We start from the raw sequence: 111066 nt of genomic DNA, 5'->3' as shown, positions 1-111066 counted from the left end.
CGGAAGCGGCCGCCTGACGCGTCTCGCGGAACCGTGAACGGCGGGAGCGGATTGCTCCTCCCGCTTGAAGTGTCTCACGACGCGTCCGCCGATGGTCCTCCTTCCAGGGTGAAGACGACGGGGCGGGCGCTTCGCGAGACACTCGTTCCCGCGTCCGTCGAGGAGGAGACATGGCCCAGGATACCGTCGGCGTCGAAGCCGACTTCACGAGCCTTGAGGCAGCCCGCGCCGCAAAGGCCCGCCTCGTGCGGGCGGGATTTGCCCGCAACAGCATCGACATCGACCGCGAGGGCGACACCTTCATCGTCCATCTGCCGACCCAGGAGGCGAACCGGCAGCGGGCCGCGCGCATCCTCAAGGGCCACGCCATGATCGAGAGCGCCAAGAGCACCGGCTGGGCCGCCGCCGACACCCTCGGCAGCAACCGGCTGCTGACGCTCGGCCTCGCGGCGGTCGTCGGCTTCGCCCTCTACGGGCTGACCAACCGGCGCTGACGCGCCGCCGCTCCCCGGCGAACCGCGCCGGTTCGCCGGGGAGCCCCGTCACGTCTCGAAGAAGCGGTTGCCGGGCCGCGCCAGCCCGAGATGGTCGCGCAGGGTCGTGCCCTCGTACTCCGTGCGGAACAGGCCCCGCCGCTGCAATTCCGGCACCACGCCGGTGCAGAAATCGTCGAGCCCTTCCGGCACGAAGGGGAACATCACGTTGAAGCCGTCGCAGGCTTGCTCCGTCAGCCATTCCCCCATCCGGTCCGCGATCTGCTCCGGGGTGCCGACGAAGGTGAGTCCGCCATAGCCGCCGACGCGGCGCGCCAATTCGCGCACCGTCGCGCCCGTGCGGCGGGCATAATCCACGATCTGCGCCTGACCGCTCTTGCTGGCATTCGATTCCGGGATCTCGGGCAGCGGCGCGTCGAGATCGAAGCCGGTGGCATCGGTGCCGAGGCGGACCGAGAGGTTGGCGAGTCCACTCTCGACCGGCACCAGAGCGTCGAGCCGCGCCTTCTTCGCCTTCGCCTCCTCCTCCGTGCCGCCGACCACGACGAACGCGCCGGGGAGGATCTTCAGAGCATCGCGTGAGCGGCCCGCCGCCGCCATCCGGCCCTTCACGTCGGCGTAGAAGGCTCGGCCCGCCTCCAGCGACGAGGCCGAGCCGAACACCATCTCGGCAGTCTCCGCCGCGATCTGGCGCCCGGCCTCGGAAGCGCCGGCCTGGACGATCACCGGCCAGCCCTGGACCGGGCGGGCGACGTTGAGCGGCCCCTTCACCTTCAGGAACGCGCCCTGGTGGTTCAGGGTGTGCAACTTGTCGGGGTTGAAGAACAACCCCTGCTCGACGTCGCGCAGGAACGCATCGTCGGCCCACGAGTCCCATAGGCCGGTGACGACCTCGAAAAACTCGCGCGCCCGGGCGTATCGGGTCGGGTGGTCGAGATGCGCGTCGCGGCCGAAGTTCAGCGCCTCGTCCGGGTTGCCGGAGGTGACGAGGTTCCAGCCGGCGCGGCCCTTGGAGATGTGGTCGAGCGAGGCGAACTTGCGGGCCACATGATAGGGCTCGTTGTAGGTGGTCGAGGCGGTGGCGATCAGCCCGATCCGCTCCGTCACCATGGCGAGCGCCGGCAGCAGCGTCAGCGGGTCGAACGAGGTGACGGTGGCCGAGCGCTTCAGCGCCTCCATCGGCATGTTCATCACCGCCAGATGGTCGGCCATGAAGAAGGCGTCGAACTTCGCCGCCTCCAGGGTTCGGGCGAAGCGCACGAGGTGTTCGAGGTTGAAGTTCGCGTCCGGAAAGCCGCCGGGATAGCGCCACCACGCGGTGTGGATGCCGATGGGGCGCATGAAGGCACCGAGGTGGAGTCGTTTCCGAGATTCGCTCAACGGGTTCCTCCGCGCGCATCGCCCCTTCGATAGGGCCGATATGGTGCACGTCGTCGGCCCGGCGTCACCGGTCAAGCGATCCGATCATGAGGATATCGGCACCGCCCCTAGGATTGCCTGGGCCCCACCCTTAAGGTTCGGGCCGAACGCGACGACGAGGGGAGTAGGCATGGCCGGAGCGAGCGTGACGCAGGACGTGCCCTATCGCGCCCTCAACGGCTGGCTGGCTCTCTTCATCGCCATTCCCTGCCTCGCGCTGGCGGCCCTGGCCTTCCTCGGCGGCGGCGTGCTGGTGCTCGGCCGCGGCAGCGCCGGCCCGGCCTTCCTCATCGTCGCCGCGGTGGCCCTGATCGCCGGGATCATTCTGCTCGCCGGACTGATCACCCTGAAACCCCGGCAGGCAGCGGTGCTCACCCTGTTCGGGCGCTACCACGGCACCATCGCCCGCGACGGCTTCTGGTGGCGCAACCCGCTGACCGCGGTGGCGAAGGTTTCGCTCGCCACCGAGGCGCAGGAGACCAAGATCATCACCGTCAACGACCTGATGGGCAACCCGATCACCATCGCGGCCGCCGCGATCTGGCGGGTCCAGGACGCTGCGCGCGCCACCTTCGACGTCGGCAGCTACCACGAATTCGTCTCGCTCCAGGCGGAAGCGGCGCTGCGAAACATCGCCTCGACCCGGCCCTACGACCACGACGAGGCGGACAATGTCGGCGAGGAGGCGAACGACGCCAAGCGCCGGCTCGCCGAGAAGGCCACCCGCGTGGCTTCGCTGCGGGCCGACCGCGACGCGATCCACGCCGACCTGATCGCGGAACTCGGCCAGCGCGTGGCGCTCGCGGGCGTCATCGTGGAGGATGTGCGGATCACGCACCTCGCCTACGCACCGGAGATCGCGGGCGCGATGCTCAAGCGCCAGCAGGCCGGCGCCATCATCGCGGCCCGGCGGCAGATCGTGGAGGGCGCCGTCGCCATCGTGCGCGACACGATCCGCCGCCTGGAACTGGCGGAGGACGGACATGCCGGCATCGTCTTCGACGACCAGGGGCGTGCGAGCATGGCGCAGAACATGCTCATCATGATCGTGGGAGATCGGGAGGCGACGCCGGTGGTCAGCGTGGGCGCGAAGCCGTAGACGGCGACCAGTCCGTGCAGGGGACCGATCGACTCAGCGTATCGCAGCGACGGTTCGAATATCCTCGAAGCGAGGATCCGTAAAACCCGTTCCCGCGAAGGGCGCCCGCGCCGGATCGGCAATTCACCCTCAGCGGACCCGTCGATAGTGCGGAGGGCCCGGTCGCAGCAGCGGGCGGCGATCTTGCTCGAAGGAATCGGCTGGCATGGGGCGGGACGGCATCATCCTTCGTCATTTCAGGCAGGACGCGATCCGATTGCTGCGGCCGGTCTGGCCGCTGGTGGCTGTCGCGACGGCGCTCGGCGCGATCGGCGGGCTCGCCACCGCCGCGGCGCTGGCAAAGATCAACGAGGCCTTCTACTGGGAGAGCGCTCTCGCCCAGGGCGTGCTGCTGGCGTTTGCCGGTTTCGCGGCACTGAGCGTTGTCGGCACGTTCGCCGCCAGCCTCGGCAACGCCTATGCGGGCGGGCGCATCCAGGCGGCTCTCAGCCGCGACCTCACCGATCAGATCCTGACCGCACCGATCGAGCGGATCGAGCGCTTGGGCAAGCACAAGCTGCTCGCCTCTCTCCAGGGCGACGTGAACACCATCTTCACGGCGATCGCCTTCCTCTCGCCGATCGTGGTGGCGTGCGGGACGCTGGTCGGCTGCGCTGCCTACATGATCATCCTGTCGCCGGCCCTGTCGGCGGTGACGGCTGTGGTCCTCATCGTCGAGAGTCTCAGCGCGAATGCGTTGCGCCGGAACATGCTCCGGTACTTCGAGGATGTCCGCAAGAACCGCGAGGCGACCCAGAAGCACTATCTCACTCTGACGGAGGCGGCGAAGGAACTGCGGATCGGTCGCGAGCGCCGGCTTCATCTGCGCAACGTCGCACTCAACGACTGCATCGAGCAGGCGCGCCGTCTGATGGCGCGGATTGCCGTCATCCAGCAATCGCTGTCGATGCTGAGCCAGTCGACCAACTTTCTGCTGTTTGCCGGCCTCATCGCCTACAAGACCCTCGCCGGAATCAGCGGCGCCGAGCTCTCCGGCTTCGTGCTGGTCCTGCTCTATATCCAGGCGCCGATCGCGCAGCTCATCCACTTCGTGCCGATGATCGGGCAGGCTCAGGTCGCCTACCGGCGCATCGCCGAGTTCTCGGACGAAGGTACGGAGGCGGAAGCCGGCCTTCTCTCGCCTTCACCGGCGAGACCGGCCCGAGGCTTCCGCGAAATCACCCTGCGCGGCGTGAGCCACGGCTTTCCGGCCGCAGGCGACAAGGCGCCCTTCACCCTCGGCCCGATCGAGCTGACGATCCGGGCCGGCGAGATCCTGTTCATCGTCGGCGAGAACGGCTCGGGCAAGACGACGCTGATCAAGCTGTTGCTCGGTCTCTACCCGCCGCAGACGGGCGACATCCTGCTCGACGGCGTCTCGGTCACGGCCCAGACCCGCGACGCGTATCGCCAGAATTTCTCGGCGATCTTCTTCGATTACAACCTGTTCGAGGATCTCATCGTGCCCGAGCGCACCCCCCTCGACTCCGCCCGTCCTCTGCTGGAGCGGCTCGATCTCGCCCATAAGGTCGATGTCAGCGACGGGCGCTTCTCCACGACCGACCTCTCGACCGGTCAGCGCAAGCGCCTCGCGCTGGTCCAGGCCTATCTCGAAGGGCGACCCATCCTCGTGCTGGACGAGTGGGCCGCCGAGCAGGACCCGACCTTCAGACGGCGATTTTACGAGGAACTGCTGCCCGAAATGCGCCGCCGGGGCCGAACGCTGATCGTCATCAGCCACGACGACCGCTATTTCGGCGCCGCCGACCGGGTGCTGCACCTGCACGACGGGCAGATCGTGGAGATCACGCAGACGGCGGAGACCGCCGTGGAACCGACCTGACCGGACGAAAGCCGTCCCGCCCTGCGAACCCCGGCGCACGACGGTCGCGGGAAGCGGCCACATCGGCCGTCTCCGGAGCGCCTCCACAGGACGCGATGAAGCACAAAACGCGATGACGGCGGGGCGGATCAGATGTCCAGCTCGCTCCCGTCCGCGAACGCCGCCCGCTCGGTGATGAAGGCGAAGCGCGCCTCGGGCTTGTTGCCCATCAGGCGCTCCACCGTGTCGCCCGTCGATTCCCGCGCCTCGTCGAGGACCGCGACGCGCAGCAGCGTGCGCTTCCTCGGATCCATCGTCGTCTCCTTCAACTGCGCCGGCATCATCTCGCCGAGGCCCTTGAACCGGCCGATCTCGACCTTGCCGTTCTTGAACACGGTCTTGATGATCCGCTCCTTGTCCGCGTCGTCGCGGGCATAGGCCGACTTCGCGCCCTGGCTGATCCGGTAGAGCGGCGGGATCGCCAGATAGAGGTGCCCCTTGTCGATCAGACGGGGCATTTGCCGATAGAAGAAGGTGATGAGGAGCGAGGCGATGTGGGCGCCGTCGACGTCCGCGTCGGTCATGATGATGACCTTGTCGTAGCGAAGGTCCCCCTCGCGGAAGTTGGCGCCGGTGCCGCAGCCGAGCGCCAGCGTCAGGTCCGAGATCAACTGGTTGGCGCCGAGCTTGTCGCGGCTGGCGGACGCCACGTTCAGGATTTTTCCGCGCAGCGGCAGAACCGCCTGCGTGGCGCGGTCGCGGGCCTGCTTGGCCGAGCCGCCGGCCGAGTCGCCCTCGACGATGAAGATCTCGGAACCCGCGGTGCCGGCGGCGGAGCAATCGGCGAGCTTGCCGGGCAGGCGCAGCTTGCGCGTGGCCGACTTGCGCGCGACCTCCTTCTCCTGGCGGCGGCGCAGGCGCTCCTCGGCGCGGTCGATCACCCAGTCGAGCAGCTTGTTGGCCTGGGCCGGCGAGGCGGCGAGCCAATGGTCGAAGGCGTCGCGCACCGCCGTCTCGACGATGCGCGAGGCCTCGACCGTGGCGAGCTTGTCCTTGGTCTGGCCCTGAAATTCCGGTTCGCGGATGAAGACCGAGAGCATCGAGGCGCAGGTCGCCATCACGTCGTCGGTGGTCACCGACGTCATGCGCTTGGCCTGGTTCACCCGCTCGGCATGCTCGCGCAGGCCGCGCAGCAGCGCGACGCGCAGGCCCGATTCGTGGGTGCCGCCCTCGGGCGTCGGGATCGTGTTGCAGTAGGAGTGCGAGACGCCGTCATCCGCGACCGTCCACGCCACCGCCCATTCGAGCGAGCCGTGGGAGCCGGGCTTCGTCACCTTGCCCGAGAAGAGGGAGTCGAGGACGAGCTCCTTCCCCTCGATATCACGGGCGAGATAGTCCGAGAGGCCGCCGGGGAACCGATGCACGGCCTCCGCCGGCACGTCCTCCAGTCCCTCGAGCAGGGCGGGCGCGCAGCGCCAGCGGATCTCGACGCCGCCGAACAGGTAGGCCTTGGAGCGGGCCATCTTGAACAGGCGGCGCGGGTCGAACTTGAGCGAGCCGAAGATCTGCGCGTCGGGGTGGAAGCGCACCCGCGTGCCGCGCCGGTTCTGCACCCGGCCCACCGTCTCCAGACCGCCCTGCGCATGTCCGCGGGAAAAGGTCTGGCGGTAGAGGGTCTGATTGCGCGCGACCTCGACCTCCAGCACGTCCGAGAGGGCGTTGACGACGGAGATGCCGACGCCGTGCAGGCCTCCGCTCGTCTCGTAGACCTTCGAGTCGAACTTACCGCCCGCGTGCAGCGTGGTCATGATGACCTCGAGCGCGGACTTGCCCGGAAATTTCGGGTGCGGATCGATGGGAATGCCGCGGCCGTTATCGGTGACGACGAGGCTGCCGGATTCCTCAAGCTCGACTTCGATGAAGCTCGCGTGGCCCGCGACCGCCTCGTCCATGGAGTTGTCGATCACCTCGGCGAAGAGGTGATGCAGCGCCCGCTCGTCGGTGCCGCCGATATACATGCCGGGACGGCGCCGCACCGGCTCCAGCCCCTCCAGCACCTCGATCGCCGAGGCGTCGTAGCCGGCCTCGGCCAACTCCGGGGCCGGCTGCGCTGCCGACGGGGCCGCGACCGAGGTGAGGCGACGACGGCGCTCGGCCTCGGCGGCGGGCGGCTTGCTTCCTGGCCCGAACAGGTCGCGTGCCGGATCGCTCACGCGACGGCTCCTCGAATCGGGTCGGAGACGGGCTGCATGGCTCTTCATATCCTCGTTGTAGCGGAACAAACAGGAAACAAAAAGCCTCCTGTCGGCTTCCGCCGGTCGCAGTATCACGGCAACCGGTCGTGTTCGAAGCCCGACCGGCACAGGACGGCGGGCGCAGTCACGCTCCAGTGATGCGGGCGGATGGTTAAGACGGTCTCACGAAGCCTGCACCGCGCGGCGATCCTGCGGCCGAAACGAGGCAGCGAACCGTTAAGGCGCGGCGGTCCAGAGTGGCAGCGGGAACAGAGGATGGTTTCCGGACGTTAACTCAGCAAGGTCAGCTTGACCGTAAGGGAGCCACGCCGATGACCCCCGCCGCAGCCCAAGCGCGTCACCTCTCCCTCGTGCGCCTGGAACGGGCCGCCGGACAGGCCTTCGGTTACGCCGACGAGCCGGAGCCCACTCTCTCCCGGTCGTCGGTGCTGTTCTCGTCGTCGGGCTTTGCCATCGCCACGGTGGCGACGGCGCTCGCTGCCACCATCACCTACCTCGTCTGAGCCATCCCCGCTCGGCTGGCGGCTCAAGCCGCTGCCGGCATCGCGCAGAGGCGGATGTCCCGTGCCAAGGCGTCGACCCGCGCCGGGTCGGAATCCCAGGCGAACATGAAGCGGGATGCTCCGCCGATGAAGCCGTAGAACTGCCAGCCGCGGGCGCGCAGCCCCTCCTGGACCGCCGGCGGCAGGTTCAGGAACACGCCGTTGGCCTCGACCGGCGCCGCAAGTGACACGTCGGGAACATCCGCAATGCCCTGCGCCAGGCGTCGGGCGCAGTCGTTGGCGTGGCGGGCGTTGCCGAGCCAGGCCCCGCTCTCCAGCATGCCGACCCAGGGGGCCGAGAGGTAGCGCATCTTCGAGGCGAGCTGACCGGCCTGCTTGCAGCGATAGTCGAAATCCTCCGCTAGCCGCCGGTCGAAGAAGATCACCGCCTCGCCCACCGCCATGCCGTTCTTGGTCCCGCCGAAGCAGAGCACGTCGACCCCGGCCTTCCAGGTCAGCACGGCCGGGCTCGCATCGAGGGAGGCACAGGCATTGGCGAAGCGGGCGCCATCCATGTGCAGGCGCAGGCCTGCGCCACGGCAGACGGCGGAGACCGCCGCGATCTCGTCCGGCGTGTAGACACGGCCCGTCTCTGTGGCTTGGGTCAGCGTCACCGCCCGCGGCTTCGGAAAATGGATGTCGGTCCGCTTGCCCGCGATCGCCCGGACGATGTCGGGGGTGAGCTTGCCGTCCTCGGTCGCGGCGGTGAGCAGCTTCGAGCCGTTGGAGAAGAACTCCGGCGCGCCGCACTCGTCGGTCTCGATATGGGCCGAGTCGGCGCAGATCACGCTGTGGTAGGATTGGCAGAGCGAGGCCAGGGCGAGCGAGTTCGCCGCCGTGCCGTTGAAGACGAAGAAGACCTCGCAATCGGTCTCGAACAACCGGCGGAAACCATCGGCGGCGGCCTGCGTCCAGGAATCGGCGCCGTAGGCGGGGGCGTGGCCGGCATTGGCCGCCTGCATCGCGTCAAAGGCCTCCGGGCAGATCCCGGCATAGTTGTCGCTGGCGAATTGCTGCTCGGCCACGGCGGGCTCCGGCTCCGTTTCGTGAAAAGCGAAAGGCCGAGCGGTGAACGCACCGCCCGGCCTCACGATAGGATTGTCTTTCCGCCAGGCGGTTTTCGCACCCCGGCCCGCCGATCCGGCCGACGGACGGCCCCGTCTGTCAGGCCGCGGCCAGCGACATCGACATCGATTCCTTCTTCATGAGCTCGCGGTAGAAGCCGTCGAGATGGGTGAGCTTCTCCGGCGAGCCGTCCTGGACGATCTTGCCGCCCTCGAGCACGACGATCCGGTCGAAGTCCTTCAGCGTCGAGAGCCGGTGGGCGATGGCGATGACGGTGCGCCCCTTCATCAGGTTGGCCAGCGCGGCGCGGATCGCCTCCTCGGACTCGGCGTCCAGCGCCGAGGTCGCCTCGTCGAGGAGCAGGATCGGTGAATCCTTGAGGATCGCACGGGCGATGGCGATGCGCTGACGCTGGCCGCCCGAGAGCTTCACGCCGCGGTCGCCGACGATGGTATCGAAGCCTTCCGGCAGGGCCTGGATGAAGTCGGTGCAGTGCGCCGCCTCGGCGGCCTTCCAGACCTCCTCGTCGGTAGCGTCGGGCCGGCCGTAGCGGATGTTCTCGCGCAAGCTGCGGTGGAACATCGAGACGTCCTGCGGAACCACCGTGATGGCCTCGCGCAAGCTCTCCTGCGTGACCCGGTTGATATCCTGGCCGTTGATCAGGATGCGCCCGCCCTGCACCTCGTAGAAGCGCTGGATCAGCGAGAACAGGGTCGACTTGCCGCCGCCCGATTTGCCGACGAGGCCGACCGTCTGGCCCGCGGGGATCAGCAGGTCGAAATCGGAGAACACGGTGCGGCCGTCGGGATAGCTGAAGGCCACGTGGTCGAAATGCATCTCGGCACCGGTCTGGCCGACGAGTTTTTCCGCCTCCGGGTGATCCACGAGTTCGTGCGGCTGCAGCAGGGTGTGCAGGGCCTCAGACAGGCGAGCGGTGTGCTGGGTCGCGTCCACCAGCGCCACGGCGAGGTCGCGGGTCGCGGCGAGGATGCGGATGCCGAGGGTGCAAACCAGCACGACCTGACCCGTGGTCGCCTGACCGGCCTCCCACATCTTGATCGACCAGTAGAGCAGGCCGAGGATCGACAGCACGGTGAGGATGGCGTGGGTGATGCGCAGCTTCTCGAGGTAGAGAAGCGAGGAGCGGCGGGCCCGCATCTCGGTGCCGATGGTGCCGTCGAAGCGCACGAACTCGCGGTTGAAGGCGGAGAAGGCGCGCACCAGCGGCATGTTACCGACGAGATCGACCATCTCGCCGTCGACGCTGGCCGCCTTGGCGGCGAAGTCGTGGTGCAGCGGCTTGCCGGCGGACGCCATCTTGAACATCAAGAGCACGACCGCGGCGAAGATGCCGGCGAGCACGAGCGCCATCGTGATGTTCACGGTGCCGATGTAGATGATCGACAGCGTGGCCGCCACGCAGGGCGGCATCACGTTGAACGTGAACATGTTCTCGACGGTGAAGATCGCGTTCGAAGTCGCGGTGATGCGCGAGGCCAGCGTGCCCGGCTGCCGGTCGGCGAAGAACGATGGCGCGTGGCCGGTCATGTGGCGGAAGAGATCGCGGCGGATGTCACCGGTGACGCCGACGAAGGTGAAGGCGCCGACCAGCGCCGCCACGCGCCAGAGCATGTTGTCGGCGGCGATGAACGCGATCAGCACCGCGAGCGCGGTCCAGACCTGACCCGCGCCCGGGCCCTTGCCGAGGGCGTCGACCACGCCCTTCAGCGCGTAGTCGGTCGAAACCGAGAAGGTCACGGCGCCGAGCACGGAGAACAGGATCACCAGGTGCGGGATGATCCGGCGCTTGAGGTAGCGCCCGACAAAGGCCCCCGGTCTGTTGGCGTATTGGCAGAGATCTTCCATCGCGATCGTCAGTCCCGATTCGATCAGACCCGCTGGGCGCCGATTGTGGCTGGAGGGCGCGCGAAACGCCCTTTAACCGCAACGCGAAGCGTCGCCTTATGTTTCAAGCGCGCGCAGCTTTCCGCCGGATAGCGGAACGAAGCTGAACCGAACTTGAGCGGATGTGCGGCGCAAAACGATTCCAACCGCGTCGGCCGGCGCAGGTCAAGCCGGCTCGCGCGCGTCGTCCTCGTCCCGCTGGCGGGTCTCCGGCATGATCAGCAGGACGAGCGCGAGGCCGACGGCACCGACGACTGCGAGTCCCATGAACGCCGTCTGGCTTCCGAGTTCGTCCGCCATGAAGCCGGCCAGGGCCGTCGACAGCGCGGCACCGATGCCCATGCCGGTGCCCACGGCGCCGAGGGCGGTGTTGAACCGTCCTGTGCCCCGGGTGACGTCGGAGACGATCAACGGAACCATCACGCCGAGGACCGAAGCCGAGATGCCGTCGAAGACCTGGATCGCGACCATCCAGTAAGGGTCGCTCACGAAGGCGAAGAGCAGCCCGCGCACGGGGAGCGCCGCGAAGCCGAGCACGAGCAGCGGCTTGCGGCCCCAGCTCTGGGCGAGACGCCCGACGAAGGGGGCGGTGAGGGCGAGCACCGCCTGAGGCACCATGATGCAGGCGGCCACCAGCGCCGTCGCGGTCTCGCTGGCGCGCAGCGTCATGACGCTACCGACGAGGGGCAGCATCGCCGCGTTGGCCAGGAAGAACAGCACCATACAGGCGGCGAAGCACAAGAGCGCCCGGTTCTTCAGGAGCACCGCGACGCCGCCGGCCTCCCGCAGCTCCGGCTCTCGGGCGGCGGCACGGGGCCTAGCCGCCTCCGCGGCGCGGGCCGACGGAATGAACGACAGCGACACCAACGCCGGGATCACCAGCAGGCCGGCGAGATAGAACACCGCGTTGTTCGAGAGATAGTAGCCGATCGCGCCCATCCCGGCGGCGCCGAGCGCGTTGCCGATGGCCGAGAAGCTGGCATTGCGGCCCAGCCGCTCACCCGCCCGGGCGTGGCCGACGAGACCGATGGAGATCGCGGCGATCGCCGGCGTCAGCACGCAGCTCGCCGCCGAGTGGATCGCCATGGCGAGCATGACGACGAGATAGGTGGGAAGCGCGGCGAGCATGACCGCGCTCGCCCCGACCCAGAAGGCCGAGAAGCCGGCGGCGAAGCGCTTCGAGCGGGAGGCATCGACGAAGGCACCGCCGGGCATCTGCCCGAGCAGGCTCACGAGGCTGCCGACGGTCAGCGCGAGGCCGATATCCGACTGGGTCCACTTCTGCTGGGTGAAATAGACCGCGAGAAACGGCCCGAAACCGGTCTGCAGGTTGGCGATGAAGAAGGTGAACGCGTCGAGGCCGTAGGTCGCGCGGCGCGACGGCTCGGCCGGGCCGAACGCGGACTCGCTCGGGCGGGCCGCGCGGCGGAGCGGACGAGCACCGCCCCGCTCGCGGTTGTCGCTACGATGCGTGTCGCGCTCGCGCGCCGGATACGCGCGCCGTTCCGTCACCGGGGATGCCGTCATTTGTCCGGCGTCTTCTCCTGCGGCCGGTCAGGGGCCTTGTCGGACGGGGCGGCCGCCTTCTCGGCCGCGGCAGAGGCGTCGCCCTCCGGCGCCTGGACGGCGGCACCGGGGCTCGTGGCACCGAGCACGACGATGGGCTCGCCGGCCTTGTACTCGGGCGAGACCCGAACCTGATTGCGGTTGAGCTGCAGCGTGAGCCGGCCGACCTTCCCCTCGGTGGTGAATTTGAGAACGCGCCAATCCACGGCGATCTTGCGCGAGCCGACGCCGAGGAAGCCGCCGAAGTCGATCACCGCGGCGCGGGGACGTCCATCGCGGTCGATGATCACGTCGATGATGCGGCCGAGATCGTCGCCGTTCATCGCGCGCACGCTCTTTCCGAGCAGGCTCTCGTAATCCTGGGTATCGAGCACGACCGCCGGGGTACCGCCGCCCTGGGATGGCGGCGCGCCACCGATGGCGGGGGCCGCAGGCGCAGCCGGCGCCGTGGTCGGGGGGGCCGCGGCGGGCGGCGAGGCCGGTGCGGCAGGCGGCGAAGCCTCGCCGGCGGCGCCGGTGGAGCCATCGGCCGCCAGGGCCGCCGTAGCGAAGAGGACGATCGCCGGTGCCACGATCGGCCGGATCAGTCTATGCACCCCTATACCTCTCGACAGTCTGCAGGATCCGCATGCCGGCTGCGACGAACCGGCCGCTCACCGGACGGTATGGGGCGGGCGGACGGGTCGTCCATGCCCGACAACCACGGCGAAGTTGTGGATGGCCGGATCCATCGACCCGGTCGATCCCCTCCCATCACGATTGAACGCCCGCGACCGGGGCTCGTGACGGTCGCCTGCCATGAGGGCCCGGCATGTCACGACGCCGAGCAACCTCGATGCCAGTCCACCGCAACCGATCGAACAGGCGCAGCCACCGTCTGGTTTTCGCCCAAACCCTGCCTTAGACGGATGCAGGAGATCTTAACGTTGCCGACCCCTGGCCGCGCTCTCGCCCAAGCTCCTGGCCGGGCTTTGTCCGCGCCTGAGCCTGCCGAGTCTGCGGCCCGGGTCGGCCGGTACGAGGACGAGACACCCATGCTACATCCGTCGAGACTGTGCGCCGCGGCGCTTCTTGCGGCGAGCCTCGGCGGCTGCCAGGCACTCGGCGGCGGCGGCGGCGTCATGCCGGAGACCGATATCGGCCCCCCGCCCTCCGCCCGCGGCACCCTGCCGGGCCGCCCGCTGCGCAGCGCCCAGACCGATGACGACGGTCGCCCGGTCGCGGCCATGCCGACTCGTTCCCTTGAACTGCCGAAGAACATCCGAGGCCAGACCCGCACGGCCGACGAAGGCCCGCGCCGGATCCGCCGGGAGGAGATCGACGGCGAGCCCACGACGCGGACCAGCTCCGGCGGTCTCGCGCCCCAGATGGGATCGGGCGGAAGCGTCGGCCTCGGCGGCAAGTTCTAGAGAACCCGTCCGCCGATCAGGCGGCTCGCACCGGACGAAGCATCGGCGGCTCAGGCCGTCGGCGCCTTCCGCCCGCCCCAATGGTCGTCGAGGCGCCCGCCGAAGCCCGGATCGGAGAACGGATCCTCGCCCGGCCGGTGCGTCGGCGCACCTTCGAGATCGGCGGGATCGATGTCGACCACGTATCCGCCGAGCTCGACCGAATAGGTCAGCGCGTTCCAAGGGAGCGGATGGTAGGCCTCGCCGAACCCGAGAAACCCGCCGAAGGACAGCACCGCGTAGGCGACCTGTCCCGACACCTTGTCGACCATGAAGTTGTGGACGGTGCCCAGGTGGCGACCGGTTCCGTCATAGACCGGGGTGCCCTCGACCTTGTCCGAGGCGATCAGCCGGGGGGTCTCGTCGGTCGCCACGCCCTCACCGGACGTCGGGTCCAGTTCGAGCGTTCCCGGCTTTCGATAGGCCCGCTCCGCGGGCAGATCCGTCGGCATCCACGTCTCCGAAATCTCAGGACCGTCCCCGCCCGGTTCCGAAAAGGCCCGTGAACCAGGGTGTTGCTTGAATGCGGCGCGGCGGGCACGGTTCCAATCAGAGGCTCAAGGCAGGGCAGCGCGGTGGTGCGAGATCGGCCCATGGGACGCGCCCGATCCGTGCAAAAAATCCCTCGGGTGACGGATTGGGCTGCGGAAAGGTCCGCTGATCTGTGGATGGACGGTGCAGCGGTGCCGTTCTCCACTTGGAACGGGCGCGGCACCGCTTAGTTGTTGCTCCCTAGTGCCCCCATGCCCTCGGGGATCTCCCGAGGGCTCGGGTCACGAATCTGCCGGTCCGCAGGACGGAGGGAAACCATGGCTACCAAGACGACGGAGAAGAAGGCGGCTGCGCCCAAGAGTGCCCCGAAGAAGGAGACCGCCACCAAGGCTGCCTCCGGCACCAAGCCCAACGCGCTTCAGCAGCCCCTGAAGCCGTCTCCCGAACTCGCCGCCATCGTCGGCGACAAGCCCCTGCCGCGCGGCGAGGTGGTCAGCAAGGTGTGGGAGCACATCAAGAAGCACAACCTCCAGAACCCGGAGAACAAGCGCGAGATCGTCGCCGACGACAAGCTCAAGAAGATCTTCGGCAAGGACAAGTGCTCGATGTTCGAGATGAACAAGCATCTCGCCGCGCATCTGAAGTCCTGATCGCGGAGAACCGTTCGCGGGCCGTCCTTCGGAGTACGGATCCGGTCAGACCGGTCCGTACATCCGGTGGGCTCGGGAGCGGTGGGTCTCAGGCGATGCCGCGCAGGACACCGCCATCGACCCGCAGGGCCGCCCCCGTGGTGGCGCTCGCGGCGGGCGTGCAGAGATAGGCTACCATGTTGGCCACTTCCTCCGGCTGCGCGAGGCGCTTGAGGAGGGAGGTCGGCCGGTTCTCGGCGATGAAGGCACGGCCCTTGGCCTCGAGGTCGCCGTCCCCTGCGCCCATCGATTCCAGAAAGTCCGCCACGCCCTCGGTCATGGTCGGACCGGGTAGGACGCTGTTGACGGTGACGCCGCTGCCCCCCACCGTCTCCGCCAGGCCGCGGGCGACGGCGAGCTGGGCCGTCTTCGTCATGCCGTAATGGACCATCTCCGGCGGGATGTTGATCCCAGACTCGCTGGCAATGAAGACGATCCTCCCCCAGCCGCGCTCGACCATGCCGGGGCCGTAGGCGCGCGCGAGGCGGATGCCGCTCATTACGTTGACCTCGAAGAAGTGGCGCCACTCGGCATCCGCGATCTCGAAGAACGGCTTCGGCTCGAAGATGCCGGCATTGTTGACGAGGATGTCGACCCGCGGCAGGGCGGCGACGAGTTCGGCCGCGCCCTCCTCTGTGCCGACATCGCCGATGCCGGCGATGAATTCGCCCCCCGGCACCTCGCCGCGCAGGCGTGCGATCGCCGCGTTCACCCGCTCGCCGGTGCGGCCGTTGACGGCGACGTAGGCGCCGAGCCGGCCGAGTTCGCGGGCGACGGCGTAGCCGATGCCGCCGGTCGAGCCGGTGACGAGGGCGCTGCGGCCCTTCAGGTCGATGTCCATCCTCCACCTCCGCTCACCACGATCCTCCAAGCCGAAGGACAACGCATGACCCGGTGGGTCGATGCCCGGGTGTCGGATGTCACGGCGCCGCCCGCCGCAGGCCGCTCGCCAGCGCCCCGGCCAGCGCCAGGGCGACGGCGCACCAGAGGGTCGCGGCGAAGGCACCCACCGGCCCGCCCGAGATCAGGCCGAACAGCACGGCGACCAGCGCCGCCCCGACCGACTGGCCGACGAGACGGGCGCTCGCCTGCATGCCGCTGGCGCCGCCGCTGCGCTCCCGCGGGGCGCTGGTGATGATGACCTTGTTGTTCGGCGACTGGAACAATCCGAAGCCGATCCCCGACAGCGTCAGGCGCCAGACCAGGTCGAGGGTCGAGGGCGCCTCCGGCAGAAGGGCGAGGGAGGCCATGCCGGCGGCCAGGAGGACGAGGCCGACGCTGCCGAGACGTCCCGGTGGAACGCGGTCGGCGAGCCGGCCGGCGAAGGGCGACATCGCCGCGATGGCGAGCGGCCAAGGCGTCATCAGCAAGCCGGTGCGGGTCTCGGAAAAGCCCAGCCCGTCATGGAAGTAGAAGGGCAGGGCGACGTAGGCGATCATCTGCGCCGCGAACGAGCAGACCGAGGCCACCATCGACAGGGCGAAGGCCGGGATTCGCAGGAGATCGAGCGGCAGGAGCGGCACCGCGAGCCGGATCTGGCTGCGCACGAAGACGATGCCGACCGCGACCGACACCGCGAGCGCCGCCGCGGCGAGCCCGCGCGTGCCGGGATCGGCGAGGCCGTCGAGGCCGACGATGAGCAGACCGATGGTGAGGGCGTTGAGGCCGGCACTGCGCAGGTCGAACCGGCGCGCGGAGCGGGGTGTGTGCGGCAGGGTGCGGGCTCCGACCATCAGCGCCCCGAGCCCGACCGGCAGGTTGACGAGGAACAGCCACGGCCAGGACGCGACCGCGAGAATCGCGGCGGCGACAGTCGGCCCGGCGGCGGCGGCCACCGCGACGATGAGCGCCACATTGCCGACCCCGCGCCCGATCAGCCGGTGCGGGTAGATGAAGCGCACGAGCGCGATGTTGACGCTCATGATCCCGGCTGCGCCAAGCCCCTGGGCGACCCGAGCGGCGGTGAGGCTCGCGAGGTTCGGCGAGATGGCGCAGGCCAGCGAGGCTGCGGTGAAGAGGGCAAGACCGCTCAGATAGACCCGACGATAGCCCCAGATCTCGCCGAGCGTCGCCAGGGGCAGCAGGGCGGCGGTGACCGCGATCTGGTAGGCGCTGACGATGAAGATCGCGTCCGAGGCCGGCACGTCGAGGTCGCGGGCGATCACCGGCAGGGCGACGTTGACGATCGCACCGTCGAGCACAGCCATCGCGATGGCGAGCGCCATGGCCGAGAGCGCCAGCATCCGCTCCCGCAGCGGCAGCCCGTCGCCGCCGGCCTCTCCCGTTTTTCGTGCCGTCACCGTCCACCATCCGGAGCTTGCAGGCTGCCGATCCGCCCTATCTGTCCCTCACCGGACGGGGCGCTGAGCCTCGGCACCGGCACGCCGTTGGGGTAGAGCCCGAAATGACCGATCAGCGACGCCGAGTCGTCCGAGCCCGCGGCGCCGCGCTCAAGTTTCGTGTGTCTGTATCGTCTTTTCCTGAATGCCGGCCACCGGAGACGAAGTGTCTATGCGTGCCCACCCCTTCCTCGCGCTCCTTCTCACGCCGCTCTTGACGCTGACGCCGGTCGCCGCGCGTGCTCAGGAACAGACGCCGCTCGGCATCGGCCTCGAAGGCTTCGCCTATCCCTTTCCGGTGCGATTCCTGCCGCTGACGCGCGACGGCGAAGCGCAGCGCCTCGCCTACATGGATGTTCCGGCCGCCGAGAACGCCAACGGCCGCACGGTGCTGCTGCTGCACGGGCGCAACTTTCCTTCGAGCTACTGGGAGCCGGTGATCCGCGCCCTCTCGAACGCGGGCTACCGCGTGGTGGTCCCGGACCAGCTCGGCTTCGGCAAGTCCTCCAAGCCGGTGGGCGCCTTCACCTTCGACCGGATGGCCGCCGACACGATCGCGCTCGCCGACAGCCTCAAGATCTCCCGCTTCGACGTGGTGGCCCATTCGATGGGCGGCATGCTCGCGGTCCGGCTCGCGCGAAGCTATCCGCAGCGGGTCAACAGCCTCGTGTTGGAGGCGCCGATCGGGCTCGAGGATTACCGCTTCACCGTGCCTCCGGTCCCCGACGAGACGCTGCTCGCCCGCGAGGGCGATCTCAGCGCCGACGCCTATCGCAAGCAGCTGATGACGAGCTACGCGCTCTCGATCCCCGCCTCGGCGATCGAGCCGTTCGTGTCGATCCGCGAGCGGGTGAAGGGCTCGGGCGAGTATCCGCGCTGGCTCAAGTCCTTCGTGAACTCCTACCAGATGATCTGGGGCCAGCCGGTGGTCCATGAGATCCCTCTGGTGAAGGCGCCGACCCTGTTCATCATGGGCGCCAACGACCACAACGCCCCCGGCAAGGGCTTCGCACCGGCCGAGATGCGCTCCGGCATGGGTGACAATACGGGGCACGCCCGTGCCCTCGCCGGCCGGATGCCGAACGGCAAGGCCGAAGTGATCAACAATGTCGGCCACCTCGTCCACATGGAGGCGACCGAGATGTTCAACGCGCTGACGCTCGAATTCATCAACACGCATTGAGCGGGCCGCGCTGGATCGAGATCGGGAGAGAGCGATGGATGTCGGTTTCATCGGGCTCGGCCGCATGGGCCGGGCCATGGCGGCGCGGCTCGTCGCGGCGGGGCACCGGGTACGGGTCTGGAACCGCTCGCCGGAAGCGGCGCGGGCAGTCGAGGGCGCCGAGCCCGTGGCGAGCGCCGCCGAGGCCTTTTCCGGGGATGCCGCGATCACCATGCTCGCCGACGACGCGGCCCTGCGCGCCGTGACCATCGAGGGCGGGCTGCTCGATTCCGGCCAGCGGCCGGGTGTGCATGTCGGCATGTCGACGATCTCGGTGGCGCTCGCCAAGGAACTGGCGGCGGTCCACGGACGCGCGGGCGTGCCCTACGTCTCCGCCCCGGTCTTCGGCCGGCCGGACGCGGCTTCGAACGGCGCGCTCAACATCATCGCCGCGGGTGACGATGCGGCGATCGCGCGGGTGCAGCCGCTGTTCGACGCCATGGGCAGCAAGACCTGGCGCTTCGGCGCGGAGCCTGAGCGGGCCAACGCCGTGAAGCTCGCGGGCAACTTCATGCTGGTCTCGGCCATCGAGGCGATGGGGGAGGCAGCCGCCTTCGCCGAGGGGCACGGCATCGCGGGCGCCGACGTGCTGGAGATGCTCACCAGCACCCTGTTCGCCTCGCCGGTCTACAAGAACTACGGCGCGATGATCATGGCGGGCCGCTACGAGCCGCCGGGCTTCACCATCCGGCTCGGGCTCAAGGATGTCCGCCTCGCGCTGGCTGCGGGCGAGGCGGTCAACGTGCCGATGCCCTTCGCCAGCGTGCTGCGCGACAACCTCCTCGACGCCATCGCCCACGGCGACGGCGACAAGGATTTTGCCAGTCTTGCCACGGTGGCCGCCCGGCGCAGCGGGCGGTAGGTCTCAGCGATTGGTGTTCGACGCGGTCTGGCCGAACATCACCCGCTTGGCGTCCTCGCTCATCGGCTGGCCGTGGTTCGGGTTGACCTCGGCCGCGCGCGCGTAGGCCGCCTTGGTGGCGGGGCGATCCGCGATCGCCTCGAACCAGCGCTTCAGGTTCGGATGATCGTCGAGCCGCTGACCCTGCTTCTCCCACGGCACGATCCAGGGATAGGCGGCCATGTCGGCGATGGTGTAGCCGGCGCCGGCGACGAATTCGCGGTCGGCGAGCCGCCGGTCGAGCACGCCGTAGAGCCGGTTCGTCTCCTTCACGTAGCGGTCGATGGCGTAGGGAATTTTCTCGGGCGCGTATTGCGAGAAATGATGATTCTGGCCGAGCATCGGCCCGAGGCCGCCCATCTGCCAGAACAGCCATTGCAGGGTCTCGGCCCGGCCGCGGAGGTCGGCGGGGAGGAAGCGCCCGGTCTTCTCGGCGAGATAGAGCAGGATCGCGCCCGACTCGAACAGCGAGACCGGCCCGCCCCCATCCGCAGGAGCCTGATCGACGATGGCCGGCATGCGGTTGTTCGGTGCGATTTTCAGGAAGGACGGCTCGAACTGGGCGCCCTTGCCGATATCCACAGGGTGGATGGTGTAGGGGAGGCCGGCCTCCTCCAGGAACATCGTCACCTTGTGGCCGTTCGGGGTCGGCCAGTAGTACAGATCGATCATTGTTACGCCTCGTCTCCGCGCCCGCACCGGCGGGCCCTCCGACTTGCGGCGAAGTGGGTTCGTCGAGCGATCCGATCAAGCCGCGGTCGGGACGGGGCTATGCGTCCGCTCGCGGAGGATGTCCTTTACCTTTCCCGTGCTTTGCTGCCGAGACGCACGAAGGACGGTTCATGGTCTCGGCAGTCTCCACGAGTTCGGCGGCCCTGAGCGCGGCGCTGCAGCGCTTCGACGGAGCGGCCGCCCGCGCCGTTTCGCCTCGATCCGCCGCCGAGCCGGTCACGGCCGTCACTGATCTGGCCTCGGCCTCGTTCGGCGTTTCCGTGAACACGGCGGTGCTGAAATCCTCGATTGAGTCCGAGAAGCGCGTCCTCGACATCCTCGTCTGACGGCCCTTACGCCCGGTGGCGCCTTGCCGGCCGGGAGCCGAGGCGGTATCTCCGTCGCAGCGTCGGGGTGTAGCGCAGTCTGGTAGCGCATCTGCTTTGGGAGCAGAGGGTCGTAGGTTCGAATCCTATCGCCCCGACCATACCTTCCCCGGAGACGTCAGCCGTCCGATGCCGAGCGCCCGCATCTACCGTCCCGCCAAGGATCCCACGCAGTCCGGGCTCGCCCGCACCAAGCAATGGGTGCTGGAGTTCGACCAGACCGAACCCCGCGAGACCGATCCGCTGATGGGCTGGACCGGCTCCTCCGACATGCTGCAGCAGGTGCGGCTCGAATTCGACACCTCCGAGGAGGCAGTGGCCTACGCCAAGTCGGCGGGCATCGCCTACCGGGTCGAGGAGACGCCGCCGCCGATCGCGCGCAAGGGCCTGTCCTACTCGGACAACTTCAAGTTCAACCGTACCGCGCCCTGGACCCACTGAGTCCAGACCTCACGGCCCCTTCCGCTCTGCCCAGGCGCGGTAGGGGCTCGGCTGATCGGGAAGCGGTTGGTGGCGCACCTGCATCGGCTGCTCTTCGAGCGGCCGGCACAGCTCGGCGTAGATCCCGGCGCTGAGCAACCCTTCCGCTTCGGCTTCCTCGGCGGTGAAGGCGAAGTAGCCCTGTTTCACCCCGGCGAGCCGCATCGCCGCGTGACACATCGGACAGGGCCGCCCGCTGGCGTAGACGATGCAATCGTCGAGCTTGGGCCGGCCGAGCCGCTGACTCGCCGCGCGGATCGCCACCATCTCGGCGTGGTCGCTCGGATCGTTGGTGGCGTGGATGCGGTTGGCCGCCCGCGCCACGACCTCGCCCTCCCGCACGATGACCGCACCGTAGGGGCGGCCGCCCTCGGCGACGTTGGCGAGGGCCAGTTCGGTCGCCTCGCGCAGATACTTCTCGTGATCCGGCATTCGTCTCCTCCTCAGAACGCGTAACGGACCCGGCAATAGGGCATCCGCTCGGCGAGCAGCGCCCTGAACCGGGCGAGCCATTTTCCCTTCCAGCCGGTGCGGTAGCGCAGGTTCTCGCCGCCGCCCTCGGACCGCTTCGACTCCTGGATGTCCGGCCGCCAGAGCAGATCCTCGGCTTTGGGGTGCCAGCCGAGATTGACCGCGTGCAGGCCGGCATTGTGGGTCAGCATGATGATCTCGCAGGCGAGCTGGGCTTTGGCCGCCTCCGAGATCGTGCCGTCGATCGCGTCGAACAGGGCCGCCCAATCCGCCTCCCAACCCTCGTAGAGGATGACGGGCGAGAAATTGACGTGCACCTCGTAGCCGGCCCTCAGGAAGTCGTCGATCGCGGCGATCCGCTCGGGAATCGGCGCGGTGCGGACATCGACGATGCGGGCGATCCGGGCCGGCATCAGAGAGAAGCGGATACGGGTGCGCCCCTGCGGATCGTAGGCGAGGAGATCCCGGTTCACGGCCTTGGTCGCGAACGAGCCCTTGGCGTTGGGCAGCCCGCGAAACAGCGCGACGAGATCGCGGACGTTGTCGCAGATCATCGCATCGACGGAGAGGTCGCCGTTCTCGCCGAGATCGTAGACCCAGGCCTCGGGGTCGATCTGGTCGGGCTCGGGCAGCGCACCCTGCTTGCCCGCGTGGCGGGCGATCGCCGCACAGACCGCCTCGACGTTCACGAACAGCGAGATCGGGTTCGAGAAGCCCTTGCGGCGTGGCACGTAGCAATAGGAACAGGACATGGCGCAGCCGTTCGAGGTGGAGGGCGCGATGAAGTGGGCGGAGCGGCCGTTGGGCCGCATCGCGAGTCCCTTCTTCACGCCGAGCACCAGCGTCGAGCGCTTGATCCGCACCCAATCCTCGACCGAGCCTTCGTTCCCGTGCAGCTCCGGGATATTCCAGTGCGAGGGGACCTCGATCCGCTCCGCGTTCGGGTAGCGGGCCAGGATCTCCCGCCCGCGTGGGAAATCGGCGACCGCGGGTTCGTGGAAGATGCGGTCGATGTCGATGAGGTCGCGCGGGGCCATGTCCCGGATCTAGGGCGGCCGCCGCGCGCCGCCGGGGCCTGCGGCGACAGGCCCGCGCCGGAGGATCGGCGGCCACCGGGGCGGATCCCGCCATCGCGAGCGAATGCGGGGCGATCCAGCGGCGCGCTCCCTCAGTATCGGCCGAGCCCGGGACGGTCGCGCCTTGCCATGACGCAGAGGGCTTCAGAGCCGCGCCAGCAGCTCCGCCTTCTTGCTCGAAAATTCCGCGTCGGTCAGCACGCCCTTCTTGTGCAGTTCGGCCAGCCGTTCGAGGATGGAGAGCACGTCGGTGGAGCCTGAGCCCGATGCGACCGCCCCCTGCCGATGGATGGCGGGCTCGGGTGCGCCCGGACGGCCCGCAAAGGCGGACGAAGATACGGCCGACGACGCCGACGAGCCCGCGCCCGTCGGTGCCGACGGCTTCGATGCCGCCTCCGGCTCGACCGGCGTCAGATCCTCCAGCGAAAAACTCCCCTGCGGGCCGCTGAAGCGCAGCGATGAGGTCCCGCCCTGCTGCTGGCTCGCGCCGGTGACGATGCGCTCGGCGGTGTCGTAGAGGGCGAGCCGCCCATTCGTCTCGACGGCGAGCCGCCGTTTCTCGGGGAAGAAAGCGTAGCGCATCCCGTTCTGCGCCCCCGCGCTCGACGGGAGGCCGAGGCTGTCCGGCCACCAGTTCCCCGAGGCCTCCTCGCGTAAGCCGGAGAGCGGAAGGGCCGCGGCGAGTTCGGTGCAGAGGGCGTCGACCCGCGCCTTCAGGGCGTGGTCGTTCATGGAGCCGACCATCACCATGCCGCCGCGCGACCACTGGCCGAAGCCGCCGAGATCGGGATGGTCGAACTGGGCCATATTGCCCTGACCCGATTGGAGGGCCCTCAGGAGGTGGCGCACCGCCTCAAGACTCACGCCGTGCCGTTCGGCCAGGGATTGAAGGCCGGTGGGCCGGCGTTCGGGGTCTTCGGTCATCGGCGATTGTCCCTCACGGACCTGTCCATTCCGATCGATGGAGCGCGTTGCAACGCCAGCCTCCAACGCGAGTTTCGTCCAAGGCTACCATATCGGCCGACCACAGCCGCTGCAGCGCGCAGCGGATCGGGAAAAATTTGCTGCGCCGCGTCAGCCGGCACGGAGCTTCGCGGTTCCGTGAACGTTCAGAGTCCGGCCGGACCCGCGGGGGCCGCCACCAGCGAGAATGGGACGACGATGGCCGATACCGAGAGCAACGGGATGCCGAAGCCGCGCACGTCGCGCACGCGAATTCGCGAAGGCTCGCCGCATCCCCGCGGTGCGACCTGGGACGGCCGCGGCGTCAACTTCGCCCTGTTCTCGGCCCATGCCACCAAGGTCGAGCTGTGCCTGTTCGACGACGAGGGCAAGAACGAGATCGAGCGCATCGAGTTGCCGGAATATACCGACGAGGTCTGGCACGGCTATCTGCCGGATGCGCGCCCCGGCACGATCTACGGCTACCGCGTTCACGGCCCCTACGAGCCGGAGGCCGGCCACCGCTTCAACCCCAACAAGCTGCTGATCGACCCCTACGCCAAGGGCCTCGTCGGCACCATCGAGTGGAATCCGGCGCTGTTCGGCTATCAGATGGAGACCGGGGACGACCTCACCTTCGACGAGCGCGACTCCGCCCCCTATACCCGCCGCTCCCGCGTGATCGACCCGGCCTTCACCTGGGGCCGCGATGCCAAGCCCCGCGTGCCGTGGGAGCGCACCATCGTCTACGAGACCCACGTCAAGGGCTTCACCAAGCTACACCCGGCGGTGCCGGAGAAGCTGCGCGGCACCTATGCCGGCATGGGGCACCCGGCGGTGCTCGACTACATCAAGAGCCTCGGCATCACCTCGGTCGAGTTGCTGCCGGTCCATTCCTTCGTTCAGGACGACTACCTGCAGCAGAAGGGCCTGATCAACTACTGGGGCTACAACACCATCTCGTTCTTCACGCCCGCCCGGCGCTACGCCGCCGTGCCGGATTTCGCCTTCTCCGAGTTCAAGGAGATGGTGGCGCGGATGCATGGCGCCGGCCTCGAGGTGATTCTCGACGTGGTCTACAACCACACGGCGGAGGGCAACGAGAAGGGGCCGACGCTCTCGTTCAAGGGCGTCGACAACGCCTCCTACTACCGGCTGCTGCCGAACCAGCCGCGCTACTACATCAACGACACCGGCACGGGGAACACCTTCAACCTCTCGCATCCCCGCGTGCTGCAGCTCGTCACCGACAGCCTGCGCTACTGGGCGACCGAGATGCGGGTCGACGGCTTCCGCTTCGATCTCGCCACCATCCTCGGCCGCGAGCCCTACGGCTTCGACGAGGGCGGCGGCTTCCTCGACACCTGCCGCCAGGACCCGGTGCTCAACGACGTCAAGCTCATCGCCGAGCCGTGGGATTGCGGCCCCGGCGGTTATCAGGTCGGCGGCTTCCCGCCGGGCTGGGCCGAGTGGAACGACCGGTTCCGCGACGACGTGCGCGGCTACTGGAAGGGCGATGCCGGACTGCTGCCGGGGCTCGCCTCGCGCATCACGGCCTCGGCCGACAAGTTCAACAAGCGCGGGCGCCGGCCCTGGGCCTCGGTGAACTTCATCACCGCGCATGACGGCTTCACGCTCAACGACACGGTCTCCTACAACGAGAAGCACAACGAGGCGAACGGCGAGGGCAACCGCGATGGGCACGGCCACAACCTGTCCTACAATTACGGCGTCGAGGGCCCGACCGACGATCCCGAAATCCGCTCGGTGCGCCTGCGCCAGATGCGCAATATGCTGGCCACCCTCTTCCTGTCGAAGGGGACGCCGATGCTGCTGGCCGGCGACGAGTTCGCCCGCACGCAGCTGGGCAACAACAACGCCTACTGCCAGGACAACGAGGTCTCCTGGGTCGATTGGGGCGCCATCGGCGAGGAGGAGCGCGATCTCGCCGAGTTCACGCAGCGCCTGATCCTGCTGCGCAATGCCCTGCCGATGCTCTCGCGCGGCCGCTTCGTGACGGGCGCCTACGACGAGGAGTTCGGCGTCAAGGACGTGACCTGGCTCACGCCCGCCGGCACCGAGATGAGCCCGGAGAACTGGAACGACGGCAATTCGCGCACGCTGGCCGTGCTGCTCGACGGGCGCGCCCAGGCGAGCGGAATCCACAAGCGCGGCGGCGATGCGACGCTGCTCCTGTTCTACAACGCCTATCACGACGTGGTCGACTTCACCTTCCCCGAGGCGCCCGGCGGCACCGCCTGGACGCGGCTGCTCGACACCAACCTGCCGGACAGCCAGGAGATCGAGAGCTTCGCCGTGGGCGAGAGCTACTCGGTCACGGGCCGCTCGATGCTGATGTTCGTGCTCAAGCCGATCGAGAGCGAGAGCGAGGAGCACAGCGACATGGAGCGCTCCTACCAGTACGTGATGCAGGCCTTCGAGCGGGCGAACGTCGAGAGCGTGAGCTTCGGCATCGACGAGGAGGTCTGACGCCGGGGGAGGGGCCACCCTGTGCGGGCGGTCTCTCCCACCCTAGACTTTGCATCGTCTTTCTGCCGAGGCTGAGGCTCATCGTTCGGCTCGACGCTCTACTCTGCAGCAGTGAGGAGGCGGCGGCGACGCCGGTGGCCTCGACCATCACGCCACGCCGCGGGTCCGCATGATCGACATCCCCGAGAAAAGACCCCACGGCGACCATCCGAGCGTCGAGGCCGGTGCGGCCGGGCACGAGTTCGACCCCGGCAGCGGCATCTTCTTCGCGGCCGTCTCCATGACCCGTATGCCGATGGTGGTGGTCGACCCCAACAAGGACGACCACCCGATCGTTTTCGTGAACCAAGCCTTCCTGGAGATGACGGGCTACGCAAGGGAGGAGGTGATCGGCCGCAATTGCCGCTTCCTCCAGGGCCCCGAGACCGATCCGGCGACCCGGGCGCAGGTGCGCGAGGCCGTCGCAGCCCGCCGCGACATCGCCACCGAGATCCTGAACTACCGCAAGGACGGCTCGCCCTTCTGGAACGCGCTGTTCGTGAGCCCGGTCTACAACGCGGCCGGCGACCTTGTGTACTTCTTCGGCTCGCAGCTCGACATCACCCGCCGCCGGATCGCCGAGGACTCGCTGCGTCAGGCGCAGAAGATGGAGGCGATCGGGCAACTGACCGGGGGCATCGCCCACGACTTCAACAACCTGCTCCAGGTCATCCTGGGCTACGCCGACTCGCTCGCGACCAATCTCGAGCGGCCGGATGCCGACCCGGGTCGCATGGGGCGCGCCGTCGGCAACATCCGCGAGGCGGCGGAGCGGGCTTCGACGCTGACGCAGCAATTGCTCGCCTTTGCCCGCAAGCAGCGTCTCGTCGGGCGAACCCTCAACCTCAACGACCTCGTCTCCGAGATGAAGGAGCTTGCGGCGCGCACGCTGGGCGACGCGGTGACGATCGAGACCGATCTCGCCCCCGATCTCCGCACCTGCCGGATCGATCGGACCCAGGCCGAAGTCGCCCTGCTCAACGTGCTCATCAATGCCCGCGATGCGATGCCGGACGGCGGACGCGTGACGATCACGACCCGCAACGAGGACACCGGCCGCCCCGACGGTATGGGCCGCCTCGTCAGCGTCGCAGTGACCGATACCGGCTCCGGCATCCCCTCGGATATGCTCGCGCGGGTGATGGATCCGTTCTTCACCACGAAGGAGGAGGGCAAGGGCACGGGGCTCGGGCTGTCGATGGTCTACGGCTTCGCCAAGCAATCGGGCGGCTTCGCGCAGATCGAGTCGGTGATGGGGGAGGGGACGACCGTGCGTCTGTCCTTTCCGGCGACCGAGGAAGGGGACGAGCCGAGCCAGGAGCCGCCCTCGGCCGAGGAGCGGCCGGGCACGGAGACGATCCTGATCGTGGACGATCGCCCCGACGTCGCCGAACTCGCCCGGGGGATCCTGCGCGATTACGGCTACGGCACCCTGATGGCCCGCCACGGCCGCGAGGCCCTGGAGATCCTGGGGGACCACCCGGAAATCGACCTGCTCTTCTCCGACCTGATCATGCCGGGCGGCATGGACGGCCTGTCGCTCGCCCGCGAGGCGCACCACCGCCACCCCGCTCTCAGGATCTTGCTCACCACGGGCTACGCCGAGGCCAGCCTGGAGCGAACCGGCATCGAGCGTCCGGAGTTCGATATTCTGAACAAGCCGTACCGCCGCGCCGAGTTGATCCGGCGCGTGCGGGCGGCCCTCGACGCGCCGATCCGAACCTGACCGGCGCGGCATATCGGGAGAGCAGCATGGCTCAGGGCGACAAGTCGAAATACACCGACAAGCAGATCCGCAAGGCGGAGCACATCGCAGAATCCTACGAGGCGCGCGGCGTGCCCGAGAAGGAAGCCGAATCCCGCGCCTGGGCGACGGTGAACAAGGACGATGGCGGCGGCAAGAAGCCCGGCGGCTCGGGCCGCGGTCGCTCCACCGGCCACCCCGCCGCCCACAAGGGCGGTCGCGCCGGAGGCACGGCATCGGCCTCGCGCACCAAGGAGCAACGCTCGGCTTCCGCGAAAAAGGCGGCGGAGACCCGCAAGCGGAACGCGGCGAAGAAGGCGGGGTGAGAGAGGACGCGGAGCCTTCCCCCTCTACCGGGGGAGGGTGCCTCGCGGAGGCGAGGCGGGAGAGGGGGGACGCCTCCCGAAGCGGCGCTTCCCCCTCACCCGACCCGTTTCACGGGCCGAACCTCTCCCGCAGAGGGGAGAGGGGTTTTCCCAACCTCACGCCATCGCCGCCTTCAGGTTCTCATCGACCTTGTCGAGGAAGCCGTTGGTGGTGAGCCACTTCTGGTCCGGGCCGACGAGCAGGGCGAGGTCCTTCGTCATGTGGCCGGCCTCGACGGTGTCGACGCAGACCTTCTCCAGCGTCGAGGCGAACTTCGCGAGGTCGGCATTGCCGTCGAGCTTGGCCCGGTGGGCGAGGCCTCGGGTCCAGGCGAAGATCGAAGCGATCGAGTTGGTCGAGGTCGCCTTGCCCTTCTGGTGCTCGCGGTAGTGGCGCGTTACGGTGCCGTGGGCGGCCTCGGCCTCGACCGTCTGGCCGTCCGGCGTCATCAGCACCGAGGTCATCAGGCCGAGCGAGCCGAAGCCCTGCGCGGCGGTGTCCGACTGCACGTCGCCGTCGTAGTTCTTGCAGGCCCAGACATAGCCGCCGGACCACTTGAGGCACGAAGCCACCATGTCGTCGATCAGGCGGTGCTCGTAGGTCAGGCCCAGCGACTGGAACTTCGACTTGAACTCCTCGTCGAACACCTTCTGGAACAGGTCCTTGAACCGGCCGTCATAGGTCTTGAGGATGGTGTTCTTGGTCGACAGATAGACCGGATATTTGCGCGCGAGACCGTAGTTGAACGACGCTCGGGCGAAATCGATGATCGACTGGTCGAGGTTGTACATCGACATCGCGACGCCGGCGTCGGGGAACTTGAACACTTCCTTCTCGATGACCGTGCCGTCGTCACCTTCGAACTTGATGGTGAGGCGGCCCTTGCCGGGCACCTTGAAGTCGGTGGCGCGGTACTGGTCGCCGTAGGCGTGGCGGCCGATGACGAAGGGCTGGGTCCAGCCGGGCACGAGGCGCGGCACGTTCGAGCAGATGATCGGCTCGCGGAAGATCACGCCGCCGAGGATGTTGCGGATCGTGCCGTTGGGCGAGCGCCACATCTCCTTGAGCTTGAACTCTTCGACGCGGGCCTCGTCCGGCGTGATGGTGGCGCATTTCACGCCGACGCCGTGGCGCTTGATCGCCTCGGCCGCATCGATCGTCACCTGATCGTTGGTGGCGTCGCGGTGCTCGACGCCGAGGTCGTAATAGTCGAGGTCGAGATCGAGGTAGGGGTGGATGAGCTTGTTCTTGATCTCCGCCCAGATGATCCGGGTCATCTCGTCGCCGTCGAGCTCGACGACCGGATTGGCCACCTTGATCTTCGCCATGTCGGTCCCTCGATTGCCCGGTGCCGCGCGCCCGGCCGATTGCCCGTCGCCCGTCTTCCCCGGATCCCTGTCGCCGCCCCTATAACGCAGCGCACCAAGGCGACAAAGCCGGGCTCGAAGTGGCGGTTTCGGATGTGCGAAACTGTTACTCGCCCTGCGAAACGGTAGCAGCCCTCGCGGGCGATATTCGAGCCAGATCGAGACCGGTCATCCGCCGGCTCGCCGCCAAGGCGATGTCGCTCCAGCACAAGAGCGCACGCCACGGCCGCGCTAAGCGGCCTGGACAAACCCGGCCGCCGCTGCGACGACCCGCGCGTCACCGACACGGCCGATCACGAGGAAGGACACACCATGAGCGATCGCATCATTCTGCGCGCCGGCGAGGCCCTCGTCGCGGGCGGCCCCCCCAACACGGCGAGCGAGCCCGAGGTCATCATCGGTGAGCTCGACGGGCCCGTCGGCACCGCGCTCGCCACGCTCACCGGCGATCAGGTCGTCGGCCACAGCCGCGTCTTCGCGCTCCTGAACACCGACATCATGGTCCGCCCGGTGACCTTGTGCGTCTCCAAGGTGAGCGTGACCGAGAACAAGTACACCTCGATCCTGATGGGCACGGTGCAGTACGCCATCGCCAACGGCGTCCTCGATGCGGTGCGGGCCGGCTACATCCCCAAGGAGAAGGCCAACGATCTCGGCATCATCTGCTCGGTCTGGCTCAGCCCCGGCGTGATCCAGGCCGAGAGCGTCGATCACAAGGCGCTGTTCGAGATCCAGCGCAAGGGCATGACCGAGGCGATCCGCAAGGCCATGACGAACGAGCCCTCGATCGACTGGCTGCTCGAGAACCAGGACAAGATCGTCCACAAGTACTACCAGATGGGCCTCGACGGTAAGATCTGAGGTTTTGGAGGGTTCGCGCCGCCGGTTTCGCCGGTGGCGCGGGCCCGATCGATCATCGGCGACGCTGGGCCGATTGAGACGGCGACCGAAGCGTGCGAGAGGGCGGCCATGAGCGCCCCCGTCGTCATCCTGGTCGAGCCGCAACTGGCCGAGAATATCGGCATGACCGCCCGCGCCATGGCGAATTTCGGCCTGTCCGAGCTGCGCCTCGTCGCGCCGAAGAACGGCTGGCCGAAGAAGGGCGTGCGGGAGGCGGCCTCCGGCGCCACGCACGTGCTGGACGGTGCCAAGGTCTACGCCACGCTGGCCGAGGCGATCGCCGACCTGCACCACGTGCTCGCCACCACCGCCCGGGAACGCGGGCAGATGAAGCGGGTCTTCGCTCCCGAGGAGGCGATGACGGCGGTCGCCGAGCGGATCGGGCGCGGCGAGCGGGTCGGGCTGATGTTCGGGCGCGAGCGGGTGGGCCTCACCAACGACGAGGTGTCGCTGGCCGATGCCATCGTCACCTTCCCGGTCACGGACGCGTTTCCCTCGCTCAATCTCGCCCAGGCCGTGCTGCTGATGGGCTACGAGTGGCGCCGCGCCGCCGGTCTCGCCACGCGACGCTTCTCCGGCGAGATGCTCTCGCCGCCGGCCACCCGCGAGGCGCTGCTCTCGTTGTTCGCGAGCCTGGAGGAGACCCTCGCGGGCGCCGGCTTCTACCCGCCGGAGAAGCAGGAGATCATTGCCCGCAACATGCGCGACATGCTCCACCGTATGGCGATGACGGAGCAAGATGTGCGCACCTTCCGCGGCGCGCTGCGGGCGCTGAACCGCCGCGGCCCGAAGGCGGACGAGCCGTAGGAGCTACCGCTTCACGAGGCCGAAGCGCGTCAGGCAGACGTGCTTGGCCAGCGAGGCCGGCCCGATCGGCATGGCCGGCGTCGTCCCGTAGGGCTCGCCGGTCGCCGTGTCCTCGGGCGCCCGGAAGGCGCCTCGAACGTAGCGCGTCTCGCAATCGTCGAACTTGTTGCAGACCGCGAGCTTGGTGCAGATCGTCCGGCCCGCCCGTTCGTAGATGTAATAGGTCGCCCCGGAATAGGGAGGCCGGGGAAAGGACTCGGTTCGCACCGTCGTGACGTCCTGCGCGCTCGCCGCCGCCGACAACAGCACCGGGAGCAGCCCCCATCCCACCGCCGCGCGCATCATCCGCTCCTCGGGCGCCGAACCGTCAGCCGATTCGGATGACGATCTTGCCGACATGCGAGGCCTCGGCCAAGGCCGCCAGGGCGGTGGGTGCCTCCTCGAAGCCGAAGACGCGATCGATCACCGGCTTGATGCCGTGCAGGGCAATCGAGCGGTTCATGTCCTCGAACATCTCCCGCGGACCGACGGCAACGCCGCGCACGATGCAGCTCGCGCCGAGGATCGCCAGCGGATCGATCGCCTCGCCCTGAGCGAGCAGGCCGATCAGGCCGACATGTCCGCCGGGCCGGGTCGAGGCGATGGAGCGCGGCAGGGTCCCGGTGCCGCCGACCTCGACCACGTGATCGACGCCCGTGCCGCCGGTCAGCCGGTGCACCTCCTGTTCCCAATCCGGATGGGCGCGATAGTTGATCGTCTCGTTCGCACCGAACGCGCGGGCCTTGGCGAGCTTGGCATCGCTCGACGAGGTTGCGATCACGCGCGCGCCCGCCGCGTGTGCGAGCTGAATCGCGAAGACCGAGACGCCTCCGGTTCCGAGCGTCAGCACCGTCTCGCCGGCCCTCAGGGGCTTGAGCCCGTAGAGGGCGTTCCAGGCGGTGACCGCGGCGCAGGGCAGCGTCGCACCCTCCTCGAAACTCAGATGGTCGGGCAGCACGACGAGCCCGTCCTCGTCGAACACCTGATATTCGGTGAGGACGCCGTCGATGGCGCCGCCGAGCGCCGTCTGCCAGGTGTCGGCCACCTGAGCGCCGCCGAGCCAGCTCTGCGAGAAGATGCCGGCGACCCGTTCACCCCCCTGGAAGCGGCGCACGCCCTCGCCGAGGGCCACGATCTCGCCCGCCCCGTCCGAGACCGGGATCAGCCGATCGAGGTTGATCGCGAAGGGATAGCGGCCCTGACAAATCAGCAGGTCGCGGTAGTTGAGGGAGGCCGCGCGCATCCGCACCAGAACCTGTCCGCGGCCCGGCTCGGGCGTCGGACGCTCGACGCTCTTCCAGCTGTCGAGGCCTGCGGCGGCGGACATTTCGTAGGCGCGCATGACGGTCTCCCGTGAGTCCCGGTTCTCGGATCGACGCAAGCCCATATGGGAAGAGGCCGCCCGAAGGCGACCTCTTCCTATTATCCCGAACACGACGTCGGGCTCACCCGCGTGGGGCTACTCCTTGTCGCCGCGATGGACGCCCTGGTCACGATTTTCCTTCAAGCGACCATCATCCGAGTGTTGAACCGAGCCCTTATGCGGACTTCCCGAGTTTTTCGATCCAACTTGATCAGCATTGCGGGAGTTGTTTCCCTTCGTATGCTGGTTCGGCTGAGTCATGAGGTTGTCCTTTGACTTGTCCGACGATCGATCATGACCGCTGATCCGACAACCATGGACCTAGCGATGCGCTCCCGGACTTTGCGATCACCTCATTTTTGATCGGAATGCGACACCACGTCGTCTTGAGAGGGCGTGGCAACCCGAGTTGTGCGGACCTCTCCAGCATCGGCTCGTCAGGCGGCGCGCACCGTCGCGAGGAAGCGGCTCACTTCCGCCGACAGGCACTCGGACTGGCGCGACAGCTCGGACGCCGCACCGAGCACTTGGTTGGCCGCTGCGCCCGTTTCCTCGGACGCACGGGCGACGCCGGCGATGTTGGTGGTCACCTCGCCCGTGCCGGTCGCGGCCTGAGCGACGTTGCGCACGATCTCCTGCGTCGCCGCGCCCTGCTGCTCGACCGCGGCCGCGATGCCGGACGCCACGTTGTTGATCTCGCGGATGCGGCCGGAGATGCCGTCGATGGCCGAGACGGCATGATCCGTGGCCCCCTGGATCGTGCCGATCTGCTGCGCGATCTCGCTGGTGGCGCGGGCGGTCTGGTTGGCGAGCTCCTTGACCTCGGCCGCGACCACGGCGAAGCCGCGCCCGGCCTCGCCGGCGCGGGCCGCCTCGATCGTGGCGTTGAGCGCCAGCAGATTGGTCTGGCCGGCAATCGTCGAGATCATCGACACCACGTCGCCGATCTTCGCCGCCGCACTCGACAGGTTCTGAACCAGCCCGGCGGTCTGGTTGGCCTCGCCGACCGCCATCTGGGCGAGTTCGGACGAGCTGGCCACCTGCCGGCCGATCTCGTGGACGGAGGTGCCGAGCTCCTCGGCGGCGGCCGCGACGGTCTCGACATTCGCCGCCGCCTCCTCGGCCGCGGACGCGACGGTGACGGATTGCGAGGCCGTCTCGGTGGCGGTTCCCGACATGCTCTGGGCCGTGGCCTGCAGTTGCGTCGCCGCCGAGGTCACGGTGCCGATGATCCCGCCGATGGCCGCCTCGAAGCTGTCGGCCATGGCCCGCATGGCGGCCTTCCGCTGTTCCTCGGCCGATGCGCGGGCGAGCGCCGTCTCGGCCTCCAGGGCGCGGGTGCGGATCAGGTTGTCCTTGAACACCTGGACCGCGCCCGCCATCGCGCCGATCTCGTCCCGACGCTGCCGGTAGGGCACCGGGGTCTCGACGTCGCCGGCCGCGAGCGCTCCCATCATGCCGGTCATGCCGGTGATCGGCCGGGAGATCCGCAGGAAGCTGAATACCATGGCGCCGAATGCGAGGACGACCGTCAGTGCGACCGACACGACGGCCGTGACCGAAGCATCGTCGGCCGCGCCGACGGCGGCATCGGCATCCCTGCGGGCTCCCCGCTGGTTCAGTGCGACCGCCTGCACGAGCAAGGCGCTGGAATCTGAAAAGAGCTTGAAGACACCGGGACCGGCGAGTTCTGCGAGAGCCTCCTGATGCCGCCCCTCATTGATGGACCTGATCAGGCTTTCGCTCGCCTGCTCGTAGCGGCTCCAGATCGCCGTGAACTGATCGTAGAGGGCACGCTCCTCGGACGATGAGATGAGGGATTCGTACCGGCGCCGTGCATCCCTCATCTCAGCGACGCCCCTGTCGTAGAGTTCGCGGTTGCCGGCCACCGCCTCCGGGTCGCTGGAGGCCGTGATCAACCGATACTGCCGCAGACGGATCCGGTTTGCGGCGGCATTCATCTCGTTGACCGTGACGACTGAGGGAAGCCAGTTCACCGCAACTTCGTTGACGCGCTTCCGGATCGAAGACAGTTCGCGTAGCGAAATCGCGCCTTGGATCGCCGTGATGAGGGCAACGCCGCCGAATAGGGCGACCAGAGTGGCCTTGAGCGTGAGTCGCATCGAGCGGAGAGGCGCGTAAAGTGCCGGGGCATCCGCCGCGCACGGATCGACCGGGTCTGGTGACAAAAGTGTGTTAGCGCACCCGTATTAACAAATGCATTAAATCGGGCTCGACGGCTTGATGATGCCGCCGGTGCATCGAACGGATTCAAGATCCCTTCGAGACGGTACAAGCCCGAACCGGAAACGGCATCGCGACGCCGCTCAATCGCGCGTAGGAGCGAGTGGGAAGTCTGTCAGCCGAAGCGCGGCGGCTGACGCGACCACGCTATAGGGATGAATCTCACCTCGCAGGGGATTCCTGCGCAGGGAGACGGTCGTCCGATCGCTTCATCGGTTGGCTGGCTCGGGGTGGTTGGCTCGCACCGCACGCGACCAACAGGGTCGTCCCGTGCCGCTACGGCTTGATCTCGATCGGCGTGCCGACATCGACGCGGGCGTAGATCGCACGCATCTCGGCATTGGTGACCCCGACGCAGCCCTGGGTCCAGTCCATCCATCGATGCAGGCCGCCGAGCCAGGAGAAGCCGTTCATCAGACCGTGGATCATGATGTCGCCGCCGGGCGCGTAGCCGCCGGCCCGCGCCGCCGCCTCGTCGGCGGGCGAGGGGTAGGAGACCTTGAGGGAAAGGTGGGCGACGCTGCGCGGGTTGCGGAAGGCGATGGTGTAGACGCCCTCGGGGGTGCGCCCGTCGCCTTCGCGGGCCTTGTGCCCTTCCGGCGCGAAGCCGAGGGACACGGGGTAGGTCGCGAGCACCCGGCCTTGGCGCAGCAGGGTCAGCCGGCGCGCGGCCTTCTCCACCAGCACGCGGTCGGCGCGCTCCGGCTCGGCCGCAAGCGGCGGTTCGGTGCGGCCGAGCTGGAGGTAGTCCGCGAGGACGAGGGCACCCGCGCCGAGGACGGCGAGGCCGCCGATCACCGCTGCGATGCGCCCCCGCCTTGCCATGGCGGCCTCAGCCGATCTTGGCCAGGGCCTGCTCGATATCCGCGATCAGATCCTCCGGATCCTCCAGGCCGATCGACAGGCGCACGGTCTCGGGGCCGACGCAGGCCGCGGCACGCTCCTCGGGGCGAAGCTGGCGATGGGTGGTGGTCGCCGGGTGGATCGCCAGCGACTTGATCTCGCCGATGTTCACGAGGTGCGAGATCAGCTCCAGACCGGCGATGAACTGGAGCGCGGCCGGCTCGCCGCCCTTGAGCGCGAAGGTGAAGATCGAGCCCGGTCCCTGCGGCACGTAGCGGTTGGCGAGCGCCTCGCCCTTCTGCCCCGGCAGGGCCGGGTAGCTCACCCACGCCACCGCCGGATGGTCCTTGAGGTAGGCGGCGACCGCCTTGGCGTTGGCGCAGTGGCGCTCCATCCGCAGCGGCAGGGTCTCGATGCCGGTGAGCGTGAGGAAGGCGTTCATCGGCGAGAGGCCGGGGCCGAGGTCGCGCAGGCCGAACAGGCGGCAGGCGACGGCGAAGCTGATCTCGGGGAAGCGCTCGCTGACGATCAGGCCGTCATAGTCCGGCCAGGGATCGTTGATGAGGTTGTAGCGCGAGCCCTGCGCCTTCCAGTCGAAGGTGCCGGCATCGCAGATCATGCCGCCGATCACCTGACCCGAGCCGCCGAGAAACTTCGAGGTCGAGTGGACGACGATGTCGGCGCCGTGCTCGATCGGGCGGATCAGGGCCGGCGAGGCGAGGGTGTTGTCGATCACGAGCGGCAGCCCGTGCCGCTTGGCGACCGCACTGATGCCCTCGAGGTCCATCACGGTGGCGCAAGGGTTGACGATCGACTCGCAGATGATCGCCTTGGTCTGCGGCGTGATCGCCGCCTCGAACGCCTCCGGCGTCAGGTCGGCGGCGAATTGCGGCGTGAGATCGTAGCGCCCCTCGAGCCGGCGCATCAGGCCGAGCGAGCCGCCGAACAGGCGCGGCGAGGCGACGTAGGCATCGCCGGTCTGCATCAGCGTCATCATCACGAGCAGCACCGCCGACTGCCCGGAGGAGACCGCGACCGCCGCCTTGGCGCCTTCCAGCGCGGCGATCCGGCGCTCCAGCGCGGCGACCGTCGGATTCGAGCCGCGCGAGTACGAGAAGCCGGTCCGGCGCATCGCGAAGATGTCGGCCGCCTGCTCGGTGGAGTCGAAGACGAAGCCGTTGGTGAAGTAGATCGGCTGCGCCCGCGCGCCGGTGGCGGGATCGGGCGCGGCGCCCGCATGGACCGCCTGGGTGGCGAGGCGGAGGGTCTTTGGCTCGGCGGTCATGGCGGGACCTGAACTGATCGGTCTGTCGGCGCACAGGAGCGGCGCACATCTCTGACGTGCCTTCTGCCGCGAAACGGTCCGCGGCGAAACCCGCGATCGGTCCCGGCGCGGATCGGCCATGCACGAAACGTCTGGGCGCGGCCCTCAGGCGGCGCGCTTGAGGCAGGCCTTGAGGGTCCGCACCAGCATGGTCGGCGCGTAGGGCTTCGGGATGAAGCGGGCCCCCTCCGGCATGTCGCCGGGACCGGGCGTCCCCATGCCGGAGACGATCAGCACCGGGATGTCCGGCCAGCGATGGGCGACGACGCGGGCCAGGGCGAAGCCGTCCATCGAGCCCATCGGCATATCGACGTCGGTCATCAGGACCTCGACGTCGGGACGGTCCTGAAGCACGTCGAGGGCCTTGTCGGCATGGTGCGCTTCGAGGACGTTGAACCCGGCCTCCGCCAGCGTGTCGGAGGCCTCCATCAGGAGCAGGCCGTCATCTTCGACGAGGAGGACGACGGGCAACTCTGGCGGGTTCTCTGTCATAAGGCTGCAAACGATCTCAGGCCGACACTGGTTGCGGGCCTAATTCGCACCTGCAGCGAGGTCAAGGAAGAGACGACCCGCAATTGTGCAGAGCGGGAAAATCAATCTTGACCTTACGCGTACGCTCGAGCGACCGCCGGGCGGGCCGGCAGATGCGCCAGCGCCTCCGGGCGCGGGCCGCCGGTCGCCCAGTCGAGCAGTTCGACGGTGTGCAGGATCGGGATGTCGGTGCCTTTCCCGATCTGGGTGGCGCAACCGATATTGCCGGTGGCGATCAGGTCCGGCTTCACGCGCTCGATATTGGCGACCTTGCGGTCGCGCAGGCGCGCGGCGATCTCCGGCTGGAGGATGTTGTAGGTGCCGGCCGAGCCGCAGCAGATATGCCCTTCCGGCACGTCCTTCACGGTGAAGCCCGCCTTCTTGAGGAGGTTCTTCGGCTCGGTCCGGATCGCCTGCCCGTGCTGCATCGAGCAGGCGGAATGGTAGGCGACGACGAGGTCGGTATCCTCGACCGGCGGCAGCAGGCCGATCTCGGCCATGTACTCGGTGACGTCCTTGGCGATCGCCGAGACCCGCGCCGCCTTCTCGGCATAGGCCGGGTCGTCGCGGAACATGAAGCCGTAATCCTTGATCGTCGTGCCGCAGCCCGAGGCGGTGACGACGATGGCGTCGAGGCCGGGCCCGTCCATCTCGGCGATCCAGGCGTCGATCGTGCGCTTGGCATGGCCGTGGGCGGAGTCTTCGCGGCCCATATGGTGTGTCAGCGCGCCGCAGCAGCCCTCGCCCTTGGGCAGGACCACCTCGACGCCGTGGCGGTTGAGCAGGCGGATCGCCGCCTCGTTGAAGTCCGGCCGCAGCACGCTCTGGGCGCAGCCGCGCAGCAGCGCGACCCGGCCGCGACGGGGCGCCGGCGCCTTGTCCTCGCCGGTCTGGAAAAGCGTGCTGATCTCCTGCGCCGAGGTATCGGCAGGGAAGGTGCCGGGCCGGTCGGTGCGGTTGCGGTTCGGCAGCTGCGCGGGAGCCAGGTCGAGCATCGCCGCGAGCCGGTTGCCGACCCGCGGCAGCCGGGCGACGAGGGGGCGGAACGGCGCTCCGACCTTGGCCGCGAGCAGCGCCAGCCGGAAGCGGTTCGGGTAGGGCAGGACCAGGGCCAGCAGAGCCCGCAGGGCACGGTCGGAGAACGGGCGCTTGTAGGTCTTCTCGATATGGGTGCGGGCGTGATCGACGAGGTGCATGTAATGCACCCCCGATGGGCAGGTCGTCATGCAGGAGAGGCAGGAGAGACAGCGGTCGACGTGCTTGACCACCTCGCGGCTCGCCGGCTTGCCGCCCTCCAGCATGTCCTTGATCAGATAGATGCGCCCGCGCGGTGAATCGAGCTCATCGCCGAGCAGAAGATAGGTCGGGCAAGTCGCGGTGCAGAACCCGCAATGGACACAGGTCCGCAGGATCTTCTCCGAGGCCGCCATGGCGGGGTCGGCGAGCTGCTCGGGGGCGAAATTGGTCTGCACGACGCGCCTCGATGCGGTTTCTTGCTTCTCTTCACGTCTCTTAGAACCGTTCGCGAGGGCGAGGCAATCGGAACGGTTCCAAGCTGTTGCTGTGTCGCATGTCCCGGGACGGCGCCCCCGACGACGTGACGCCAGCGACGCTTCAGCGCTCGCGCGACACCGTCAGAAGGCGGGCGATGAGCCAGATCGGCACCACCACCGCCGCACCGGCGAGGATCCAGCGGCCGAAATCGTGGAAGGTGTCGAGGCCGAGATCGATCAGCGAACGGGTGAGATCGTAGAACTGCCAGAACAGCAGGCCCGGCGTCAGGCCGAACATCGCCATCACGGCGCCGACGAGGACGGACAGGAACAGCAGTTTCACGAACACCGCCACGGGCGAGCCGCCGAGGAAGCGGTTGAGCCCGGAGCGGCGACGCGGCTCGCCGTAGCGCGGGTTGGCCGGGTAGGCGCCGGGCTCGAACGGGCCGCGCCGCGTGTCGTGATCGCCGGTCATTCGGTCAGGATCCTCGCCATCTGCTCAAGACCTCGTGGCAACCCCGCAACGGCGTTGCCTCACCGCCACACTCATGCCAAACCGCGGGTCGATCGTTCCATTCGACGCATTCGAGGTGGCAGCCAGATGGCATCCTCGAACGTTCCGCTCAAGATGGCAGACTGAATCCGGTTCTGCCGGCCCTGCCGCTTCCACCCCACGCGACCTGACCAAGGCCATGATCGACCACGCTCTGTTCGACCCGGCGAACATCGATGCCGAGACGAAGGCGCTCAACGCCGAGATCGTGGCCGCTCACGCCGCGCAGGCCGATCCGTGGTCGCTGCCGATCGAGGAGGTGCGGGCGCGGCGCCGTGCGGGAACGCAGGCCTCCCCCGCCATGCCGCGCAGCCCGCGCGCCGAGATCCTGACCATCGAGGGGCCGGGCGGCCCGCTGGCGCTGCGCGTCATCCGCCCACAGGGCAAGGCGCGCGGCGCCTACCTCCACATCCATCGCGGCGGCTGGGTCTGGGGCGCCGCCGACGAGCAGGACCCCTGGCTCGAACGCATCGCCGACACCTGCGGCTTCGTCTGCCTCTCGGTGGAGTACCGGCTGGCGCCGGAGCACCCCTATCCGGCGGCTCTCGAGGATTGCGAGGCCGCGGCCCTCTGGCTCGCCGGCCCCGGCAAGGCGGAGCTCGGCATCCACGCGCTGACCATCGGCGGCGAATCCGTCGGCGCGCATCTCGCGGTGATGACGCTCCTGCGTCTGCGCGATCGGCACGGCCTGCCCCGCGCTTTCCGGGGCGCCAACCTCAATGCCGGCTTCTACGATCTCGGCCTGACCCCGAGCGTGCGGCTGTGGGGCGACGAGCGCCTCGTCATCAACACCACCGACCTCAAGCGCTTCGCCGACGGCTACGTGCGCGAGGGCATCGACCGGCGCCGCCCCGACGTTTCGCCGCTCTACGCCGACCTGAAGGGCCTGCCGCCGGCCCTGTTCACGGTCGGCACCGCCGACCCGCTCTTGGACGATACGCTCTACATGTCGGCCCGCTGGGCGGCGGCCAACAACGGCGGCCACACCGCGGTCTATGCCGGCGGCTGCCACATCTTCGTGCGCTATCCCGGGTCGCTGACCGAGCGGGCCCTGGAGCTGATCGACCGGTTCCTGATGGCGCTGGCCTGACGCCGCCCCTCCCGCCGGCCGGTTCCGGCGGGAGAACCGGCGCGCCGCGACGCGCATCTCTGATCTTGAGGCGTGTCGCGCCTCACCAGTCATGCCGCCCTTCGAACTCCATACCCGGCCGCCCCATCGCACCTTGAAGTCAATGCGAAGGGCGATTGACCTTCTGAATTCTGTTAGGATACAACTTTACCGACCATCGGGGTGAAAGCGATGTTCGGATCTGAAGTGCTCGAAGTCGGCATCGGCATGGCGCTTCTGTTTCTCTTCATGAGCCTCATCGCGACGGCGCTGCGAGAGCTGATCGAAAATTTCGCCAAGAGCCGGTCCCACGATCTCGAGCGCGGCATATCCGAGCTTTTGCAGGAAAGAAAATTCACAGGCTCGCTGGAAAGCTTCTATAACCATCCCCTGATCGCATCGCTCTACGATGGAGATTACAGGACAGGGTCGCGGAAGCTGCCGTCCTATATTCCACGGCAGAGCTTCTCCCTTGCCGTTCTCGACCTCGCGGCGAAGGCGACCAAGACTCAATCGCCTCTCTCGCTCGAGACGCTGAAGAAAAGTCTTTCCGAGGATTCCGCACCGAATCCGGTGCAGCAGGTCGTCCTGACCGCACTGTCCCACGGGGCGAACGACCTCGATAAGATCAGGAAGACGATCGAGGAATGGTATGACGGGACGATGGATCGGGTGTCCGGCTGGTACACCCGGCGCACGGCCCGCATCCTCGGCGTCCTGGGCCTCGCCACCGCCGTTTTTTTCAACGTCGATGCGATCACCGTCGCCCAGAGCCTGATCCGCGACAAATCCCTGCGCGAGGCCGTCGTGGCCCAGGCGGAGAAGACCGGACAGTTCGGACAGAACAACAGCGACAGCCGGCAGGACACATCTGCGACCTTCACCGACCTCAAGTCCCGTCTTTCCGAGATCGGCTTTCCCATCGGCTGGGTTCTGCAAGAAGGTGGTCTGTATCCAGGCCCGCAGAGTTGCGTCGCGGCCGGAATCGATGCGTCCGGTCAGCAGGCCAAGCCCCGATGCGCGATCGGCTGGTCTTTGATCACCACGATCTGCGGCTGGCTCATCACGGCCCTCGCCATCATGCTCGGGGCGCCGTTCTGGTTCGACGTCATGAACCGGTTCATGGTCGTCCGCTCGACCGTGAAGCCCAAGGAGAAAAGCCCGGACGAAGCGTCGGTCGATCGTCAGTACGGCGAGCGGAATTCCGGCGCTGCCGGCCGAGCGTGAACGGAATGGCCAGGCGCGGTCGTGAAGCGATCGCCTGAGCGGTCGGCCACACGATCGAAGGCAAGAACCAGGGAAGCGCATCATCAAGTCGGGGAAGGCGCGGCATGTCGATCAATCGAAAGTTCTTCTTCGAAGAAGTGAAGCTGCGCCTCTTCGACGGCTCGATGAGACCGTCACAAGTCTCATCACTCAACGGAATTCTCGATGCCTGGGAATCCCGCACCGCCGGATCGGACGACCGCTGGCTGGCCTATATGCTTGGAACGACGCATCACGAGACGGGGCGCACGATGCAACCCGTGCGGGAAACCTTTGCCTCGACGGATGATCGGGCTATCACGATCCTGACCAAGGCCTGGAAGGCCGGCAAACTGCCGTGGGTCAAGAAGGATTACTGGTCGCGCGATGCGGACGGAAAATCCTGGCTCGGCCGCGGCTTCGTTCAACTGACCCACAAGGCCAACTACCAGAAGATGGCGGCGCTGACGGGCGAGGATCTGGTCGGTCATCCCGAACGCGCGATGGATGTCGGCGTCGCGACCAAGGTGCTCATCGAGGGCATGATCGCCGGCTCCTTCACCGGGAAGAAGCTGGGCGACTATTTCAGCCCGACCAAGGAAGACTGGATCAACGCCCGCAGGATCATCAACCACGTCGAGCGAGCCGAGCTGGTCGCCAGCTATGCTCGCAAGTACTACGCGGCGATCAGCTACACGCTGTAATCGTCGGATCGGGGTACGTTCGAGAAGGATCGATCGGCGACGGCCGTGCGGGGGCGACGGAACGACCGCTTCCGTCCGCTGCCGAAATCGGGCCATAAGCGGCAGCGATGAACGACCGCGGCACTCTGCCGACGTGCCCCGCCGGAACGCCGTGACCGCCTCGCCCCTTCCTTCGCGCTTCTCCGCGTGGTTCGCCGCCCGCGGCTGGTCGCCCCGCCCGCATCAGCTCGAACTGCTCGCGACCGTCAGGGCCGGGCGCTCGGCGCTGCTCGTCGCACCGACCGGCGCGGGCAAGACGCTGGCCGGCTTCCTGCCGAGCCTGGTCGAGCTGAGCGAGCGCACCGATGGCGGGCGGGGCAAGGCGCGGGGCCTTCACACCCTCTACATCTCGCCGCTCAAGGCGCTCGCCGTCGACATCGCCCGCAACCTCGACGCGCCGATCGCCGGCATGAATCTCGCCGTCACGGTCGAGACCCGGACCGGCGACACCCCGGCGCACAAGCGCGCCCGACAGATTCAACGCCCACCCGACATCCTGCTCACGACCCCCGAGCAGCTCTCGCTGTTGCTCGCCCACCGCGAGGCGGAAGGCTTCTTTGCCGGGCTGCGCACCGTCGTCCTCGACGAATTGCACGCCCTCGTCACCTCGAAGCGCGGCGATCTTCTCTCCCTCGCGCTCGCCCGGGTGCGGCGGCTGGCACCGGAGGCCCGCACCATCGGCCTCTCGGCCACGGTGCGCCAGCCGGACGAGCTGAGGAAGTATCTGGTCTCGCAAAACCCGTCCGCCTCCGCCAAGAGCGGAGGAATTTCGGCACCGCCCATGGCCGACCTCGTCGTGGTGAAGGGCGGCGCCAAGCCCGACCTGCACATGCTGGATATCGGCCGCACGCTGCCGCTCTCCGGCCACACCGCCCGGCACGCCATGCCGGCGATCTACGACCTGATCCGCGGGCACCGCATGGTGCTCGTCTTCGTCAATACGCGCCTTCAGGCGGAATACACCTTCCAGGAGCTCTGGCGGCTCAACGACGACACTCTGCCGATCGCCCTGCATCACGGCTCGCTCGACGCCTCGCAGCGCCGTCGGGTCGAGGCGGCGATGGCGGCGGGACAGCTCCGCGCCATCGTCTGCACCGCCACGCTCGATCTCGGCATCGATTGGGGCGACGTCGATCTCGTGATCAATGTCGGCGCGCCGAAGGGCGCGAGCCGGATCATGCAGCGGATCGGCCGGGCCAACCACCGCATGGACGAGCCCTCGAAAGCCTATCTCGTGCCCGGAAATTGCTTCGAGATGCTGGAATGCCGCGCCGCCCTCGACGCGGTGGAGGAGGCAGCCCAGGACACCCCCGACGCCCGCCTCGGCGCCCCCGACGTGCTCGCCCAGCACGTGCTCGGCATGGCCTGCGCCGACGCGTTCGACCCCCTCGGACTCTACGAGGAGATCATCTCGGCCGCGCCCTATGCGAGCCTGTCCTGGGAGGATTTTGAGGCGGTGGTCGATTACGTCGCCACCGGCGGCTACGCCCTGCGCGCCTACGAGCGCTTCGCCAAGATTCTTCGCGGGGCCGACGGGCGATGGAGGGTGCGCGACGCGCGGGTGGCGCAGCAATACCGCATGAACATCGGCACCATCATCGAGGCGACCCACATCAAGGTGCGGCTGACCCGGATGCTGCGCTCGAAACCGGGGACGGCGATCCCGCGCGGCGGGCGGGTGCTCGGCGAGGTCGAGGAAGACTTCGCCGAGACGCTCACCGTCGGCGACACCTTCCTCTTCGCGGGCGAAGTGCTGCGCTTCGAGGGCCTGTCGGAGGACGAATGCCTCGTCACCCGCGCCGGTCCCGGCACCGACCCGGCGATCCCCTCCTATGCCGGCGCGAAGTTCCCGCTCTCGACCTTCCTCGCCGCCCGGGTGCGGGCGATCATCGCCGACCCGTTCGAGTGGGACCGGCTGCCGCGCCAGCTCTCGGATTACCTCGCCCAGCAGCGCCGGCACTCGGCCCTGCCGGGGGAGCGCGACCTCCTGGTCGAGACCTTCGCACGCGCGGGGCGCCATTATCTCACGGCGTTCCCGTTCGAGGGGCGGCTCGCCCACCAGACGCTCGGGATGCTGCTGACCCGCCGCCTGGAGCGCGCCCGGCTGCGCCCGCTCGGATTTGCCGCCAACGATTACGGTATCGCCATCTGGTGCACGAAGGACGTGAGCGAGCGCGCCGCGCTCTCGCCCGGCTTCATGGAGGCCCTGTTCGACGAGGACATGCTCGGCGACGACCTCGAGGCGTGGCTCGACGAATCCGCGATGATGAAGCGCACCTTCCGGCAATGCGCGGTGATCGCCGGGCTGATCGAGCGCCGCTTTCCGGGCCAGAAGAAGACCGGGCGGCAGGTGACGATCTCGACCGACCTGATCTACGACGTGCTGCGCCGCCACCAGCCCGACCACCTGCTCCTGCGCGCCGCGCGGCAGGATGCGGCAACCGGACTCCTCGACGTGACCCGCCTCGGCATGATGCTGAGGCGCATCCGGGGGCGAATCACCCACAGGGCGCTGGATCGCGTCTCGCCGCTCTCCGTGTCCGTCATGCTCGAGATCGGGCGGGAGCGGGTCTACGGGGAGGGGGCCGACGAGATCCTGGCCGAGGCCGAAGCCGAGCTGCTGCAGGAGGCGCTCGGCTGACGCGGCGTGCCGCCTCCTCCGCATCGTTGAGGATGAAACCTTGGCACTCGGCCAGAGACTCGAGAAGACCGTGAAGGGCACCGACCTTGAGCTTGCCGGAGAGGCCCTCAGCCTCGACCGCACCGGCGTCCTGTGGCTGCCCGAACACCGCACCCTGGTGGTATCGGACCTGCACCTGGAAAAGGGCTCCTCCTTCGCCGCCCGATCGGGCCAGTTCCTGCCGCCCTACGACACCCGCGAGACCCTGGCTTGCCTGCACGAGGTGATGCAGCGGCTCGACCCGGCCTGCGTGGTCGCCCTCGGCGATTCCTTCCACGATGCCCGCGGGCCCGAGCGGATGGAGCCGGGCGATCGGGCGATGATCGCCGCGCTTCAGGAGGGCCGCGACTGGGTCTGGATCGCCGGCAACCACGACGCGGCGGTGAGCGACGGTGTCGGCGGGCGCTACTGCGAGACGGTGTCACTCGGCGGCCTGACCCTGCGCCACGAGCCGCTGGCGGGGGTAGGGGAGGGCGAAATCGCCGGCCACCTCCACCCCTGCGGCAAGGTGACGATGCGCGGCCGCTCCGTGCGCCGCCGCTGCTTCGTCGCCGACGGGCACCGCCTCGTGATGCCGGCCTTCGGCGCCTATACCGGCGGCCTCAACGTGCGCGACGCCGCCTTCGAGCCGCTCTTCCCCAAGGGGTTCACGGCCTACCTGCTCGGCGACGGGCGCGTCTTCGCCATCGGCCGGACCATGCTCGGGCGGGATTGAAGCCGGCTCACGCCGCCACGAGCAGCGCCGCACCGGCGACCACCGACAGCGCCAGCCGCAGCCGGCCCATCCAGTCCGGGACCATGCCGCGGCGGGCGAGATCCTGATCGACCAGCCCCCACAGAAGCACCAGGGCGCCGAGGATGCGCAGGTCCCACGGGGCCGGGGCGGCGAGCGCTGCCCAAGCCAGCAGCGAGGGCACGATGGCGAGACCGTAATCGCGCCAGCCGGCGCCCCGCGCCGCCGCCACGCCCCAGCGGATCCCGCCGAGGAACGAGGCGATCACCGCCCCGTAGGCGGAAAGGATGACGCGCGGCGACAGGCCGATCGTGCCGAGTCCGACATCCGTGCCGCTCACCGACAGGGCGGCGAAGCCCACGAATGGAATCAGCCCCGCGATGCCGAGAAGGACCGCGCTCGCGGGAACCGTGTTCAGCCGCCCCATGCCGTCTCCTCGGCTGCTTGCTCTGGCTCCGATCCGCGCCGGATCGAGGCTGGCTCGTCGAGACACCCGCGGCCGGCGACCCGTGATCGGGCGGCCTTAATCCGGGCTTCAACGAGAAATTCCAAACGCGCAGATCCGGTCCCATCCCGCAACCGGGACCATTTGTTGCAGCGCGTGGTCCGCTTCTCGCGCCGCGGACGGCAATGGGTGCTGGAAAGCGTCGGCGCGGGCATGGCCCCGCCGTGCCCGAACCGCGTACTGTGCCGCGATGCCGCTGCACCCGACCGACCTGAGCATAGCCCTGCGCCGGCTGCGCGGCTCCTCCGGGGATGCCTGGACGATCTGGCGCAGGCGGATCCTGTTCCTGGCCGGCGGTGTCTGTGTCGGCCTGGCGGCGGTGCTGATGGCGAAGGCGGCCGACGCGGCGCAGGCGGCGTTCCGCCAGACCCTCCACCTCTCGCCGGCCCTGGCGCTGCTCCTCTGCCCGGCCGGCTTCGCCCTGGCGGCGTGGCTGGCCCGGACGGTGTTTCCGAACTCGCAGGGCTCCGGCATCCCGCAGGTGATCGCCGCCCGAGCCCTCGACGATCCGCAGGCCCGCCATGCCCTGATCTCGCTCAGGGTCGCGGCGGGCAAGATCGTCGTGATGTGTCTCGGCCTCCTGTGCGGCGCCTCCATCGGCCGCGAGGGCCCGACGGTGCAGGTCGGCGCGGCGATCATGGCGACCCTCGGCCGGTTGAGCCCGGAGCGGATGCGCGGCCTGCTCCTCGCGGGTGGCGCGGCCGGTGTCGCGGCCGCCTTCAACACGCCGCTCGCCGGCATCGTGTTTGGCATCGAGGAGCTCGGCCGGGCCTATGACCGGCGCGGCAGCGCCCTCATCGTCGCCGCCATCGTTGCCGCGGGACTGACCTCGCTGGCGATCCTCGGCGACTACACGTATTTCGGCACCTCCGACGCGCAGCTCTCCCTGACCGCCGGATGGCTCGCGGTGCCCGTGCTCGGCGTGGCCGGCGGGCTCGCCGGCGGCCTGTTCAGCCGCCTCGTGATCGGGTTCGGCCGCGGCCTTCCGGGCCGGGCCGGCGCCTGGATCGGGCGCCGTCCCATTCTGTTCGCGACGCTCTGCGGCCTCGGCGTCGCCCTGTGCGGACTGGCCTCCGGCGGAGCCGTCTACGGCACCGGCTATGAGGAGGCCCGCGGGATCCTCCACGGCGAGAGCGATCCGCGCTGGGCGTTCGCGCCGCTGAAGTTCCTGGCGACCGTGCTGTCCTCGATCAGCGGCATCCCCGGCGGCCTGTTCGCCCCCTCGCTCGCCGTCGGCGCCGGACTCGGCGCCCACGCGAGCCTCGTCCTAACGGACGTCCCCGTGGGCGCGCTCGTGCTGATCGGCATGACCGCCTACCTGACCGGCGTGCTGCAGGCGCCGATCACCTCCTTCGTCATCGTGACGGAAATGACCCAGAACCACGCGATGATGATCCCGCTGATGCTCGCCGCGCTGATCGCCGACGCGATGTCGAAGGCGGTCTGCCGCGGCGGGCTCTACCACACGCTGGCAGAGCTGCTGGTGCAGCGCGCGGCCGGAGGACGAAGCGCCTAGAGCATCGTCGATGTCCGAGAGCCGGCGGCCACCCTCCGGGACGATGCACGAAACAGCGGGCCGCGGCGGAACGCCGCCGGGTCGTTGGAAGTTACTGCTCCGCTTTCGTATCGGAGTGGACTGCCATGACGCTTCTCAAGTGGGCCGCCATCGCCTTCGTCATCTCGCTCGTCGCGGGCGCCCTCGGCTTCACCGGCATCGCCTCCGGCGCGAGTTCGATCGCCCGCATCCTGTTCGGCCTGTTCCTTGTCCTCGCCATCGTCATCGTGGTGATCGCACTCGCCATCGGCCAGGCGGTATTCTGACCCCTCGGCGCGGATCCGTGCGCCTCGACGGTCGAACCGCCCTCGTCACCGGCGCCTCCTCCGGGATCGGCGCCGAGACGGCCCTCGGGCTCGCCCGTCTCGGGGCAAGGGTCGGCCTCGTCGGGCGCAACCGCGAGCGCACCGAACGCGCCGCCGCGCATCTGCGCCGGGAAACCGGCGGCGCGGCGGACGTCTTCCTCGCCGACCTGTCGAGCCAGTCCGAGATCCGCCGCCTCGCGGGCGAGGTGAGGGCGGCCTATCCCGCCCTCGACATCCTCGTGAACAATGCCGGCGCGATCTTCTCCGAGCGGCACGTCACCGCCGACGGGATCGAGCGGACCTGGGCCCTCGATCATCTCGCCTACGTGCTGCTGACCCACGAGCTGCGCGCTCCGCTCGAAGCCGCGCCGCGCGCCCGCATCGTCAATCTCGCCTCCGCCGCCCATACCCGCGGGCGGATCGACTTCGACGATCTCGGCGGGGAGCATCGCTATTCCGCGATGAAGGTCTATGCCCAGGCCAAGCTCGGCAACGTGCTGTTCACCTACGCGCTGGCCCGCCGGCTGGCCGGCAGCCCCGTCACCGTCAACGCGGTGCATCCGGGCGTGGTGGCAAGCGATTTCGCCAAGAACACCCACGGCGTTCTCGGCTTCGCCTGGGGCCTGATCCGTCCGTTCCTGATCTCGACCGAGGCGGGTGCCAGGACCTCGCTCCACGTCGCCACCGCGCCCGAACTCGACGGCGTGAACGGGCGCTACTTCGCCAAGAGCCGCGAGACGGCCTCGTCCGCCCGCAGCCTGGACGAGGCGCTGCAGGAGCGGGTGTGGGCGCTCAGCCGGCGGCAGGTCGGGATCGAGGCGTCGAGCTCCGCAGCGTGACGGCGCAAGCCCGTCCGGTTCGCCGTCTCAGAAATGACTGAACGAGGTGCGGGCGAAATCCATGGCCCGGCCCGCCGTGTCGAGGAAGAGCGGCGCTCCATCACCCGCCTCGACGGTGCCGATGGCCGCAGCCGGAACGCCCGCCATCCGCGCCTCGGCCAGAAAGGCGGACAGGTCGTCCGGCGACACGGCGCAGAGGATTTCGTAGTCGTCGCCGCCGGTGAGCGCGGTGGCGAGCCGGCTCGGATCACCGGCGATGGCCGCCTCGGCGGCGGGCGAGAGCGGCACCGACGGCACATCGATCCGCGCGGTCAGCCCCGTTCCGGCGAGCATCTTTCGCAGGTCGCCCGCGAGCCCGTCGGATACGTCCATCGCCGCGCGGGCATGGCGGCGCAGCGCCGGGACGAGGGCGAGACGCGGGCGCGGGTGAAGGTAGCGGTCGAGCAGGGCGTCGCGGTGGGACACGTCCAGCGCGGGATCGGGCGCGAGCCGCAGGGCGAGACCGAGCGCCGCATCGCCGATGGAGCCGCTGACGCAGAGCCGGTCGCCGGCCCGCGCCGCCTGCCGCCGCAGCATCGCGCCCGCCGGCACCTCGCCGAAGGCGGTGACGCCGATCAGTGCCGGGCCGCCTGAGCGCACGGTGTCGCCGCCCAGCAATGGGCAGCCATGGGCGCGGCTCGCCGTCCCGAGTCCCTCGGCGAAGGCTGCGAGCCACGCTTCGGTCCAGTCGTCCGGCAGCGCAAGGGTCAGCAGGAAGCCGCGCGGGCTGGCCCCCTTGGCAGCCAAGTCCGACAGGTTCACGCCGAGGGCCTTCACGGCGATCGAGCCGGGCGGGTCTTCGGGGAAGTAGTGGACGCCGGCCACCACGGCGTCGGTCGTCACCACGAGGTCGTGTCCGGGTGTCGGCGTCAGGCTCGCGGCGTCGTCGCGAAGGCCCTCGGCGCCGGGGCCGCTGAGCGGCGCGAAGTAGCGCGCGATCAGCGCTTCCTCGCCCGCGCGCGCCATTCTGGTCAGCCCTTCTTCGCCGTCGTCGGGCCGGGGGCGGCGGGGATGCCGAACTCGGTGGAGCGCACCTCGCGGCCGACCCGGTCCAGCACGGCGTTGACCATGCCCGGCTCGTCGCCGCCGTAGAAGCTGTGGGCGACATCGACATATTGCGAGATCGCGGCCCGGGCCGGCACGTCGCGGCGGAACATCAGCTCGTAGGCGCCGGCCCGCAGGATGGCGCGCAGCACGACTTCCAGCCGGCGCAGCGGCCAGCCCTTGGAGAGCGCCGCGTCGAGCTTCGGGTCGATCGCGCGCTGCTCCTCCACGGCGCCGCGCAGAACGTCGCGGAAGAACGCGGTCTCGGCCGGCGGATGCGCGACGCCGTCGATCTCCTGGCCGATCCAGAAGGCCTCGAACTCGGCGAGCGCGTCGATCACGCCCTTATCCGAGATCTCCATCTCGTAGAGCGCCTGGACGACGGCGAGGCGGGCGCCGGTGCGGGTGTTCGGTTTCGACGAGCTCGGCGTCTGGGCCGGCGGCGCGGCGGGGTCGGTCATCGGGCGGGTTCCAGATTGGCGGCGCGCTTGATGGCGAGGAGGCTCAGCGCCGCCTCGGCCGCGCCGCCGCCCTTGTTCATGTCGGAGACCCGGGCGCGGGCGAGCGCCTGCTCCATGGTCTCCACGGTGAGGATGCCGTTGCCGAGCGGCAGGTGCTCGGACACGGAGAGGTCCATCAGGGCGCGGGCGCTCTCGCCCGCGACGATGTCGTAATGCCCCGTCTCGCCGCGGATGACGCAGCCAAGGGCCACCGCCGCGTCGTAGGGGCCGCCGGCCTTGCGGGCCGCCTCCATCAGGATCGCGATGGCGGCCGGGATTTCGAGGGCGCCCGGGACCGTGAAGACCCGCGCTTCGGCACCCACCGCCTCGATGGCCGCCCGGGCACCCGCCAGCAGCTCGTCGGCGACGTCGTCGTAGTAGCGGGCCTCGACCACCAGCACGCGGGTGCCAGCGAGGCTCTCGAGGATGCTTGTGGGCGCGTCCGCGTCCCGGCGTTGGGAGACCATGCGTGTGACGTTCCGGGGCGAGTTCGCGAAAGTTTCGGGCGGGCCGGAGGGTTAGCCCAAGTGCCGCGCGCTCCACAAGCGCTACGGGATGCAGGCCGCGCGCGCCCGAAGCGCAGCACCGGCGGGCCGCGCCCCGCCACGATTTGGAAAATCCTCGCTCTTCAGTCGAACGGAAGCCGTTTCACTAATCAAATCGAGGGGAAATGCCGCCGTCACAACCTGCAATGAGCGCGGTTAACCGGTCCGAAGTCGATACCGGCGATAGATTCCCGTACGCGCATTGGCGGGCCCCGAATAGCGGTCCCGCACGGGGGACGGGGGTGATCCAGCATGGCGACCCAGCGGCTGCAAAGGTCCGGGATGGCGCCGAGCCCGATCCCGGCCGCCGCGACCCTGCGGGCGGCGGCGCTGGTGATCGATCTCGACGGCACGCTGCTGCGCACGGATCTGCTTCTGGAAGGCGTCATCGCGCTGCTGCGGCGCAATCCGCTGATGCTGCTGGCGATGCTGCTGTGGCTGCCGCGGGGGCGCGCCTTCTTCAAGCGCCGCATCGCCGAAGGCGCCGGGCTCGACGTCGCGACCCTGCCGGCCAACGAGGCGCTGCTCGCCCATATCGAGGCGCGGAAGGCCGCAGGTCAGGAGATCGTGCTCGCCACCGCCGCCGACGAACTGATGGCGCTGCGGGCACTCAGGCGCTTTCCCGTCTTCGACCGGGCGGTGGCGAGCGACGGAGTGCGGAACCTGAAGGGCGCGGCCAAGGCGGCCCAGCTGCAGGCGCTGTATCCCCAGGGGTTCGACTATGCCGGCGACGCCGCCGCCGACCTGCCCGTCTGGGCCGCGGCGCGCCGGGTGATCGTGGTAGGAGCATCCCCCGCCGTGCTCCGGGCGGCCCGGCGGCTCGGCAAGCCGGTCGAGGAATTCCCTGCCGCCTCGCGCCCGCGCGCTCTGTTCAAGGCTCTGCGTCCGCACCAATGGGCCAAGAACGCCCTGGTCTTCCTGCCGCTCGTGCTCGGCGGGCGCGCCGGCGAGGCGCAGGCCTGGGGCAGCGCCTTCATGGCCTTCCTCGCACTCGGGCTCGTCGCCTCGGCGAGCTACCTGTTGAACGACCTGCTCGATCTCTCTCACGATCGGGCCCACTGGTCGAAGCGCGAGCGTCCCCTGGCGAGCGGCCGGCTTTCCATCGCCACCGGCCTGGTGGCGCTCGTCGTCGGCTTCATCGGCGGGCTCGCGGTCGCGGCCTGTGCAGGGACGGCGGTGCTCACCGGCGTGCTCGCCTATCTCACCCTGACGCTGACCTATTCCGCGTGGCTCAAGCGGGTGCCGATGCTCGACGCGTTGACGCTCGGGAGCCTGTTCACCCTGCGCATCGCCGTCGGCGTCGCGGCGGTCGCGGTGGCGTGGTCGCCCTGGCTCCTCACCTTCTCGATGTTCCTGTTCACCTCGCTGTCCTTCGCCAAGCGCCATACGGAGTTGCGCGGCGCCGCGCGGCGCGGCCAGGCCGGCACCATCGCCGGGCGGGGCTACCAACCGGCCGACGAGGCGGTGGTGCTCGCCTTCGGCGTCGCCGCCGGCCTCTCCAGCGTCGTCATCTTCATTCTCTATCTCGCCAACGAGGCGTTCCACCACGCTGCCCTCGCCGAACCGCTGGCCCTGTGGAGCTTTCCGCTGATCCTCGTCCTGTTCATGGGCCGGGTCTGGCTGCTGGCGGGACGGGACGCGCTCCACGACGATCCCGTCGCCTTCGCGATCAAGGACCGTGCGAGCCTCGCGCTCGCCGGCGTGGCCGGGCTGGCCTTCGCCGCGGCCGCCTTCGGCCTGCCGCCCGGTCTCGTCCCGCAGGGATTCGGGCCGTGATCGGCAACGAAGTCGTCCGCTTCCTCATCGCCGGCGGCTCGGCGACGGCGATCAACTGGCTGACGCGGATCCCGCTCTCGCTCGTCCTGCCCTTCGAGGCGGCATTGCTGACCGCCTACGGCCTCGGCATGGCCGCCTCGTTCTGGCTCTATCGGGCCTTCGTGTTCCGTGTGGCATCGCGGGGATCGCTACGCGGGCAGGTCGGCCTGTTCCTCGCGGTCAACGCCGTCGGCGCGGGGGTGGTGCTCGCGGTCAGCACGGCCATGCTCGACGGCCTGACCATCCTTCTGCCGGAGCTGAGACTGCCGGTCGCCCAGGCGCTCGCCCACGGCCTCGGCATCGCGGTGGGCGCCGTGGCGAACTATCTCGGCCACCGGCTCCTCACCTTCGCCTCGGGTTCGCGGCCCGCGCCCGGGAGCCTTCCGTCAGAGCCGATGCTCGCGGTCGCGTCTCCGACTGCCGGGGGCGCTCCAGAACAGCAAGGCGTGCGCCGCGCCCTTCGATAGGGCAGTGCGGAGGATCGGCCTCACGCCTGCAGCAGGCCGCGCGTCTCGGCGAGGCGTGCGGCGTAGCGGGCCAGCAGATCGACCTCGAGATTGATCCGGTCCCCCGCCCGGCGCTCCTCCCAGGTCGTGACGGTGAGGCTGTGCGGGATCAGCAGCACCGAGAAATCGGCGCCTGAGACCGCGTTGACGGTGAGCGAGGTACCGTCGAGGCAGATCGAACCCTTCTCGGCGATGAAGCCGGCGAGTGCCGTCGGCGCCCGCAGGGTGAAACGCTCGCTCGCGCCCCAGGGATCGTCCTCGGCCGTGACGGTCTCGCGGGCGAGGATCTCGGCGATGCCGTCGACATGGCCGGTGACGAGGTGGCCGCCGAGTTCGTCGCCGAGCCTGAGCGAGCGCTCGAGATTGACCCGCGTGCCCTCGCGCCAGGTTCCGACCGTGGTGCGGTCCAGGGTCTCGGCGGCGGCATCGACTGCGAAGCGGCAGCCCGTGCCGTGCGGTTCCACCGCGACGGCGGTGAGGCAGGGGCCGGAGCAGGCGATGGAGGCCCCGAGCGCGATACCGGCGGGATCGTAGGCACACTCGATGACGATCCGGCGCAGGCGTTCCGAACCCTCCACCGAGACGACTCGGCCGACATCGCTGACGAGCCCGGTGAACATGTCAGATCCTCTCGTAGGTGACCGCCGTGTCGGGGCCGAAATCGCAGCTCTCGACCGCGCTCAGGGAGCCGTCGGCGAGCCGGCGGGCGAGGTTCGGACCCAGCGCCGGCAGACCGCCGGATTCGCCCAGGGTGACGGAACCGGTGATGAGCGTGCAGGCGTCGATGAGATCGTGCGCGGCGAGCGCGTCCGCAAGCGCCGGTCCGCCCTCGCTGCAGATCCGCGTCAGGCCGCGCTCCGCCAGGACGGCCAGCGCGGCGTTCAGATCGATGCGGCCCTGCGGGTCGGTGGGGACGAAGCCGAGTTCGACGCCGGAGGAGGCGAGCATCCGCCGGGCATGGGCCGGAGCGCCGCGACCGGTCAGCACCAGCGTCGGCAGATCACGGGCTCCGCGCACGAGATGACTGGCGGGGTTGAGGCGGAGCGTCGAATCGAGAACGACCCGCAGCGGCGAGCGCTCGGCGAGTCCCGGCAGCCGCACGGTCAGCGACGGATCGTCGGCCCGTGCCGTGCCGATGCCGACCATGATCGCGTCGGCATGGGCCCGCCACAGGTGCACCGCCCCGTCGGCGATCGGACCGGTGATCTTCAGCCGCTCGCCGGTCGAGGGAGCGGCGAAGCCGTCGCGGGTGCGGGCGAGCTTGAGGTGCAGGCTCGGGCGCCCGCGCGTGACGCGGGAGAAATGGCCGCGGTGGTCCCGTGCCGCTTCCTCGCGCAGCAATCCGGTCTCGACCGTGATCCCGGCCGCGCGCAATCCCGCATGGCCGCGCCCGGCCACGCGGGGATCGGGATCCTCGATCGCAGTGACCACGCGGGCGATCCCGGCGGCGATGGTCGCGTCGGTGCAGGGCGGCGTGCGGCCGTGATGCGAGCAGGGCTCGAGGGTGACGTAGAGCGTGGCACCGCGGGCAGCCTCTCCGGCCATGGCAAGCGCCAGAGGCTCGGCATGCGGGCGGCCGCCCGGCGCCGTCACCGCCTGCCCGACGATGCGCCCATCGGCGACCACCACGGCGCCGACGCTCGGATTCGGCCAGGTCCGGCCGAGATTGCGTCGCCCCAGCGCTAGGGCGAGGCGCATGGCGCGGCGATCGAGAGCGTCCTGCGGGGATGCGTCCACGGCTCGTCCCGTCACGCCGACTTCCGGGCGGGCCGGCGACGGCGCGGGCCGGCCTCCTCGCCGGGCGGGGCGGGCGCCGCCTGCTCCTCCTCCTGCGGGAGCGTGGGCTCGCCCTCCAGCCGGTCGCCGAGGGTGCCGAGCAGATCCTGAAAATCCTGCGCTTCGCGGAAATTCTTGTAGACCGAGGCGAAGCGGACATAGGCGACGTCGTCGAGGCCTTTCAGCCCCTCCATCACGGCCTCGCCGATGGCCTCGCTGGTGACTTCACCCTCGCCGCCGCTCTCCAGGCGGCGGGTGATGCCGCTGACGAGACGCTCGACCCGCTCGGGATCGACCGTCCGCTTGCGCAGCGCCACGTCGATCGAGCGCTGGAGCTTGTCGCGATCGAACGGAACCCGCTTTCCCGAACGCTTCAGCACCACGAGTTCTCGCAACTGTACCCGCTCGAACGTGGTGAAGCGTCCGCCGCAATCCGGGCAGACGCGACGGCGACGGATCGCGGACGAATCCTCGCTCGGCCGCGAATCCTTCACCTGCGTGTCGGGACCTCCGCAGAACGGACACCGCATCGCGCGCTCACCACCTCGTCCCGGACACTCTCAAAAGCCGCCCCTCTCTGCCCCAGCCGCCGCTCAAATGCCAGAAGTCGGATCGGTCGCAGCGGGCGCGGCGGGCGTCGCGGCGCCCCCGCCCGCTTCGGGGCGGAAGAGGGCGCGAAGCGCCACCGCCGTCGGTCCAGCCGCCACGTCAGCGAGGGTGAGACGGTCGAGTTCGAGGAAGAACGCCTGCTCCGCCGCGTCGAAGGCCCATTTGTGGCGGCAGCGGCCCGTGAGGGGGCAGGGATCGCGCCGGCAATCAACCACCGTGCCGACTCCCTCCAGAGCCGCGACGAGCCGTCCGAGCCGGATCTCCCGAGCGTCGCGGGCGAGGCGCACGCCGCCGGATCGCCCCTGCCGGGCCTCCACGACACCGACCCTGACCAGTGTCTGGGCGATCTTCTGGAGATGGTGCACCGAGATGCCGAAGCGTTGCGCGACGGTCGGAGTCGCGATCCAGGCACCCGGCTCGGCCAGCGTCAGGTGCATCAGGAGACGAAGACCGTAATCCGTGTGTAGCGAGAGATGCAGGAGCACCCTCCCGAGCGGCGCCGCACAACCTTCAGGCGAAGGCCAAATCCGCGGACATCATTCCAAGGAAGGAATGACGTGTACACTCCTCTTGGCGAAAAACTTTGCATGGATTAACTTCGCGGCCGTCTCGAAACGGCAGCGGCCTCGGATCCAGGGGATCCGCGGCCGCATGGGCCCGCCGCTCGGGCGGGCCGGAAGCGTCGCGTTCGATCTTAGTTGTAGATCGGGAAGCGATCGGTCAGGGCGTGGACATTCTCCTTGACCGCCGCCTCGACCGAAGCATCGCCGCCCTCGCCCTTCTCGGCGAGACCGTCGAGCACCTCGACGATCAACGACCCGACCTGCTTGAACTCGGCGACGCCGAAGCCGCGGGTCGTGCTGGCCGGGGTGCCGAGGCGGATGCCGGAGGTGATGGTCGGCTTCTGCGGGTCGAACGGCACGCCGTTCTTGTTGCAGGTGATGTCGGCCCGCGACAGGGCCGCCTCGGCCGCCTTGCCGGTCAGGCCCTTCCGCTGCAGGTCGACCAGCATCAGGTGGTTGTCGGTGCCGCCCGAGGTGATGTCGTAGCCGCCCGAGATGATGGTGTCGGCCAGCGCGCGGGCGTTGTCGATGACCTGCTTCGCGTAGATCTTGAACTCGGGCTTCAGCGCCTCGCCGAAGGCCACGGCCTTGGCGGCGATGACGTGCATCAGCGGACCACCCTGAAGGCCGGGGAAGATCGCCGAGTTGAACTTCTTGGCCAGCGCCTCGTCGTTCGTCAGGATCATGCCGCCGCGGGGGCCGCGCAGGGTCTTGTGGGTCGTCGTGGTGGCGACATGTGCATGCGGGAAGGGCGACGGGTGCAGGCCCGCGGCGACGAGGCCGGCGAAGTGGGCCATGTCGACGAAGAAGAAGGCGCCGACCGAATCGGCGATCTCACGGAACTTCGCGAAGTCCCAGTGACGCGGATAGCCCGAGCCGCCGGCGATGATCACCTTCGGCTTGTGTTCCTGGGCGAGACGCTCGACCTGCTCCATGTCGATGCGCTGGTCCTCGCGACGCACGGTGTAGGAGACCGGCTTGAACCACTTGCCCGAGACGTTCGGGGGGGCGCCGTGGGTGAGGTGACCGCCGGCGGCGAGGTCGAGGCCGAGGAAGGTGTCGCCCGGCTGCATCAGGGCCATGAACACACCCTGGTTCGCCTGTGAGCCGGAATTCGGCTGCACGTTGGCGAAGCCGCAGCCGAACAGGCGCTTGGCGCGGTCGATGGCGAGCTCCTCGGCGATGTCGACGAACTGGCAGCCACCGTAGTAGCGCCGGCCCGGATAGCCCTCCGCGTACTTGTTGGTGAGCACGGAGCCCTGCGCTTCGAGCACGGCGCGCGAGACGATGTTCTCGGAGGCGATCAGCTCGATCTCATGCTGCTGCCGGCCGAGCTCCTGCGAAATCGCCTTGGCGATCTCCGGATCGGTCTCGGCAAGATGAGCCGAAAAGAAGGTGTCGAGGGCGGTGTTGTCGGACGCAGTTCCGGCGCTCATGAGCGTAGCCTCTTTTCCTTGTTTACGGGCAAACCCACCCGTTTCCCGTCGGCGTTCACGGGGGTGTTTTTCAGGCACTATTCGTACACGTCACGGCACGACAGGCCAAGCACAGGTGATTTTTCGCCTGTCTTCAAAATTTTTCACGGGAGCGGGCCCGATCTGCGGCACCGCAGCGCATCAGGCAGGCCCGTTACGCGAAAACACCCGGCAGAGCCGGGTGTCGCAGGACCGATCAGGTCGGTATTGGGCCGGTCCCGCGTGCATGCCGAGGAGCTTAGCGGCTCGGGCCATGGCGACTTGCCGATTTGCGCCGCGTCCTGACCGATTCCCGGCGGAGATGCGGACGATCGGCAACGACGGGTTCAGGCCTGCAGACGGCTCTTCACGTCGCCGAGGCTGGCGCGGACGAGATCCTGCGCCGCCGCGCCCTGGAGGCGCTCGCGCAGCAGGGTCTCGGACACCTTCACCGCCGCGTCGGCGGCGGCGGCGCGGACCTGGGCGGAGGCGTGGGCCTCGGCCTGTGCAATCTTGGCCTCGGCGGCCTTGGTGCGGCGGGCGACGAAGTCGTTCAGCCGGGCATGGCCCTCGGCGGCGATGCGCTCGGCGTCCTCGCGGGCGCCGGCGACGATCGCCTCGGCCTCACGTTCGGCCTCGGTGCGGCGGCGCTTGTAGTCGGCGAGCACGGCCGCGGCCTCTTCGCGCAGGCGACGCGCCTCATCGAGCTCGTGGCGCACGCGCTTGGCGCGGCTGTCGAGCCCGTTGGTCATCATCGAAAAGCCGCCGACCCGCCAGACGATGACCAGGAACGCCACGAAGGCGACGGCGACCCAGAATTCCGCGGTCAACAGCATGTCGGTCTCAAACCCTTGGTCGGCCTTCCGCCCGGTCGAGCCGGAGCGAGGTCGGTTCGGATGGGAAGGGGCCGGCGCGGGGCCGGCCCTCAGGTCAGTGGACGGCGGACGTCGCGTCGAGGGCGCGGTTCAGGCTCGCCTGGTCGGGCGCCTGGCCGGTCAGGCGCTCGACGATGGCCGAGGCGGTCTCGCCGGCGATGGTGCGGACGTTGCCCATGGCTTCCGTCGTGCGTGCCCGGATGGTCGCCTCGGAGGCGGCGAGGCGCTGGTTCAGCTCGGCCTCGAGCGTCTTGCGCTTGGCATCGGCCTCGGCCGAGAGGGAGTTGCGGGTCTCCTGGGCGATGGCCTGGGCCTTCACCTGGGCCTCGCGCAGCGACTGCTCGTAGGCGGCGCCGGCGGCGTCGGCCTCGGCCTTCATGCGCTGGGCCTCGTTGAGATCGGAGGAGAGCCGGCCGGCGCGTTCGCCGAGGATCGCCTCGATGCGCGGCAGGGCGACCTTGGACATCAGATAGTAGAGCAGGCCGAACGCCAGCGCGAGCCAGATCAGCTGCGAGAGGAAGGTGTGGCTCTCGAAGGGCGGGAAGGCACCGCCGTGGCCGCCGGAGGGCTGCTCGGTATGGGTATGGGGGCTCCCGGGCGGAACGATCGTCGTATCCGCGTTGGGGGAGGGGGTCGTGAGGGGATTCTTCTGCTCGGCCATGGCCCTGTCCGGTGACGTCGGAAGGCCGGCTCCACGGGCGGAGCGGCCGGATCAACGAGCGAGGGCGTGCGAGGCGGGCGCTTGGCCGGCTCGCACGCCCTCGAAAGGCACGTCAGACGGCGAAGAGCAGCAGCAGCGCGACGAGCAGCGAGAAGATGCCGAGCGCCTCGGTGAGCGCGAAGCCCAGGAGGAGGTTGGTGCGCTGGCTGTCGGCGGCCGACGGGTTACGCAGCGCGCCCGAGTAGAACTGGCCGAACAGGTTGCCGAGGCCGATGCTGGCGCCCGCCATGCCGAGGCAGGCGAGGCCGGCGCCGATGTACTTCGCAGCGACGGGATCCATGAAACACTCCTGAAGTTCGAACGGGGTTCGTTGTGGGCGGAAGGGTCCGGCCGGGAAGGATCAGTGGCCGGGGTGGAGGGCGTCGGCGAGGTAGACCGCCGTCAGCGTCGCGAAGACGTAAGCCTGAAGGGCCGCGACGAGGAACTCGAGAGCCGTCAGCGCGATGGTGAGCGCGAGCGGCAGGGGCGAGAGCACGCCCCAGGCACCGGCGACCAGAAGCTGCACCACGAAGAAGGCGAAGATCTTCAGGGCGATGTGGCCGGCCAGGATGTTGGCGAAGAGACGAACCGAGAGGCTGATCGGACGCGACAGGAACGACACGATCTCGATCGGCACCATGATGAGCAGCAGCGGCTTCGGCACGCCCGACGGCACGAACACGCCGAGGAAGTGGGTGCCGTGCTTGGCCACGCCGTAGATCACCACGGTCAGGATCACGACCAGCGCGAGGCCGAAGGTGACGATGAGGTGGCTGGTCACCGCGAAGGCGTAGGGGATCATCCCGAGCAGGTTCAGGATGAGCACGAACATGAAGAGCGAGAACACGAGCGGCAGGAAGCGCTTGCCGTCCGCGCCGGTCGCTTGGTGCACCGTGTCGGCGATGAATTCGTAGAGCGTCTCGGCCAACGCCTGGAGACGGCCCGGAACCACGGCGCGCCCGGAGGTCGCCACGATGGTCAGCAGCGCGATGATGCCCACCGCGGCGAACATGTAGAGAGCCGATTGCGTGAACGCGAGCTGTTGGTTGCCGATGTGACCCAGCGAGACGAGCGGCTGCAGCTCGAACTGGTGGATCGGGTCGATACTGACCGCCATGTGCCCGCTTCCGCCCCTTTGTGTGTCGCGCGTGGAAGCCTTCGCGGCTCCCGTCCGTCGCGCGTCGCCCTTACACGATGCCGGGCGAGTCTCAAGACCCTAGAGGCGCCTTGGAGACCCTTACCGGCGAACTTTCTCAGTTTTTCCTGCCGCTGAAGCCGCTGACCCGCATGACGTTGTAGATCCCCGTCACGAAGCCCAGCATCAGCAGCACGATCATGCCCCACGGCTTGGTGCCGAAGAGATGATCGACGATGTATCCGAGGATACCTCCGGCGATCACGCCCGCGATGAACTCGGTCGAGAGCCGCATGGCCTGACCGAGCTGAGCCGAGCCGCCGGACGCGCTGTTGCGCGCACGCTCGGAAGAAGCGACTTTCGGCCGCTTCCCCTCGAGCTGCGTCTCGAGACGTTTGAGCCTCGCGGAGAGATCGCCGTCGGCGGGAGCCTTTTCCGGCCCGCTCCCCTCGCCTGAAGGATCACCGCTCACGGGCGACCCCACACGTCGTCGGGAGCGGAAGGAAACGGCCTGTCCCCTCGGCGCGGCGCACCATAGTTTCGCCAACCTTGAGTGTCAAGGCGACCAAGGGGTCCATTAAGCTGTTGATAAATCAACATAATCTTTGCTTTTCCACGACCTTCCGGGGGCCGGCTCACGCCCCCAGGATCGGCTTGATGATCTTCTCCATCTCCTCGATCGAGAGGGCGCCGGCGCGCTTCTCGCCGTTGATGAAGAAGGTCGGCGTCGACTCGACCTTGAGGGTGTCGAGACCGCGGGTCTTGACCGCGTTGATGGCGGCGTAGGTCTTCTGGTCCTTCAGGCAGGCCTCGAACTTCTCCTTGGAGAAGCCGGCCTGACGCAGGAGCTGCTCCATGGCATCGACCGGCGATTGCGGCTTGCGCACGAAGGCCCAGTTCTGCTGCTGATCGAACAGCAGGTCGGTGATGGGATAGTATTTCGCCTCGCCGTCGCAGCGCGCCAGCATGAAGGCGGCGGTGGCGAGCGGGTCGAGGGGGAACTCGCGCAGGGTGAAGCGCACCTTGCCGGTGTCGATGTAGCGCTCCTTCAGCACCGGCCAGGTCGTGGCGTGGAAGTGGGCGCAGTGCGAGCAGGTCATCGAGGCGTATTCGATGATCGTGACCTTGGCGTCCGCCGGCCCGAGCCAGACATCGCCGAGGGGGCCGGGCTGCATCAGGGCGGCCGTGTCGGCCGACTGCGCCAGGGCCTCGAAGGACAGGGACGGCAGCAGGGCGGCGGTGCCGAGGGCAAGGCCGGTCAGTTTCAGGGCGTCGCGCCGGGTGATCATGGCAGGGCGGGCTCCGTTCGCGGGCCGCATCCGGCCCGATACCGCGCAGGATAGGACGGAACGGCTCCGTCCGGCCGAGGGACGCGTCGCCGCACGGCCTATCGCGAGCCGCTTATCACGCTGCGCAGCCGCCCGCACGTCCTTCGGTTGGTTCTTCCTTCGGTTGGTTCTTCGCGAAGCCGGGGCCGCTATCGCTGCGCCACCACGGCGATGCCGAGCCGGTCGAGGGCGTCACGCAGGCGCTCCTCCTCAATGCGGGCCACCGCCAGCGCCACCTCGCCGCGCCGCGCCGGGTCGAGGGTCTTCGGCGGAGCGCGGCGGGAGGCCCGGTGCAGCCGATCCTGTCGCAGGACGATCTTGCCGATGCAGGCCCAGCCGTAATGGGCATTGACCCGCTGGATCACCACCGGTGCGAGGTGCTGGAGTTCGAGGGCGAAGGCGCCCTCCACCCGCACGATCAGGGTGCCGGGCTCCGGCCGCCCCTCGGCGTCGCGCCGGGCGCGTCGGGGCCATTCGAGCTTGACCGGCTGGCAGGCGCCCGCGAGCCGCGCGCCGACGATGTCCGGCCACGCGGCCAGGATGTCGGACGAGGCGAAACCCTGCGCGGCGAAGGCCGGGCCGATGCAGCCCTCGATCAGTTCGCTCAGCGGTTTGACGCGCGCCATCGGCACCCCGGAACACAGGGGATGCGCGGTGGGCGCACCCCTCCCGCCATCCTAGCCGAAACGCCGTCCCTGCGGGAGTCGGCGCCGGGGCGCGACCGCCCGAAGCCGCGGCCGCGTCACTTTTCGGCAAAGGGTCCGAAGACGCTTTTTCCGTCCCCGCGCTCCGGTTAAGGACGGGCCATGCCCGCCGCCTCGGCCGCCGACCTCCTCGCCTGGTACGACCGTCACCGCCGGGCGCTGCCCTGGCGGGCGCTTCCGGGCGAGCAGCCCGACCCCTACCGGGTCTGGCTCTCCGAAGTCATGCTGCAGCAGACCACCGTGACGGCGGTCAAACCCTACTTCCAAAACTTCCTGACGCTGTTTCCCAGCGTGACGGCGCTCGCCGCAGCACCGGAAGAGGCGGTGATGTCGGCCTGGGCAGGTCTCGGCTACTATTCCCGTGCGCGCAACCTGCATGCCTGCGCCAAGGCGGTCGCCGCCGCGGGGGGCTTTCCCGATACCGAGGACGGCCTGCGCAAGCTGCCCGGCATCGGCGCCTACACCGCCGGCGCCATCGCCGCGATCGCCTTCGACCGGCCGGCGGCGGCGGTGGACGGCAATGTCGAGCGGGTGATGACCCGCCTCCACGCCATCGAGACGCCGCTTCCCGCCGCCCGCGCGCAGATCCGTCTCTTCACGCAGGCCCTGGTCCCGGACCGGCGGCCGGGCGACTTCGCGCAGGCCCTGATGGATCTCGGTGCGACGCTCTGCACCCCGAAGCGCCCCGCCTGCGCCCTGTGCCCCTGGATGCGGCCCTGCCGCGCCCGCGCCGAGGGCTTGCAGGAGACCTTTCCGAGGAAGGTGAAGAAGGAGAAGGGCATTCTGCGAAAGGGTGCGGCCTTCGTGGCGCTGCGGGCCGGCGACGAGGCGGTCCTGCTGCGCACCCGGCCGCCGGAAGGCCTGCTCGGCGCCATGGCCGAGCCGCCGACGAGCGAGTGGCTGCCCGATTACGATCCGGCCAAGGGCCTGCTCGACGCCCCGCTCGATGCCCGCTGGAAGCGCCTGCCCGGCGTGGTGAAGCACGGCTTCACCCACTTTCCCCTCGAGCTGACAGTGTTTTTCGCCCGCGTCGCGACCGACACGCGGCCGCCGGAGGGGATGCGCTTCACCCCCCGCGCCGCGCTCGACACCGAGCCCTTGCCCGGCGCGATGAAGAAGGTGCTGGCCCACGCACTCAGCGGCCCGGCGCCCGCGGCAACATCGGCACCGGCGCCCGTTCGCGAGCCGGATCTCGCGACGATCCCCGAGCCCGAGCCGCCGCCGCGACGCGGGCCGATTCCGAAGCCTGCATCGTCCAGGCCATCAGACTTGGCGCGGATCGTGAAGAAGGCGCCGAAGCCCGTTCGGACACGGTAGAGGGCGATGCAGGGCTCTGCCCTGCACCCGCGAAAGGACTTGTCCTTTCGCAACCGCGACCGGCGTTACGCGCCGTTTTGGCCCCGCATCTGCGTGCGGAAGTCGTCGATGCAGACGAGACGGCCCCCTCGCTCGGCGTGCCAGAAGGCCCAGCCGTTGCAGGCGGGCAGGCCCTGAACCAGCGCGCCGACCTTGTGGATCGAGCCCATCGCCGGCCCGATGCTGAGCTGGCCGTCCGGCCGCACCGTCGCGCGGAAGCGGCGGCGCTCGTCGGTCAGGGTCTCACCGGCGCGGACATGGCCCGCCTCGACCACGCTGAGGAAGGGGATGCGCGGCTCGGCCCGTTTCGGGGTCGCGAGCGCCAGCGAAGCGGAGGACAGGGTCTCGATGCCCGCGATCCGGGCCCGCGCCGCGGCGGCGTAGGTGGGGTCGCGTTCGCAGCCGATGAAGTGGCGCCCGAGCCGCTTGGCCACCGCGCCGGTCGTGCCGGTGCCGAAGAACGGGTCGAGCACCACGTCGCCGGGATTGGTCGCCGCGAGCAGCGTGCGGGCGAGCAGCGCCTCTGGTTTCTGGGTCGGGTGGACCTTGCGGCCCGCCTCGTCCTTCAGCCGCTCCTCGCCCGTGCAGAGCGGGATGAACCAGTCGGAGCGCATCTGAAGGTCTTCGTTGCCGGCCTTCAGGGCGTCGTAGTGGAAGGTGTACTTCGACTCCGGCGCGCGCGAGGCCCAGATCAGGGTTTCATGCGCGTTGGTGAAGCGCTTGCCGCGGAAGTTCGGCATCGGGTTGGCCTTGCGCCAGACGATGTCGTTCAGGATCCAGTAACCGAGATCCTGCAACGCGCTGCCGACCCGGAAAATATTGTGGTAGGAGCCGATCACCCACAGCGTGGCGTTCGGCTTCATCACGCGGCGCGCGGATTTGAGCCAAGCACGGGTAAAGTCGTCGTAGGCGGAAAAACTGGAGAACTTGTCCCAGTCGTCGTCCACGGCATCGACCATGCTCTGATCGGGACGGGTCAGGCCCGCCTCGCCGAGCTGGAGGTTGTAGGGCGGGTCGGCGAAGACGCAGTCGACGCTCGAAGCCGGCAGACGGTCCATGGCGGCGATACAGTCGCCGATCAGGATTTCGTCGAGGGGAAGGGTGTTGGGGAGACGCTGGACGGAGGGTGCAAGACCCATCCGCGGCGCCGACGCGATCCGCCCGGTACGCGAGACTTGATTCCGGGCGGTGGCGCCGACGACCGCGGTACGCGGGGAAGCCATGGCAAACACCGGTTACGCGACTGACCTCAGGACCATGCCGCGATCACGGTAAAGGGCGGGTTTGCCGTCGCCGTACGGTTGCGTCTCGATATGGGGCGGCAGTTTTTGCCGCCTTCCTCCATGCAACAAATGCAAGGGTCGGCCGCCCCGAGGGCAGACGGCAACAAAGGATCCGGCAGGGTTTCGTGACGCGCCGGGGCACGCCGCCGAATGCTTGTCGCGCAAGTTTTGATGTCTTCGAGGCAAGACTGACGCGCCGCGCACCAAGTAATCAATTCTTTCCTCGACAGAGCGGGTCAAGCCGGCGGCGGATATTCTTAACAGCAGCCTAACGCGGGGCGAAAAATCCCTGTCTTATTTTGGCCGAGATCGGGCTCATTTTCCGCGGCGCTCAACACACATCGCAAAAACAAGGGAATGCGATCTTCGATGAAGGTTTCCAACCGGACCGCTGCCGCCTGCCTCGCTACCGTCATCGGCGCCCTCGCGACGCTGCCCGCCCAGGCCCAGAGCGGCCAGGCCTCTTGGTACGGAAGCGGCCGGAAGACAGCGAACGGCGAGCGATTCAACCCCAATGGATACACCGCCGCCCACCGCAGCCTGCCCTTCGGCACCCGCGTTCGCGTCACGAACCGCGCCAATGGCCGCTCCGTCGTGGTGCGGATCAACGATCGCGGCCCGTTCGTCGGCGGCCGGGTGATCGATCTGGCCCGCGGCTCGGCCCGCGCCATCGGCATGTCAGGCACCAGCTACGTCTCGCTTAACGTGGTGCGCTGAGGCGACCGCACGGCGGACGCCGTCTCCGGGACCGTCGCCGAGCGTTGCCGCGGAACCGACCCGTTCCCATAATTGTCTCATCAGACGACGTGCGGCCCGGATCGATGATCCGGGCCCGCGCCTTGAGGAGAGGGAGCGAGATGGCGAAGCCGATGGTGGTCGAGATCCCGCATGAACTCGGCCGCGACGAAGCCCGGCGGCGCATCGACGAGGGCACCACCCGCGTGCGCGAGGCCCTCGGCAAGAGCGGCATCGCCATCAACACGCTGAACTGGACCGGGGACCGCCTCGACTACTCGGTCACCGCCCTGGCTCAGACCGTGGATGGCCAGATCGACGTCGGCCAGGACGTGGTCCGCGTCGAGGTGCGCATGCCGTTGCTGCTGTCGATGTTCGCCCAGAAGATTCAGAAGATCGTCGGCAAGGAAGGCAACAAGCTCCTCCTGACCAAGAAGTAGCGGGAACCCGCCCGCCCGCATCCCGTTGGCCCGGACGACGGCGCGACGGACGCGCCGTCAGCGAGGTGCGCACGCATGGCCAATCCCGGATCGATCCCGGAAACCCCCACGCCCGGCCCCGAGATCCCGAGCCCGGGCAGTCCCGGACCGGACGCGCCGGGGCCTGCCACACCCGACTCGCCGCAGATCCCCGAACCGGGCCCCGGTCCCGAGATTCCCGGCGGAACGCCGGCGGAGGCGCCCGGAACGATGCCGACCGAAATTCCGGTCGAGAGCCCCGGCCTCCCCGATTCGACGCCCACCGGCCCGGCCAACCCGACCGCCTGAGGCGTCTCGCTTCCGTTGTTCCGGGCTGCGGCTGCTGCCATAAGCCCGGCATGGCCGCTCCCCCGCTTCTCACCCTTCAGGACGTCGCGCTCACCTTCGGCGGCACGCCGCTGATCGAGCGGGCCGAGCTGACGATCGCGCCCGGCGAGCGCACCTGTCTCGTCGGCCGCAACGGCTCGGGCAAGTCGACCCTCATGCGGATCGCCGCGGGCCTGGTGGAACCGGACCGTGCCGTGCGCTTCGTCCAGCCCGGAACCACCATCCGCTACCTCGCGCAGGAGCCGGACTTTTCCGGCTTCGAGACCACGCAGGCCTTCGCGGAGGCCGGACTCGCCCCCGGCGACGACCCCCACCGCGCCCGCTACCTGCTGGAAAGCCTCGGCCTGAGCGGCAGCGAGGACCCGCGCCGCCTGTCGGGCGGCGAGGCGCGCCGGACGGCGCTCGCCCAGGCGCTGGCGCCCGAGCCCGACATCCTGCTCCTCGACGAGCCCACCAACCACCTCGACCTGCCGGCGATCGAGTGGCTGGAATCCGAGCTGAAGCGGACCCGCTCGGCCCTCGTGCTCATCAGCCACGACCGCCGCTTCCTCTCCGCCCTGTCGCGGGCCACCGTCTGGCTCGACCGCGGCGTGACGCGGCGGATCGAGCAGGGCTTCTCGAGCTTTGAGGCGTGGCGCGACGCCTTCTTCGAGGAGGAGGAGCGGGACAAGCACAAGCTCGACCGCAAGATCGCCGACGAAGAGCATTGGCTGCGCTACGGCGTCACCGCCCGGCGCAAGCGCAACGTGCGGCGCCTCGCCGACCTGCAGAACCTGCGCAAGCAGAGTCGCGAGCACCGCCGCCCGGTGGGACAGGCGGTTCTGACCGCGAGCGAGGGTGCGGCCTCGGGCACGCTGATCGCCGAGGCCAAGCACGTCTCGAAGTCCTACGGCGAGCGCCGGATCGTCCACGACCTGTCCCTGCGGGTGCTGCGCGGCGACCGGCTCGGCATCGTCGGTCCCAACGGGGCGGGCAAGACGACGCTGATCAACCTGCTGACCGGCGCGGTTCCCCCCGATTCGGGCGAGATGCGCCTCGGCACCGGGCTCAACATGGTGCATCTCGACCAGGCTCGCGCCGTCCTGGAACCGAGCGCCACGGTCACGGAGGTGCTGACCGGCGGGCGCGGCGACAGCGTCACGGTCGGGGGGCGAAGCCGCCACGTGATCGGTTATCTGAAGGACTTCCTGTTCGCGCCCGAACAGGCGCGCACGCCGGTGAGCGTGCTCTCGGGCGGCGAGCGCAACCGGCTGCTGATCGCCCGGGCGCTGGCCCAACCCTCGAATCTGCTCGTGCTCGACGAGCCGACCAACGACCTCGACCTCGAAACCCTCGACCTGCTGCAGGAGATGCTCGGCGACTATGCCGGCACGCTGATTCTGGTCAGCCACGACCGCGACTTCCTCGACCGGGTGGCGGGCACCGTCCTGGTCAGCGAGGGGGAGGGGCGCTGGGTCGAGTATGCCGGCGGCTACACCGACATGCTCAACCAGCGGGGTCGCGGCGTGGAGGCTCGCAGCGACGGGCCGGACAAGGCCGGCCGCGAGCGCTCGGAGCCGCGGGAGAGGACCCCGCGCGCGGAGGCGGGTCCGGCACGGACCAAGCTCGGCTTCAAGGAACAGCACGAGTTGAAGACCCTGCCGGGACGCATGGCCGAGCTGGAGGCGGGGATCGCCAAGCTGCGCGAGGTTCTGTCGGATCCGGGCCTGTACGGCCGCGACCCCGGGCGCTTCCAGAAGGCGACCGCGATGCTCGGTGCCGCGGAGACGGAGCTCGCCGCCGCCGAGGAACGCTGGCTCACTCTCGAGATGCAACGCGAGTCGCAGGGCGGCTGACCGCGCTCACCCCTCATCAGTCCCGCAGCGCAGTGCCAGAGATCATCCTTCGCCCTGACCTTGAGAGCGGGGAAAACTTTATCGCCGGGCAGGGATTAAGTTGCGATGCTGCAACAGACGGCAGCGAAGCCACTTTGTGACACCTCCAAGACAGCTAAGCCTGTTGCCCGTACGGCGACGCTCGACCATGGTGCCGCTGCGGACGGGACAACCCCGCTGCAGCTTGGCCAACGCCCGAGTGGGAAGGCCCAAGCTCCAAGGGACAAAAGGACTGGCCGGTTCGACCGCAAGGTGGGGCGCCTGGCCAATACAGAAGTCCGATCCCGTGGGTCTCGAAACTTCTGGAGGGTTTACCATGAAGCTCGTCAAGAGCCTTCTCCTTGGATCGGCAGCGGGGCTGACCATCGTGGGTGGGGCTCAGGCCGCCGACCTGCCGGTGAAGAAGGCCGTTCCGATCGAGTACGTGCGGGTCTGCACTGCCTACGGCGCCGGCTTCTTTTACATCCCCGGCACGGATACCTGCCTGCGTATCTCCGGCCGCGCCCGCGCCGAGTACGGCTACATCGGCAGCGACAGCCGCCGCGTCACCGGCGGCGGCGACCTCTCGGGCTTCACGGGTCTTGCCCGCTTCGCCTTCGATGCCCGCACCCAGACCGGCTACGGCACCCTGCGCGCCTTCCTGCGCATGGACATGGCGAGCCGCACCGGCCACACGAAGTTATCGTCCGGCACGAACCTGCGCGGCGGCTATGCCTTCTCCGGCACCGGCCAGGACGCCTTCGGTCGCATCCAGAACTTCGTCAACGTCGACAAGGCGTTCATCCAGTTCGCCGGCCTGACCGCGGGTCGCGCCTCCTCGTTCTACGACTTCTACGCCGCCGACTACGAGATCATCGGCTCCTCGCTCGGCTCCAACATGCCGTCGACCAACCTGCTCGCCTATACGCAGAAGTTCGGTGACGGCTGGACCGCCACGATCTCGATGGAAGACCCGAACTACCGCACGAATCCGCTCTTCACGAACGCGGTTCCTGCCGCCGGCGCCGCCGCGGGCACGGGTGCCCTCTCGACGGTTCTCACCACTGCTCCGACCCCGATCATCCTCGGCACCGATGCCACCGGCAACGCCACCGCCGTGGCCTTCATCGACGCGGTCCAGCGCTCGCGCCTGCCCGACTTCGTCGGCTCGCTGCGCTACGACGCTCCGTGGGGTTCGGCTCAGCTCTCCGCCGCCGTGCGCGAGATCAACACCGGCGGCTTCCTCGCATCCGTCGGCGTCCCCGGCACCGGTGCGACCCAGTCCGCCAACGCTCAGGCCCTTCTTGCCGCTCGCGGCATCAGCACGGGCGCGCAGACCGATTACGGCTGGGCGGTCCAGGGCGGCGTGAAGTTCAACCTGCCCTTCATCGCTCCGGGTGACGGCCTTTACCTGCAGGGCGCCTACGGTGAGGGCACCTCGTTCTACACCGGCATCAACCGCTTCACCGCCGGCTACCTCGCCAACGCCTCGGTCTATGCCGGCAACCCGTTCAACCAGTACCTTGCCGACGCGGTCGTGAACCCGCTCACCGGCCGTCTCGAGCTGTCCAGCAGCTTCACGGCGGTGGCCTCGTACCTCCACTACTGGTCGCCGGAGTGGCGTTCGGCCTTCTACGCCAGCTACGGTGAGATCTGGTTCCCGACGGGCGCCCGTCAGGCCACCAGCCAGGCGAACGCTCTGGTCAACAGCGGCAACACCGTTGCTCCGGGCTCCTACCTCACCAACCCGGTCGGCTACGCCACCAGCCAGTCGCTGCGCGATACCTACCAGATCGTGACCGGCGCGAGCCTGATCTGGTCGCCGGTCAAGGATCTCGATATCGGCATCGAGGGCCAGTACATCCGGACGGGCGTCAAGAGCGGCCGCGTCGCCGACCAGGACAAGGGCGGCTTCATTGGTGCCGGCAACGCCCAAGTCCCGACCCGCACGGTCAGCAGCGAGGACGTGTTCCAGGCCCGCTTCCGCGTGCAGCGCGACTTCTAAGTCGAACCCGCGGCAGGCCGCGTGCCTGCCGCTTCAAAACTCCGCCCCCCGGAGACGGGAGGCGAGGACGGAAAACCTCCAGACCCCGGCTTAACGGCCGGGGTTTTTTCGTTCCCGCGGCGGAGCGGTATAGGTCCGCAGTTCGGCAGGCCGCAGCGTCGACCCGAGAGCGTCGCGGCCTTCAAAGCGCCCCGATGACCGTGTCTTCTCGCCGCATCGCCGGCCGCCGAGGAGGTCGAGCCCCGTGTCCATGCCGCCGCTTCCGCCGTCATCAACGCCGCCGCACGGCCCTCCGTCCCGATCGCGCCTGGTTCGCATCGGCTGGCTTGTCGGGCTGCCGGTCCTTCTCCTGGTCGCGGCAGCGGCCTATTCCCTCGGCATGTCGCGCGTCACCGCGCGCCTGGAACGGCAGGCATCGGAGATCGCGGCCGCGACCGGGGAGGGGCAGCCCGAGCCCTGGCTGCGGGTCTCGGTGGCGGGGCGCGACCTGACCGCGTCGGGCGAGGCCCCGGACGCCTCGCAGCGCGAGGCGGTCATCGGTCGGCTCGCGGCGATCGAGGGTCTGCGCCGCCTGACCGACCGGACCGGCGTGATCGAGGAAGTGTCCCCCTTCGTCTGGTCGGTGGAGCGTCCGGCCGCCGGGCGGATCGAGGCCAAGGGCAGCCGCCCGGCCGAAGTCGGCGCCTTCGAGCTGGCGCAGCGCCTGAAGCCGGCCCTGCCGCGCGACACCACCTTGAGTGACCGAGCCCGAGCCGCGCGGGGCGCGCCGCGTGACTTCCCGGACGCGGCGGCCTTCGCCGTGGAGCGGCTTCAGGACCTCACCACCGGCGCCGTCGCCACGCTCAACGACACCGTCATCTCGATTCGCGGCGAGGCGGCGAGCCTCGCCGCCTACGACGCCCTGCGCACCGCGCTGGCCACGCCGCCGCAAGGCTACACCCTCGGCACGGTCGAGATCACGCCGCCGGTCGTCGCGGACTTTCGCTTCGGCGTCTCCCGCCGACCGGACGGCAGCCTCGAACTCGACGGCCACGTCGCCTCGGAGAGTGCCCGCGAGGAGATCCGTGCCATCGCCGCGGAGGCAGCGGAGGGGGCGGCGATCGACGACCGGCTGCGCGACGCCCGCGGCTTGCCGCAGGGGATCGACGGCCCGGCACTGGCCCGCTTCGTCTTCAAGCTCGCCGGATTGCTCCACCAGGGACGGGTCAGCTTCGAGGGTGCCGCCATCTCGGTCGAAGGCAACGCTCTGGATACGGCCGCGGTCGCGGAGGCGGAGGCGCTGATGCGCGACGCCCGTCCCGCCGGAACTGCCGTGGGCGGCGTGGCCCTCACCGCCCGCCCCATCGTTCCATACGTCCTGCGCATCCGCCGCGGCGCCGACAGCGTCACGCTCAGCGGCCACCTGCCGGATCAGGCAGCCCGCGAGGCGCTGCTGGCCCGGCTCAACCCGCGCTTCTTCCGCGAATCGATCCAGGACCGCACGCGGCTCGCCGACGGCGCTCCGGCCGGCTTCGCCGCAGCGCTCGCGGCGGCGATCGATCCGCTCTCGACGCTGGCGACCGGCGAGTTGACGATCGCCGGCACCGATCTGCGCCTGACCGGCACCAGCCTCTATCCCGAGAGCGCCGCCCGGCTCGGCCGGACGCTACCGCGGGCACTGCCGGCCGGCTGGAGCGCCACGGTCACGATCGCCTCCGACGAGGCGCCGGCGGTCACGGCCGATTCGGGCGGCTGCGGTCAGCGCCTGGCCGAGCGCACCGCCGGCCATCCCCTGCGCTTCGCTCCGGGCAGCACGGCGCTCGCGCCCGAGTTCTATCCGGTCCTCGACGCCGTGGCGGCCCTGGCCCGGGCCTGCCCGGGCGAGCGGATCGAGGTCGTCGGCCATCTCGACCCGGCCGGGGCGAAGTCCGAGGCACCGGCCGATCCGGTGGCCGACGAGGCGGCGAAGGAGACGGCGCCCAAGCCGGTCAAGGCGAACGCGAAGGCGGATCCGAAGAAGGACGCGAAAACCGCCAAGACCGGCAAGGGCAAGGCGGAGCCGAAGGAGGCGGCCAAGCCCGATTCGAAGTCCGATTCGAAACCTGATTCGAAGTCCGAACCGAAGCCGGAGAAGATCGAGGCCGAGCGGGCGGACGCCGGAGCCGACCTTGCGCGGGCGCGGGCGCTCGCGGTGGTGGACTATCTTCAGAAGGCCGGGGTGCCGTTGGAACGCGCCGCCGCGCCGACGGGGGTCGCGCCGCTCTCCGAGCGCCAGGGGATCGGCCTCAGCCTGCGCTCGTGACCCTCGTCGACTCGTCGCTCTGGCCGGCGCCGGCGGCGCTGGTTCTCGGCCTCGTCGTCGGCGCGCCGACCGGCCTTCCGCGCCGCGGCCTCGCCCTGGCCGCGGCCGGGCTTCTCCTCGCGGGTCTGGCGTCGCCGCAAACGGCGCCCAGCGAACCCGGCCTGTGGATCGAGACGGCCGCGCTGCTGCTAGGAACCGACCTCGCGGGCTGCGCTCTTGGCGGGCTCGGACGCGCCGTTTCCGGCGGTCCGCTCTGACGGGCCGGCGGCGTCCGCCGCCAGCCCCCAGATCCGCTGCTTGCGTCCGACGCCGCGCAGGGCGAATTCGCCGACCGGAACGAGGGCGGCGGAGCAGCGCCGGGCGAAGGCGTCCGAGAGAAGCAGCGGGCGTTCCAGTTCATCGCAGAGCCGTTCGATCCGGCTCGCCTCGTTGACCGCCTGCCCGATCACCGTGAAGTCGAGGCGCCGGTCGGTGCCGACATTGCCGGACACGACGCGCCCGTAATGAAGCACGATGTCCGCCTCCAGGGGCGGCAGGCCGTCCCGGTGACGGGACGCGTTCAGACCCGCGTTGCGCGCCAGCGCCTCCCGCGCCGCGTCGAGCGCGCCCGCGCAGGCCGGGCAGGCCAGGGCATCCGGCTCGGCCACGGGGAAGACGGCGAGAAAGCCGTCACCGAGAAACTTCGAGATCTCGCCGCCGTGGCGCTGCACCGGCTCGCCCAGCGCATCGAAATGCTCGTCGAGCCAGCCCACGACCTGCAGGGGATCGTCACGATCCGCCACCGCCGTGAAGCCGCGCAGGTCCGCGAGCAGGATCGCGGCGTGGACGACCGTGCTCTGCCCGCGCCGCATCTCGCCCGCGAGCACCCGCGCGCCGGTTGCCGGTCCGAGATAGGTTCCGAGCATCTCGCGCATGGTGTGCGACAGGCTCAGCTTGGCCGTCACCAGGGCGATCACCGGCACCAGTCCGGCGATCACGGCTTGCTCCGCCTCGGTGAAGCCGCCGGGACGATCGGTGGAAAACGAGATGGCGACGCCCTCCATCGCGCTGCCGGGCGCGAAGGCGGCGGCGTGGAGCAGGTAATCGGTGGCCCCCGCCTGCCTCAGCTCGCCCAGCAGCGGAAGGTCGGGATACCCGGTCGATCGGTCGAGGCGCCAGCGCACGAAGGCGAGGTCGTTCGCCCGCAGCCAGCCGACGGGGCTGCGGAAGAACGTGTCCTCGCCCTCCGGCCCGTGCACGGTCGGGAAGAAGGCCATGCCCTGTCCGCACCGCCACGCGAGGCTCACCCCGCGGAAGACGGGATCGATCACCGGCACCGCGAGGCTGAGGCGCCAGAGCGGAAGCCCGGCGGCGACCAGCGCCTCGCAGAACTCCGCGATGATGGCCTCCCCGTCATCCGATTCCGTTGCCCGTGCGATGAGGCGGCCTTCGATGCATCGAAGGGCAGAATCGGAGATCGGATCCGTGATGGCCATGGCGGGCCGACTCTATCGGTGCTCGCGCCGCGATCCAAAAGCCTCGGAATGCCATGCCTGTGGGAAATCGATGGGGCGGCCGCCTTGCCTGGACGCCTCGAACCCTTCAACCGTGCCGCAGGATGCCGGGACCAACGACATGGACGACGTCAACGACCACGCCTCTGCCCTCGCGCGCCGGTTCGCGTTCCTGGCCGAGATCGACGGACTCAAGGCCGTGCTGCGCCAGAACCGGACGATCGGAGAGCGGCGGCGCGAGAACTCGGCCGAGCATTCCTGGCATCTGGCGATGTTCGCCCTCGTCCTCGGCGATCTCGCGCCCGGTCTCGATATGGGCCGCGTCGTCGCGATGCTGCTCGTGCACGACATCGTCGAGGTCGATGCCGGCGACGTTCCGATCCACGGCGCCTACGACGGCGCCGCCCTGGCCCTGGTCGAGGCGGCGGCGGCCGAGCGGATCTTCGGTCTCCTGCCCGAAGCACAGGGGCACCGCCTCCGGGCGCTCTGGACAGAATTCGAGGCGGTCGAGACGGCGGAAGCGCGCTTCGCCAAGGCGCTCGACCGGCTCCAGCCGCTGCTGCTCAACACGCTGACCGAGGGCGGCACCTGGGCCGAGAACGGCCTCACCGAGGCGCAGGTGATGGCGCGCTACCGGCCGGTGATCGAGCGCGGCATCCCCGGCCTCTGGCCCTTCGTGGAGGCGATGGTGCGCCGCCACTACGAGGATGGAAGCGCTAGGGCGTGACCGGCTGCGCCTCCGCGCTCACGGCGGTGCGGGCGCCGCGGGCGAGGTCGCGCTCGATCATCAGGGCGCTCTTGCCGTCGAGGCGGTTGCGGTAGACCTGCAGGTTCTCCATCACCCGCTGCACGTAGTTGCGCGTCTCGGTGAAGGGGATGCGCTCGACCCAGTCGATGGCGTCGACCTCGGGCCGGCGCGGATCGCCGTAGGCGTCGATCCACTTCTTCACGTTGCCGCCGCCCGCGTTGTAGGAGGCGAAGGCGAGGATGTAGGAGCCCTTCCAGTCCTCCATCAGCTCGCCGAGATGGGCCTGCCCGAGCCGGGCGTTGTAGGCGGGGTCGCTGGTCAGGCGGTCGGTCTCGTAGGAGGTCGAGACGCGCTTGGCCGTGCGCTGGGCGGTGGCCGGCATCATCTGCATCAGCCCCCTGGCGCCGACGCCGGACTGGGCGCGGGGATCGAACTGGCTCTCCTGCCGGGCGATGGCGAAGACCATGGCCCGCTCGACCTGCGGCACCGCGGTGAAGGTCTCGTAATCGGGGATGCCGATGGTCGGATAGGCGTGGGTGTCGAGGGCGAGCCCGCGCTGGGTGGCCAGCTTGCCGATGGCGACCAACGCCCGCGCATCGCGCACCTCCAACGCCGTCGCGCCAAGCGCGTTGACCTGGGCCTCCTCGGTCAGCGAGCGGGCGGCGTCGATGTAGAGCGGCAGTGCCAGCTCCTTCATCTGGGCGGCAGCCAGGAGCTTCAGGCCGCGCACGAACAGCCGGTCGTCGAAGGCGGTCCGCGCCGTCGGGCTCAGTTCGGCCGCCCGGCGCAGAGGCAGGCTGTGCTGGCCGAGCCGGGCGCGGGCGAGCTGTCCGTAATAGGCGATCGGCTGGAGCGCGGCGCGTTCGTAGAAGCCCTTGGCCGCGGCGGTCTTGCCCGCGGCCTCCGCCGCGCGGCCCTGCCAGTAGGCGGCGCGCGCGAGCGAGATCGGCGTCTCGGCCACGCTCGCGGCCCCGGCGAAGTGCCGCTCCGCCGCAGCTGGGTCGCTCATGAAGCGCAGGGCGATCCAGCCGGCATGGAACTCGGCCTCGATCCGCTTCTCGGAGGTGCGGGCGGAGTGGGCGGCGGCCACCGCGTAGGCGGTCTTCGAGTCGCCCGCATCCATCAGCTTGCGCGCGACGATCCGGCGCTCGACCCACCACGTGTCCCCGTCGGCGATCACCTCCGGATTGGTGGGAGCGGACAGGAGCACCTTGGCCGCTTCCGCCGCCTTGTCGGCGCGGCGGAAATACTGGGCTCGCGAAAGGAGGTAGGACGAGTCGTTGCGCAGCGACGGCGGCACCGAAGCGAGGGCGGGCGCCGCTCCGGCCTTGCCCTGCACCGCCCGGCGGGCGCGCACGAGGCTGGCATAGGAGCCGCCGGCATAGTCCGCCGCCCGGGCGGCCGTGGTCCAATCCTCCTTCAGGAGGGCGCGCTCCATCCGGTAGCGGTGGTCGATCACCGTGAGCACGCCGGGGAAGGCGTCGGTGACCTTGGCCTCCAGGCTGCGTCCGAAACTCTCCTCGCGCCACAGGTCGCGCACGAGGTCGGCGGCATCGGAGTCGAGCCCGTCGGCGCGCAGCGCCAGCGCCAGGGCGAACTTGCCCGGCGCGCTGCTCGGCTTGGCGGTGGCGAAGTAGGCGCGCACGGTCGCGGGGTTCTTCTTCTCCGTGAGCAGGCGCTCCTCGGCGCGGCGGCGCAGCAACGGGCCGGCCGGCCAGTCGGGATTGGCGCGGGTGAAGGCGACGACACGCTCGAAACTGACGCCGGCGCCGGCCCGGATCGCCACCCATTCGAGCAGGGCCCGCGCCGCCGGATCGGTGAAACCGGCCGCGAGCCGGTCGCCGTCGGTGACCTTGCCCTTGCGGTAGAGGTCGATCGCCTCGCGAAGCTGGCCGAGATCGGTCTCGCCCGAGGCGATCGGCCGGGCCGGATCCGGCACCTCGGGGGAGGGGGCGGCCGGCGAGACGGCCGCGTCGGGGAGCGGGAAGGCGACCGGACCATCCGATTCGGTGGAGGCGTAGGCGGAGGCCGCGGCGGGCAGCGGCTTGTCGGAGGCGGCCTCGCCGGCGCTCGGATCGAGCCGCAGCGCGTCGGCCGCCACCGGATCGGAGGCGGGGCCTTGGCCGTCGCTGACCTGGCCCGCGGGCGCGGTGGCGTCGCTTGCCGGCGCGGCGGGCGCCGAGGCCGGCTCGGGGTTGCGAACCTCGATCGCCGTGCCCCTCTGCGGCAGCATGGCGGTGCCGGACAGGACGAGCCCGAGCAGCAGGGGTAGGGAGCGGGCGGGGAACGCCAAGGTCATCAGACACCCCGAAACGGAGGCCAAGCCTTAAGCTGGGCTCCGGTGCGTTAAGATGGCATTAACTGCGCAAGCGAAGCGTTTGCGCGCGGACTGGGGAGGGCCTATGTCTCGCGCGACCCGTGCGCGGCCGATATGAGGCCACCGGCGCCGGGGCATGCCAGATCGGCAAGAAGAACGGCCGGGAACGCCAGGATGACCGATACTCACGCCCGCCTTCGCGGCTCGATGACCGCGCTCGCGACCCCTTTCCGCGACGGTGAGTTCGACGAGGCGGCCTTCCGGAAATTCGTGAACTGGCAGATCGAGCAGGGCACCCATGCCCTGGTCCCGACCGGCACCACCGGCGAGAGCCCGACGCTGAGCCATGCCGAGCACGACCGCGTGGTCGAGATCTGCGTCGCCGAGGCTGCGGGCCGGGTGCCGGTGATCGCCGGCGCCGGCTCGAACTCGACGCGGGAGGCCGTGGCGCGGGCCCGTCATGCGGAAAGCGTCGGCGCGGATGCGGTGCTCACCGTCACGCCCTACTACAACAAGCCGACCCAGGAGGGGATGTACGCCCACTTCAAGGCGGTGAACGACGCCGTCGGCATTCCGATCATCATCTACAACATCCCCGGCCGGTCCGTGGTCGATATGAGCGTCGACACCATGAAGCGGCTGTTCGAGTTGAAGAACATTGCCGGCGTGAAGGACGCCACGGCCAAGATCGACCGCGTCAGCCTCCAGCGGCAGGCTTTGGGAGAAGATTTCATCCAGCTTTCTGGCGAAGATGCGACGGCGCTCGGCTTCAATGCCCATGGTGGCCGGGGCTGCATCTCCGTGGTGTCGAATGTCGCGCCCCGGCTCTGCGCCGATCTGCAGGAGGCGACGCTGGCGGGCGACTATGCCAAGGCCCTGACGATCCAGGACCGGCTGATGCCCCTGCATGTGCAGATGTTCTACGAGTCGAATCCGGTGCCGGCGAAATACGCGCTGTCGCGCCTGGGGTTGATGTCGGAGGAGGTGCGCCTGCCGCTGGTGCCCGCCACCGAAGGCTGCCGCAGGGCGGTCGACGCCGCGCTCGCCCATGCCGGCCTGATCTGATCCCTCGCCCGAAGAGGCGGCGATGCCCATATCCGGGCATTGCCGTCGTGCGTCCGCGAACCTGAAGAAGAATGGCCCCCAAAACCGAACCCGGCCGGCGCGTCGTCGCCGACAACCGCTCCGCCCGCTTCCACTACGCGATCGAGGACACGTTCGAGGCCGGCATCGCGCTGACCGGCACCGAGGTGAAGTCGCTGCGTGGTGGGAAGGCGACGATCGGCGAATCCTATGCCGGCCCCTCCGGCTCGGACCTGATGCTGTTCAACGCCTATATTCCCGAATACTTGGAAGCGAACCGCTTCAACCACGACACCAAGCGGCCCCGCCGCCTGCTGCTGCACCGCCGCCAGATCAACAAGCTGATCGGCGCGACCCAGCGCCAGGGCTACACGGTGATCCCGCTGAAGATCTACTTCAACGACAAGGGCCGGGCGAAGGTCGAACTCGGGCTCGGCAAGGGCAAGCAGCTCCACGACAAGCGCGAGAGCGTCAAGCAGCGCGACTGGCAGCGCGACAAAGCCCGTCTGATGCGCGACAAGGGCTGAGCGGTCTCGGGTTCGGCGGAGACTCGAGCCGGGCCCACCGTCACCGCGAACGCATGCGAAGCGCTCCCGGGGTGCGCCCCTTCCGGATGGGGCGGCGTCCTGGATTGCCACGGCCCTGCCTCGCGATGACGGTGAGGGTCATTCTCCCGTCATCGCGATTTGAGGAGCGGTACTGCGCTCAGCCTTCCGATTCTTCGTCGGCCGGACCGGGACGGATGCCGTAGCGGCTCTCGAGGCCCGGATTGGCGCGGGGCGCGCGCTCGGCGAATTCCCGGCGCGGACCGTCGCCGGCGGGGCGTGCGGGGCGCTCGCTCGGGTCACGGCCGATCCGGTTGGCGAGATGGGCGAGATCGACGAACTCGTCGGCCTGACGGCGCAGGTCGTCGGCGATCATCGCCGGCTGGGTCTGGATCGTCGAGACCACGGAGACGCGGACGCCGCGGCGCTGGATCGCCTCCACCAGCGAGCGGAAATCGCCGTCGCCGGAGAACAGAACCATGTGATCGATGTACGGAGCGAGTTCGAGCGCGTCGATCGCCAGCTCGATGTCCATGTTGCCCTTGATCTTGCGGCGGCCGGCCGAGTCGGTGAACTCCTTCACCGGCTTCGTGACGACGCGGTATCCGTTGTAATCAAGCCAGTCGATCAGGGGACGGATCGAGGAGTATTCCTGATCCTCGATCATCGCCGTGTAGTAGAAAGCTCGAATGAGATTATCGCGACTCTGAAAATCTTTGAGCAGACGCTTGTAATCGATGTCGAAACCGAGCGCCTTCGTGGTCGCGTAGAGATTTGCACCGTCGATGAAAATCGCGGTCCTTTGTTTATCACTCATTGATCGATCCGTGTGCTGGAGCTGAAAGTCATTTTTCTAGAAATGCGGGCATGAACGCAGTACAGAAAAACGCGGGGTCGATGCGCAGGTAAAGCCCGTCACCGCGCCTTTCCGATTGGCGGTCGTTTCCCAGTCCCGATACAGGCTGTTGCTCGAACAGATCGACGCGGGCGCCGGCAAATCGTGATGTCGGAGAGTTGCGGCGCTTAATCTGGTGCGAAGGGCACCGAATTAAGCGACCACCGTGGTGGCGGAGGGTGCAACCTCTGTCAAGCGCCAGAAGGAGTTAACACGGATCTTCGGTGCCGCTCGCCAAGATGTCGCGCCACAACCAAGGGAAATTCAAAAAATTCGCCCCTACACCAACAATTGTAAAACACCGTGCGTATCGGATCAGATCGGAAGAATAATTACCTGAAGTTGCCACAGCAGCCAAAGTAATGCGGTTCATCTTAGCGGAATCTTCCGCGACTTCCGGTGCAGCCTAGGAACCTCTACCGTCCGGCGGACGACCTTCCGTCAAGGCGCCGATATCGCCCGGCTGCCCGGCTTGACCGCGGGGAGGGCGGCGAGTTCCGGGGGGAGAGCGTCGGGGGAATAGGTCGGGATATCGAGGGTGACGAGGGAGACGAGCGGCAGCCCGATCTCGCCGCGTCCGCCGGAGCGATCGATCAGGCAGGCCGCGCCGACCACCTCCCCAGCCTCGTCTTTCAGGGAGGCGAGGCATTCGCGGGCCGAGAGGCCGGTCGTCACGATGTCCTCGACGATGACGGCGCGGGCGCCCGCTGGGATCGAGAAGCCGCGGCGCAGGGTGAAGGGGCCGCCCGGGTCGCGCTCGACGAAGATCGCCTTGGCGCCGAGATGGCGGGCGGTCTCGTAACCGGGAATGATGCCGCCGATGGCCGGCGAGACCACGATGTCGATCCGGCCGAACTGCCTCGTGATCACCTCCGCGAGCGCGCGGCACAACCGCTCGGTCCGCGCGGGATCGGAAAAGATCGTCATCTTCTGCAGGAAGGTCGGCGAGCGCAGCCCGGAGCTGAGGATGAAGTGCCCCTGCAGCAGCGCACCCGCCGAACGAAATTCTTCGAGAACGTCTTCCGGTGTCATGACCATCCGCTCGCCAACCCGTCTCCCGCCGCTTTTTGCAGCGACGCGCGCGGGGCGCAAGCCGAGCGCGAACGCCTGGGTTCGAGGACCCGCTTCGCCTTACCGTCCGCTCGCGCGGTGCAGGGCTTCCCGCGACCGGCGGGCGGGGGATCGGCCGAACCGGAGAGGGGCGGCCAGCCTCCGCTTCGAGGCTCTAACCGTTCACCCGCTCGACTCGGCTGACTGAGCGCTTGCCGCGCAGATCCGCGACGATGGCGGTGAGGTGTTTCAAGTCCGGCACCGAGAGATCGATCGCGATATCGGTGAAGTCCTGCGTGCGCCGCTTCATCGAGACGTTGTCGATGTTGCCGTCGTGCTCGGCGATCACCTGGGCGATCTGCGCCAGCGTGCCCGGCTCGTTGATCGACTCGAGCGCGAGCTTGGCGGGGAAGCGTTCCTGCGAACCCTCGACGTCCCAGCGCACGTCGAGCCAGCGCTCGGGCTCGTTGTCGAAGGCGGCCAGCGCCGCCGACTGGATCGGATAGATCGTCACGCCGACGCCGGGGGTGAGGATGCCGACGATGCGGTCCCCCGGCAGGGCGCCGCCGTTCGGAGCGAAGCTCACCGGCAGATCACCGGCCAGACCGCGGATCGGGATACTGCCCGGACTTGCCGCCCCATCCGGCTCCCCCGAGAAGGTCAGCCGCATGGTCTGATCCTTGGAACGGGTGAGCCGCCCCGCGGCCCCGGTGGCCGCCGGACCGCCGCTCGCGCCGGCGCGGCGCTCGTCCTTGAAATCGGGATAGACCGCCTTGACCACGTCCCCGGAAAACATCTCGCCGCGCCCGACGGCGGCGAAGACGTCTTCGGTCGAGGCGCGGGCGAGCCGGGGCAGGGCGCCGCGCAGCTTCTCCTCCGAGAAGCTCTTGCCGGCCCGCTCGAAGGCGCGGTCGAGGATCTGGCGGCCCAGCCCGGCATATTGCCGCCGCACCGCGGCGCGGGTCGCCCGGCGGATCGCGGCGCGGGCCTTGCCGGTGACGACGAGCGATTCCCAGGCGGCCGGCGGCGAGGCGCCGTCGGAGCGGGCGATCTCGACCTCGTCGCCGTTGGCGAGTTCGTGCAGCAGGGGGGCGAGGCGCCCGTTGATCTTGGCGCCGACTGCCGTGTTGCCGACATCGGTGTGGACGGCATAGGCGAAATCGATCGGCGTGGCGCCGCGCGGCAGGGCGATCAGGCGGCCCTTCGGCGTGAAGCAGAACACTTGGTCCTGGAACAGCTCCAGCTTGGTGTGCTCCAGAAACTCCTCCGGCGAGTCTCCCTCGGCCAGGAGCTCGATGGTCCGGCGCAGCCATTGGTAGGCGCCGCTCTCGGTGGCGAGCCGCGGATGGACCTCGCCCTCCGCGCCCTCCTTGGCCGCCTCCTTGTAGTGCGCGTGGGCGGCGATGCCGTATTCGGCGATCTCGTCCATCTCGGCGGTGCGGATCTGGAGCTCGACGCGCTGGCGTTTCGGCCCGATCACCGTGGTGTGGATCGAGCGGTAATCGTTCTGCTTGGGCGTCGAGACGTAGTCCTTGTAGCGGCCCGGCACCATCGGCCAGCTGGTGTGGACCACGCCGAGCGCGGCGTAGCAATCCGCCACCGTGCCGACGATCACGCGGAAGCCGACGATATCGGAGAGCTGCTCGAAGGCGACCGACTTGCGCTCCATCTTCGACCAGATCGAGAACGGCTTCTTCAGCCGCCCCTTCACCTGAGCCGTGATGCCGCGCGCGGCGAGCCGTGCGGTGAGATCGTGCTCGATGCTCTCGATGACGCTGCCGGATTTCGCCGAAAGGTCTTCGAGCCGCTTGGTGATGGTGGCGTAGATCTCGGGCTTGAGGGTGCGGAAGGAGAGGTCTTCCAGCTCGTCGCGCAACTCCTGCATACCCATGCGGCCGGCGAGCGGCGCGTAGATGTCGAGGGTCTCCTCGGCGATCCGCGCCCGCTTGTCGTCGCGCATGAAGTGGAGCGTGCGCATGTTGTGCAGGCGGTCGGCGAGCTTGACCAGCAGCACCCGCACGTCCTCGGCCACCGCGAGGAGCAGTTTCCGGAAATTCTCGCCCTGCACCGCCCGCTTCGAGACGAGGTCGAGGCGCTTGAGCTTGGTCAGCCCGTCGACCAGCGCGCCGATCTCCGGCCCGAAGATCTCGCGGATCTCGTCGAGGGTGGCCGCGGTGTCCTCGACCGTGTCGTGCAGGACGGCGGCGACGATGGTCGCGTCGTCGAGGCGCAGGTCGGTGAGAATCGCGGCGACTTCGAGGGGATGGGCGAAGAACGGATCGCCCGAGGCGCGCTTCTGCGTGCCGTGCGCGCGCATGGCGTAGACGTAGGCGCGGTTCAGAAGCGCTTCGTTCGCGGCCGGGTTGTAGCGTTTGACCCGCTCCACGAGTTCGTACTGGCGCATCATCCGCCGAAGGATCCTGCTCTGATTGTATCGGAAGCCCGGCCGGGACCGGCCACGGTCGTCGCGCGACAGCTTCCCGCATCGGCGCCGTTTACGCCAGACCCAAGGCGTCGCAGACGGAGCGTAACTGTTTCCCTTGTCCTGCACCGGCTGCAGGACGGGCTCCGTCCCACGTGGCGAACATCGCTTCCGGAACCAGGGACGAGAGCTTCGTTCGAGCGTCCTTCCTGTCCGAGGTCCGCAAACCGCCCTTCGCGACGATGCCGGAGACGAGAACGCCCGCCGCTCGGGATCGAGGGCGGGCGCGAAACGCGGACTCGGCTGCGAGGGAGGGCTTACTCGCCCTCGTCGTCGGTCTCCGTCGGCGGCGCCAGGTTCTCCAGGCCGCGCAGAAGATCTTCCTCGCTCATGCGGTCGAACTGCACGTCCTTGTCGTCGGACGACGACTGGGGCGCCACCGCCGCCGCGGCGGGCGAGCTCGACAGCAGCGGCACGGTCTCGGCCTCCGGCTCGTCAACTTCGACGTATTTCTGCATCGAGTGGATGAGCTGCTCCTTGAGATCTTCGGCCGTGATGGTCTCGTCGCCGATCTCGCGCAGGGCCACGACCGGATTCTTGTCGCGGTCGCGCTCGACGGTCAGAGGGGCACCGGCAGCGAGCAGGCGCGCGCGGTGGCTGGCGAGCAGGACCAGCTCGAAGCGGTTCTCGACCTTCTCGATGCAGTCTTCGACGGTGACGCGAGCCATGCGAGGCGGCTCCTTCCTCAGGCGCGGATACGAACGATATGCGTGATGAACGGGCTTCCTACACCGGATGCCGCCGCGCAACAAGTCGCGGGACAGGTTGAGAATCCGTCCCTTCCGGTCCACATGGAAAGCGGTGCCGGCTGATCCCGGCGCCGCTTCCCGGCCGGCCTTGAACCGGCGCCAGCGGATCCGAGGACTTTCCGACATGTTCATCCAGACCGAAGCCACGCCGAATCCCGCCACGCTCAAGTTCCTGCCCGGCCGCGTGGTGCTGCCCGAGGGCACCTTCGAGGCCCGCGACGCGGCCGGCGCCGAGCGCTCGCCCCTCGCCACCGCCCTGTTCGCGGTGCCCGGCGTCTCCGGCGTCTATTTCGGGCACGACTTCATCTCGGTGACCAAGGCCGACGGCGTGAACGAGTGGCCGCAGGTGAAGCCGGCGGTGCTCGGCGCGATCATGGACCACTTCCAGTCCGGCCGCCCGGTGCTCGCCGAGGGTACGGCGCTGGCCGAGGACGACACCGAGGAATTCTACGACGAGGCCGATCACGACACCGTCGCCACCATCAAGGACCTGCTCGAGACGCGGGTACGCCCGGCGGTGGCGGGCGATGGCGGCGACATCACCTTCCGCGGCTATCGCGACGGAATCGTCTATCTCGAGATGAAGGGCGCCTGCTCGGGCTGCCCGTCTTCCACCGCGACCCTGCGCCAGGGCGTGCAGAACCTGTTCCGCCACTTCCTGCCCTCGGTGCGGGAAGTGCAGGCGATCTGAGCCATACAGTGTGATCCTGGCGATGTGACCCCGGCGCCGGCCCCGCTGGCGCCGGTGCAACACCGACCCGCTTCCTGGGGAGCCCGGCGGCGGATGCGCTGACGCGCGGAAACATTTCGTCCTAAACTGTACCCGATGGCGGGCGCCTGTGGCCCGCCGCCGGATGGAATCGACGTTTGCGGATCCTTGCCATCGATACGGCGCTCGAAGCCTGCGCGGCTTGCGTGGCCACCGACGACAGCGACGACCTGCTCGCCGAAGAGTCGATGCCGCTCGTGCGCGGCCACGCCGAGGCGCTTCTGCCGCTGATCGAGCGGGTCATGGCCCGGGTCGAGGGCGGCTTCGAGGCACTCGACCGGGTCGCGGTCACGGTCGGGCCGGGCAGCTATACCGGCCTGCGCGTCGGCCTCTCCGCCGCCCGTGCCATCGGGCTCGCCGCGGGCATCCCCGTCGTCGGCGTCACGACCCTGTCCGCCCTGCTGGCTCCCCAGCTCGCGCTCAACGGCGAGGACGCGGTCGTCGCCGCGATCGACGCGCGCCACGGCGCGGTCTACCTCCAGGCCATGAGCGTGACCGAGGGTACGGTGATCCCGCCCCGCCACGTCGCCCTGGAGGAGGCGGTCGGCCTGCTCGGCGGCAGGCGGGCGATCCTCACCGGCTCCGGCGCGCCCGCCCTCGCCGCGGCGGCGGGCGCGGCCGGCCTCGCGGTCGAGGTCGCCGAGACGGGTGCGCCGCAGATCGCCTGGGTCGCCTCGCTCGGGCTCGTGGCCGATCCGGATCAGGCGCTGCCGCGCCCCCTCTACCTGCGCGGGCCGGATGCCCAGCCGCAGGACCATGCGAGGCTCGCAAGGGCATGACGCGGACCGTCTCCCCGTTCTGGCCGCTCGATTGGTGGTCCGCGTGGTGGGATGCCTGGGGCTCCGTGCCCTACGTCGCGCCGCTCAGGGATGCGGGTCAGGCAGCCGATCTGGAGAGGCTGCACGCCACCGCCTTCGCCCGCCCCTGGGCCGCCCACGAATTCGAGCGGATGCTGTGCGAGCGCTCCACCGAGGCGCACGCCCTGCGCCGGGGCAACGCGCTGCTCGGCTTCGTGCTCTCGCGCAAGGCCGTCGACGAGGCGGAGATCCTCACCATCGTGCTGGCGCCCTCCGCCCGCGGCGGCGGCCACAGCCACCGGCTCCTGCGCGAGCACCTGACGGCCCTGACCTTCGCCGGCATCCGCACCGTCCATCTCGAGGTCGATGAGGGAAATAAGCCGGCCCTGAAGCTCTATGCCCGCCACGGCTTTCACAAGGTCGGCGAGCGCAAGGGTTACTACCCGCTGCCCGACGGCAGCCGGGCGACCGCGCTGACCATGAGCGCGACACTGTCGTGAGCGCGCGCGCGAGCACGGTCCGCCGATGACGCGCGCCGGCATCGGCCTGCGCCTGCTCGTTCAGGCCCTGGCCTTCGTGATCGTGATCGGGCCGCACTGGCTCAGCCTGCGCTTCGGGCGCGGGCGGCTCGCCGCGCATATCCCGGTGCTGTTCCACCGGCTGTTCCTGCGCCTGTTCTCGGTGCGGGTGACGCAGACGGGCACGCCACCGCCGCCGGGCGAGCCGGCCCTGGTTCTCGCCAACCACGTCTCCTGGCTCGATATCGTCGCGCTCGGCTCGCTGCGCCCGCTCTCCTTCGTGGCGAAATCCGAGATCGAGGGCTGGCCGCTGATCGGCCCGCTGGCCAAGCTCCAGCGCACCGTGTTCATCGAGCGGGCCAAGCGCGCGGCCACGGCCAGCGTCAACGCCACCGTCGGCCAGCGGCTCGCGGACGGCGAACTCATCGTGCTGTTCGCCGAGGGCACCACCGGCGACGGTCTGCGCCTCCTGCCGTTCCGCTCCTCCCTGGTCGGCGCCGCGCGCGCGGCGCTCGCCGCCGAGGCGGGCGGGCTCGCGCGCATCCGGCTCCAGCCGCTCGCCCTGGCCTATCCGCGCCGCAACGGCCTGCCCGTGACCCGCGCCGAGAGGCCGGAGATCGCCTGGTACGGCGACATGGATCTCGCGCCCCATCTCGCCCTGTTCGCCACCCGCGGTCCCATCGACGTCCATGTCGACTGGGGGGCGCCGATCGCTTTCGACGCCGCCACCGACCGCAAGGTGGCCACGGCCCAGGCCGAATCGGCCGTGCGCCGGGGCCTGCGCGAGATCCGCCTCGGCAACCCGCCATCCCGCCCGGCACCGGCCCTGCCCGAAGTGCCCGGGGAGAGCGCCGACGTTTCGGCACCCGGCATCGCCGCGGTATGAGCGCTCAGGCAGCCAGCGGAAAGGTCGCCGCCTGACCGTGGACGGTCCCGGCCTCGTCGACGAGCTGCCAGACGATGCCCTCGCTGACGGGGAAGCGCCGCCCGTCCCGCGCGACTCGGATCCCGCTATAGCCCGACACGAAACCGTCGCGGGCCACCGCATCGAGCAGGCGCTGCCGCTCGGCCCGTTCCGGCGCCTCCGCCGAGAGCCGCGACGGCATGCCGACGAACTCCTCCCAGGTGTAGCCGAAGGCCCGTTGCGCCGCCCGGTTGGCGTAGACGAAGAGCGGATCGGCGCTGGTGTCGTGCGCCAGCACCGCGAAGGGCGCCGATTCGTAGAGCCAGCCCGGCCCGGAATTGGGTTCAGGGAGGAGCGGGCGACCGACCAGGCGCTGGAAGCTGCCGGTCAGCAGGGCGAAGAAGCGAGGGTCGTCGGCAGGTCTCACGGGCGCGTCTTTCCGGCGATGTTCAAGAGAATCGTGTCGGAGTCCGAACCGTGATAAGGGGCCGAACCAAACGGACAGTCCTTTGAATGAGCCGCCCGCCGGCGGCAGGGTTTGCGACCTTGAAGAAAGCCTACGTCAAGTCCTACGGCTGCCAGATGAACGCCTACGACGCCGGCCGCATGGCCGACGTGCTGGCGGCCGAGGGCTACAGCGCGACGGACTCGGTCGAGGAGGCCGACGTCGTCGTCCTCAACACCTGCCACATCCGCGAGAAGGCCGCCGAGAAGGTCTATTCGGAACTCGGGCGCCTGCGCGTGCTCAAGGGCGAGCGCGCCGAGACGGGGCAGGATACCCGCATCGTGGTGGCGGGCTGCGTCGCCCAGGCCGAGGGTCGCGAGATCCTTTCGCGCGCGCCGGCGGTCGATGTGGTCGTGGGGCCTCAGAGCTATCACCGCCTGCCGGACCTGCTGCGCCAGTCGCGCGAGAGCCGCGTCGTCGACACGGAGTTTCCGGTCGAGGACAAGTTCGATCACCTGCCCGCCCGGCGCACCCGCGGCGTCACCGGCTTCCTCACGGTGCAGGAGGGCTGCGACAAGTTCTGCGCCTTCTGCGTCGTGCCCTATACCCGCGGCGCCGAGGTCTCGCGCTCGGTGGCGGCGGTGGTCGAGGAGGCGCGCCGCTTGGTCGAGGGCGGGGTGCGCGAGATCACGCTGATCGGCCAGAACGTGAACGCCTATCACGGCGATGGGTCGGACGGCGCGCCGGCGACGCTCGGGCACCTGATGGACGCGCTGGCCTCCGTGCCGGGCCTGCTTCGCCTGCGCTACACCACGAGCCACCCCAACGACTTCGCCGACGATCTCATCGCCGCGCACAGGGACAACCCGCTGGTGATGCCCTACCTGCACCTTCCGGTGCAGTCGGGCTCGGACCGCATCCTCCACGCCATGAACCGCCGCCACACCGGCGACGCCTACCGCCGCCTGATCGAGCGCATCCGGAACGCGCGGCCCGACATCGCCCTGTCCTCGGACTTCATCGTCGGCTTCCCCGGCGAGTCCGACGCCGACTTCGCCGAGACCATGCGGCTCGTCGGCGATATCGGCTTCGCCGCGGCCTTCTCGTTCAAGTACAGCCCGCGGGCCGGCACGCCGGCGGCGGAGCGCGAGGATGCGGTGCCGGAGGCGGTGAAGACCGAGCGGCTCGCCGCCCTGCAGCAGCTCCTCGACGCGCAGCGCCACGCCTTCAACGCGGCTTCGGTCGGCACGGTCGCCGAGATCCTGGTCGAGAAGACCGGCCGGCATCCGGGGCAGGTCGCGGGCAAGACGCCCCATCTGCAGGCGGTGCAGTTCGACGCGCCGGCCTCGACCATCGGCACTTTGGTGCCCGTCCGCATCACCCGTGCGGGCTCCAACAGCCTGTTCGGTGAGGCGCTGGAGGGTGCGGCCGCCGCCGCGTGACCTATATGAGGACGATCACCATCCCGGAATCCTCGCGTGCCGATTGACGTTGCGTCCGCCCGTGGCCCCGCCGGCCGCAACAACCGCCCATCCTCCGGGCGTCCGGGACTGGCCGAAACGGTCGAGGTCTCGCTGACCTTCGACGACAACCGGCTCGCCAGCCTCGTCTTCGGCCAGTACGACCAGAACGTCGCCCATATCGAGCGTCGGCTCGGCATCACCGGCACGGCGCTCGGCAACCATCTCGTCGTCAAGGGCACGCCGGAATCCGCCGAGAAGGCCCGGCGCGTGTTCGAGCGCCTCTACGCCCGGGTGCAGAAGGGCGGCACCACCCTCACGCTCGGCGACGTGGACGGGGTGATCCAAGAGGTGACGGTCCAGGGCAACCTGTTCCCCTCCGCCGAGATCACCGCCGATAACGGCCGCGAGCAGTTCGACCAGATCGCCACCCGCAAGCGCGGCGCCGTGCGCGCCCGCAACGCGGCGCAGAGCGACTACATCAAGCTGTTGCGGGCCAACGAACTCGTCTTCGCCGAAGGGCCCGCCGGCACCGGCAAGACCTGGCTCGCCGTGGGCCACGCCGTCTCGCTCCTGGAGCAGGGCCACGCCGAGCGCCTGATCCTGTCGCGCCCGGCGGTCGAGGCCGGCGAGCGGCTCGGCTTCCTTCCCGGCGACATGCGCGAGAAGGTCGATCCGTATCTCCGCCCGATCTACGACGCGCTCTACGACTTCATGGAGGCGCGTCACGTCGACCGCGGCCTGCAGACCGGCATCATCGAGATCGCCCCGCTCGCCTTCATGCGCGGGCGCACGCTGACCAACGCCGTGGTGCTGCTGGATGAAGCGCAGAACACCACCTCAATGCAGATGAAGATGTTCCTGACGCGTCTCGGCGAGAACTCGCGCATGATCATCACCGGCGATCCGAGCCAGATCGATCTGCCGCCGGGCCAGAAGTCCGGTCTCGTCGAGGCGGTGAACGTGCTCGACGGCGTCGAGGGCATCGGCCGCGTGCGCTTCCGTGATGTGGACGTGGTGCGCCACGACCTCGTGCGCCGGATCGTCACCGCCTACGAGGCCGCCGCCCACGGCGAGGCGGAGGCCGACCGCAACCCGAATCCGCGGCGCCGGCCGCTGGCCTGACCCTTCGCGCGACCAATATGAGCGACAACGAGATCGACATCGCCGTCGAGGATGCGCGCTGGGAACAGGCCGTCCCCGAACTGGAGGCGTTCACCCTCCGGGCCGTCGAGGCCGGGTTGGCCATCCTGCCCGATTCGGCCTCGGGCCCGGTCGAAGTGAGCGTCCTGCTCGCCGACGACGCCACCGTCCAGACCCTGAACCGGACATGGCGAAACAAGGATAAGCCCACCAACGTGCTGTCGTTTCCGGCCGCGGACGGCCCGATTCAGCCCGGCATGGCGCGCCCCTTGGGCGACGTGGTTCTTGCGTATGACACGCTCGTGCGCGAGAGTACCGAGCAGTCGAAGCCGTTCGAGCACCATTTCGCCCACCTCCTCGTCCATGGCACCCTTCACCTTCTCGGACAGGACCATGAGACCGGCGAGGCAGAGGCCGACGCCATGGAGGCGCTCGAGGTCGCCGCGCTCCGGACTCTCGGCATACCAAATCCCTACGAAGACTGACTCCCGGCACTCCCGCCGCATCCAACCCAGAGACCCATGACCAACGACCGAAGTCGCGGCGCGGCCCTGGCCGCGCCAGCCGCGGACGCCGAACCCCCTCAACGCGAGGCGTGGTACGATCGTCTGCTGAACGTCTTCCACCTGCGTCCGCGCGATTCCCTGCGCACCGATATCGAGGAGGCGCTGGCCGAGCCCGACACGGGCGAGGACGCCTTCTCGCCGCTCGAGCGGGCCATGCTCAAGAATGTGCTGGGCCTGCACAAGGTCCGGGTCGACGATGTGATGGTGCCCCGCGCCGACATCGTGGCCGTGGCCAGCGACACCAGCCTCGGCGACCTCCTGAAGCTGTTCCGCACCGCCGGGCATTCGCGTCTGCCGGTCTACGGCGAAACCCTCGACGATCCCCGCGGCATGGTCCACATCCGCGACTTCGTGGAATACCTCGCGACCCAGGCCGAGGCCGCGCCGCGCCGTCCGGTGCCGCAGGCGGTGGCCGATGGCGAGGGCAGGGGAGAGATCAAGCCCGCGCCGCGTCCGCGCCGTGCCGCCTCGGCCCGCGGCGCGCTGCGCGGCCTCGATCTCGGCAAGGTCGATCTGACCGCGACGCTGGCTTCGACCCGCATCCAGCGCCCGGTGCTGTTCGTGCCCCCCTCCATGCCGGCCATCGACCTGCTGGTGCGGATGCAGGCGACGCGCACCCACATGGCGCTGGTCATCGACGAGTACGGCGGCACCGACGGCCTGATCTCGATCGAGGATCTGATCGAGATGGTGGTCGGCGACATCGAGGACGAGCACGACGTGGCCGAGGGCCGGCTCGTCAACCGCATGGAGGGCGAGACGGAGGCGTATATCGCCGATGCCCGTGCCGGCCTCGCCGAGGTGTCGGAGGCCACCGGCCTCGATCTCGTCGCCGCCTTCGGGGAACTCGCGGCCGAGATCGACACGATCGGCGGCCTGATCGTGACCCTGGCCGGCCGGGTGCCGACCCGCGGCGAGCGGATCGCCGGTCCGGACGATATCGAGTTCGAGGTGCTCGACGCCGATCCCCGGCGGGTGAAGCGGATCAAGCTCCAGCGCGCGCCGGCCAAGATCGGCACCGTGGTGCCGCTCGCTCTGCCGCCACCGCGCCCGGCGCCGCACGCGCCCGAGGAAGCCGAGGTGGAAACGGGCACGGCTCAGACCGCCGAAGCCGGTCGTTAAGGACGGGACGGAACGAGGCGACAAGGCATGACCGCTCCGCTCGGCCGCGCGTCCGGCGCCGGGATGCGTCCGGCCGCGGCGCGGATCGGCCCGCTCGAGGCCGTCGCGCACCGCATCATCCTCAGCCAGGGCTGGGTGCGGCTGGCCATCGCCGTCGCGGCCGGTGCCTGCGGTGCCCTGGCCATGCCGCCCTACGGCCTGTTCCCGGCGCTCGTCGTGTCGCTCTCGGTCGCCGTCTGGCTGATCGACGGCGCGGCGGTCGGCGGCGCGGGCCGGCGCACGGTCCGCGCCTGTGCCGCCATCGGCTGGGCCTGGGGGTTCGGCTACTTCACCGCCGGCCTGTGGTGGCTCGGCGCCGCCTTCCTCGTGGAGGCAGACCAGTTCGCCTGGGCGCTGCCGCTGGGCGTGGTCGGCCTGCCGGCGGTGCTCGCCCTGTTCTCCGCCGCGGGCTTCGCCGTCGCCCGCCTGGTCTGGACGCGAGGGGCCGGGCGCATCGCGGCCCTCGCCTTCGGCCTCGCCGGCGCCGAGTGGCTGCGCGGGCACATCCTGACAGGCTTTCCCTGGAACACCCTGGGCATGGCACTGGGAGGCCATCTCTGGACCATGCAGGCGGCCTCGCTGGTCGGCCTCTACGGGTTGACCCTGCTCGCGGTGCTGATCGCCGCCGCGCCCGCCACCCTCGCCACGGGCGCGACGCCGCGAGACCGCTTCGGGCCGACGCTGGCGGCCGTCGCCGCCCTCGTGGGCCTTGCCGCCTACGGCGCGTGGCGCGTGCCCGCCGCGCCGGATCCGACGGTCGCGGGCGTGCGGCTGCGCTTGATCCAGCCCAACATCCCGCAGGACGACAAGTTCGGCTCCGCCAACCGCGAGCGCATCGTCGGCAAGTATCTCGAACTCAGCGACCGGGCGCTCTCGCCCGATCGAACGGGCATCGCCGACATCACGCACCTGATCTGGCCGGAATCGGCCTTTCCCTTCCTGATCCAGCGCGATCCGGAGGCACTGGGGCGGATCGGCGCGGCTTTGCCCGAGGGTAAGCAGCTCATCACCGGCGCCGCGCGGGTGCGCGAACTGCCCAACGGTGAGCGGCTGACACGCGAGAACGCCGTGTTCTTCAACGCGATCCTGACGATCGGCGCGGGCGGGCAATCCGGCGACACCTATGACAAGGTTCACCTCGTCCCCTTCGGCGAGTACCTGCCGGGTCCCCTCGACGGGCTGCTGCGGGCGCTCGGCCTGCGCCAGTTCATCTCCGTTCCCGGCGGTTTCACCGCAGGGGACCGCGCCGGCCAGCGCATCCTCAACGTTCCGGGCCTGCCGCCGGTCGCCGCCACGATCTGCTACGAGGCGATCTTTCCCGGTGCGATCCTGCCACCCGATCCGGCCGAGGGCGCGCCGGCCGTGCCGGGCCTCATCCTGAATCTCACCAACGACGCATGGTTCGGTGACACGCCCGGACCGCGCCAGCACTTCGCCCAGGCCCGGCTGCGGGCGGTGGAGGAGGGGGTGCCGCTGGTGCGCGACGCCAATTCCGGCATCTCGGCGGTGGTCGACGCCCATGGCCGGGTCGTGGCGAGCCTGCCGCTCGGCATCGAGGGCGTGCTGGACGCGGATCTTCCTGTGCGGCTGCCCGGCCGCACGCTCTACGCCGCCTACGGAGACGGGCCGTTCGCCCTCGGTCTCATCGCCTGCCTCCTCGCCGCGCTTGCCGCCCGGCGCCGCCGGGTATAGCGCGCCACCCGTTCCGGGGGCCGGCGGCCCCTTTCGGGACGATGCGATAGCGGGCCACGAGCCCCGACGCGGCCTCGAACGGCCCCGTAAGTGAGCCGTGACGGGTGCGAGAGAGCGCGACGTTCGGACAATCTTGGCCTTAGGATCAACGGCCGTCCCGCAGCGTTCTGTGTGTAAGGGCCCATTTTGCCGACCAATTCCGGCGCAGGCCATACTCACGATATGCTGAGGGAATGATGATCAAGCGGATATTCATGGCTTCGGCCGTCGTTGCGGGCGCGCTGGCCTATCTTCCGGCGAGTGCCGATGCACGGCCGATCGGCGTCGGGGGATCCGGCGGCCTCGGCGGCGGCAATTTCCGCAGCGCACTCGGAGCGGGCGGCGTGACCGGATTCGGCAATCCCGGCTTCCGCGGCGGTGGCCTGGGCGCAGGGGGTATCCGCCCCGGCGGTGGGTTTGCCGGCCGTCCGGGTTTTGGGGGTGGTGCCGGCATCGGTGGCGGTGGCTTTGCTGGCCGTCCGGGTCTCGGGGGTGGTGCCGGCATCGGTGGCGGTGGCTTCGCCGGCCGTCCGGGTTTCGGCGGAGTCCGACCGGGCTTCGGAGGCGGCGTTGCCGGCGTGCGGCCCGGCTACGGTAACCGTGGCTGGTATGGCGGCAACCGCTGGCGGAACGCCGGCTACTATCGCCGCGGATATGGCTATGGCGGCATCGGCCTCGGCTTGGGCCTCGGTCTCGCGGCCGGCAGCCTCTACGGCGCCTACGGCTATCCGGGCTATGGGTACGGCTATGGCTACGACGACGGCTACTACGCGCCCGCCGGCTACTACGGCACCGAGACGGTGACGACGGGGGTCGCGGCCGGTGACGACGAGGCGATCGCCGAGTGCGCCCGCCGCTTCAAGACCTACGATCCGCAGACCCAGACCTACATCGCCAAGCGCGGCGTGCGCCGCTCCTGCCCGTAACGGCCGGCGCCGGTTTCGGCGCCCGCCCTTCCCAAAAAGAAACCCCGCCCGACCTGACGGTCGGGCGGGGTTTTTCATGTCGGTGGGTAGCCGGCTTTACTCGGCGGCGACCTTCTGCGGGGCGTTGCCGCCCTCGGTGTAGGTCTCGGCCTGGAGGCGCTTGTGCGGGGCGGCGCGGCCCGGCAGCGGCGGCAGGGCCTTGGCCTTCTCCAGATCGATCCCGGCGCCCTCGGCGACGCGGCGGCCGTAATCCTCGTCGGCGTGCCAGAAGTGCCAGACCATCCGCAGCTGGATCGGCTCAGGGCACTGCTTCATGTCGGCCACGAGGTTGGCGATCAGGTCCTCGCGCTCCCAATCCTCGAAGGTCCGATAGCGGTGACCCGCCTGGGCGTAATCATCCTCGGTGCGCGAGGTCTGATAGCGGCCGAGACGCCCCTCCACCGGCTGGTGGTATTCGGTCTTCTTCGGCGCCTCGGCGAGACCCTCGCCGAGCGTCGAGGGCTCGTAGTTGATGTGCTTGTTGGCACCCGTGCCGTCGACGCCGTAGGTCATCTGGCCGTCGCGCTGGTTCGAGTAGACCTTCACGCCGGGCTGCGGCGCGTTGATCGGCAGCTGCAGGTAGTTCGCACCGACGCGGTAACGCTGTGTGTCCGAGTAGGACAGGGTCCGGCCCTGCAGCATCTTGTCGTCCGAGAAGTCGATGCCGTCGACGAGCACGCCCGTGCCGAAGGCCGACTGCTCCACTTCCGCGAAGAAGTTGTCCGGCACGCGGTCGAGCACCATGCGGCCGACCGGCAGCAGCGGGAACTGGTCCTCGGGCCAACGCTTCGTGTCGTCGAGCGGATCGAACGAGAGGTGGTCGTTCGGGCCGTCGGGCATGATCTGCACGCAGAATTCCCACTCGGGGAAGTTGCCGGCCTGGATGTTGTCGTAGAGGTCACGGGTGGCGTGGCCGACATCCTTGGCCTGGATCTCGGACGCCTGCTGCGAGGTCAGGTTCCGGACACCCTGCTTCGGCTGCCAGTGGAACTTGCAGAGCACCGCCTCGCCCTTGTCGTTGACGAGCTTGTACGTGTTGACGCCCGAGCCTTCCATCTCGCGGTAGTTGGCCGGGATGCCCCAAGGCGACTTCAGCCAGGTCACCATGTGGATCGACTCGGGGTGCTGCGCCACGAAGTCGAAGAAGCGCCACGCCTCCTGGCGGTTCGTCACCGGGTCCGGCTTGAACGCGTGGATCATGTCGGGGAACTTGATCGCGTCGCGGATGAAGAAGACCTTGAGGTTGTTGCCAACCAGGTCCCAGTTGCCCTCGACGGTCTTGAACTTGACGGCGAAGCCGCGCGGGTCGCGCTCGGTCTCGGGGCTCTCCTTGGCACCGGCCACGGTCGAGAAGCGCACGAACATCGGCGTCTTCACACCGGTCTCGTTGAGGACGCGGGCGCGGGTATACTTGGAGGCCGGCTCGTCGCCGATCTTGCCGTAGGCCTCGAACCAGCCGTGGGCGCCGGCGCCGCGGGCGTGAACCACGCGCTCCGGAATGCGCTCACGGTCGAAATGGGTGATCTTCTCGATGAACTGATAGTTCTCGAGCGTCGCCGGACCCCGCTCGCCGACCGTACGCGTGCTCTGGTTGTCCCGGACCGGATGGCCCTGGCGGGTCGTCAGAATCGGACGGTTCTCGCTCATGCGTCACTCTCTCCTTGGGAGGCAGGGGCTTCAGGGTGGATCGCTCGGGGCGTTTGCACAGCCTGGAACCATTCTGTTTCGACGGTATGACCCAGGCATGACCCATTGGCAAATGCATCGTCACAAAGATTGTGATAGATGGTGCCTATGAATCTTGCTGGATTGTCCCTGCGCGATCTCGAATACGTCGTGGCCGTCGCCGACGAGGGGCATTTCGGCCGGGCGGCCGAGCGCTGCAACGTGAGCCAGCCGACGCTCTCCGTGCAGGTCCGTAAACTGGAGAACGCGCTCGGGCTGACCTTGTTCGAACGATCCAACCGACGCGTGTTGCTGACGGTCGCCGGCCAGGGCATCGTTCGGCAGGCGCGCGTGGTGCTGGCCGAGGCGCAGCGCCTGCTGGCGCTCGCCGTCGAGGGACGCGGCTCGCCCCTGACCGGCCGGCTGGTTCTGGCCGCGATCCAAACGCTGGGCCCCTACTACTTCCCCCTGGTGCTGCGCCTCTTGCGTCAGGAATTTCCACTGCTGACGCTGGCGCTCAGCGAGGCACGCACCGCCGAGATCCTCGACGGCCTGCGCGACGGACGCATCGATGCGGCCCTGGTCTCGCTGCCGGTGGCGGCCTCGGGCCTCACGGTCTCGCCGCTCTTCGTGGAACCGTTCCGGCTGGCCTGCCCGGCAGACCACGTCTTCGCCCAAGGGGCTGCCCCAAGGGCGGAGAACCTGAGCGGGCCGGACCTGCTGCTGCTCGACGAAGGCAATTGCCTGCGCGACCAGACGATCGCCGCCTGCGGCACCCTGAGGGGCGCCGGCCGCCACGCGACGAGTCTGGAGACCCTGCGCTCGATGGTGGCGGCGGGCGCCGGCTACACCCTCATCCCGGCCCTCGCCGTCCCCTCGGGCCCCGATCCGAGCGGACTGACCGTCATGCGTCACTTCGAGGGAGAGGGGCCCGGCCGCACCGTCGCGCTGGCCTGGCGCTCCAGCGACCCCCGGTCGGGCGGCCTCGCGCATCTCGCCGCGTTCTTCCGGGCGCACGCCCCGGCCGGTACCGCCGCCTGCCGGGAGGACGAGGGGTATCGCGCCTGAGCGTCGGAGGGGGAGGGCCGGCGGCTGCGTCGCGGCCTCGTCGTGACAGGCCGGGCGAGAGCGTGTAGCGCGGGCCCCGCGCGGATCGTGTCGCGCGTCCTCCTGCATCCACGCCCTTGCCCGAGACCCGCACTCTCCTGCGCTGGACGGCGCTCCTCGCCGTCTCGGCCGCTCTCGCCTACGGCCTGAGCCGCGCGCATTTTCCCGCCGCCCTTCTTCTCGGGCCGATGCTGGCCGCGATCATCTTCGGCGTGCGCGGTGCCGGGCTGTCGCTGCCGCGCCCGCTCTTCCTGGCCGCCCAGGCGGTGATCGGCTGCCTCGTCGCCCGGTCCGCGACGACCGAGATCGCCGCGACCCTGCGCGCGGACGGCCTCATCATCCTCGCCGTCGTCGGCGTCACGGTGGTGGCCGGCGCGCTGACCGGGCTGGCCCTGACGCGGCTGCGGGTCCTGCCCGGCACCACCGCGGCCTGGGGATCCTCGCCGGGCGGCGCCGCCGCGATGGTCGCCATGGCCGAGGATTACGGCGCCGACCCGCGCCTCGTGGCGTTCATGCAGTATGTGCGCGTCGCCGCCGTGGTGCTCTCGGCCTCGCTCGCCGCGCGCCTCCTCGCCGACGTGACCGGCGCGGCGTCCTCCGGGGAAACGTGGAGCTGGGCCGGCGTCGCGGCGACCTGTGCGGTCGCAGCGGCCGGGTTCGGCCTCGCGAGCCTGCTGCGGCTGCCCTCCGCGCCCCTGATCGGACCGATGCTGCTCGGGGCCATCCTGCATGCCTCCGGGCTCCTCGATATCGCTCTGCCCGGCCCGGTTCTCGATGCCGCCTACGCGGCGATCGGCTGGTATGTCGGGCTGCGCTTCAACCGGCGGACCCTGGACGAGACGCTCCACGCTCTGCCGGGCGTTCTGGCCGCGACCGGCGCGATCATCCTCCTCTGCGGCATCTGGGCCTGGGCGCTGACCTACTGGCTGCCGATCGATTTCCTCACCGCCTTCCTGGCCACCAGTCCCGGCGGGCTCGATTCGGTGGCGATCATCGCCGTGGGTTCGAAGGCCGACGTGTCCTTCGTTCTCGCGGTGCAGACGCTGCGCCTGTTCGTGGTGCTGGCGACCGGTCCGATCCTCGCCAGATGGATCGCACGCGCGGTCCCCGCAGAGGCTCCGGGGGAGACGCCGTGATCGCGCTCTACCTCGCCTTCCTGAATTCCTGGCGCGGCCTCGTCCATGGCGGGCGTACGGAGCGGGCGGTGCGGCTCGAGCTCGTCCTGCTGGCGCTCGGCCTGCCCGTGGCGATCGTTCTCGGCGGCCATCTGTGGGTCCGGGTCGCGCTCATCGCCAGCCTGCTCCTGATGCTCGGAGCGGAACTTCTCAACACCGCCATCGAGAAGCTGTGCGATCACCTCCACCCCGGCCGGCACGACCGGATCGGCATCGTCAAGGATCTCGCGTCTGCGGGCGCGTTCCTGACCCAGGTCATCGCCGCCTTGGTCTGGGGCGCGGCGGTGATCGACCGCTTCTGAACCGAGGACCGGACCCGGCCGCGGGGATGATCCTGCCGCGCGGCGCTCAGCGGTCCTCCTGCTCGCTCCACACGACCCAGCCGCCGCCGAACAGCGTGGCGGCGATGACGACCCACAGGCCGGTCCGACCGATCGCGTCGATCAACCAGGCATGCACCGCCGACAGACTGAGCTTCATCAGGCAGTCCAGCACGCCGAGATAGAGAGCGAGCGCCAGGAGCGCGACGGCGAGAGGGCGGCTCATCGATCCTCCGTCTCTTTCCAAAGGGCCCAGGCCCCTGCGAACACCATGGCTCCGATCAGAAGCCGCATCCCGGTATGCCCGATCCGTTCCAGGAGCCAAGCATGGGCGGCGGACAGGCTCAGATCCAGCATCCATCCCCAGGCCGTCAGGATCACGGCAATGGCGACGACAATGAGGATTTTGGTCGAGACCGGCATGGCAGCCGCGCTACCACGTTTGAGGAGGTGCACCGAGCGACCCCGGTGACACTTCGCCCAGAGTCCTCGGAAAAATGATGCAGCGTTCGAGCCGCCCGCCGCGATTGCCGACCAAATGGCGCGCGAACGGTCGGTCAATCGGCATCATTGTACCTTCTGTTACGACCCGCCGCAGGATGCACGGCCGCGCGCGCCGCGTTGGGACCGGACGGGCGGGCGGGTGATCCGCCTCATCTCCGATCTCCGGGATGTCTCACAACTTCGTGAAGAACGCATGGCTACCTTCTTCATCGCCGACACGCATTTCGGCGACGCCCACCTCGTCGAGCGCCGACGACGCGGCTTCGCCTCGCTGGAGGCGCATGACGCGGCGCTGATCGAGCGCTGGAACGTGCGGGTCGGTGTGCAGGACGAGGTCTGGCATCTCGGCGACTTCGCGGCGCATGCGAGCCGCGAGCACTGCGCCGCCGTGTTCGCGCGGCTCAACGGCATCAAGCGGCTGGTGCGCGGCAACCACGACAGCAACCGCGTGCTCGATCTGCCCTGGGCCGAGCCGCCGGTGGAAAGCGCCCGGATCTCGGTGACGGATGGGGCGGGCCGGACCTGGCGGCTATTCCTGGCCCACTACGCCCACCGTGCCTGGCCGGGGTTGTGGCGCGAGACCCGGCACCTCTACGGCCACACCCACGCGACGCTGCCGGACACCACCCGCTCCTGCGACGTGGGCGTCGATGCCTGGGATTTCTCACCGGTGGCAATCGGCGAGATCGTCGCCCGACAGGATACGGCGACGCTGGTGCCGGAGGAACTGGCGCCGCGGGCGCAACGCTGACGGTTCGTCTCAATTCGCCGCGAGCGGCATCGACTCGACGAGCGTCTCGAAGAGACCCCGACGCTCCAGCGAGCGGCCGAGCGCCGGTGTCAGCCCGGCCCCGCCGGTGAACACGGCACGGGCGGGCGGCGCGTCGGGCGCCTGCGACGGCATCTCGCCGACAAGCTGGATCACCCGGCGGGCGATGGCCGGGGCGGGGTCGATCCACGTGACCGGCCAGGGGGCGAGGCGCTCGAAACGTGGCAGCAGCAGCGGGTAGTGGGTGCAGGAGAGGCACACGACATCGGTGCGCCGGCCGTCCGCCCCCTCCACGAAGCAGGGTTCGATCTCGGACAGGATCGCCGCGTCCGCGACCGGCTCGCCGGCCATCTCGGCCTCGGCGTAGCCCGCGAGATTCTTCGAGCCCACCAGCGTCACGGCGCAGTGCGCGGCGAAACTCCGGACGAGGTCGTGGGTATAGGACCGCGCCACGGTGCCCGGGGTCGCGAGCAGGGAGACGAGGCGCGTGCGGGTCAGCGCGGCGGCCGGCTTGATCGGCGGCACCACGCCGACGAACGGCGTGACGAAGCGCTGGCGCAGGGCCGGAAGCACCAGGGTCGAGGCGGTGTTGCAGGCGATCACCACGAGGTCGGGGGCGTGGCGCGCCAGCAGCCGTTCCATCACCGCGATCACCCGCGCGACCAGCCGCTCCTCGCTCAGCGCGCCGTAGGGAAAGGCCGCGTCGTCCGCCGCGTAGACGTAGGCCGCATCCGGCCGGGCCCGGCGCACCTGCTCCAGCACGGTGAGGCCGCCGAGACCCGAGTCGAAGACGAGGATGACCGGCTGAGAGTTCTGGGCCGGCATCGCCGCCGAAAGGGTCGCCCCTGCCATCAGATCGATCCGCATGACCGCCGCCTCAGGCTCGCGCATCCGTGGAAACCATGGGGCGGCGAGTGTCCGGCGGCGACGGTTAAGGACACCTCACTGCGGCTGCAAAAAGGCCGCGCTTCCACCGGGTGCGACAGGGGGTGCGGCGAACAGCTTGGCGGGTCCCGGCGTTGTCATGAGGCAAACGGCGTCTATTTGCGGAGCACAACGGAGGAAGAGATTCCAACAATGGCAGCCGGCGCAGCACGTCTCACCCAACCTGAGCGCAGCGCGGCCTTCCCGCCGCCCCCGCTCGACGCCCGCCCGATCGACCGGAACGCCTGGATCGCGGCCTTCCGCACCGTCCGCGACGAGACCGAGCGGCGCGCCGCCCCGCTCTCGCCGGAGGATCAGCAGATCCAGTCGATGGAGGATGCGAGCCCGACCAAGTGGCACCGGGCGCACACGACATGGTTCTTCGAGCAGTTCCTTCTGCGCGAGCACCTGCCGGGCTACGCCATCTACGACGAGCGCCTGCACTACCTTTTCAATTCCTACTATGTGCAGGCCGGTCCTCGGCAGCCGCGCTTCATGCGCGGCATGATCACCCGGCCGACCGCCGAGGAGACCGCCGCCTACCGCACCCATGTCGATCGCGCGGTGACGGTGTGGCTGCGCGAGACGCCCGACGCGGCGCTGGAGCGGGCGCTGCCGATCCTGGAGATCGGGCTCTACCACGAGCAGCAGCATCAGGAGCTGATGTTCACCGACATCCTTCACGCCTTCGCCCAGAACCCGCTCGATCCGGTTTACGACGCGGACTGGACGATGCCCAAGGCGCAGGCAGGCTCCGGCAAGGCTGCCCTTGAAAGAGGCATCACGCAGATCGGCCATGCGGGCGGAGGCTTCGCCTTCGACAACGAGAGCCCGCGCCACGACGTGCTGATGCTCGGCGGCGCCGTCGATCGCGGCCTCGTGACGAACCGGGACTGGCTCGCCTTCATGGAGGACGGCGGCTACGCGCGGCCCGAGCTGTGGCTCAACGAGGGCTGGATCTGGGTGCAGCGCGAGGGCTGGGCGGCACCGGGCTACTGGCAGCCCGACGCCGAGGGTTGGTCGATGATGTCGCTCGCCGGCCGCAAGGCCGTCGATCCGACGGAGCCCGTGACGCATGTCAGCTACTTCGAGGCCGACGCCTACGCACGCTGGGCCGGCCGCGACCTGCCGACGGAGGCCGAATGGGAGGTCGCGGCCCGCGAAGGCCTGATCGAGGACGCCTTCGGTCTCGTCTGGCAATGGACCCGCAGCGCCTACGGTCCCTATCCGGGCTACCGGCCGGTGCCGGGCGCGCTCGGAGAGTACAACGGCAAGTTCATGTCGAGCCAGTACGTGCTGCGCGGCTCCTCGGTGGCGACGCCGGACGGACACGCGCGACCCGGCTACCGCAACTTCTTCTACCCGCACCAGCGCTGGCAGTTCACCGGCCTGCGCCTCGCCGACGCGCGCCCCTGATCGCCCGTCCCGCTTCGATCAATCCGCCGCCTCGGAGAACGCCTTTGACGATCGATCCCCGCCTGAAGGAAACCAGTCCCGCCGAGCCGATCACGGAGAACGGCCTGTTCCTGGCCGATGTCTGGAGCGGGCTCGGCGCGAAGCCGAAGGCGCTGCCGGCCAAGTATTTCTACGATGCGGCCGGCTCCGCCCTGTTCGAGCAGATCACCGTCCTGCCGGAATACTACCCGACCCGCACCGAGCTCGGCATCCTCGACGCGCGCGGTCCCGAGATCGCCGCGCTGCTGCCGGAGGGGGCCGCCCTCGTTGAATTCGGAAGCGGCTCGACCGCCAAGCTGCGGCGCCTGCTGCGGCACCTGCCGGGGCTTTCGGCCTATCTCCCGGTCGACGTCTCGGGCGAATTCCTGCGCGGGCAGGCGGAGGCGCTGCGCGGCGACTTCCCCGACCTCGCCGTCGAGCCGGTGGTGGCCGATTTCACCCGGCCTTTCACCCTGCCGAAGGACTTCGAGGGCCGGGCGCTCGCCGGCTTCTTTCCCGGCTCGACCATCGGCAATTTCGAGCCCGGCGAGGCGGCCCGCCTCCTCGACGTGTTCGGGCGCATCCTCGGCGCGGGCGCGACGCTGGTGCTCGGCGTCGATCTCGTCAAGGACCGAGCTGTACTCGAGGCGGCCTACGACGATGCGGCCGGGGTCACGGCGGCGTTCAACCTGAACCTGCTGGCCCGCATCAACCGCGAACTCGATGGCGAGATCGGCCTCGACGCCTTCGCCCACCGGGCCTTCTTCAACGAGGCGGCCTCGCGGATCGAGATGCATCTCGTCAGCCGCCGGGCGCAGACCGTGCGCGTGGCCGGGCGCAGCTTCGCCTTCGCGGAGGGCGAATCGATCCACACCGAGAACAGCTACAAGTACACGCTCGACGGATTCAGAGCGCTCGCGGCCCGCGCCGGCTGGATGCCGGTGGAGGCTTGGACCGATGCGAACGGACTGTTCTCGGTCCACGCCCTGCGCCGGCAGGGATAGCCCTGCGATCCTGTCGGAGCGGTCAGGCCGGTCTTCGGCAGGACCGCACCGAAACCGGTCTTTGCCGAAGGCCGTCGCCTACAGCCGGCAGGCCCCCGCCAGCGCCTCGTTCTCTGCGCTGGTGAACAGCCGCGAGCGGATGTGGAAGCGCTTTTCGCGGCCGTTCTCCAGGGAGAACATGCCGCCGCGGCCGGGCACCACGTCGAGCATGATGTGGGTGTGCTTCCAGACCTCGAACTGCGACCGCGAGATGAAGAAATCCGCGCCGCCGATCCGGCCCAGATTCACGTCGCCGTCGCTGACGAGGAAGTCGCCGACGGGGTAGCACATCGGCGAGGAGCCGTCGCAGCACCCGCCGGACTGGTGGAACATCACCGGCCCGTACTCGGCCCTAAGCTCCTCGATCAGTTCCAGCGCCGCCGGCGTCGCGGTCACCCGCAGCGGCGTGCCGGCATTGTCCGCCTGCTCGGCGGTGACGGGCTCGACCCGCTCGGCGGCGGGGCTCGGTTCAGTGCTGGCGGTCTCGCTCATGACGTTCCTCCCTGAACGGTCTCGTTCGGTTATCTGAGGCTGGACCGGCGAATGTCCACGCGGCCGCAAGCGCCGCCGAGGATAGCAGACGAAGCCGGGCCGAACCGCCCAAAACGCCTCCGCCTTTCGGCCCCCCTGAGGTCGTGAGAGGACGGGCGGCCCGACTTTTGCGACCCCTGGCGAAACGTCCCTGTGACGAAAAAATCCGTCGAGGATTCGCGATGTCTCAGCCCGCCCCCGCTCTCACCGCGCCTGCGGTGAAGACGACCTGCCCCTATTGCGGCGTCGGCTGTGGCGTGCTCGCGACTCCGGACGGGCAGGGCGGCGTCGCGATTGCCGGCGATCCCGATCACCCGGCGAATTTCGGCCGCCTCTGCTCCAAGGGCTCGGCGCTCGGCGAGACGGTCGATCTCGGCGACCGGCTGCTCGATCCGACCGTGGACGGGCAGACCGCGACCTGGGAAAGCGCGCTCGGCACCGTGGCCGGCGGCCTCCGGCGGATCGCCGAGCGGCACGGACCGGACGCGATCGCCTTCTATCTTTCCGGCCAGATCCTGACCGAGGATTATTACGTCGCCAACAAGCTGGCGAAAGGCTTTTTGGGCACGCCGCACGTCGACACCAATTCGCGGCTGTGCATGTCCTCGGCGGTCGCCGCCCACCGCCGCGCCTTCGGCTCGGACACGGTGCCCGGCTGCTACGAGGATCTCGACGAGGCGGACCTGATCGTGCTGGTCGGCTCGAACGCCGCGTGGTGCCATCCGATCCTGTTCCGGCGGATGATGGATGCCCGGAAGAACCGCGGCACCCGGATCGTCACCGTCGATCCCCGCCGTACGCAGACCGGCGAGGAGGCCGATCTCCACCTCGGCCTCGAGCCCGGCACCGATACGGCTCTGTTCTCCGGCCTGCTCTCTTATCTCGCCGGCCAGACCAAGCTCGACGGGCGCTTCATCGAGGAGCACACCGCCGGCTTCGAGGGCGCCCTGGAGCGCGCCCGGCAGATCGCGCCGGACATCGCCGCGACCGCCCGCGCCACGGGGCTCGCGGAGGCCGACGTGCAGGCCTTCTTCGAGCTGTTCGCCCGGACGAAGCGGGTCGTCACCGCCTTCAGCCAGGGAGCGAACCAGTCGGCCCAGGGTACCGACAAGGGCAACGCCATCATCAACTGCCATCTCGCCACCGGGCGGATCGGCCGGCCCGGCATGGGCCCGCTCTCGCTCACCGGCCAGCCCAACGCCATGGGCGGGCGGGAGGTCGGTGGCTTGGCCAACATGCTCGCCGCCCACATGCACTTCGCGCCCGAGGAGGTGGATCGCGTCCGCCGCTTCTGGAAGGCGCCCAACATCATCACCGGCGAGGGCATGAAGGCCGTCGCGCTGTTCGAGGCGATCGAGCGGGGGAAAATCAAGGCGCTCTGGGTGATCGGCACCAACCCCGTCGTCTCGATGCCGCGGGCCGACCGCATCCGCGAGGCGATCACGGGGCTCGATCTCTACGTCGTCTCGGAAGCCGTCGCGACCAGCGACAGCGCCCGGGCCACGGGCAAGAAGACCGTGCTGCTGCCGGCGCTCGCCTGGGGCGAGAAGGACGGCACGGTGACGAATTCCGAGCGCCGCATCTCGCGCCAGCGCGCCTTCCTGAAGGCGCCGGGTCAGGCACGGGCCGATTGGGCGATCCTGTGCGACGTCGCGCGCCGCCTCGGCCACGGCGAGGCCTTCGCCTACGGCTCCGCCGCCGAGATCTTCCGCGAGCACGCCGCGCTCTCGGCCTTCGAGAACGAGGGCGGCCGCGACTTCGACCTCGGCGGCCTCTCCGAGATCAGCGAGCGCGCCTACGACGCCCATCTGCCGGTACAGTGGCCGGTGCCGAAGCGCGGTCCGGAGGCGAAGAAGGGCCGCGCCCGGCTCTTCGCCGACGGGCGCTTCTACACCTTCGACCGACGCGCCCGCTTCGTCGCGGTTCAGCCCCCCGCGCTGGCGCAGCCCGTGACCGCCGAGCGCCCACTCGTGCTCAACACCGGCCGCATCCGCGACCACTGGCACACCATGACCCGCACGGGCAAAAGCCAGCGCCTCTCCGCGCACCGCGCCGTGCCCTTCGTCGAGGTCCATCCCGACGACGCGGCCCGCTACCATCTGAGCGACGGCGGCTTTGCTCGCCTCACCACCGACCTCGGCAGCGCGACCCTCGAAGTCACCGTGACCGACGGCGTTCGGCCGGGCTCGGTCTTCGCGCCGATGCACTGGAGCGACATGACCGCCTCGGACGGGCGCGCGGCCGCGCTCGCCCGCGGCATCCCCGACCCGATCTCGGGCCAGCCCGAATTGAAGGCGACGCCGGCTTCCATCGAGGCGGTGTCCTATCGCTCCCGCGGCTATCTCCTGACACGGGATGCCCAGGCGGCGCCCGCCGGCTGGTGGTGGGCGCGGGCCACCGTCCAGGGCGGCTCGGGCCTGCTGTTCGCGACCCAGGAGGGCTCGCGGGAGATGGCTCTGTCCGTGCGCGGCCTGTTCCCCGGCCACGAACTGGCCGAGTACGTCGATCACGCCCGCGGGCTCTATCGCTGTGCCGTCTACCGCGGGGATCGCCTCGTCGCGGCGCTGAGCGTGGCGCCGGGCGAGCGGCGGCCGGACTGGGAGATTGCCAAGGGGGTCTTCGCTGCCGCCGACCTCGAGGCGATCGACCGGCGCGCCCTGCTCTCGGGCCGCGCGGCGGCGGCCTCGGCCGGTCCGGTGGTCTGCGCCTGCCACGGCGTCGGACGCGACGTCATCAACGCGGCCATCGCCGCCGGGGCCGGCTCGGTCGAGACGGTGGGCGCGGCCTGCAAGGCGGGAACCAATTGCGGCTCGTGCATCCCTGAGATCCGCAAGCTTCTCTCGCCGGCGCTTGCGCGCAGCGCCGCGTAGGCGCAGTTTCGGCCAATCCCGTCGTCCTCTTGCCCTCGACCCGAGGTGCTGCGATGCAGCATCGAGCAGAGGTTCGGGGTAGGGTCGGCTCTGGAAGCCTTCCTTCGGAGCCTTCCGCGACGCTCCGGCACCTTGGAATGAGGGGTCGGAGCCGCATTCGTCAGTCGAGTCGTACAGCGCACCGCATGAGCACGCCCCGCCAACCCCGCGAAACCCGCGCCGGCCTCGAACCGCTGGCGGTGCTGCCCGTGTTCGTGCCGCTTCAGGACAAGCGGGCGGTGCTCGCCGGCTCCAACGGCGGCGCGCCCTGGAAGGTGAAGCTGCTCGCCGCCGCCGGCGCCCGGGTCGACGTCTACGCGGAGGAGCCGAGCGAGGAGTTGCGCGGCGTGCCGGCCGAGATCGCCGCCGGTTCGGTGACGCTGCACGAGCGGCGCTGGACGCCGGAGGATCTCCAGGGCGCCGCCTTCGCCATCGGCGCCATGGAAGACGAGGAGGAGTGCGTCGCCTTCGTCGCGGCCGCGCGTGCGGCCGGCGCCATCGTCAACGCCGTCGACCGGCCGCATCTGTGCGACGTCAAATTCGGCGCCATCGTCAACCGTTCGCCGCTCGTCGTCGGCATCTCGACCGAAGGGGCCGCCCCGGTCTTCGGGCAGACGGTGCGGGCGCGCATCGAGGCGATGCTGCCGCGCGGCTTCAAGCACTGGGTCGCCGCCGCCCGCGACTGGCGCGAGGCGGTCTCGAGCCGCTTCCACGGCTTTTCCGAGCGGCGCGGCTTCTGGGAGCGCTTCACCGACCGCGCCTTCGCCGAACCGGACCGCACGCCGACGCAAGCCGACCTCGCCGACCTGCTGGGGCAAACCGAAGCCCTTCCCACGGGCGGCGCGGTGACCCTCGTCGGCGCCGGGCCGGGCGACGCGGAACTCCTGACCCTGAAAGCCCTGCGTGCCCTGCGCAACGCCGACGTGATTCTCTACGACGACCTCGTCGCCCCCGAGATCCTCGACTACGCCCGCCGCGAGGCCCGGACCATGCTGGTGGGCAAGACCGGCCACGGCCCGTCCTGCCGCCAGGACGACATCAACGCGCTGATGGTCTCGCTGGCGAAGTCCGGCAAGCAGGTGGTGCGCCTCAAATCCGGCGACCCGCTCGTGTTCGGCCGGGCCGGCGAGGAGATCGAGGCCTGCGAGGCCGCCGGCATCGCCTGCACCATCGTCCCCGGCGTCAGCGCGGCGCAGGGGGCGGCGGCGGCGCTCGGCGTCTCCCTGACCCACCGCGACGCGGCCCGGCGCCTGCAATTCGTCACCGGCCACGACCGACGCGGAGCGCTGCCCGAGGATCTGAACTGGGGCGCGCTCGCCGACCGGAGCGTTACCACCGTCGTCTACATGCCCAAGCGCACGCTGCGCGCGCTGCTGGAGCGGGCGGTCGCCGAGGGTCTGGCGCCCGAGACGCCGGCCCTCGTCGTGTTCAACGCGACGCGGGCAAAGCAGGCCACGGTCGCCGGCACCGCCGCCGATCTCGCCGGGCGGATCGAGGCCTCGGACCTCGAAGGACCCGCGCTTCTGATGGTCGGCGAGGCTCTGCGCCGGCACAATGCCCGCGGCGCGGACGCGGCCGTGGCGTTCCGGGCGGAAGCCTCCTGACACACCCCATGGGCCCCGGGGGGCGGAGACCTTGCGGCGTCGCGCGGGCTTGCGGCACGCCCGGGGCTCTGGGATGTGAGGTCCGCGCCTCGACGCATTCGGCTGCCGCTTCCGGCGCTGCCGCGTGTCGGGGTCCACTCCACGCAGCCGCCTCGGCCCCCTAGTTTCGCCTTCGAGAGCTCCATGCGCCGTCCGTCCCGCAGCGTTCTCCTGCCGCTCGCCGCCTTCGTCGCCGGCCTCGTGGCGATCTCCGTTGCGCTGGTGATGACGCTGGTGCCGCAGCATCCGCAGAGCGGCCCGAGCGGCATCGGCGGGCCCTTCACCCTGGTGGACCAGAACGGGGCAACGGTCAGCGAGCGCGACTTCGCCGGCAAGCCCTACCTGATGTTCTTCGGCTTCACCCATTGTCCCGACGTCTGCCCGACCACGCTGCAGCAGATCAGCGACGTGCTGGCGGCGCTTGGGCCCAAGGCCGATACCTTGAAGGTCGCCTTCGTCAGCGTCGATCCCGAACGCGACACGCCGGAATCGCTCAAGACATACCTGTCGAGCTTCGATCCGCGCATCGTCGGCCTCACCGGCAGCCCGGAACAGGTGGCGGCGGCGATCAAGACCTTCCGCGCCTATGCCAAGAAGGTGCCGAGCCAGGGCGGCGACTACACGATGGAGCACACCGCACTCGTCTACCTGATGGACGCGCGCAACGGCTTCGTCGGCGCGGTCAACCTCAACCGGCCGGCCACGGAGACGGCGGCGGAGCTGTCGAAGCGGATCTGATATCGCCGAGCCGGCGCCGCCCGAGCGCCCCGGTGCGGGAGGTGCGGGCCAGCCCGTGCTCGGTCTTGTTCCAGCGGTGCGGATGCCGGGCGAGTTCGATCACGGCGAGCCACGCCGCAAGGCTGCCGAGCAGGAAATAGAGCGGGAGCAGTGCGACCAGCGGCACGAGGTCGAACCAGCCGCGCCGCAGGCAGCCCACGAGACCGGGCAGCCACATCGCAGCAAGGCCACCGAAGAACACCGTCGCGGAGGCTGTGCGGGCGAAGACGGCGAGCACGTCCTCGTTCGGGGCATCGGGCGCGAGAGCGAGTTCGGCGATGCCGCCGAAGAGCATGAAGGGGTAGAGCAGCGCCGAGACGACGGTGCCCGGCACAAGCGCCAGCACGCACAGGCTCTCTGCGGCGCCGAGGCTTCGGTAGAGGTCGCGCGGGTGTCGGCCGTGCGTGAAGCTCGTCTGCAGAAAGCCCTTCATCCAGCGGGTGCGCTGCCGCAGCCACTTGCGCGGATCGGCGAGAGCCTCCTCGTAGGTCGCACTCGGCAGGTCGCCGACATGGTAGCCCGCCCGCGCCATGCGCAGGCCGAGATCGGCATCCTCGGTGACGTTCCACGCATCCCAACCGTGCAGCGCCCGCAGGACGTGCGTGCGGAAATGGGTCGAGGTTCCGCCGAGCGGCGTCGGCATCCGCCACGCCGACAGCGCCGGGCCGAGCACGTCGAACAGCGCCGCATACTCGATGGCGAACAGACGCGGCAGCCAGCCGTCGCCGTGATTGTCGATGACGAGGTGGCCCTGGAGGCAGGCGGTCGAGGCCGGTGCGCGGGCGAACAGGGTCGCCGCGAGGCGAAGCTGATCGGGCGCGATCACGTCCTCCGCATCGTAGACCACGAGGTGCTCGCCGCGGGCGAGCGGCAGGGCCGCGTTCAGCGCCCGCGGCTTGGTGCGCGGCATCCCCGCCGGCACGGTCACGATCTCGAAGCGGGCCGGAAGGCAAACCGCCCGGAAGGCCGCCGCGGTCTCGCGGTCATCGGCTTCGAGAAGAAACTTGATGTCGAGCTTGGCGGCCGGGTAGTCGAGCCGGCGCAGGGTCCCGAGCAGCCGCGGCACCACCGCCGCCTCCCGGTAGAGCGCGACGAGGATCGTGTAGGTCGGGAGAGCATCGTCGGTCAGCAGCACCGGTGACGGCGCGGAAGCCGGCCCTTCCACGATCTCGGCGGCGCCCATCGTCGCCGCCGCGAGCCGGAAGCTGAGAAGGGCGAGCATCAATCCCTGGAGGAGCGCCAGCAGGAGGAAGCCCGACAGCGTCGGCAGTCGCGTCAGCAGGATGACGAGGGCAAGGACAACTCCGCTCAGCGCGAGATCAGTCGCCTGCGGGCCCGGCCGGCAGGACCATT

107 protein-coding genes and 1 tRNA gene (2 of these 108 running past the window's edge) are annotated in these 111066 nt (G+C 69.5%); 56 read left to right on the top strand and 52 right to left on the bottom strand.

Features of this window, described 5'->3' with window-relative positions:
- Both HNR01_RS12335 and HNR01_RS12330 read left to right on the top strand, forming a co-directional pair.
- Positions 1-17, top strand: partial view of a hypothetical protein gene (locus HNR01_RS12335; RefSeq protein ID WP_017486363.1) — the 3' end only. Its footprint begins 226 nt before the window's first position; 17 of the gene's 243 nt are visible here — the last part of the coding sequence; its start codon lies beyond the left edge, outside the window; it ends in the stop codon at positions 15-17.
- 153 nt (positions 18-170) lie between these two features.
- Positions 171-494, top strand: coding sequence for a hypothetical protein (locus tag HNR01_RS12330; protein ID WP_017486364.1), 324 nt, complete (start codon positions 171-173; stop codon positions 492-494).
- A 48-nt stretch (positions 495-542) separates the two neighbouring features.
- Here the strand turns inward: HNR01_RS12330 and HNR01_RS12325 are convergent, their stop codons facing one another.
- Positions 543-1835 carry an LLM class flavin-dependent oxidoreductase gene (locus HNR01_RS12325; RefSeq protein WP_375373190.1) on the bottom strand — a complete coding sequence of 431 codons (1293 nt, stop codon included), beginning with the start codon at positions 1833-1835 and terminating at the stop codon, positions 543-545.
- Positions 1836-2043: 208 nt separating this feature from the next.
- On the opposite strand from HNR01_RS12325, the gene HNR01_RS12320 reads away from it, so the two are divergent.
- Together HNR01_RS12320 and HNR01_RS12315 are read left to right on the top strand one after the other, a co-directional pair.
- Complete coding sequence (locus HNR01_RS12320; RefSeq protein ID WP_183667904.1) at positions 2044-3012, top strand: SPFH domain-containing protein; 969 nt, start codon at positions 2044-2046, stop codon at positions 3010-3012.
- Positions 3013-3217: 205 nt separating this feature from the next.
- Positions 3218-4894, top strand: coding sequence for a cyclic peptide export ABC transporter (locus HNR01_RS12315; RefSeq protein ID WP_183667903.1), 1677 nt, complete (start codon positions 3218-3220; stop codon positions 4892-4894).
- Between the two features lie 128 nt (positions 4895-5022).
- Here the strand turns inward: HNR01_RS12315 and parE are convergent, their stop codons facing one another.
- A complete protein-coding gene (gene parE / locus HNR01_RS12310; protein ID WP_017486367.1) occupies positions 5023-7086 on the bottom strand; it encodes a DNA topoisomerase IV subunit B in 2064 nt (687 codons plus the stop codon).
- Between the two features lie 353 nt (positions 7087-7439).
- On the opposite strand from parE, the gene HNR01_RS12305 reads away from it, so the two are divergent.
- Complete coding sequence (locus tag HNR01_RS12305) at positions 7440-7631, top strand: hypothetical protein (RefSeq protein ID WP_017486368.1); 192 nt, start codon at positions 7440-7442, stop codon at positions 7629-7631.
- A gap of 23 nt (positions 7632-7654) precedes the next feature.
- Here the strand turns inward: HNR01_RS12305 and HNR01_RS12300 are convergent, their stop codons facing one another.
- The 4 genes from HNR01_RS12300 to HNR01_RS12285 all read right to left on the bottom strand — a co-directional run bounded on the left by HNR01_RS12300 (position 7655) and on the right by HNR01_RS12285 (position 12802).
- Positions 7655-8695 carry a threonine aldolase family protein gene (locus HNR01_RS12300; protein ID WP_183667902.1) on the bottom strand — a complete coding sequence of 347 codons (1041 nt, stop codon included), beginning with the start codon at positions 8693-8695 and terminating at the stop codon, positions 7655-7657.
- A gap of 139 nt (positions 8696-8834) precedes the next feature.
- A complete protein-coding gene (locus HNR01_RS12295; protein WP_153873435.1) occupies positions 8835-10601 on the bottom strand; it encodes an ABC transporter ATP-binding protein in 1767 nt (588 codons plus the stop codon).
- A gap of 204 nt (positions 10602-10805) precedes the next feature.
- Positions 10806-12167, bottom strand: coding sequence for an MFS transporter (locus tag HNR01_RS12290; RefSeq protein ID WP_183667901.1), 1362 nt, complete (start codon positions 12165-12167; stop codon positions 10806-10808).
- The gene (locus tag HNR01_RS12285; RefSeq protein ID WP_183667900.1) at positions 12164-12802 is read right to left on the bottom strand and encodes a PRC-barrel domain-containing protein; all 639 of its coding nucleotides are present in this window, start codon (positions 12800-12802) and stop codon (positions 12164-12166) included. The genes HNR01_RS12290 and HNR01_RS12285 overlap by 4 nt, the downstream gene beginning before the upstream one ends.
- Before the next feature lie 438 nt (positions 12803-13240).
- Here HNR01_RS12285 and HNR01_RS12280 point away from each other — a divergent pair, with 438 nt between their 5' ends.
- Positions 13241-13615 (top strand): hypothetical protein, encoded by a 375-nt coding sequence (locus HNR01_RS12280; protein ID WP_017486373.1) that lies wholly within the window; start codon positions 13241-13243, stop codon positions 13613-13615.
- Positions 13616-13665: 50 nt separating this feature from the next.
- Here HNR01_RS12280 and HNR01_RS12275 read toward each other — a convergent pair whose 3' ends face one another.
- Positions 13666-14106: a PRC-barrel domain-containing protein gene (locus HNR01_RS12275; RefSeq protein WP_017486374.1), complete on the bottom strand. Its 441-nt coding sequence runs from the start codon at positions 14104-14106 to the stop codon at positions 13666-13668.
- 357 nt (positions 14107-14463) lie between these two features.
- On the opposite strand from HNR01_RS12275, the gene HNR01_RS12270 reads away from it, so the two are divergent.
- Positions 14464-14796 (top strand): SWIB/MDM2 domain-containing protein, encoded by a 333-nt coding sequence (locus HNR01_RS12270; protein ID WP_017486375.1) that lies wholly within the window; start codon positions 14464-14466, stop codon positions 14794-14796.
- An 88-nt stretch (positions 14797-14884) separates the two neighbouring features.
- Here the strand turns inward: HNR01_RS12270 and HNR01_RS12265 are convergent, their stop codons facing one another.
- Both HNR01_RS12265 and HNR01_RS12260 read right to left on the bottom strand, forming a co-directional pair.
- Complete coding sequence (locus HNR01_RS12265) at positions 14885-15676, bottom strand: SDR family NAD(P)-dependent oxidoreductase (RefSeq protein ID WP_153873439.1); 792 nt, start codon at positions 15674-15676, stop codon at positions 14885-14887.
- Positions 15677-15755: 79 nt separating this feature from the next.
- Positions 15756-17078 carry an MFS transporter gene (locus tag HNR01_RS12260; protein ID WP_210313209.1) on the bottom strand — a complete coding sequence of 441 codons (1323 nt, stop codon included), beginning with the start codon at positions 17076-17078 and terminating at the stop codon, positions 15756-15758.
- A gap of 268 nt (positions 17079-17346) precedes the next feature.
- On the opposite strand from HNR01_RS12260, the gene HNR01_RS12255 reads away from it, so the two are divergent.
- The gene (locus tag HNR01_RS12255) at positions 17347-18357 is read left to right on the top strand and encodes an alpha/beta hydrolase (protein ID WP_153873440.1); all 1011 of its coding nucleotides are present in this window, start codon (positions 17347-17349) and stop codon (positions 18355-18357) included.
- Between the two features lie 34 nt (positions 18358-18391).
- Positions 18392-19258, top strand: coding sequence for an NAD(P)-dependent oxidoreductase (locus tag HNR01_RS12250; protein ID WP_183667898.1), 867 nt, complete (start codon positions 18392-18394; stop codon positions 19256-19258).
- Between the two features lie 3 nt (positions 19259-19261).
- On the opposite strand, the gene HNR01_RS12245 is transcribed toward HNR01_RS12250, so the two are convergent.
- On the bottom strand, positions 19262-19969 hold the full coding sequence (locus HNR01_RS12245; RefSeq protein ID WP_017486380.1) for a glutathione S-transferase N-terminal domain-containing protein: 708 nt from the start codon (positions 19967-19969) through the stop codon (positions 19262-19264).
- A 170-nt stretch (positions 19970-20139) separates the two neighbouring features.
- On the opposite strand from HNR01_RS12245, the gene HNR01_RS12240 reads away from it, so the two are divergent.
- The 3 genes from HNR01_RS12240 (at position 20140) to HNR01_RS12230 (ending at position 20835) form a co-directional block, all read left to right on the top strand.
- Positions 20140-20355 (top strand): hypothetical protein, encoded by a 216-nt coding sequence (locus HNR01_RS12240; RefSeq protein ID WP_183667897.1) that lies wholly within the window; start codon positions 20140-20142, stop codon positions 20353-20355.
- Between the two features lie 63 nt (positions 20356-20418).
- A tRNA-Pro gene (locus HNR01_RS12235) sits at positions 20419-20495 on the top strand.
- A 28-nt stretch (positions 20496-20523) separates the two neighbouring features.
- Entirely contained in the window at positions 20524-20835 is a 312-nt protein-coding gene (locus HNR01_RS12230; RefSeq protein WP_017486382.1) for an ETC complex I subunit, read from the top strand.
- A gap of 9 nt (positions 20836-20844) precedes the next feature.
- Here HNR01_RS12230 and HNR01_RS12225 read toward each other — a convergent pair whose 3' ends face one another.
- From HNR01_RS12225 to HNR01_RS12215, 3 genes are all read right to left on the bottom strand, one after another.
- Positions 20845-21306 (bottom strand): nucleoside deaminase, encoded by a 462-nt coding sequence (locus tag HNR01_RS12225; RefSeq protein ID WP_017486383.1) that lies wholly within the window; start codon positions 21304-21306, stop codon positions 20845-20847.
- Positions 21307-21317: 11 nt separating this feature from the next.
- Positions 21318-22382 carry a spore photoproduct lyase family protein gene (locus HNR01_RS12220; RefSeq protein ID WP_183667896.1) on the bottom strand — a complete coding sequence of 355 codons (1065 nt, stop codon included), beginning with the start codon at positions 22380-22382 and terminating at the stop codon, positions 21318-21320.
- Positions 22383-22565: 183 nt separating this feature from the next.
- Complete coding sequence (locus HNR01_RS12215; protein ID WP_183667895.1) at positions 22566-23345, bottom strand: SHOCT domain-containing protein; 780 nt, start codon at positions 23343-23345, stop codon at positions 22566-22568.
- Positions 23346-23582: 237 nt separating this feature from the next.
- On the opposite strand from HNR01_RS12215, the gene glgX reads away from it, so the two are divergent.
- From glgX to HNR01_RS12200, 3 genes are all read left to right on the top strand, one after another.
- On the top strand, positions 23583-25853 hold the full coding sequence (glgX, locus tag HNR01_RS12210; RefSeq protein WP_153873603.1) for a glycogen debranching protein GlgX: 2271 nt from the start codon (positions 23583-23585) through the stop codon (positions 25851-25853).
- A gap of 169 nt (positions 25854-26022) precedes the next feature.
- Positions 26023-27618 carry a hybrid sensor histidine kinase/response regulator gene (locus HNR01_RS12205; protein WP_183667894.1) on the top strand — a complete coding sequence of 532 codons (1596 nt, stop codon included), beginning with the start codon at positions 26023-26025 and terminating at the stop codon, positions 27616-27618.
- A 26-nt stretch (positions 27619-27644) separates the two neighbouring features.
- Positions 27645-27962 carry a plasmid stabilization protein gene (locus HNR01_RS12200; protein ID WP_183667893.1) on the top strand — a complete coding sequence of 106 codons (318 nt, stop codon included), beginning with the start codon at positions 27645-27647 and terminating at the stop codon, positions 27960-27962.
- A 156-nt stretch (positions 27963-28118) separates the two neighbouring features.
- Here the strand turns inward: HNR01_RS12200 and HNR01_RS12195 are convergent, their stop codons facing one another.
- Entirely contained in the window at positions 28119-29330 is a 1212-nt protein-coding gene (locus tag HNR01_RS12195) for an NADP-dependent isocitrate dehydrogenase (protein ID WP_017486388.1), read from the bottom strand.
- Between the two features lie 351 nt (positions 29331-29681).
- On the opposite strand from HNR01_RS12195, the gene HNR01_RS12190 reads away from it, so the two are divergent.
- Positions 29682-30230, top strand: coding sequence for a formaldehyde-activating enzyme (locus tag HNR01_RS12190; protein WP_003597938.1), 549 nt, complete (start codon positions 29682-29684; stop codon positions 30228-30230).
- A 108-nt stretch (positions 30231-30338) separates the two neighbouring features.
- Positions 30339-31076, top strand: a complete 738-nt coding sequence (locus tag HNR01_RS12185; RefSeq protein ID WP_153873445.1) for an RNA methyltransferase — start codon at positions 30339-30341, stop codon at positions 31074-31076.
- Between the two features lie 3 nt (positions 31077-31079).
- On the opposite strand, the gene HNR01_RS12180 is transcribed toward HNR01_RS12185, so the two are convergent.
- The 8 genes from HNR01_RS12180 to HNR01_RS12145 all read right to left on the bottom strand — a co-directional run bounded on the left by HNR01_RS12180 (position 31080) and on the right by HNR01_RS12145 (position 39388).
- Positions 31080-31418: a hypothetical protein gene (locus HNR01_RS12180; protein ID WP_183667970.1), complete on the bottom strand. Its 339-nt coding sequence runs from the start codon at positions 31416-31418 to the stop codon at positions 31080-31082.
- A 25-nt stretch (positions 31419-31443) separates the two neighbouring features.
- Positions 31444-32457, bottom strand: a complete 1014-nt coding sequence (locus HNR01_RS12175; protein ID WP_183667892.1) for a zinc-dependent alcohol dehydrogenase family protein — start codon at positions 32455-32457, stop codon at positions 31444-31446.
- A gap of 458 nt (positions 32458-32915) precedes the next feature.
- Positions 32916-34601 (bottom strand): methyl-accepting chemotaxis protein, encoded by a 1686-nt coding sequence (locus HNR01_RS12170; RefSeq protein ID WP_183667891.1) that lies wholly within the window; start codon positions 34599-34601, stop codon positions 32916-32918.
- A gap of 397 nt (positions 34602-34998) precedes the next feature.
- On the bottom strand, positions 34999-35547 hold the full coding sequence (locus HNR01_RS12165) for a L,D-transpeptidase family protein (protein WP_183667890.1): 549 nt from the start codon (positions 35545-35547) through the stop codon (positions 34999-35001).
- A 7-nt stretch (positions 35548-35554) separates the two neighbouring features.
- Positions 35555-36850: an O-acetylhomoserine aminocarboxypropyltransferase/cysteine synthase family protein gene (locus tag HNR01_RS12160; RefSeq protein WP_017486395.1), complete on the bottom strand. Its 1296-nt coding sequence runs from the start codon at positions 36848-36850 to the stop codon at positions 35555-35557.
- A 144-nt stretch (positions 36851-36994) separates the two neighbouring features.
- Positions 36995-37381, bottom strand: a complete 387-nt coding sequence (locus tag HNR01_RS12155) for a response regulator (protein WP_026105809.1) — start codon at positions 37379-37381, stop codon at positions 36995-36997.
- A gap of 113 nt (positions 37382-37494) precedes the next feature.
- Entirely contained in the window at positions 37495-38892 is a 1398-nt protein-coding gene (locus tag HNR01_RS12150) for a heterodisulfide reductase-related iron-sulfur binding cluster (protein WP_183667889.1), read from the bottom strand.
- A gap of 142 nt (positions 38893-39034) precedes the next feature.
- Positions 39035-39388, bottom strand: a complete 354-nt coding sequence (locus tag HNR01_RS12145) for a DUF6460 domain-containing protein (RefSeq protein ID WP_153873448.1) — start codon at positions 39386-39388, stop codon at positions 39035-39037.
- 217 nt (positions 39389-39605) lie between these two features.
- On the opposite strand from HNR01_RS12145, the gene HNR01_RS12140 reads away from it, so the two are divergent.
- From HNR01_RS12140 to pdeM, 5 genes are all read left to right on the top strand, one after another.
- Positions 39606-40556 (top strand): alpha/beta hydrolase, encoded by a 951-nt coding sequence (locus tag HNR01_RS12140; RefSeq protein ID WP_183667888.1) that lies wholly within the window; start codon positions 39606-39608, stop codon positions 40554-40556.
- Positions 40557-40757: 201 nt separating this feature from the next.
- Complete coding sequence (locus HNR01_RS12135) at positions 40758-41801, top strand: hypothetical protein (RefSeq protein ID WP_183667887.1); 1044 nt, start codon at positions 40758-40760, stop codon at positions 41799-41801.
- Between the two features lie 104 nt (positions 41802-41905).
- Positions 41906-42523 carry a hypothetical protein gene (locus HNR01_RS12130; protein ID WP_183667886.1) on the top strand — a complete coding sequence of 206 codons (618 nt, stop codon included), beginning with the start codon at positions 41906-41908 and terminating at the stop codon, positions 42521-42523.
- 133 nt (positions 42524-42656) lie between these two features.
- Complete coding sequence (locus tag HNR01_RS12125; protein ID WP_198580281.1) at positions 42657-45203, top strand: ligase-associated DNA damage response DEXH box helicase; 2547 nt, start codon at positions 42657-42659, stop codon at positions 45201-45203.
- 40 nt (positions 45204-45243) lie between these two features.
- Complete coding sequence (gene pdeM, locus HNR01_RS12120) at positions 45244-45957, top strand: ligase-associated DNA damage response endonuclease PdeM (protein WP_183667884.1); 714 nt, start codon at positions 45244-45246, stop codon at positions 45955-45957.
- Between the two features lie 7 nt (positions 45958-45964).
- On the opposite strand, the gene HNR01_RS12115 is transcribed toward pdeM, so the two are convergent.
- Positions 45965-46402 carry a DUF3429 domain-containing protein gene (locus tag HNR01_RS12115; protein ID WP_153873452.1) on the bottom strand — a complete coding sequence of 146 codons (438 nt, stop codon included), beginning with the start codon at positions 46400-46402 and terminating at the stop codon, positions 45965-45967.
- Between the two features lie 268 nt (positions 46403-46670).
- On the opposite strand from HNR01_RS12115, the gene HNR01_RS12110 reads away from it, so the two are divergent.
- From HNR01_RS12110 to HNR01_RS12100, 3 genes are all read left to right on the top strand, one after another.
- Entirely contained in the window at positions 46671-47996 is a 1326-nt protein-coding gene (locus HNR01_RS12110; RefSeq protein ID WP_153873453.1) for a chloride channel protein, read from the top strand.
- Positions 47997-48121: 125 nt separating this feature from the next.
- Positions 48122-48301, top strand: coding sequence for a DUF1328 domain-containing protein (locus tag HNR01_RS12105; RefSeq protein WP_017486406.1), 180 nt, complete (start codon positions 48122-48124; stop codon positions 48299-48301).
- A gap of 17 nt (positions 48302-48318) precedes the next feature.
- A complete protein-coding gene (locus tag HNR01_RS12100) occupies positions 48319-49179 on the top strand; it encodes an SDR family oxidoreductase (protein WP_183667883.1) in 861 nt (286 codons plus the stop codon).
- 27 nt (positions 49180-49206) lie between these two features.
- Here the strand turns inward: HNR01_RS12100 and thiL are convergent, their stop codons facing one another.
- From thiL to ribH, 3 genes are read right to left on the bottom strand one after another with little or no spacing between them, the layout of a single operon-like run.
- The gene (gene thiL, locus HNR01_RS12095; protein ID WP_017486408.1) at positions 49207-50184 is read right to left on the bottom strand and encodes a thiamine-phosphate kinase; all 978 of its coding nucleotides are present in this window, start codon (positions 50182-50184) and stop codon (positions 49207-49209) included.
- Between the two features lie 5 nt (positions 50185-50189).
- Positions 50190-50723, bottom strand: a complete 534-nt coding sequence (nusB, locus tag HNR01_RS12090) for a transcription antitermination factor NusB (protein WP_017486409.1) — start codon at positions 50721-50723, stop codon at positions 50190-50192.
- Positions 50720-51229: a 6,7-dimethyl-8-ribityllumazine synthase gene (ribH, locus tag HNR01_RS12085; protein WP_017486410.1), complete on the bottom strand. Its 510-nt coding sequence runs from the start codon at positions 51227-51229 to the stop codon at positions 50720-50722. The genes nusB and ribH overlap by 4 nt, the downstream gene beginning before the upstream one ends.
- Before the next feature lie 330 nt (positions 51230-51559).
- Between ribH and HNR01_RS12080 the strand changes: the two genes are divergently transcribed.
- Positions 51560-53083: a UbiA family prenyltransferase gene (locus HNR01_RS12080; protein WP_183667882.1), complete on the top strand. Its 1524-nt coding sequence runs from the start codon at positions 51560-51562 to the stop codon at positions 53081-53083.
- A complete protein-coding gene (locus tag HNR01_RS12075; RefSeq protein WP_183667881.1) occupies positions 53080-53589 on the top strand; it encodes a GtrA family protein in 510 nt (169 codons plus the stop codon). Before HNR01_RS12080 ends, HNR01_RS12075 begins: the two co-directional genes overlap by 4 nt.
- 20 nt (positions 53590-53609) lie before the next feature.
- Here the strand turns inward: HNR01_RS12075 and HNR01_RS12070 are convergent, their stop codons facing one another.
- The 12 genes from HNR01_RS12070 to HNR01_RS12015 form a co-directional block, all read right to left on the bottom strand.
- Positions 53610-54248 (bottom strand): riboflavin synthase, encoded by a 639-nt coding sequence (locus tag HNR01_RS12070; protein ID WP_183667880.1) that lies wholly within the window; start codon positions 54246-54248, stop codon positions 53610-53612.
- A gap of 1 nt (position 54249) precedes the next feature.
- Positions 54250-55326: a bifunctional diaminohydroxyphosphoribosylaminopyrimidine deaminase/5-amino-6-(5-phosphoribosylamino)uracil reductase RibD gene (gene ribD, locus HNR01_RS12065; protein ID WP_153873608.1), complete on the bottom strand. Its 1077-nt coding sequence runs from the start codon at positions 55324-55326 to the stop codon at positions 54250-54252.
- Positions 55327-55376: 50 nt separating this feature from the next.
- Entirely contained in the window at positions 55377-55934 is a 558-nt protein-coding gene (gene nrdR / locus HNR01_RS12060) for a transcriptional regulator NrdR (protein ID WP_017486415.1), read from the bottom strand.
- A gap of 63 nt (positions 55935-55997) precedes the next feature.
- Entirely contained in the window at positions 55998-56498 is a 501-nt protein-coding gene (locus HNR01_RS12055; protein ID WP_183667879.1) for an RrF2 family transcriptional regulator, read from the bottom strand.
- 209 nt (positions 56499-56707) lie between these two features.
- On the bottom strand, positions 56708-58012 hold the full coding sequence (gene glyA / locus HNR01_RS12050; protein ID WP_183667878.1) for a serine hydroxymethyltransferase: 1305 nt from the start codon (positions 58010-58012) through the stop codon (positions 56708-56710).
- A gap of 365 nt (positions 58013-58377) precedes the next feature.
- A complete protein-coding gene (locus HNR01_RS12045; RefSeq protein WP_183667969.1) occupies positions 58378-58863 on the bottom strand; it encodes a F0F1 ATP synthase subunit B family protein in 486 nt (161 codons plus the stop codon).
- Positions 58864-58960: 97 nt separating this feature from the next.
- On the bottom strand, positions 58961-59566 hold the full coding sequence (locus tag HNR01_RS12040) for a F0F1 ATP synthase subunit B (RefSeq protein WP_210313184.1): 606 nt from the start codon (positions 59564-59566) through the stop codon (positions 58961-58963).
- 112 nt (positions 59567-59678) lie between these two features.
- Positions 59679-59906 (bottom strand): F0F1 ATP synthase subunit C, encoded by a 228-nt coding sequence (locus HNR01_RS12035; RefSeq protein WP_012455237.1) that lies wholly within the window; start codon positions 59904-59906, stop codon positions 59679-59681.
- A 60-nt stretch (positions 59907-59966) separates the two neighbouring features.
- Complete coding sequence (locus HNR01_RS12030; protein ID WP_017486420.1) at positions 59967-60722, bottom strand: F0F1 ATP synthase subunit A; 756 nt, start codon at positions 60720-60722, stop codon at positions 59967-59969.
- Positions 60723-60858: 136 nt separating this feature from the next.
- The gene (locus HNR01_RS27585) at positions 60859-61212 is read right to left on the bottom strand and encodes an AtpZ/AtpI family protein (RefSeq protein WP_017486421.1); all 354 of its coding nucleotides are present in this window, start codon (positions 61210-61212) and stop codon (positions 60859-60861) included.
- 163 nt (positions 61213-61375) lie between these two features.
- Positions 61376-62029, bottom strand: coding sequence for a DsbA family protein (locus tag HNR01_RS12020; protein ID WP_017486422.1), 654 nt, complete (start codon positions 62027-62029; stop codon positions 61376-61378).
- 188 nt (positions 62030-62217) lie between these two features.
- A complete protein-coding gene (locus HNR01_RS12015; RefSeq protein WP_153873461.1) occupies positions 62218-62694 on the bottom strand; it encodes a DUF721 domain-containing protein in 477 nt (158 codons plus the stop codon).
- A 180-nt stretch (positions 62695-62874) separates the two neighbouring features.
- Between HNR01_RS12015 and mutY the strand changes: the two genes are divergently transcribed.
- On the top strand, positions 62875-64089 hold the full coding sequence (gene mutY / locus HNR01_RS12010) for an A/G-specific adenine glycosylase (RefSeq protein WP_183667877.1): 1215 nt from the start codon (positions 62875-62877) through the stop codon (positions 64087-64089).
- 65 nt (positions 64090-64154) lie between these two features.
- Here mutY and HNR01_RS12005 read toward each other — a convergent pair whose 3' ends face one another.
- The gene (locus tag HNR01_RS12005; protein WP_183667876.1) at positions 64155-65351 is read right to left on the bottom strand and encodes a site-specific DNA-methyltransferase; all 1197 of its coding nucleotides are present in this window, start codon (positions 65349-65351) and stop codon (positions 64155-64157) included.
- A gap of 429 nt (positions 65352-65780) precedes the next feature.
- Here HNR01_RS12005 and HNR01_RS12000 point away from each other — a divergent pair, with 429 nt between their 5' ends.
- The 6 genes from HNR01_RS12000 (at position 65781) to HNR01_RS11975 (ending at position 73091) form a co-directional block, all read left to right on the top strand.
- On the top strand, positions 65781-66128 hold the full coding sequence (locus HNR01_RS12000; RefSeq protein WP_017486426.1) for a septal ring lytic transglycosylase RlpA family protein: 348 nt from the start codon (positions 65781-65783) through the stop codon (positions 66126-66128).
- A 140-nt stretch (positions 66129-66268) separates the two neighbouring features.
- A complete protein-coding gene (locus HNR01_RS11995) occupies positions 66269-66586 on the top strand; it encodes a polyhydroxyalkanoic acid system family protein (protein ID WP_017486427.1) in 318 nt (105 codons plus the stop codon).
- Positions 66587-66661: 75 nt separating this feature from the next.
- Positions 66662-66913: a hypothetical protein gene (locus HNR01_RS11990; protein WP_017486428.1), complete on the top strand. Its 252-nt coding sequence runs from the start codon at positions 66662-66664 to the stop codon at positions 66911-66913.
- A gap of 50 nt (positions 66914-66963) precedes the next feature.
- On the top strand, positions 66964-68787 hold the full coding sequence (locus tag HNR01_RS11985; protein WP_183667875.1) for an ABC-F family ATP-binding cassette domain-containing protein: 1824 nt from the start codon (positions 66964-66966) through the stop codon (positions 68785-68787).
- A 355-nt stretch (positions 68788-69142) separates the two neighbouring features.
- Complete coding sequence (locus HNR01_RS11980) at positions 69143-70810, top strand: porin (protein WP_183667874.1); 1668 nt, start codon at positions 69143-69145, stop codon at positions 70808-70810.
- Between the two features lie 250 nt (positions 70811-71060).
- Entirely contained in the window at positions 71061-73091 is a 2031-nt protein-coding gene (locus tag HNR01_RS11975) for a flagellar motor protein MotB (protein ID WP_210313203.1), read from the top strand.
- Between the two features lie 188 nt (positions 73092-73279).
- Here the strand turns inward: HNR01_RS11975 and HNR01_RS11970 are convergent, their stop codons facing one another.
- The gene (locus HNR01_RS11970) at positions 73280-74566 is read right to left on the bottom strand and encodes an adenylate/guanylate cyclase domain-containing protein (RefSeq protein WP_183667872.1); all 1287 of its coding nucleotides are present in this window, start codon (positions 74564-74566) and stop codon (positions 73280-73282) included.
- Positions 74567-74705: 139 nt separating this feature from the next.
- Here HNR01_RS11970 and HNR01_RS11965 point away from each other — a divergent pair, with 139 nt between their 5' ends.
- A complete protein-coding gene (locus HNR01_RS11965) occupies positions 74706-75311 on the top strand; it encodes an HD domain-containing protein (RefSeq protein WP_183667871.1) in 606 nt (201 codons plus the stop codon).
- Here the strand turns inward: HNR01_RS11965 and HNR01_RS11960 are convergent.
- Entirely contained in the window at positions 75301-77625 is a 2325-nt protein-coding gene (locus HNR01_RS11960) for a lytic transglycosylase domain-containing protein (RefSeq protein ID WP_183667967.1), read from the bottom strand. The genes HNR01_RS11965 and HNR01_RS11960 overlap by 11 nt on opposite strands.
- A 198-nt stretch (positions 77626-77823) precedes the next feature.
- Here HNR01_RS11960 and dapA point away from each other — a divergent pair, with 198 nt between their 5' ends.
- Positions 77824-78714 carry a 4-hydroxy-tetrahydrodipicolinate synthase gene (gene dapA, locus HNR01_RS11955; protein ID WP_017486436.1) on the top strand — a complete coding sequence of 297 codons (891 nt, stop codon included), beginning with the start codon at positions 77824-77826 and terminating at the stop codon, positions 78712-78714.
- A 71-nt stretch (positions 78715-78785) separates the two neighbouring features.
- Positions 78786-79259 carry an SsrA-binding protein SmpB gene (smpB, locus tag HNR01_RS11950; protein WP_017486437.1) on the top strand — a complete coding sequence of 158 codons (474 nt, stop codon included), beginning with the start codon at positions 78786-78788 and terminating at the stop codon, positions 79257-79259.
- Between the two features lie 178 nt (positions 79260-79437).
- Here smpB and HNR01_RS11945 read toward each other — a convergent pair whose 3' ends face one another.
- From HNR01_RS11945 to rpoZ, 4 genes are all read right to left on the bottom strand, one after another.
- On the bottom strand, positions 79438-80094 hold the full coding sequence (locus HNR01_RS11945) for a LabA-like NYN domain-containing protein (protein ID WP_017486438.1): 657 nt from the start codon (positions 80092-80094) through the stop codon (positions 79438-79440).
- A gap of 519 nt (positions 80095-80613) precedes the next feature.
- Entirely contained in the window at positions 80614-81204 is a 591-nt protein-coding gene (pyrE, locus tag HNR01_RS11940; RefSeq protein ID WP_026105817.1) for an orotate phosphoribosyltransferase, read from the bottom strand.
- A 193-nt stretch (positions 81205-81397) separates the two neighbouring features.
- Entirely contained in the window at positions 81398-83629 is a 2232-nt protein-coding gene (locus HNR01_RS11935; RefSeq protein WP_183667870.1) for a RelA/SpoT family protein, read from the bottom strand.
- 332 nt (positions 83630-83961) lie between these two features.
- Positions 83962-84372, bottom strand: coding sequence for a DNA-directed RNA polymerase subunit omega (gene rpoZ / locus HNR01_RS11930; protein ID WP_012455261.1), 411 nt, complete (start codon positions 84370-84372; stop codon positions 83962-83964).
- Positions 84373-84577: 205 nt separating this feature from the next.
- Between rpoZ and HNR01_RS11925 the strand changes: the two genes are divergently transcribed.
- From HNR01_RS11925 to HNR01_RS11910, 4 genes are all read left to right on the top strand, one after another.
- Positions 84578-85144 (top strand): NifU family protein, encoded by a 567-nt coding sequence (locus tag HNR01_RS11925; protein ID WP_017486441.1) that lies wholly within the window; start codon positions 84578-84580, stop codon positions 85142-85144.
- A gap of 176 nt (positions 85145-85320) precedes the next feature.
- A complete protein-coding gene (gene tsaB, locus HNR01_RS11920) occupies positions 85321-86001 on the top strand; it encodes a tRNA (adenosine(37)-N6)-threonylcarbamoyltransferase complex dimerization subunit type 1 TsaB (protein WP_183667869.1) in 681 nt (226 codons plus the stop codon).
- Complete coding sequence (locus HNR01_RS11915; RefSeq protein ID WP_017486443.1) at positions 85998-86519, top strand: GNAT family N-acetyltransferase; 522 nt, start codon at positions 85998-86000, stop codon at positions 86517-86519. The genes tsaB and HNR01_RS11915 overlap by 4 nt, the downstream gene beginning before the upstream one ends.
- Before the next feature lie 25 nt (positions 86520-86544).
- Positions 86545-87423, top strand: coding sequence for a lysophospholipid acyltransferase family protein (locus HNR01_RS11910; protein ID WP_183667868.1), 879 nt, complete (start codon positions 86545-86547; stop codon positions 87421-87423).
- 4 nt (positions 87424-87427) lie between these two features.
- On the opposite strand, the gene HNR01_RS11905 is transcribed toward HNR01_RS11910, so the two are convergent.
- Entirely contained in the window at positions 87428-87868 is a 441-nt protein-coding gene (locus tag HNR01_RS11905; protein ID WP_183667867.1) for an MEKHLA domain-containing protein, read from the bottom strand.
- 119 nt (positions 87869-87987) lie between these two features.
- Here HNR01_RS11905 and miaB point away from each other — a divergent pair, with 119 nt between their 5' ends.
- The 6 genes from miaB to HNR01_RS11875 all read left to right on the top strand — a co-directional run bounded on the left by miaB (position 87988) and on the right by HNR01_RS11875 (position 94873).
- Entirely contained in the window at positions 87988-89328 is a 1341-nt protein-coding gene (miaB, locus tag HNR01_RS11900) for a tRNA (N6-isopentenyl adenosine(37)-C2)-methylthiotransferase MiaB (protein ID WP_183667966.1), read from the top strand.
- 36 nt (positions 89329-89364) lie between these two features.
- Positions 89365-90471 (top strand): PhoH family protein, encoded by a 1107-nt coding sequence (locus HNR01_RS11895; RefSeq protein WP_017486447.1) that lies wholly within the window; start codon positions 89365-89367, stop codon positions 90469-90471.
- Positions 90472-90488: 17 nt separating this feature from the next.
- Positions 90489-90974, top strand: a complete 486-nt coding sequence (gene ybeY / locus HNR01_RS11890; protein ID WP_153873471.1) for an rRNA maturation RNase YbeY — start codon at positions 90489-90491, stop codon at positions 90972-90974.
- A 36-nt stretch (positions 90975-91010) separates the two neighbouring features.
- Complete coding sequence (locus HNR01_RS11885) at positions 91011-92177, top strand: hemolysin family protein (protein WP_183667866.1); 1167 nt, start codon at positions 91011-91013, stop codon at positions 92175-92177.
- 27 nt (positions 92178-92204) lie between these two features.
- Positions 92205-93908: an apolipoprotein N-acyltransferase gene (gene lnt, locus HNR01_RS11880; protein ID WP_183667865.1), complete on the top strand. Its 1704-nt coding sequence runs from the start codon at positions 92205-92207 to the stop codon at positions 93906-93908.
- 239 nt (positions 93909-94147) lie between these two features.
- Positions 94148-94873, top strand: a complete 726-nt coding sequence (locus HNR01_RS11875) for a BA14K family protein (protein WP_183667965.1) — start codon at positions 94148-94150, stop codon at positions 94871-94873.
- Between the two features lie 96 nt (positions 94874-94969).
- Here HNR01_RS11875 and HNR01_RS11870 read toward each other — a convergent pair whose 3' ends face one another.
- Positions 94970-96559 carry a catalase gene (locus tag HNR01_RS11870; protein ID WP_017486452.1) on the bottom strand — a complete coding sequence of 530 codons (1590 nt, stop codon included), beginning with the start codon at positions 96557-96559 and terminating at the stop codon, positions 94970-94972.
- Between the two features lie 147 nt (positions 96560-96706).
- Here HNR01_RS11870 and HNR01_RS11865 point away from each other — a divergent pair, with 147 nt between their 5' ends.
- The 3 genes from HNR01_RS11865 to HNR01_RS11855 all read left to right on the top strand — a co-directional run bounded on the left by HNR01_RS11865 (position 96707) and on the right by HNR01_RS11855 (position 99161).
- Complete coding sequence (locus HNR01_RS11865) at positions 96707-97645, top strand: LysR substrate-binding domain-containing protein (protein ID WP_183667964.1); 939 nt, start codon at positions 96707-96709, stop codon at positions 97643-97645.
- A gap of 116 nt (positions 97646-97761) precedes the next feature.
- Positions 97762-98820: an AbrB family protein gene (locus HNR01_RS11860; protein WP_183667864.1), complete on the top strand. Its 1059-nt coding sequence runs from the start codon at positions 97762-97764 to the stop codon at positions 98818-98820.
- Positions 98817-99161: a diacylglycerol kinase gene (locus tag HNR01_RS11855; protein ID WP_183667863.1), complete on the top strand. Its 345-nt coding sequence runs from the start codon at positions 98817-98819 to the stop codon at positions 99159-99161. The genes HNR01_RS11860 and HNR01_RS11855 overlap by 4 nt, the downstream gene beginning before the upstream one ends.
- A 46-nt stretch (positions 99162-99207) precedes the next feature.
- On the opposite strand, the gene HNR01_RS11850 is transcribed toward HNR01_RS11855, so the two are convergent.
- Positions 99208-99405: a hypothetical protein gene (locus HNR01_RS11850; protein ID WP_017486456.1), complete on the bottom strand. Its 198-nt coding sequence runs from the start codon at positions 99403-99405 to the stop codon at positions 99208-99210.
- Positions 99402-99740 carry a hypothetical protein gene (locus tag HNR01_RS27580; RefSeq protein ID WP_246417484.1) on the bottom strand — a complete coding sequence of 113 codons (339 nt, stop codon included), beginning with the start codon at positions 99738-99740 and terminating at the stop codon, positions 99402-99404. Before HNR01_RS27580 ends, HNR01_RS11850 begins: the two co-directional genes overlap by 4 nt.
- A gap of 136 nt (positions 99741-99876) precedes the next feature.
- On the opposite strand from HNR01_RS27580, the gene HNR01_RS11840 reads away from it, so the two are divergent.
- The gene (locus HNR01_RS11840) at positions 99877-100434 is read left to right on the top strand and encodes a metallophosphoesterase (RefSeq protein ID WP_183667862.1); all 558 of its coding nucleotides are present in this window, start codon (positions 99877-99879) and stop codon (positions 100432-100434) included.
- Between the two features lie 9 nt (positions 100435-100443).
- Here HNR01_RS11840 and murI read toward each other — a convergent pair whose 3' ends face one another.
- Positions 100444-101319, bottom strand: a complete 876-nt coding sequence (gene murI / locus HNR01_RS11835) for a glutamate racemase (RefSeq protein ID WP_183667963.1) — start codon at positions 101317-101319, stop codon at positions 100444-100446.
- Positions 101320-101529: 210 nt separating this feature from the next.
- Between murI and egtB the strand changes: the two genes are divergently transcribed.
- Together egtB and egtD are read left to right on the top strand one after the other, a co-directional pair.
- A complete protein-coding gene (gene egtB / locus HNR01_RS11830) occupies positions 101530-102792 on the top strand; it encodes an ergothioneine biosynthesis protein EgtB (RefSeq protein ID WP_183667861.1) in 1263 nt (420 codons plus the stop codon).
- Between the two features lie 44 nt (positions 102793-102836).
- Positions 102837-103814: an L-histidine N(alpha)-methyltransferase gene (gene egtD, locus HNR01_RS11825; RefSeq protein WP_183667860.1), complete on the top strand. Its 978-nt coding sequence runs from the start codon at positions 102837-102839 to the stop codon at positions 103812-103814.
- Between the two features lie 78 nt (positions 103815-103892).
- Here the strand turns inward: egtD and HNR01_RS11820 are convergent, their stop codons facing one another.
- Entirely contained in the window at positions 103893-104345 is a 453-nt protein-coding gene (locus HNR01_RS11820) for a DUF779 domain-containing protein (RefSeq protein WP_183667859.1), read from the bottom strand.
- A gap of 221 nt (positions 104346-104566) precedes the next feature.
- Here HNR01_RS11820 and HNR01_RS11815 point away from each other — a divergent pair, with 221 nt between their 5' ends.
- The 3 genes from HNR01_RS11815 to HNR01_RS11805 all read left to right on the top strand — a co-directional run bounded on the left by HNR01_RS11815 (position 104567) and on the right by HNR01_RS11805 (position 109674).
- On the top strand, positions 104567-107254 hold the full coding sequence (locus HNR01_RS11815) for a nitrate reductase (RefSeq protein WP_183667858.1): 2688 nt from the start codon (positions 104567-104569) through the stop codon (positions 107252-107254).
- Positions 107255-107439: 185 nt separating this feature from the next.
- Positions 107440-108897: a siroheme synthase CysG gene (gene cysG, locus HNR01_RS11810; RefSeq protein ID WP_183667857.1), complete on the top strand. Its 1458-nt coding sequence runs from the start codon at positions 107440-107442 to the stop codon at positions 108895-108897.
- 183 nt (positions 108898-109080) lie between these two features.
- Entirely contained in the window at positions 109081-109674 is a 594-nt protein-coding gene (locus tag HNR01_RS11805) for an SCO family protein (protein ID WP_017486465.1), read from the top strand.
- Here HNR01_RS11805 and HNR01_RS11800 read toward each other — a convergent pair.
- A protein-coding gene (locus tag HNR01_RS11800) for a glycosyltransferase family 2 protein (RefSeq protein WP_183667962.1) crosses the window boundary here: on the bottom strand, positions 109625-111066 show its 3' portion. The gene runs 433 nt beyond the window's last position; the window shows 1442 of its 1875 coding nt (coding positions 434-1875); the start codon falls outside the window, past its right edge — the gene reads right to left on this strand; it ends in the stop codon at positions 109625-109627. The genes HNR01_RS11805 and HNR01_RS11800 overlap by 50 nt on opposite strands.

It is taken from the genome of Methylorubrum rhodesianum (assembly GCF_014199985.1).
In the GTDB taxonomy this organism is placed as follows: domain Bacteria; phylum Pseudomonadota; class Alphaproteobacteria; order Rhizobiales; family Beijerinckiaceae; genus Methylobacterium; species Methylobacterium rhodesianum.
This window is presented reverse-complemented; position numbering and strand designations above follow the sequence as displayed.

Excerpts from the sequence above, each read along its gene's own strand:
- HNR01_RS12330 (WP_017486364.1), top strand. The coding sequence starts at position 171 with ATGGCCCAGGATACCGTCGGCGTCGAAGCCGACTTCACGAGCCTTGAG.
- HNR01_RS12325 (WP_375373190.1), bottom strand. The coding sequence starts at position 1,835 with ATGCGCCCCATCGGCATCCACACCGCGTGGTGGCGCTATCCCGGCGGC.
- HNR01_RS12320 (WP_183667904.1), top strand. The coding sequence starts at position 2,044 with ATGGCCGGAGCGAGCGTGACGCAGGACGTGCCCTATCGCGCCCTCAAC.
- HNR01_RS12315 (WP_183667903.1), top strand. The coding sequence starts at position 3,218 with ATGGGGCGGGACGGCATCATCCTTCGTCATTTCAGGCAGGACGCGATC.
- HNR01_RS12305 (WP_017486368.1), top strand. The coding sequence starts at position 7,440 with ATGACCCCCGCCGCAGCCCAAGCGCGTCACCTCTCCCTCGTGCGCCTG.
- HNR01_RS12295 (WP_153873435.1), bottom strand. The coding sequence starts at position 10,601 with ATGGAAGATCTCTGCCAATACGCCAACAGACCGGGGGCCTTTGTCGGG.
- HNR01_RS12290 (WP_183667901.1), bottom strand. The coding sequence starts at position 12,167 with ATGACGGCATCCCCGGTGACGGAACGGCGCGCGTATCCGGCGCGCGAG.
- HNR01_RS12280 (WP_017486373.1), top strand. The coding sequence starts at position 13,241 with ATGCTACATCCGTCGAGACTGTGCGCCGCGGCGCTTCTTGCGGCGAGC.
- HNR01_RS12275 (WP_017486374.1), bottom strand. The coding sequence starts at position 14,106 with ATGCCGACGGATCTGCCCGCGGAGCGGGCCTATCGAAAGCCGGGAACG.
- HNR01_RS12270 (WP_017486375.1), top strand. The coding sequence starts at position 14,464 with ATGGCTACCAAGACGACGGAGAAGAAGGCGGCTGCGCCCAAGAGTGCC.
- HNR01_RS12265 (WP_153873439.1), bottom strand. The coding sequence starts at position 15,676 with ATGGACATCGACCTGAAGGGCCGCAGCGCCCTCGTCACCGGCTCGACC.
- HNR01_RS12260 (WP_210313209.1), bottom strand. The coding sequence starts at position 17,078 with ATGCTGGCGCTCTCGGCCATGGCGCTCGCCATCGCGATGGCTGTGCTC.
- HNR01_RS12255 (WP_153873440.1), top strand. The coding sequence starts at position 17,347 with ATGCGTGCCCACCCCTTCCTCGCGCTCCTTCTCACGCCGCTCTTGACG.
- HNR01_RS12250 (WP_183667898.1), top strand. The coding sequence starts at position 18,392 with ATGGATGTCGGTTTCATCGGGCTCGGCCGCATGGGCCGGGCCATGGCG.
- HNR01_RS12245 (WP_017486380.1), bottom strand. The coding sequence starts at position 19,969 with ATGATCGATCTGTACTACTGGCCGACCCCGAACGGCCACAAGGTGACG.
- HNR01_RS12240 (WP_183667897.1), top strand. The coding sequence starts at position 20,140 with ATGGTCTCGGCAGTCTCCACGAGTTCGGCGGCCCTGAGCGCGGCGCTG.
- HNR01_RS12230 (WP_017486382.1), top strand. The coding sequence starts at position 20,524 with ATGCCGAGCGCCCGCATCTACCGTCCCGCCAAGGATCCCACGCAGTCC.
- HNR01_RS12225 (WP_017486383.1), bottom strand. The coding sequence starts at position 21,306 with ATGCCGGATCACGAGAAGTATCTGCGCGAGGCGACCGAACTGGCCCTC.
- HNR01_RS12220 (WP_183667896.1), bottom strand. The coding sequence starts at position 22,382 with ATGGCCCCGCGCGACCTCATCGACATCGACCGCATCTTCCACGAACCC.
- HNR01_RS12215 (WP_183667895.1), bottom strand. The coding sequence starts at position 23,345 with ATGACCGAAGACCCCGAACGCCGGCCCACCGGCCTTCAATCCCTGGCC.
- glgX (WP_153873603.1), top strand. The coding sequence starts at position 23,583 with ATGGCCGATACCGAGAGCAACGGGATGCCGAAGCCGCGCACGTCGCGC.
- HNR01_RS12205 (WP_183667894.1), top strand. The coding sequence starts at position 26,023 with ATGATCGACATCCCCGAGAAAAGACCCCACGGCGACCATCCGAGCGTC.
- HNR01_RS12200 (WP_183667893.1), top strand. The coding sequence starts at position 27,645 with ATGGCTCAGGGCGACAAGTCGAAATACACCGACAAGCAGATCCGCAAG.
- HNR01_RS12195 (WP_017486388.1), bottom strand. The coding sequence starts at position 29,330 with ATGGCGAAGATCAAGGTGGCCAATCCGGTCGTCGAGCTCGACGGCGAC.
- HNR01_RS12190 (WP_003597938.1), top strand. The coding sequence starts at position 29,682 with ATGAGCGATCGCATCATTCTGCGCGCCGGCGAGGCCCTCGTCGCGGGC.
- HNR01_RS12185 (WP_153873445.1), top strand. The coding sequence starts at position 30,339 with ATGAGCGCCCCCGTCGTCATCCTGGTCGAGCCGCAACTGGCCGAGAAT.
- HNR01_RS12180 (WP_183667970.1), bottom strand. The coding sequence starts at position 31,418 with ATGCGCGCGGCGGTGGGATGGGGGCTGCTCCCGGTGCTGTTGTCGGCG.
- HNR01_RS12175 (WP_183667892.1), bottom strand. The coding sequence starts at position 32,457 with ATGCGCGCCTACGAAATGTCCGCCGCCGCAGGCCTCGACAGCTGGAAG.
- HNR01_RS12170 (WP_183667891.1), bottom strand. The coding sequence starts at position 34,601 with ATGCGACTCACGCTCAAGGCCACTCTGGTCGCCCTATTCGGCGGCGTT.
- HNR01_RS12165 (WP_183667890.1), bottom strand. The coding sequence starts at position 35,547 with ATGGCAAGGCGGGGGCGCATCGCAGCGGTGATCGGCGGCCTCGCCGTC.
- HNR01_RS12160 (WP_017486395.1), bottom strand. The coding sequence starts at position 36,850 with ATGACCGCCGAGCCAAAGACCCTCCGCCTCGCCACCCAGGCGGTCCAT.
- HNR01_RS12155 (WP_026105809.1), bottom strand. The coding sequence starts at position 37,381 with ATGACAGAGAACCCGCCAGAGTTGCCCGTCGTCCTCCTCGTCGAAGAT.
- HNR01_RS12145 (WP_153873448.1), bottom strand. The coding sequence starts at position 39,388 with ATGACCGGCGATCACGACACGCGGCGCGGCCCGTTCGAGCCCGGCGCC.
- HNR01_RS12140 (WP_183667888.1), top strand. The coding sequence starts at position 39,606 with ATGATCGACCACGCTCTGTTCGACCCGGCGAACATCGATGCCGAGACG.
- HNR01_RS12130 (WP_183667886.1), top strand. The coding sequence starts at position 41,906 with ATGTCGATCAATCGAAAGTTCTTCTTCGAAGAAGTGAAGCTGCGCCTC.
- HNR01_RS12115 (WP_153873452.1), bottom strand. The coding sequence starts at position 46,402 with ATGGGGCGGCTGAACACGGTTCCCGCGAGCGCGGTCCTTCTCGGCATC.
- HNR01_RS12110 (WP_153873453.1), top strand. The coding sequence starts at position 46,671 with ATGCCGCTGCACCCGACCGACCTGAGCATAGCCCTGCGCCGGCTGCGC.
- HNR01_RS12105 (WP_017486406.1), top strand. The coding sequence starts at position 48,122 with ATGACGCTTCTCAAGTGGGCCGCCATCGCCTTCGTCATCTCGCTCGTC.
- thiL (WP_017486408.1), bottom strand. The coding sequence starts at position 50,184 with ATGGCGCGCGCGGGCGAGGAAGCGCTGATCGCGCGCTACTTCGCGCCG.
- nusB (WP_017486409.1), bottom strand. The coding sequence starts at position 50,723 with ATGACCGACCCCGCCGCGCCGCCGGCCCAGACGCCGAGCTCGTCGAAA.
- ribH (WP_017486410.1), bottom strand. The coding sequence starts at position 51,229 with ATGGTCTCCCAACGCCGGGACGCGGACGCGCCCACAAGCATCCTCGAG.
- HNR01_RS12080 (WP_183667882.1), top strand. The coding sequence starts at position 51,560 with ATGGCGACCCAGCGGCTGCAAAGGTCCGGGATGGCGCCGAGCCCGATC.
- HNR01_RS12070 (WP_183667880.1), bottom strand. The coding sequence starts at position 54,248 with ATGTTCACCGGGCTCGTCAGCGATGTCGGCCGAGTCGTCTCGGTGGAG.
- ribD (WP_153873608.1), bottom strand. The coding sequence starts at position 55,326 with ATGCGCCTCGCCCTAGCGCTGGGGCGACGCAATCTCGGCCGGACCTGG.
- nrdR (WP_017486415.1), bottom strand. The coding sequence starts at position 55,934 with ATGCGGTGTCCGTTCTGCGGAGGTCCCGACACGCAGGTGAAGGATTCG.
- glyA (WP_183667878.1), bottom strand. The coding sequence starts at position 58,012 with ATGAGCGCCGGAACTGCGTCCGACAACACCGCCCTCGACACCTTCTTT.
- HNR01_RS12040 (WP_210313184.1), bottom strand. The coding sequence starts at position 59,566 with ATGGCCGAGCAGAAGAATCCCCTCACGACCCCCTCCCCCAACGCGGAT.
- HNR01_RS12035 (WP_012455237.1), bottom strand. The coding sequence starts at position 59,906 with ATGGATCCCGTCGCTGCGAAGTACATCGGCGCCGGCCTCGCCTGCCTC.
- HNR01_RS12030 (WP_017486420.1), bottom strand. The coding sequence starts at position 60,722 with ATGGCGGTCAGTATCGACCCGATCCACCAGTTCGAGCTGCAGCCGCTC.
- HNR01_RS12020 (WP_017486422.1), bottom strand. The coding sequence starts at position 62,029 with ATGATCACCCGGCGCGACGCCCTGAAACTGACCGGCCTTGCCCTCGGC.
- HNR01_RS12015 (WP_153873461.1), bottom strand. The coding sequence starts at position 62,694 with ATGGCGCGCGTCAAACCGCTGAGCGAACTGATCGAGGGCTGCATCGGC.
- mutY (WP_183667877.1), top strand. The coding sequence starts at position 62,875 with ATGCCCGCCGCCTCGGCCGCCGACCTCCTCGCCTGGTACGACCGTCAC.
- HNR01_RS12005 (WP_183667876.1), bottom strand. The coding sequence starts at position 65,351 with ATGGCTTCCCCGCGTACCGCGGTCGTCGGCGCCACCGCCCGGAATCAA.
- HNR01_RS12000 (WP_017486426.1), top strand. The coding sequence starts at position 65,781 with ATGAAGGTTTCCAACCGGACCGCTGCCGCCTGCCTCGCTACCGTCATC.
- HNR01_RS11995 (WP_017486427.1), top strand. The coding sequence starts at position 66,269 with ATGGCGAAGCCGATGGTGGTCGAGATCCCGCATGAACTCGGCCGCGAC.
- HNR01_RS11990 (WP_017486428.1), top strand. The coding sequence starts at position 66,662 with ATGGCCAATCCCGGATCGATCCCGGAAACCCCCACGCCCGGCCCCGAG.
- HNR01_RS11985 (WP_183667875.1), top strand. The coding sequence starts at position 66,964 with ATGGCCGCTCCCCCGCTTCTCACCCTTCAGGACGTCGCGCTCACCTTC.
- HNR01_RS11980 (WP_183667874.1), top strand. The coding sequence starts at position 69,143 with ATGAAGCTCGTCAAGAGCCTTCTCCTTGGATCGGCAGCGGGGCTGACC.
- HNR01_RS11975 (WP_210313203.1), top strand. The coding sequence starts at position 71,061 with ATGCCGCCGCTTCCGCCGTCATCAACGCCGCCGCACGGCCCTCCGTCC.
- HNR01_RS11970 (WP_183667872.1), bottom strand. The coding sequence starts at position 74,566 with ATGGCCATCACGGATCCGATCTCCGATTCTGCCCTTCGATGCATCGAA.
- HNR01_RS11965 (WP_183667871.1), top strand. The coding sequence starts at position 74,706 with ATGGACGACGTCAACGACCACGCCTCTGCCCTCGCGCGCCGGTTCGCG.
- dapA (WP_017486436.1), top strand. The coding sequence starts at position 77,824 with ATGACCGATACTCACGCCCGCCTTCGCGGCTCGATGACCGCGCTCGCG.
- smpB (WP_017486437.1), top strand. The coding sequence starts at position 78,786 with ATGGCCCCCAAAACCGAACCCGGCCGGCGCGTCGTCGCCGACAACCGC.
- HNR01_RS11945 (WP_017486438.1), bottom strand. The coding sequence starts at position 80,094 with ATGAGTGATAAACAAAGGACCGCGATTTTCATCGACGGTGCAAATCTC.
- pyrE (WP_026105817.1), bottom strand. The coding sequence starts at position 81,204 with ATGACACCGGAAGACGTTCTCGAAGAATTTCGTTCGGCGGGTGCGCTG.
- HNR01_RS11935 (WP_183667870.1), bottom strand. The coding sequence starts at position 83,629 with ATGATGCGCCAGTACGAACTCGTGGAGCGGGTCAAACGCTACAACCCG.
- rpoZ (WP_012455261.1), bottom strand. The coding sequence starts at position 84,372 with ATGGCTCGCGTCACCGTCGAAGACTGCATCGAGAAGGTCGAGAACCGC.
- HNR01_RS11925 (WP_017486441.1), top strand. The coding sequence starts at position 84,578 with ATGTTCATCCAGACCGAAGCCACGCCGAATCCCGCCACGCTCAAGTTC.
- HNR01_RS11915 (WP_017486443.1), top strand. The coding sequence starts at position 85,998 with ATGACGCGGACCGTCTCCCCGTTCTGGCCGCTCGATTGGTGGTCCGCG.
- HNR01_RS11910 (WP_183667868.1), top strand. The coding sequence starts at position 86,545 with ATGACGCGCGCCGGCATCGGCCTGCGCCTGCTCGTTCAGGCCCTGGCC.
- ybeY (WP_153873471.1), top strand. The coding sequence starts at position 90,489 with ATGAGCGACAACGAGATCGACATCGCCGTCGAGGATGCGCGCTGGGAA.
- HNR01_RS11885 (WP_183667866.1), top strand. The coding sequence starts at position 91,011 with ATGACCAACGACCGAAGTCGCGGCGCGGCCCTGGCCGCGCCAGCCGCG.
- lnt (WP_183667865.1), top strand. The coding sequence starts at position 92,205 with ATGACCGCTCCGCTCGGCCGCGCGTCCGGCGCCGGGATGCGTCCGGCC.
- HNR01_RS11870 (WP_017486452.1), bottom strand. The coding sequence starts at position 96,559 with ATGAGCGAGAACCGTCCGATTCTGACGACCCGCCAGGGCCATCCGGTC.
- HNR01_RS11865 (WP_183667964.1), top strand. The coding sequence starts at position 96,707 with ATGAATCTTGCTGGATTGTCCCTGCGCGATCTCGAATACGTCGTGGCC.
- HNR01_RS11850 (WP_017486456.1), bottom strand. The coding sequence starts at position 99,405 with ATGAGCCGCCCTCTCGCCGTCGCGCTCCTGGCGCTCGCTCTCTATCTC.
- HNR01_RS11840 (WP_183667862.1), top strand. The coding sequence starts at position 99,877 with ATGGCTACCTTCTTCATCGCCGACACGCATTTCGGCGACGCCCACCTC.
- murI (WP_183667963.1), bottom strand. The coding sequence starts at position 101,319 with ATGCGGATCGATCTGATGGCAGGGGCGACCCTTTCGGCGGCGATGCCG.
- egtB (WP_183667861.1), top strand. The coding sequence starts at position 101,530 with ATGGCAGCCGGCGCAGCACGTCTCACCCAACCTGAGCGCAGCGCGGCC.
- HNR01_RS11820 (WP_183667859.1), bottom strand. The coding sequence starts at position 104,345 with ATGAGCGAGACCGCCAGCACTGAACCGAGCCCCGCCGCCGAGCGGGTC.
- HNR01_RS11815 (WP_183667858.1), top strand. The coding sequence starts at position 104,567 with ATGTCTCAGCCCGCCCCCGCTCTCACCGCGCCTGCGGTGAAGACGACC.
- cysG (WP_183667857.1), top strand. The coding sequence starts at position 107,440 with ATGAGCACGCCCCGCCAACCCCGCGAAACCCGCGCCGGCCTCGAACCG.
- HNR01_RS11805 (WP_017486465.1), top strand. The coding sequence starts at position 109,081 with ATGCGCCGTCCGTCCCGCAGCGTTCTCCTGCCGCTCGCCGCCTTCGTC.